We start from the raw sequence: 115,343 nt of genomic DNA, 5'->3' as shown, positions 1-115,343 counted from the left end.
GGACCGCATATCACGACGACTTCGCCCTTGGCGACATTCAGGCTGCAATTGGTCAGAACCTGAAAGGTCGGACCGTACCATTTGTTGACGGATTGAAGTTCGATCATGCTGGTTGCTTGAGACATCGGACTTCTCCCTAGTGTACGTCAGCCGACATTGGGCCGTAGGCCTTGCCGAATCGTTTCTCGATACGGCGCTGGATGAGTTCCCAGGCGGTCGTCATGGCGAGGTAATAAAGGGCCGCGACCATGAAGAGCTCCAGAACGAGGAACTTTTCCTGGATAAGAACCTGCGTGCGGCGCAGCAGCTCCTCCATGGAAATGATGGAGGCGATCGACGTTGTCTTCAGCACGCCATTGACGGAATTGCCAAGCGGCGGAATGATGATGCGGAAGGCCTGCGGCGCAACTATGTAGCGCATCACCTGCGCCTCGGTCATGCCGATGGCGCGCGCCGCATTGATCTGGCCTTTGGGAACCGCGGCAATACCTGCCCGGACGATTTCCGACAGATAAGCGGCCTCGCAGAGCGACAGGCCGATCAGGGTGGACTGCAGAACCGTCAGCTTGATGCCGAGTTGCGGCAGGCCGGTATAGATGATGATGAGCTGCACCAGCAGCGGCGTGCCACGAAATATCCAGGTGTAGAAATAGGCCGGTCCGGAGAGGAACCGGTATTTCGACATGCGCATCACCGCAATGACGAAGCCCAGCGCAAGACCCGCCGTCATGGCAAAAACCGTGAGGCCGAGCGTCACCATCGCCCCCTCGAAAAGATAATAATTCGTCAGATATTCGAAGAAACCTTCCCAGTTCCAACCCTTCACGTCTTTCTCCAATTCATGCGGGAATGGTCGCGGCGAGAACTCTCCCGCCGCGCTGACAGTTCAGATGGAGGAGATTTCAGCCTTCCGGACCAAGAACGGCGAGATCGCCGGGCGCGATGCTCACGCCATAACCACCCATCAGCTTTTCAAGCAAACCATCGGCCCTCATTTCCTTGAGAGCAGCAGAGACGGCACTGGCGACGTCCTTGCTTCCAAAGGAAAGCGAACCGGGCGTGGGGTACATGCCGGAAAGTGCATGCGTGAACTCGCCGCGATCCTGGTATTGCTTGGCGACAGGATCGATGGAGACAGCGGCCTGAACCTGACCTGCCCGCAGCGCCTGATAGACGGTCGCGTAATTGTCGAACAGGTTTATGGTCATCGGCGCAAGACCGCGTTTCTTGAAGTCCTCGTTCAATTCCTTGATCTTGCGCTCGGCATAGCCACCGATATCGGTGCTGACAGCCTTGCCGGCCAGATCGTCCACCTTGGTGATGGGCTCGGATGCACCGACGGCCGTTGAAATGCTGATGGCGAGACTCTCATAGGGGATCATGAACAGGATCTTGCGCCGCTCCGCCGTCACGAACAGGCCGGCATTGATCATATCCCAGCGGCCGCCCTGCAGGCCCGGCACCATGGTGGCATATTCCGTGCTGATATATTCGGGCTTCAGGCAGAGGCGCTTGGCGATTTCATAACCCAACTCGATACGAAGGCCTTTGAGCACACCCTGTTGGTCGGCATAGGCCATGGGCGGCAATGTCGGGCTGGTCGCCATCACGAGATGGCCGGGCTTGATGAGGTGATCGTTGGATATTTTCGGCGTGCAGTCCTGTGCAACGGCCGCACCGGCAAGAAGACTGATGACAAAGCCCGCCAGAGAGGTTTTGGCGCGCACGGCTATGCATTTCCGGGAAATCGGATTCCAGTTCATATTAAGCTCCGCTCTTTATATTATTTATTATGGCATACCATCACACCAAACGGATTGCCCTGTCAATAAGCGGTCATTTGTTTTTCTAAATTATTGTAAAACAACCATAAAATCAAAAAACCGCAGAGCCTGCGGCCGCCAACTGGGCAACCGCAAGACAAGCAGAACGGAGCGCCAAAAACCGTCAGTCAGCCGTTTTTTGCGCGGTGAGAACGGCTTCGGCGATAGCGCATGCGCTGGTGACATGATCGAGAGCGGCTTTGTAAGCGGCGTCCCCGTCACCTTTCCGGATCGCATCGACGATCTTTTTCATCTGCGCCGGACCTTCGGTATCGCGGCTTTTCGTCTTAATCGTCATGGAGCGAAGATGGTTGATCCGCACCGTCAGCAAATTGACGACGCCCCAGGCGACATGCCGGTCGATCTTGCTGAACAGCGTATGATAAAAAGACGAGGTATGCGCGAGAACACCGGGCATATCCTTGGCAACGTAACTTTCGCGAATATGCTCGAGTGAAGCCTCAAGCGCCTCGACAATGGCGGGATCGCGACGCTCCGCACAAAGGCGCGCCGCCATTCCCTCCAGCGCACCGCGGATTTCGTAAATCTGCTTGGCCTCGGCGAGATCGAGCAGCGCAACCATCGGCCCCTTGTTCGGCAAATTCGCCACCAGCCCCTCGGACTCCAGATGCCGCAGGACTTCGCGCACGATGGTGCGGGAAACGCCCAGCTGGGCGCAGAGATCGCGCTCTACGAGGCGATCTCCCGGACGGAAGTAACCGTTCACGATGGCGTCGCGCACCTTGTCGAGCGCAAGCTCCCTCAGCGTCTTGGTCGGACGCTCAACGCGAATGGCAGTTCCCTGCAAAGCACCGGTCATGGTATCACCTCGTTTGGCACATCCCGCTTCCGCCCGCCGGGCGTGAAAACAGGTTCTGGCTCTTTATATTATGGCGTACCAACTTATTTAGCCGCGCACCATGTTTATGGCAACAGCGCGCGACCCGCTTGTCGCAATGCCGCGTCACCCCATCCGTTCCGATGCATAGCTGCCCGGGCTTGGCGGGAAGACCACGGTGCGGTTACCGTTGATGAAAGTACGGTGGTGGATATGGGCGTGGATGGCGCGTGCCAGAACCTGCGCCTCGACATCCCGGCCGAGCGAAACATAATCCTCCGCGCTCTGGGCATGGGTAATGCGCACAATATCCTGCTCGATAATCGGACCTTCATCGAGATCGGCGGTGACATAGTGGGCCGTCGCACCGATCAGCTTCACGCCGCGCTGATAGGCCTGCTTGTAAGGGTTGGCGCCCTTGAAGGACGGCAGGAAAGAATGGTGGATGTTGATGATCTTCCCCGACATCGTCTCGCACATCCGGTCGGAAAGCACCTGCATATAACGCGCAAGCACGATCAGCTCGGTTCCGGTGCTTTCGGCAATATCCATGATCCGGGCTTCAGCCTGTGGCTTGTTTTCCTTCGTCACTGGAATGTGGTGGAAGGGAATATCATGATTGACCACCACTTTCTGGTAATCGAAATGGTTGGAGACGACGCCAACAATATCGATCGGCAAGGCCCCGATGCGCCAACGGTAAAGCAGATCGTTCAGGCAATGGCCGAAGCGCGACACCATCAGCAGGACCTTCATCCGCTCGGACTGGTCATGAAGCGCCACTTCCATGCCGAATTTCTGCGAGATCGGCATCAGTCCAGCCATCAAGTCGTCACGCTTTGCTCCCTCTTCGGAAATGAAGCCCACGCGCATGAAGAAACGGCCCGTACCGAGATCATCAAACTGCGAACTATCGACGATGTTGCAGCCTTTTTCAGCGAGAAAGCCTGAAAGGGCAGCGACGATACCTCGGGTGGACTTGCAGGTTACGGTCAGGACGAAGTTCGTCATCCGGCACTCTCTCTGTCATCGATACTGGAAAAACCCCGCGCTGTCTGACGAGCGCGGGGAAAAGCCGCGAGGGCGGCGGGGAAACCCGAACTCAAACGTCGAGCGTTGTCTGGTGCTCCCAGGCAGTGAATTGCGCGCAATAAGCGTTCCACTCGCCCTGCTTGAGCTTGAGATAGGCCTTTGAGAACTCCATGCCCAATGCCTGCTGCAGTTCCTCGTCCTTCTCGTATTCGCGCAGCGCATCGAGAAGATTGAGCGGCAGTTTCGGCGCATTCGTCACGGTATGACCTTCGCGATACATGTCTATATCGTGATGCGGACCGGGATCGGCCTGTGAGCGGACACCCGACAGACCGGCCGCAATGATGATGGCCTGGAGCAGATAGGGGTTCACGGCGCCATCCGGCAGACGCAGTTCGAAACGCCCCGGCCCTGGCACGCGAACCATGTGGGTGCGGTTGTTCCCGGTCCAGGTCACCGTGTTCGGCGCCCAGGTCGCGCCCGAGATGGTCCGCGGCGCGTTGATGCGCTTGTAGGAATTAACCGTCGGATTGGTGACGGCCGCAAGAGCGGAGGCATGTTTCATGATGCCGCCCAGAAACGTCTTGCCCTTTGCGGAGAGCCCGAAAGGCATTGCCTTGTCGGCAAAAGCGTTGACCTTGCCGTCCAGATCCCAGACCGAAATATGAGCGTGGCAGCCGTTGCCGGTCAGACCCTTGAAAGGCTTCGGCATGAATGTCGCGCGCAGCCCGTGCTTTTCGGCAACCGACTTGACCATGAACTTGAAGAAGGAATGTTTATCCGCCGTCTGGAGCGCATCGTCATATTCCCAGTTCATCTCGAACTGGCCGTTCGCGTCCTCATGGTCGTTCTGGTAGGGTTTCCAGCCCAACTCCAACATGTAGTCGCATATTTCCGCGATCACATCGTAACGACGCATCACTGCCTGCTGGTCGTAGCAGGGCTTTTCCGCCGTGTCGTACTCATCGGAGATTTTCGCGCCGTCCGGCGAAATGAGGAAAAATTCCGGTTCCACGCCGGTTTTGACCCGCAGCCCTTGCCCGGCCGCTTCCGCGATGAGCTTTTTCAAAACGACGCGCGGCGCCTGTTCCACAGGCTGGTCTTCCATGACGCAATCGGCAGCAACCCAGGCCACATCCTTTTTCCAGGGAAGCTGGATGACCGAGGAGGCGTCCGGCACTGCGAAGAGATCGGGATGGGCGGGCGTCAGATCGAACCATGTGGCGAAACCGGCAAATCCGGCGCCGCCCTTCTGCATATCGGCAATCGCTTCTGCAGGAACCAGCTTGGCGCGCTGGCCACCAAAGAGATCGGTATAACTGATCATGAAATATTTGATGCCTTTTTCGGCAGCAAACTTGGAGAGGTCCAGTGTCACGTCATTCCCCTTTTTTTGAATATCAGACACTTCATCGAAAAAGACGGCCACATCCTCCCAAATGCGCCCGTCCATTGTGTTTTTTAAAAGCTGCCTTTACCCGGGAACCAGTTTGTTCCCGCCAGCGGAACCTGCGCCATTGCCGCAGCCTCCATGGTTAGAGCCACCAGATCTTCCGGCTCCAGATTGTGGAGATGGTTTTTGCCGCAGGCGCGTGCGATGGTCTGGGCTTCGAGCGTCATGACCTTCAGATAGTTGGCGAGGCGGCGACCGGCGGCGATTGGATCAAGACGTGCGGCAAGTTCCGGGTCCTGCGTGGTGATGCCTGCGGGGTCGTTGCCCTCGTGCCAGTCATCATAAGCGCCGGCCGTGGTGCCTAGCTTCTGGTATTCATCTTCCCATTTCGGGTCGTTATCGCCCAGCGCCACCAGCGCTGCCGTTCCGATGGCAACCGCATCGGCACCAAGCGCCAGAGCCTTGGCGACATCCGCACCCGAGCGAATGCCACCGGACACGACCAATTGCACCTTGCGATGCATGCCGAGATCCTGAAGCGCCTGTACTGCGGGGCGAATACAGGCAAGCGTGGGCATGCCGACATTTTCGATGAAGACGTCCTGCGTGGCCGCCGTGCCGCCCTGCATGCCATCAAGCACCACCACATCGGCACCGGCCTTCACGGCAAGTGCGGTGTCGTAATAGGGGCGCGCACCACCAACCTTGATGTAGATCGGTTTTTCCCAATCGGTGATTTCGCGCAGTTCAAGGATCTTGATTTCCAGATCGTCCGGGCCGGTCCAATCAGGATGACGGCAGGCGGAACGTTGGTCGATGCCCTTCGGCAAATTGCGCATATTGGCGACGCGATCGGAAATCTTCTGGCCAAGCAGCATGCCGCCGCCGCCCGGTTTCGCGCCTTGGCCGACGACCACCTCGATGGCGTCCGCACGGCGCAAATCCTTGGGGTTCATGCCATAACGCGACGGCAGATACTGATAGACCAGCGTCTGGCTGTGGCCGCGTTCCTCATCCGTCATGCCGCCATCGCCCGTCGTGGTGGACGTGCCGGCAATGGTCGCGCCACGGCCGAGCGCTTCCTTGGCGTTGCCGGAAAGCGCGCCGAAGCTCATGCCGGCAATGGTGATCGGCGTTTTCAGCGTGATCGGCTTCTTGGCAAAGCGCGTGCCAAGGGTGACGGTCGTATCGCACTTCTCGCGATAACCTTCGAGCGGATAACGCGAGATGGACGCGCCGAGAAACAGCAGGTCGTCGAAATGCGGCACCTTGCGCTTCGTGCCTGCGCCGCGAATATCATAGATGCCGGTCGCAGCCGCACGGCGGATTTCCGCCAGCGTATGATCATCGAAAGTCGCGGACTTGCGCGGTGGGGTGAAGGGGTTGTGATAGCTCATCGGAAAATCCCTCGCCTCAATACGCGTCGGCGTTGTCGATGTTGAAATTGTAGAGCGTGCGGGCCGAACCGTAGCGTTTGAACTCGCTTGGGCTGACATCGGAGACGCCGGCTTTTTCAAGAAGCTCGGCAAGCTTTTCCAGATGTTCGGGCCGCATTTCCTTTTCGATGCAGTCGGCGCCGAGGCTTTTGACCGAGCCGCGCACGAAAAGCTTCGCTTCATAAAGGGAGTCACCCAACGCATCGCCCGCATCGCCGCAGACAACGAGGTGGCCCGACTGGCCCATGAAAGCGGACATGTGGCCGATATTGCCCTTCACGACGATATCGATGCCCTTCATGGAAATGCCGCAGCGGGAAGCGGCATTGCCCTTGATGACCAGCAGCCCGCCGCGACCGGTGGCACCTGCGTATTGCGAAGCGTCGCCCTCGATGACGACGGTGCCCGACATCATGTTTTCGGCAACGCCCGGCCCGGCCGAGCCGTAAACGGTGACGGTGCCGCCATCATTCATGCCGGCGCAATAATAACCGACCGAGCCGCGAACATCGACGATGACGGGGCTGTCTATGCCAACAGCGACGGCATGGTGGCCGCGCGGATTGACAACTTCGAATTCGGTGTCGTTTGTGCCCGAGGAAAGCCCATGGAGCGCGCTGTTGAGTTCACGCAAAGGCGTGTGGGAGAGATCGAAAACTGGCATGGATATGACTTTCGCAATATGCGCCGATGACGGTTTCACGCGGCCTTTTCATGGTCCCAGAAATAGACGGTCGCCGGCTCCGGCTCCCAGACGCGGGCATTTTCGATGCCGGGCAGATTGACCAGCGCGCGGTATTCAGAGCCGAAAGCGACATATTGATCGGTCTCGGCCATCACCGCCGGCTTGCAGGCGATGGGATCGCGCACCACGCCGAAACCGGATTTGGTGCCGACGACGAAGGTAAAGAACCCGTCGAGATCATCGAGCGCGCCGGTCAGCGCTTCGCCCAGATCCTTGCCCTTGGCCATTTCAGCCGTGAGATACGCGGCGGCCACTTCCGAGTCGTTCTGGGTTTCGAAGGTCATGCCCTCGCGTACCAGTTCCCGACGCAGATTATTGTGGTTGGAGAGCGAACCGTTATGCACCAGGCACTGGTCGGCACCGGTGGAGAAGGGGTGTGCGCCAAGCGTCGTCACAGCCGATTCCGTTGCCATGCGGGTGTGGCCGATGCCATGGCTGCCCGCCATGGAGCGCACGCCAAAACGGGCGACGACATCTTTCGGCAGGCCGGTTTCCTTGTAGATTTCCACGCTGTCGCCGGAGCCCATCACCCGCACATTCGGGCGGATGGCAGCCAGGACCGAGCGAATTTCCGTGAGCTTTGCCGATGGAATATCCAGGACCGCGTGGGTGCTTTTCACCGCAACCGAAGCTTCAACACCATTTTCCTTCAGCGCTTCGGCAAGGCCCGAAAAATCGGCGACGGGATCGGCTGACTGGATGGTCACTTTTGCCCGGCCATCGGCAGCGCTTCCATAGATCGCGATGCCGGCGGAATCCGGTCCCCGATCCGTCATGGTCACGAGCATGTCCGAAAGCAGCTCACCCAGCTGCGGTTCAAGGCTTTTGTCCTTCAGGAATAGTCCAACAATGCCGCACATCGACAGGCACCTCCATTCGTTTCTGAATGAAGAGCTAGCATATGGAATTCCATCTCGTCAACTATCAGGAATATTTTTTTCTTCTAAGGCAACTTTTCAATCATTTGTCAGCCGCCTTTGCGGATAGGAAATGATCGACAGATAGCGAGCGGGAAGCTTCACCAGTTCCTCCGGGCCGTGCGGCGCATCAGCATCAAAAAACAGGCTGTCACCCGCCTGCATGGTGAAAAGCTGCTCGCCGTGGCGATAAACCACCTCTCCCTCCAGCATGTATAGGAACTCCATGCCCTCATGCTGGAAGGTCGGAAATACATCCGAGTCCGTCGTCAGCGTGATGAGATAGGGCTCGACGGTGACGCCGCTGGTGTTGTTGTCGATATGGCCAAGCAGGCTGTACTGATGGCCGGCGCGGGTGCCTCTACGCTCGATGTTCACCCCTTGGCCCGCCTTGACGAAGGTGGCGCTGCGCGGCTCCTCGAAGCCACGGAAGAACGCCGTGATCGGCACGCCAAGCGCCTTTGAAAGCGTCTGCAGCGTGGTGAGGGACGGCGAAATATTACCGTTTTCGATCTTTGAGAGCATTCCCACCGATACACCGGTGGCCGATGCGAGATCGGTGACCGTGATGCCCAGCTTCTTGCGATAGGCACGCACCTCATGGCCGATCGCCATTTCGAGATTATTGACCCTCGGCTCGCGAACCGCATGCGGGTCCTGCGACAAAAGCGCAGGCTCGGTCTTTGTGCTGTCCTTTGCCATGTGATCCTCCGGCATAACGTGTTTTCCCTTCTTTAAAGGAAAACTATTTTAATTCAGAGGAAATTTTTACATCGCAGCATCGGTAAAGCCTGCGGAAGGTCAGTACGTCACCCTGCCATCGGAGAGGTCAAAGACGGCACCAGTATAGAGGCATTTCAGTGGACTACGGACACGCGCTGTCCATCGTAGTCTTACGCAGATATTGAAGCTCACCTCTAACACGCCGCCAAGCGGTGCCAAGAATTACCCGGCACCGCTGGATTTCGAAAGGCCCTTCGACCAGTCAATGGCAAGAACCGTTCCTGCGGAGTTCAGGCTTCGACCAGCTCGCGAACATCATCAACGAGAAAATGCACGATCACATAGCGCGTCGTGTATTTCCGACCGCTATCGGACACGCTCTCGACGCTGCCGCCGTCGGAGGGATGCCATTTCTGATAGTGAGGATTGTTGGCGATCAGCGTAATCGCCTTGCCCGAAAACCTGCCGGTCAGCCGATAGCGAGCCTCTGCAAGATGCCAAATCTTTTCAAAATCCTGCTGGCTGATGCGGGCTTTCAAAGCCTTCTTGGATATCGTTTCTTCGGGCGAACTGTCGTCGTGTGCCCCCGATGGAATATGCAGGTCAACCTCTTCCGCGCCGTCCAGCAGAAAGGCAAATTCGTCTGGCCACATCCGTCTCACGTATCGCTCCTCCCAAAGCTTATCGTCCTACAACACAATTATGATAGCGCCTCTGCCGTAAGAGGCAATGGCGGATATCAACGAGCACTTGCCGGCATCCCAATTTTTCGGGAGCGTGGCCATGTGGGCCTCCAACAGGTGCTGAAGATCGCGGGTGGGACGCAACGAAATGGAAGCCAACGGCTATCTCAACCAGTCTGCCTCCGCTGGCGCAAAGCGGCACCGGCTTCGCTAGCGGACTGCAGCATCAAAGCGACCAACGAATGAATCAGGCTATCTCGGAAAAATCTTACGGCTCAGCGTAAATTATGGCGGAGAGGGTGGGATTCGAACCCACGATACCCTTGCAGGTATGCCGCATTTCGAGTGCGGTGCATTCGACCACTCTGCCACCTCTCCGCATGCGCGAACGCTTGCGTTGCGCGCTCCTCATAAACATCAATGGCGGGACTGACAAGGGAAATTTCGTGTTTGTGTCACAAATTATTCGTCCCGGACAAGGCTGTATAAATGCTTCGGCTTCTGGCCGTTTTGTGGATATTTTTCACGTGGCGCCACACGGCTTCACTCCTCCACGTCACATTCGGGCGGTGGCGTCACAGCTGGTGATAGCGACGTAAGATTTCCACGATCCGGTCATCCTGCTCCTGATCCGGCAGAAGGGCGGGTTGCCGGCTGGCGCCGACGGATGGGTCCTGAAGGTAAAGCGAGCGCTTGACCATGGCGGGCGCAAAACCGAGCGCATAGAGATCGGTGCGAAAATCCGTATAGATCGCCTGCTGGCGTTCGGCCTCAGCGATATCGCTGGCGTTGAAGGCATTGAGAATGCCGGCAAGTACATCCGGGAGCGCGTTGCCGAGGCCGGAGATGCAGCCGGCGGCACCGTTCTGCAACGACCAGAGAACGAGATGATCCGGGCCGGAATAGACTTCGAAACCGGGCATCTCCTTTGCTACCTGTAGATAGGCTTCCAGCGTCTGCTGCGCACCGCCCGAATCCTTGATGCCGGCAATGTTGCCATGGGCGGCAAGTTTGCGGGCGGTTTCCGGCTCTATGTGGTTCTGGGTTCGGGCGGGAATATCGTAAAGATAGACCGGTGTTTCGACGGCGTCGGCCACAGTCGAGAAATGGCGGATCAGCCCATCCTGGGTGCAGGCGATGAAGAAGGGTGTGATGACGGCAATACCGTCTACGCCGATGCGGTCGAAGGCTTTGGCGAGTTGCAGCGTTTCGAAAGTGGCGGGCATGCCGGCGTTGACGATGACCTTCGCACGGCCCGCAACTTCGTCCACCACCTCTTCCGTCAGCCGGATTTTTTCTTCATGCGTCAGTGCGGTGAAATCGCCGTTAGTTCCGGCGCACATGATGTTGTTGCCGGCCGCCACCTGACGGCGCACCTGCGCACGGGTCGCTTCGTAATTGATGGTTTCGTCCTCGTTGAAACAGGTCACGAGCGCGACGAAGGCTTGTTTGGTCATGAAAGAACTCCGCTTGGATTTCCAATAGTGTGATCGGCATCGGCCGGACGCACAGACTGCATATCGGGGTCGGGATCGAGGCTGGCGGAAAGAAGTGCGCGCGTATAGGCCTCGCGCGGCGCTTCGAAAACCTGCCGGACAGTCCCGAATTCCACAACCTCTCCCCGCTGCATGACCATGACGTGATCGGCAAAATCGCGGACCACCGGCAGGTCATGCGCGATGAAGATGAAGGAGAGGCCCATTTCACGGCGCAGCTTGTCAAGAAGTGCAACAACCTGCGCCTGGACAGACACGTCGAGCGCCGAGACCGCTTCATCGCAGATGATGAGCTTCGGCTCCAGCGCCAGCGCGCGGGCAATCGCGATCCTCTGCCGCTGCCCACCGGAAAACTGATGCGGATAACGGCGCATATGTTCCGGCGAGAGGCCGACCTGATGCAGCAATTCCGCGACCCGTTCGCGCCATTTCGCTTTGGGTAGTATGTCCGGATGGATCACCCAGGCTTCGGAAACCAGCTGGAACACAGTCATGCGGGGGTTCAGCGACTGGGTTGGATCCTGAAACACCATCTGTAAATCACGCCTGAGGGCAAAGAGTTCGGCAGGCGAAAGCTTGAAGAGATCACGCCCCTTCCACTCGGCGCTGCCGGCATCCGGCTCGTCGAGCCGGAGCAGAATGCGCGCGAGTGTCGATTTGCCGGAACCGCTTTCGCCAACGACAGCTATGGTTTCCCCCGCCATAAGGTCAAAGGAAACGCCCTTCAGTGCCTCGAAAGCCCCATAACGTTTGCGCACATCGCGCACACGGAGGAGCGGTTCGCCGGTCGCATTCGGCTCGTGCATTTCGCCCCTGCCGGGGGCGGCGCTGATGAGCTTGCGGGTATAGGGATGCTTTGGGTTGCGATAGACCTCGCGAACCGTGCCTGCCTCCACCAGCACGCCTTTTTCCATCACGACCACCCGGTCGGCGATTTCGGCGACGACGCCAAGATCATGGGTGATGATGAGAACGGCCATACCGGTTTTCCGCTGCAATTCCTTGAGCAGGGCAAGAACTTCAGCCTGAACCGTCACATCGAGTGCCGTGGTCGGCTCGTCGGCGATCAGGAGATCGGGCCGGAGCGCAAGCGCCATGGCGATCATCACACGCTGGCGCTGGCCGCCGGAAAATTCATGCGGATATTTCTTCAAGGCTCCGTCCGGATCAGGAATTCCAACGCGCGCGACAAGCCGCCTCGCCTCCGCTTCGGCTTTCACCCTGTCCATTCCATGGGTGGTCATCGCCTCGCGGATCTGCCAGCCGACGGTATAGACCGGATTGAGATGGCTGAGCGGGTCCTGAAAGATCATGGCGATGCGCCGCCCATTGATCTCGCGGCGTGGCTCAGCCGGCATTGTCAGAAGGTCTTTGCCATCAAGAAATATCTGGCCGCCGCTGATACGTCCGGGCGGCATGTCGATGAGGTTCATGATGGCCGAGGACGATACCGATTTGCCCGAGCCGCTTTCACCGAGGATCGCAAGCGTTTCACCACGGTCGATATGATAGGAAACATCCTTCACCGCATGCACGACACCGCCTGCGGTGTGAAACTCCACGGAAAGGTTGCGCACATCGAGAAGATGGTCAGCCATGTTTGCGGCCTTTCATTTCCAGCCGCCAGCGCTGCACGGGGTCGAGCGCAATGCGCAGCCAGTTGGACAGCAGGTTGAGCGACAGGGTGGTGAGTATGATGGCAAGGCCCGGCCAGAAGGACAGCCACCAGGCATTGGTGAGGTACTGCCGCCCCTGCGAGATCATCAGGCCCCAGGTGATTTCCGGCGGCTGAATGCCGATACCAAGGAAAGACAGCGCGCTTTCCGCCAGCATCACATAGGCGAAATCGAGCGTCGCAAGCGTTGTCAGCGTCGGCAGGACCACGGGTAGAATATGGCGGAACAGGATACGTTTGCCCGATGCGCCCATCACGCGCGCCGCCTGTACGAACATGCGTTCACGCACCTCCAGCACTTCGGCCCTTGTGGTGCGGATGTAAACGGGGATGCGGGTTATCGCCAGAACCAGCATCAGGTTGAGGATGGATGAGCCGAGCAGATAAAGCACGATGACCGCGATCAACAGTGACGGAAACGACATGATCACGTCCGCCAGCCTCATGATGATCTGGCCAACACGGTTGGAGGAAAAACCGGCGATCAGGCCAAGCACGGTGCCGGTGACGGCGGAAAGGAAAACGGCACCGGCGGCGATCATCAGTGTATTTTGCGTGGCGGCGACGATGCGCGCCAGCAGCGGGCGACCGAGCGCATCCGCCCCCAGCCAGAAATACCATTCGCGTTGCCATTGGAACGGGGCAAGGTTGCGTCCACGCAGGTTCTGCTTCGTCGCCAGCTCGCCAAGCCACGCCGGGCCGACAAAGGCGAGAATGATGACGACGATGAGGAAGATCGCGGCGCAGAGGGCGAATTTATCGGCCCACAACATGCGCAGCATGCGCGTTGCAAAGGATGGCTCATCGATAATCTCTGTATCGGCGTTTGAAAGGCTCATGGCTGAACGTCTCCTCAGTGCCGGATACGCGGATCGAGCAGCGCATAGGCGATATCGATCAGAAGATTCATCAGGAAGATCGCAAGCGCGGTCACAAGAATTGCTGCCAGCACGACGTTGAAATCGCGCTGAAGAATGGAATCGATCATCAGCTTGCCAACCCCGGGGAAACCAAAGATGGTTTCGACGATGACTGCGCCGTTGAGAAGGCTTGCCGCCTGATCGCCGATGACGGTGATGACCGGTAGCATGGCGTTTCGCAAGGCGTGGATGAAGATGATCGGACCCGATTTCACACCCTTGGCGCGCGCCGTTTTGACATAGGCAGAGGACAACGCACCGATCATCGAGCCGCGCACCACCTGAACGATGATGCCGAAGGGGCGCACGAACAGAACCGAGATCGGCAATATCCAGTGCAGCACCGAGCCGGTGCCGGAGGTGGGCAGCCAGGCGAGATTGACGGAAAACACCACGATCGCCACGATCGCGAGCCAGAAATCCGGCACGGAAGCGCCGATGAGCGAAATGGTGGAGGCCATGCGATCGAAGAAGCCACCGGAGCGGAAAGCGGCAAGCGAACCGACGACGATTGCTGCGGTGGTGACGAGGGACATGGTGATGACCGCAAGCCACAGCGTCCAGACGAAAGCCTCCAGCACCACATCCAGCGCAGGGCGGGCTTTCCTGAGCGATTCACCCAGATCCCCCGTCATCACGTCGCCCGCGTAGCGCAGGAACTGCACCATCAGCGGATCGTTCAGCCCATGCAGCGCACGAAACTGCTGCTTCAATTCCTCCGAAGCCTCCACCGGCAAAAACAGCGCGGCCGGGTCGCCCGTCAGGCGGGAGAGGAAGAAAACCATTACGATGAGGCCGATCAGGGAGATCAGGCTTGCAACGGAACGTTTTCGGATGAAGCTCAGCATGGTTACCTCCGGTGTTCAGCACGACGGCGAAGCTAAAGCTCCGCCGCCGCTCTTTGGCAGATGAAATACCGGCTTACTTGATGCCGATTTCCGAAAGCTGCAGCATCGAATTGGTGGCGATGGTGGGCTTGAAGTCCAGCCGTTCGGAGACGCGTGAGAAGCCAACCATGTGGAACAGCAGCACATCCGCCACGACATCGTCATGCAGGTAGGCGATGAGCTCGGACCAGAGCTTGGCGCGTTCATCGCCGACGGCTGCGGATGCTCGTTCGATCAAGTCATCCACCTTGGGGTCCGAGAAACCGGATTGCGTGCCCTTGGTGGCATATTTGAAGAACATGGTGAAGGACGGATCACCCTTGGAATTGTCGTGCATGGCAGCGACGATCTGCGGTCCCCGGCCTTCCTTGAAAGGCTTGGAATAATAGCTTTCGTGCTCGGCCACTTCCACGAATTTGAGGTCGATCTTGAAGCCGACTTCCTGCAATTGCTGCTGGATCGCCTCCATGATCTCGGTGACATTAGGGAAGTTCGCAGTGCGCGCGATGATGGTGATCGGCGTATCCACCTTCACACCAGCAGCTTTTGCCTCCTCCAGCAACTTCTTCGCGCCATCAGGGTCGTAGGGGAAAACCTTGACATCAGGGTTCCAGCCGAGCGTGGTCGGCGGAACGAGTGCGGTGGCCAGCACAGCACCTTCGGGAACCAGCGTGCCGAGGAAAGCCTGCCGGTCGATGGCGAGGTTGAGTGCACGGCGCACCCGCACGTCATTCAGCGGCGCGATGTTGTGGTCGAGGCGCATGTAGACCGTCTCGCTGTCGAGATAGGAAAAGTCGGTCTTCGGGTTTGTCGCGTCGAGCTGCGAAATGGAGGGTGAAAGATCGGCTTCGCCGGTCTGCACCATGGCGGCGCGAACCGAGGGATCAGCTCGGAAAAGATAGGTCGCTTCCGTCACCTGCGGCTTGGCGCCCCAATAGTCGTCACGTGCAGTCAAAACAATCTGCTGGCCCGGTGTCCAGTTGGTCAGCTTGTAAGGTCCGGTGCCAACAGGCTCGCGGATAAATTCCATCTTGGTTTCTTCGGGCACGATGGTGACGAGCGACATCAGGAGCGGCAGAATGGGCTGGGCTGGCTCTGTCTTGAAGTCGATCGTATGGTCGTCGACAATCGTGGGGGTGACGGTCATACCGCCGAAGTAACGACGGGATTCGCATGCATTCTTGTCGCTCATGATGCGCTCGAAGCTATGCTTGACATCCTTGGCATCGAAACCCGTGCCGTCGGAAAACTTCACGCCTTCACGCAGGTGGAAACGCCAGCTGCCATCCACGTTCTGCTCCCATTTTTCAGCGAGGCGCGGTTGCACGCCGTTCTTGCCGCGCACATCAAGCTCGGTCAGCGTCTCGCTGACATTTTCCATGATGATACGGCCAATATTGGAGCGGGTCGCCATGCAAGGCTCCAGCAGGTCAGCCTCTTCCGCCAGCACGATCTTGATCGGCCCCGACGCCGCAAGCGCCGGCGAAACCGCGGCGCTAAGGCAACCCATAACAAGGGCGCCCGCAATCAATGACTTCTTCATTCCGTTCTCCTCCCAGATCAGAAATTCAGCAACATGGCGGCGTGCCGCAAGAGGCATTCAAAAGCCCCGTCTCCTGCATTGAGGAGCATGGCGTGCGGATGATCGTCTCCTCCACCCGTTATCAAAGCATCGACGCTATCACATTTTTTGTCAAATTATTTTTCAGAAGGATTTTTTATTGAGACTTAGTACAGAAGTTTTATGTTTATAAAACATGCACTTATTTTAATTCATCAAAAATTTTCGGACGTCCTTTTGTCTTAAATAAACTTGACAACTTTTTGAATATGCCATTTTCATCAGACCAAGAGGAGACCACGATGACCCCTGATGACATTGCTCACGCCATGACCGGAGCCATCCATGCCGTTTCGGAAAACCGGCACGAAGCGTTCCTGCCATCGCCGATGATCCAGAACCATGCGAGCTTTCTGCACCTTCTGCAGGACGGCACCCTGCTGTGCGCCTGGTTTGGCGGAACGCTGGAGGGAAAATCGGATATTTCGATCTTCGCGTCCGCGCTCACACCCGGCGCGAGCCGGTGGGGAGCGCCGCAGCGCCTGAGCAACGATCCCGCCCATTCCGAACAGAATCCGGTTATTTTCACCGCACCTGATGGCACTCTCTGGCTGTTTCACACCGCCCAGCCATCCGGCAATCAGGACGAATGCCGCATCCGCATGGCGCGGGTCGTCCACGACCCGGCAACGCCGGAAAAGCTGTCCGCCGAAGATGGCCGTTTTCTCGATCTTCCGAAAGGCTGCTTCATCCGTGCGCCGCTTCGCATCCGCGATGACGGCGCATGGCTTCTGCCGATCTTCCGCTGCGTCCAACGCCCCGGCCAGAAATGGAACGGCAGCCACGATACCGCAGCACTCGGCATATCGAAAGACAACGGCCTCACATGGCAATTGCAGGAGCTGGCGGGCTCGACCGGCTGCGTTCATATGAGCCCGGTTGCGGGCGCGAATGGGCGCTACTCCGCTTTTTTTCGCCGCCGTCAGGCCGATCTCGTTTACCGCACGGAAAGCACAGATGGCGGTCGCTCATGGACAGAACCGCTGCCGACCGACGTACCGAACAATAATTCCTCCATCGCCGCGATCAGGCTCGCACACGGCAGGCTGGCGATGATCTGCAACCCCATCAACGCCGCGCAATCCAGCGACCGTCGCGCCTCGCTTTATGACGAACTGGGCGAGGAAGACGACAGACCGGATGCCGATCCGAGCGGTGGATGTGTGCCCATATGGGGCGTGCCGCGCGCGCCGGTTTCCATCTGCCTGTCCGATGACGACGGCCGCAGCTTTCCTACCCGGATTTTGATCGAGGACGGGCCGGGCACCTGCCTGTCCAACGATTCGACCGACGGCCGCAATCTGGAAATGTCCTATCCATGGCTTCTGGAGGCAGCGGACGGTACCCTGCACGCAAGCTACACCTATCATCGCCGCGCAATCAAATATGTCCGGCTGGCGCCCGGCTGGGCAGACGCCAAGGACGGGAGAATCGGATGAGCAACATCATTGGTATCACCATGGGTGACCCCTGCGGCGTCGGCCCGGAAATAACCGTCCGCGCGCTTGCGGAAATGTCCGCCCCGGATAGGGAAGCAACGCGGATTTATGGCAACCTTGCCACGCTGGAAGCGGCGCGGGGTGCGCTTGGCATCGACATCGATCTTACTCGGAATGTGGTCGATCTGCCGGTGGAGGGTGCGCCGCTGCCATGGGGCACGCTGTCGCCGGTTGCCGGAGACGCCGCTTTCCGTTTCATTGAAAAAGCGGTGCGGGATGCCGAAGCGGGCGCAATCGGCTGCATCGTCACTGCTCCGATTAACAAGGAGGCCCTCAATCTTGCGGGCCACCATTATGACGGCCACACCGGCATGCTGCGCAGCCTGACCGGTTCTTCAGCCGCCTACATGTTGCTTGCCTCCGAGCGGCTGAAGGTCATTCACGTCTCGACCCACGTGTCCCTGCAGGAAGCCATTCAACGGGCAACGACGGAGCGGGTGCTGGCGACCATCCGCGCTGGCAATGCTCATCTGAAGCGCATCGGTTACGAGCGGCCGCGCATCGCGGTTGCCGGTATCAATCCGCATTGCGGCGAAAACGGTCTGTTTGGCACCGAGGATGATGACCAGATTGCGCCAGCGGTTGCCGCCGCGCGCGCTGAAGGCATCGAGGTACACGGGCCGATCTCCGCCGATACCGTGTTCCACCGCGCCTATTCGGGCACTTTCGATCTGGTTGTCGCGCAATATCACGATCAGGGCCATATCCCGATCAAGCTCGTCGCCTTTGATACCGCCGTCAATGTCTCGGTCGATCTGCCGATTGATCGCACTTCGGTCGATCATGGAACGGCCTTCGACATCGCCGGCAAAGGCATCGCCAATCACGGCAACATGAATGAGGCCATAGCCTATGCGCGCAAGCTCGTGGCGGGCAAGGGCGCAAGAGGATGAACACCATGTCCACAGCCTCCATTCTCATCCATCAGCCGCGCAGGCTTGCCGTTGGCGCCGGCACCATTTCTCAGGTCGGCGCCTGGGCCGTCAAAACCGCTTCGACCCTGGTGATCGCCACGCCGCTGACCGCGAAATTTGCCGACCGGCTGCAATTGCAGGGTCCTTTCACTGTCTTTGACGCCATTCCCGGCGAACCGGACACAGGGACGCTCGATGCAGCACTGGCCGCAGCGCGCGCCGCCAAACCCGATCTCGTCATCGGCCTCGGCGGTGGCTCGGTGATGGATGTGGCGAAACTCGTCGCCGCACTCTGGAATTCCAGCCAGACGCTTGAGGATGTGGCAGGACCGAACAGGGTCGCAGGGCGCGACACCAGGCTCGTCCAGATCGCCACCACCGCCGGAACCGGCTCGGAAGCCGGGATTCGCTCGCTCATCACCGATCCCGTCAAGGGCAGCAAGGTCGCGGTCGAAAGCCCTCATCTGATTGCCGATTTCGCGGTGCTCGATCCGGAACTCACGTATTCCGTGCCATCAGCTGTGACAGCGGCGACGGGGGTGGATGCCATGGCGCATTGCGTGGAGGCTTTCACCAATCGCAAGGCCCATCCGATGATCGACGGTTTTGCCCGCATGGGCTTTTCGCTGGTGGGCAAATATCTGGCGCGCGCCGTTCGCGACGGCGCTGATACCGAAGCCCGCGAAGGAATGATGCTCGCCTCCTACTATGGCGGCATCTGCCTTGGCCCGGTCAATACGGCGGCGGGTCACGCCATCGCCTATCCGCTCGGCACGCTTCTCAACCTGCCGCACGGGTTGGCAAACGCTATCGTCTTCCCGCATGTTCTGGCTTTCAACCAGCACGCCGTTTCGGCAAAGACGGCGGAGGTGGCCGGAGCGCTTGGGCTTCGCGAGCATCTTTCATCCGATGATCTTCGCAAGGCAGCGACAGATTTCTGCGCCGGCCTCGGCATTGAAATGTCCCTTGCGCGGCACGGGGCAAGCGAAACCGACCTTCCCCGTTATGCGCAAGACGCTCACGCAATCCGCCGGCTGATGGACAACAATCCCGTCGATATGAGCCTTGATGACGTGCTCGGCATTTACCGCCGCGCTTTCTAATCGAAAGTCCGGTGCGCTATCGCGCGCACCGGCTCGCCGTCACTTCCCTCAATCCGTATGCGAAGACTCGAAGAGGCGGTCACGTGATCCCGTCAGATGGTCGTGCATCAGCCGCCGCGCGGCCTCGGCATCTCCTTCGGCAATCGCCACCGCAATCGCCTCGTGCTCGGCAAACACGCGGGTAAGGCCGGATGCCTCGCGCTTCACCGACATGCCGTGAAACTTCATTCCCACCGCAATGTGGTCCTTGAGAGCCTCCATCGCAGTGGAGAAATAGCTATTCCGTGCCGCCCGCGCGATGGCAAGGTGGAACTGATAATCGGCATCCTCACGGTGGGACTGGCGATTGGTGGCGTCCCGCATCAGCTCGAGCGCCTTTTTGATTGCGACGAGCCTCTCGCCATCATGCCGCAAGGCCGCCGCCGCCGCAGCTGCCGGCTCCAGAGTCAGCCTGAATTCATAACAGTTCAGCAGGTCAGCGACATTTTCGAGCTGGCCGAAGCCCAGCGGCTCGCGCAGGCCGAATGCCCGCACATAGCTGCCGGAACCCCTTCGCGAATAGATGAACCCCTGTTCGCGCAGCCGCCGAAGCGCCTCGCGGACCACCGGTCGCGACACTTCGAATTCCATGGCGAGTTCATGTTCGGTCGGAAGCCGTTCATCCGGCTTGTAGGCGCCGGATTTGATCGCCCGGTGCATTCTCTCGAAAATAATGTCCGGAAGTGCCTTGCGCGCCGTTTCTTTCATCAGCCCCATCTGGTCAGCTTTCTCCAGCGTCATTTTCGCCAAGCATCATTTTCGCAATCCGTTTCAACGTGTCAGCTTGCCCAAAACCACCTGACTTCGCAATGATACATTGGTCGCCGGACCAGCCGACACCAAGACCGGGCAGGCACTCGCCGGCAAGGCGCAGACGCGATACCCCCATGGCAAGCAGCACCGCTTCGGCCGTGGCGCCGCCGGACAAAAGCAACGTGTCGGTCCCGGTGGTGAAAAGCGGCACGACGCCATACGCCAGCTGGTCTGAAACCTCGAGCGGGGAAAGATCTTCCGCCCCTTGCGTCGCGTAAACGAGCGTCAGGCTGGAACGAGCATGCGCGTGAAACGGCACGACGCCATTGGGTGCATCGGTGACCGATACCAACCCCGTTCCTTTAAGGATTTCAATTTGTTCAACGGTGATCGGGTCGCGCGAACCTATGACGAAAAGCCCCTTACCCGCGGGAATAGATGCCGCTTCGGGCACCGCCTGCGCTGTCATCATTTCGGCCAGCGCCTCGGCCAGCCCTCGCGCGCCCACCAGAAGATCAACCCCGTTTGCGCGCCCGGCAAGCAAAGCCTCCCTGATGTCCGCATGCGATAGGGTGTCTGGTATTGCGCAGCGGCTGGCGTGACCGCCCAGTCTTTCATGAACCGAAATCGTGCCGTCAACGCCAAAGCCGGACACGGAACCGTCTACGACGATGCGTCCAAAATCCGGAATGGCTGGCGCTACAAGCGCATGCCGATAGGAAACAGCATCCATTTCGGCGGCGATATGTCCTTTCAGGCGGGAATCGATCTTCTTGAACAGAACTGTATCGGCCGGAACCAGTGCCATCAGTTCCTGCGTGCGGCGGCGGGCTTCATCCGCCTTGCCATCCCGACAACCCAGATTGACGCTGAGGACGGCCGGCGCATCGGCCACCGCTGCACGGACGCCGTCAAGACCAATCGCAACTTCAGTCGAAAGCCCACGCCCGGCGAAGGGGGCGGCCGCATCAAGCGCACCGGTCAGGTCATCGGAAAAAATCAACAGCACGGGCGAAACCTTAAGAAAAGTTGTAATGTTTTCCTTCGATAAATTTATTTATAATCAATAGATAAATGGATGTGAATAACAAAAACAACACGACAGCTCGATTAGCCGCACCGACACATGTCGTCGTCATCGGCGAAAGACGGCAGGGAGAGGTTGATCGCTAGACGAACCGGAAAGGCAGGCCTGAGATGAGCGCTTTGACAAAGCGCTTCTTCTGAAAGCGGCCGTTCAGCGAAACGCGCGGCAACAGCATCGGCTTTTCAAGGCTATCGGCCCCAAGAATACCGGCCTGCGTGGTAACAGCTACGGGAAATCCCGCATCAAACACCGCTTTCGCCTCGCGTTCTCCCACGGCCTTTATCCAGCCATAGGGATAGGAAAAGGACCTCGGTCGACGGCCGACATAGGTCTCCACCCGTCTTGTCGATTCCTCGATTTCGTATGCCAGACGCGCCGCATCGATCTTGCGCATGTTCACATGCATCATGGTATGCGCGCCGAGATGGACCAGGGGATCGCTCGACAGCGCCTTGAGTTCGGCCGCATCCATGACGAGTTTTTCCACGATCGCGATCGGATCGATACCATGTTGCCCCGCGACACGGTCGATCCTCTCCACCGCCTCGTCCTCCGCGAATATCTGGACGAAGTTTTCCAGACGCGCAAAGGCTTCCGCTTTTTGTGGAAGGCTGCCGGATTTAATCTGCTCCGGCCCTGTCCCGAAATCGAATTCAAAGGACGTGGCTTTCTGCGTCAGCGTGGCAGTGGTTTCCCACCACACGCTACGCGTCCGCTCCACAAAACCCGGCGTGATGAAAATCGTATAGGGAACAGCATATTTCCGGAAAATCGGTGCAGCATATTCGGCATTGTTGCGATAGCCGTCATCAAGCGTGAAAGCGCAGAACGACCGTTTCTCGGAACTATCGGCGAGCAGGCCCGGCAGATCGTGCAGATGAACGGGAACGAGACCACATTCGAGCGCCGCCTCTATCGCCTCTTCCAGAAATTGTGGCGTGATCGACAAGTGTGCATTCGGCGCAAAAGCTGACGCTTCCTCGTCCGGACGAACATGGTGGAGCGTGAAGATCACGCCACGCCCGGCAAGAGCCGGAAAAGCCGCACGAACCGCCGGCAGGGAAGCTATCTCCAGCCCCGCCCTTATGACCCCATATTTCAGAGAGCGTTTTACCGACCGCAAAAACACCATTACCGATTACCGCAACTTCAAACCGGGCAGAACCCGTTTTTTGATGACTCTCCAGACCGTGAGGGGCAGGTCGATAAGGCCCGGCAAAGGATCGTTCGCCGCAAAAGCCGCCCAGCTGCGGATTGTGCGCAGAGAGGCGACATAGTCCCCAATTCCCGCCTGTCCCCGTCGATTCAACGTCAATGCGGCAATGGCATCACGGACAAGATAGGACCATGACACACCTTGCCGCGCATCTAGCATCTGGCCGCGCGGCATGTCGTTGGCAACCTGCCACAGCAGCGCGCCGAGATCGATGCCGGCCGCTGAACACAGGCCAAACCACGACCATGGGCGAGGATTAACATCGAGAAGTTTCAGCGATCCATCCCTGCCATCCCGCTTGAACTCCACCTCGACCAACCCGCTGTGACCGGCCGATTTCAATATCTTCCTTGCCGCATCGATCGCTTGAGGGTTGTCGACAACCTCGACACAGGTGCTGGTGTAACCAAAATCGACGGGATACTGACGCAGGCGTCGGGCGGTGAATTCTGCAACAGGCTCGCCATCGCGCCAGAGCGCCGCATAGGAAAACTGGCTTTCTCCCCCGCCGGGAATGAGCTCCTGCACGACGACATTGCCCGCGCCGATCTCGCCGCTCGCAGCGGCAAAAGCGGCTTTCAGCGCCTGCCTGTCATCGGCGCGGATAACCTTCGCCCGGGAAATCGCGGTATCGCCCCCGCCCATATTCGGCTTCAGGATAACGGGAAACGTCACGTCCAGCGCATCGGCGTCATCGGACGAGGTCATGGCATAGGTCCGGGGGAAGCTGACACCGAGTTCCGCCGCGCGTTTGTAGAGCAGCGGTTTCTCGCACAACCATTGAAGGGAGGACCAATCAGGCAGGACGATTTTGTAAAGGGCGGAAAGCTCGTCGCGATGTTGTGAAACGAGCTGAACCTCGCCATCCCCTGATGGCACCAGAAGACACCCTTTCAGATGATGCTTCTCTGCCATATCGCGTAAAAACGCCATCGCCCCTGCATCATGAGGACCGGACCAGCGGATCGTGTTCTTCACGAAACGCGACCAGCCCGGCAGCGGTGAATCATGGGTGATATAGTGCACAGGCACATCAAGGGCGCCAAGGCTGCGGGCAAGGGCAAGCGTGCCGTGAGCGCCACCAACAATAACAACACCTGGAATGGTCACAGCCTGATCCCCGCCCTATTCCATACCTTGATCGCAAAAATTGATAAATAAATTGGATATTTCTAAAGTATTGCGCGTTCGGAGATCGAATTGGCGGAGCCGAAGAGCCTCATGCTCTTTCGGCTGCCTGCGAACGGTTGGAAGTTTGCTTCGAAGGCAAGCGCCTTACGCCTCTTTGCGCACAGGGCGCGGCTCGCCTTTGTCATCCACCGCTACCATGATGAAGACGGCCTCCGTAACCTTTTCCCGGGAATCCTGATAGTGCCTGCGGGTCCAGGCCTCGATCTTGAGCGTGACGGAGGTGCGCCCAACCTTTTCGATCCTGGTATAGACACACAATGTATCGCCGATCTTGACCGGTTTCTTGAAGACGATTTCATGAACCGCCACTGTGACGGTACGCCCGCCTGCCACATCATTGGCGCGGACGAAGGCGGCAAGGTCCATCTGCGACATCACCCAACCGCCGAAAATGTCGCCGGCCGGATTGGCGTCAGCCGGCATGGCAAGCGTTCTGAGCGTGAGTTCCATATCGGCGGGCGGTTGCTGTTCCATATCAAATTCCTTTCAAGAACCTCCCGCCGCCGGATTTAAACAACCGCGCCCCCTCAGCCAATAGCCGATTTTTCGCGGCAGCCCTTCCAAAACAGCAAGGAATCACGAAGCCATCGTAAGCTTCGGTTAACCATGATGCGGCACGATTCCAAAAAACCGCGAGGGCGTGCGAATGGCCTATGACTGGAGTGGAAACAATAAGATACAGCAGCGCTACGACCGTATCATTCTCGCGGTTGCCAGCGTCATTGCCATCAGCCTGGCGACCGGCACCTTTGTTCTGCGCTCGCAGATGGAGCCGGACGGCACCATAAGCCTAGCCAAACAGCAACGGCTGGACCTCGAAAAATGGCATTTGCGGCTTTGATCCGCACTGTGAGATCAACAGCAGCATAACCCGGCGGCTTATTTTGGAGCGATATCCGGCTTTACGGTATTTTCCTTCATGGGGGCATGGTCCAGATGGGCCAAAGCCGGGGTAAGAACCGACAAAAATGTCTCTGATCTGCCGATATAGATAATCGCTACGCCGTCGATCCCATTCAAAACCTCCGCCAGCGTATCCTGTGTCTGTTTTTCCAGCCCTTCCAGCAAATCGTCGATGACGATGAATTTCGGCTTCAACAACAGGGCATTGGCGATCCTAATGCTGGCCTGTTCATCCGAATCCAGCTTCTTGTCCCAGCGAATGTGTTCATCAAGCCGGGGCGCCATTTCACCGAGACCGCACGCGGTCAGCGCCGCGACATAGTCTGCCTCCACAAACCGCTGGGGCGCGCGCGGATAGGCCAGAATTTCGCGCAGCGTTCCTGTTGGCAAATAGCCGTGCTGGGCAATGAAAAGCGTGTCGGACTGTTCGGGCATTTCTATCCTGCCCTGCCCCCATGGCCACAGGCCGGCCATGGCGGCAAACAGCAGCCGCCGGTTCACGCCCTGTTCGCCATTGATCATCAGACGATCACCCCGCCCGATTTCAACCTCGGCCTCACGCAGCCGGAAACCCCGCTCCAGATCCTGTCCGCCCGCATCGCGGCAGATAGTCACCGACCGAAGGCGGATTTTTTCGTTGTCGGCACTCCGTTGAAGATCGATTGCGAGGCCGTGCTGTTCAACGCTATCCATCTGGATCAGAGCGTTGCGAAACACCGAAACACGCTGCAACGTCGCCTTCCAGCTGGCAATCGGCCCGAAATTGTCGATATACCAGCGAAGTGCGGTATTGACCTGGTTGAAGGCGCCGACGGCCATCATCAGCCCGCCGAAGGTGAGGTTGCCGGAAAAATAGACCGGCGCTGCAATAAGAATGGGCGCCACAACCGCCAACCAGCCGTAGCCCGACGACACCCAGGTCAGATGCGTCATTGCTAAAGCGAGCCCGCGGATTACGCCGAGCACGGCATCGATATCAACGCCGATCCGCCGCCGCTCGTTTTTTTCACCACGCGCAAGCGCAATCGCCGCCAGATTTTCGCTGGCCCGCATCAGGGAAAAGCGTAGTTCGGCCTCTTTTGAATAACGTTCAGCATTCAGGCCGACCAGACGATAGCCGACAAGGTTGCTGAGCAGGGACGCCGAGCCCGCATAAAGGATCGCCGCCCAGACCATGTATCCGGGAATCGCAACCGGATCGCCGTTGATCGTGATGGAAAAGCCTGCCGACAATGTCCACAGAACGCCGATGAAGCTGATGAGCAGGATCGTCGCATTCACAAGGCCGATGGAAAGCGCCGTGCTGCTTTCCGCAAGGTTGCGGACATCGTCGTGCAAACGCTGGTCCGGATTGATCGCAATCGTGCCGAAACCGGCAAGGCGGGCGGCGCGCCCCGGTTTCAGCCACTGGTCCACCATATCCTTGGCAAGACCCTCGCGCATGTTCAGCGCCGTCATCTGGTTAAGCCAGGTCTGAATGACATTGAGAAGCAACAACAGCCCAGCAATGATCGCGAAGACTTCGAGCTGATGGAGGAAGGCGTCAAGATCGCGCCGCTCCAGCGCATTGTAAAACGGCGCGTTCCACTCATTGAGCCTGATCTGCCCGTAAGCGGTGAGCAATATCACCGTGAGCAGGGCAATCGACAGCAATATCAGCCGGTTGCGAACCGGCGACGTCCAGAAGGCATTGCCCATCATGCGTAGTTGCGAACGAAAATCGAGATCGAAGCCCGAAAGGTTCGCCGCACTCTTGCGCTGATCGTCGGTCACCGTTGTTGCCATTCATTCCATTCCGAAACGTCAGTCGGCAAGGAAAGCGGTTTGCGATGCTGCACCTTGCGATGCCCAGCAATAACACGCCGTTCAACCTTGTCCACAACCGAGGAGAAATCCCCAGGGAGACAATTAAAAAGCCGCGGCAATTCTTCGCGCCGGCAAACATCGGCGCCTCGGCCAACAATGCGGGTGCCTCCGGAAATGATCCTTGCTTTCTTTTCCTGCATTGCACAAAATCCAAATAATTTCAGAGGGGCGGACAAACCGCATAAACCGGAAAACCGGGCAAGGCAGATTAATGGCGATCAAAGCGAGCATCTATCATCTGACGCATTATAAATACGACAATCCGGTTCGCCTTGGACCGCAAATCATAAGATTGAAGCCCGCCTCGCACTCCAGAACCCATGTCATCAGCCATTCTCTCAAGGTTTCGCCGTCAAATCATTTCGTGAACCTTCAACAGGACCCATACGGCAATTATCTCGCCCGGTTCGTTTTTCCCGAGCCGGCGACGGAATTCAAGATCGAGGTCGATCTTGTCGCCGATATGACGGTTTACAATCCGTTCGATTTCTTCGTTGAGGAAGAGGCGACCAAGTGGCCGTTCGATTATCCGCAGGAGCTGCGGGAAGATCTGTCCATCTACATGAAACCGGAACCGACCGGCCCCCTGCTTTCCGCCTTCATGGCCACCGTGGACCACACACCCGGACAGCCGACGGTGGATATGGTCGTCGGCCTCAACGCCCGTCTGCAGCAGGAAATCGGTTACGTCATCCGCATGGAACCGGGTGTTCAGACGCCGGAAGAAACGCTGGCTTCCGGCAAGGGTTCATGCCGCGACACCAGCTGGCTGTTCGTCCAGATCTTGAGACATCTCGGCCTTGCCGCACGTTTCGTGTCGGGATACCTCATCCAGCTGACACCGGATCTCAAGGCATTGGATGGCCCGTCAGGGACAGAGGTCGATTTCACCGATCTGCATGCCTGGGCCGAGGTCTATATGCCGGGCGCCGGCTGGGTCGGTCTCGACCCCACTTCGGGGCTTTTGACCGGCGAGAGCCATATTCCGCTGGCGGCAACGCCGCATTTCCGCAATGCCGCGCCGATTTCCGGCGGTTATTTCGGCGAGGCCAATACGGAATTCGCTTTCGACATGCAGGTTCGGCGCGTTGCCGAGACCCCGCGCATCACCAAACCCTTCTCCGATGAGAGCTGGGAGAGCCTCAATGCACTCGGCGAAAAGGTCGATCAGGTTCTGAACGCCCATGACGTCAGGCTGACCATGGGCGGCGAGCCGACCTTCGTTTCCATCGACGATTTCGAATCCGAGGAATGGAACACCGGCGCGGTTGGACCGACGAAACGCGAAAAAGCGGACGTGTTGATCCGCCGCCTGCGCGAACGTTTCGCGCCCGGCGGCTTCCTGCACTACGGGCAGGGAAAATGGTATCCGGGCGAAAGCCTGCCGCGTTGGACATTTTCACTCTACTGGCGAAAGGACGGTCTGCCGATCTGGCAGAACCCTGCGCTGATTGCCGAAGAAGGCGCAAATACCGGTGTTGCGGCCGACGACGCGCAAAAGCTACTGAGCGGTATCGCCACTCATCTCGGTGTGGAGCCCGATCTGGTGCTTCCGGCCTATGAGGATCCGGCCGAATGGATCATCAAGGAAGGTAGTCTTCCCGAAAATGTCGATCCGTCCAACTCGAAACTGAAAGACCCGGAAGAACGCAATCGCCTTGCCCGCGTGTTCGAACGCGGGCTGACGACACCGACGGGTTATATTCTTCCGGTGCAGGCGTGGAACGCCAAGCCCACCACAGACAAACGCTGGGTCAGCGAGAAATGGAAAACACGGCGCGGCAAGATTTTCCTCGTTCCGGGTGATAGCCCGGTAGGTTACCGCCTGCCGCTTGGCACCCTGCCCCATGTGCCGCCATCCGCCTATCCTTATATCCATGAAGCTGACCCTTCGATCCCGCGAGGGCCGCTTCCCGAGAAATTCCAGCCCTCCGGACGCACCATGCCGGAAGCGTCTTTCCATGCGGATGAGGCATCCGGCCAGGAACGCATCGAGCAGACGCTTGGTGAAATCGGCGGCGCGGTGCGCACAGCCATGTCGGTGGAACCGCGCGATGGACGGCTCTGCGTCTTCATGCCGCCTGTCGAACGCATCGAGGATTATCTGGAACTGGTCGCAGCGGCAGAAGCGGCAGCGGCCGAGCTCGGGCTGCCCGTCCATATCGAAGGTTATGCTCCACCACATGACGAGCGTATCAATGTCATCCGTGTAGCGCCCGATCCCGGCGTCATCGAGGTCAACATCCACCCGGCCGCAAGCTGGAAGGATTGTGTCGACATCACCACGGCGGTCTATGAAGAGGCGCGACAGACGCGTCTGGGCGCTGACAAATTCATGATCGATGGTCGTCACACCGGCACCGGTGGTGGCAACCATGTGGTCGTGGGCGGGGCCAACCCGAATGACAGCCCTTTCCTGCGCCGTCCCGACCTTCTGAAAAGCCTTGTCTTGCACTGGCAGCGGCACCCGTCGCTTTCCTACCTGTTCTCCGGCCTGTTCATCGGACCGACGAGTCAGGCGCCCCGCATCGACGAAGCCCGCCACGACAGTCTTTACGAACTGGAGATCGCGCTGGCGCAGGTGCCTGCCCCTGGCCAGGGTGCGCCGCCGCTGCCATGGCTGGTCGACCGCCTGTTCCGCAACCTCCTGACGGATGTGACGGGCAACACCCACCGCGCCGAAATCTGCATCGACAAGCTGTTTTCTCCCGATGGGCCGACCGGCCGCCTTGGCCTTGTGGAGTTCCGCGGCTTCGAAATGCCGCCGAATGCCCGCATGTCGCTCGCCCAGCAATTGCTGGTGCGCGCCCTCATCGCCCGTTTCTGGAAAAACCCCGCCGCCGGCAAATTCGTGCGCTGGGGCACGGCACTTGCAGACCGATTCATGCTGCCGCACTACATCTGGGCGGACTTTATGGACGTGCTCGGAGACCTGAGGGAAAATGGCTTCGACCTGAAGCCGGAATGGTTCACAGCCCAGCAGGAATTCCGTTTCCCCTTCTTCGGTGAGGTGGAATACGAAGGCGCGAAGCTGGAATTGCGCCAGGCTCTGGAGCCCTGGCATGTTATGGGTGAACAGGGTGCCATCGGCGGAACCGTGCGTTTTGTCGACAGCTCCGTCGAGCGTATGCAGGTCCGCCTCGAAACCTCCAACCCTGCGCGCTATACCGTGGCGTGCAACGGTCGCGCCGTTCCGCTAACTCCAACGGAAAACCGAAGCGTTGCGGTCGCCGGTGTTCGTTTCAAGGCGTGGCAGCCCTCTTCCGGCCTGCATCCCGTTCTGCCGGTCAATTCGCCCTTGACCTTTGACATTTATGATACATGGTCGGGACGATCGATCGGCGGATGCATCTACCATGTTGCTCATCCGGGTGGTCGCAATTACGAGACCTTTCCCGTCAACGGCAACGAGGCCGAGGCACGCCGCCTTGCCCGTTTCGAACCATGGGGACATACGGCCGGGCAATATCCGTTGATGGCGGAAACCGTGTCGCCAGAATTTCCGCTGACGCTCGATCTGCGCCGGCCATACGGAGTGTAAATTGTCCAAAGCCCCGGCCACGGAACGCAAGACGGAAACGAGCGCGCAATCGCGCGGGCTTGACTACTCCACCTTGCCCGGCGTGGCCGATGAGATGCTCGATACCAACGGCAAGGTCAGACCGGTCTGGAAAACCCTGCTCGGTGCCCTGTCGCGCATGTCGGAACGCGAACTGCATGAGCGCTTTGCCCGCACCGACCGCTATCTGCGCGATGCGGGCGTGTTTTACCGCGATTACAGCAAGGGCAGCAGCGAAAGAAACTGGCCGATCTCCCATATCCCGGTGCTGATCGACGACAAGGAATGGACGGTTCTTTCCGAAGGGCTTAAACAGCGCGCCAATCTTCTGGAAGCCATGGTCGCCGATTTTTACGGCGAAAACCGGCTGGTGAAGGAAGGTTACGTACCGCCGGCACTGATCGCCTCCAATCCGGAATATCTGCGGCCGATGGTCGGCGTAAAACCGGCAAGCGGCCATTATCTGCATTTCTGCTCGTTCGAGATTGGACGTGGACCTGATGGCAACTGGTGGGTACTTGCCGACAGGACACAGGCGCCCTCCGGCGCAGGTTTTGCGCTGGAAAACCGGGTGGCGACCACACGCGCGCTTTCCGACATCTATGCCGAAACCCATGTTCACCGTCTCGCTTCATTTTTCGGCGCTTTCCGCGACACCTTGCAGTCGCACAGAAAACATCCGGATGACCGCATCGCGGTGCTGACGCCCGGCCCCGCAAACGAGACCTATTTCGAACACGCCTATATCGCCCGCTATCTCGGCTTCATGCTGCTAGAGGGTGAGGATCTGACCGTGGTCAACGGCCGCGTGATGGTAAGGACCGTGGCCGGACTGAAACCGATCGGCGTGCTTTGGCGGCGCCTCGATGCCTCCTATTCCGATCCGCTGGAACTGAACCAGCAATCCCACATCGGTACGCCCGGCATGGTGCAGGCGCTGCGCAATGAGGCACTGACAATCGTCAACGCGCTCGGCACCGGCATTCTCGAAACACGGGCCCTGCTGTCCTTCATGCCGCGCGTCTGTCGCCACCTGCTTGGCGAAGACCTGAAACTGCCGTCCATCGCGACCTGGTGGTGCGGACAGGAATCCGAGCGCCGCCACGTTGCCGGCAATATCGAAGGCATGGTCATAGGCCCGGCCTATTCCCGGCTGCCCTTCTTCGAAGACAACGGTCAGTCCGTGCTCGGCTCGTCCTTACGCGAAACGGCGAAGGAATCGATCAGCGACTGGCTCGCTTCCGATGGCCACAGGCTTGTCGGCCAAGAGGTGGTGACGCTTTCCACCACGCCGGCCTATATCGACAACAAGCTCGTGCCGCGCCCGATGAGCCTTCGCGTTTTTGCCGCCCGCACCCAGGATGGCTGGCAGATCATGCCGGGCGGCTTTGCGCGGATCGGCAGCAGCAACGATGTATCCGCCATCGCCATGCAATCAGGCGGCAGTGCCGCGGATGTCTGGATCGTCAGCGACAAGCCGGTGGAACGCACTACGCTTTTACCGGCGGAAGAAAGCTTCACCCGCAACATGCCGGGTAGCCTGCCGAGCCGTGCGGCGGACAATCTCTTCTGGCTCGGCCGCTATATCGAACGTTCGGAAGGCGCATTGCGCATCTTGCGCGCCTGGCACGGACGTTATGCCGAATCCGCCGACCCACGTCAGCCCTTGCTTGCGCATGTGACGCGTTATCTCGAAGCGCTGGATGTGGAAATGAACGATGCCGTGCCGGAAAGCCTGCTGAACAACATCAACAGCGCGCTCTATTCCGCCAGCAACATCCGAGACCGTTTTTCGCCGGACGGATGGCTTGCTCTAAATGACCTTGCCAAGACTGCCCGTCGGTTCCACGCAAAGGTTTCGCCGGGCGACGACGCGACCCATGCCATGACGATCCTCCTTCGCAAGCTTGCAGGCTTCGCCGGTCTCGTGCACGAAAACATGTATCGTTTCACCGGCTGGCGTTTCCTGTCGATCGGCCGCTATCTCGAGCGTGGCCTGCATATGACAAGGCTTCTCGGCCATATGACCGGACCGGATGCGCCAGATGGATCCTATGACATGCTGCTCGAAATCGGTGACAGCGTCATGACCCATCGCCGCCGATACAATGTCAGCACGGCGGGTCTGACCGTCACCGATCTTCTGGCGCTCGATCCGCTCAACCCACGGTCCATCCTGTTTCAGCTGAACGAGATTCGTACTGAGGTGGAGCAGCTGCCGAACGCCTTTACGAACGGCCAGATGTCGCCCTTTTACCGCGAGGCAATGCGGCTGCATTCCGGCCTTGCCGTCATGACGCCGGAAAACATGAACGGCGCGATCTACCGCCAGCTCGAAACGGACATGGAACATCTCTCCGATGTTCTGGCCCAGACATATCTCGGATAACCCGATGCTTTATGACCTTTCCCTGCATATGGGTTACACCTACGACACGCCGGCCCATGGCGCGCGCCACATCATCCGAGTGCTGCCCCTGTCGATCCCGGGCCGTCAGCGCTTCATCGCCGGCACCATCGATGTTTCGCCGGTGCCGGAAGAACGGGCGGTCTTTGAGGATTTCTTTCATCAATCGGCCACCTCAGTGCATCTGCGCGCACCGCACGAAAAGCTGGATATCCGCATGCAGGCGCGTGTGATGGTGGAGGCACCTGCGCTGACGGCAGATTTTTCACCCGAGCTTTCACGCCTGCCGCAAGACCTTGCAGACGTCTGGTCGGTCGACTTCCAGTCACCGCATCACTTCATCGGCGCCAGCCCGAGACTAGGGACGGATACGGCGATATCGGCCTATGCGCGGGAATTGCTGAAGCCCGGAATGACCATTCGCGAAATCGCACTCTCGATGTGCAAACGCATACACAAGGACTTCACCTATGACGGTGAAGCGACGACTGTCGATACGACACCGTCGGAAGCCTTCAAGCTGAAACGCGGCGTATGCCAGGACTTTTCGCATATCATGATCATGGCGCTGCGCAGCCTCGGCATTCCCGCCGGTTACGTCAGCGGCTTCCTGCGCACCATCCCCCCGCCGGGCAAGGAACGTCTGGAAGGTGCCGATGCGATGCATGCCTGGGTTCGCGTATGGTGCGGTGAGGCCGCCGGTTATCTGGAGCTCGACCCCACCAACGATATCGTTGCCGGCAGCGACCATATCGTCGTTGGCTATGGCCGGGACTATTCCGATGTCGCGCCGGTGATCGGCGTATTGAAGAGCTACGGCAACCAGCAGATCAAACAGGCCGTCGACGTCATTCCCGTCCAGTAATGATACATTACGTGTTATTATGAGCATACTCGAATTAATACTTGAAAAACTGCACCAATTTGAACGACATATAAAATTTAACCGTCTACATTAGTGGATTCTACATCGTTTGCGGGTTTCCTGCGCTCAGTCTAATGTTCTAATTAGTGAGCCCGTTATGATCTCCTCCGCATATCAAAAAATGACGCGCCGTTTCCTTGCCGATACGGGCGGCAATTTTGGCATGATGACGGCAATATTGCTGCCGGTGCTGCTTGGTTTTGCCGGCGCCGGCATGGAGCTGGCGAATGTGATGCAGGTGAAAGCGGACCTGCAGAACACGGCGGATTCGGCGGCTCTCGCGGCCGCGACCGAGGCCCGCTTGAAAGAAGGCGCTCTGACGGACGAACAAATCAAGGAAATCGCCAAGGCCTTCATCGCCAGCCAGATGGAAAAGACCCTGACCGAGGAGGAGAAGAAGGCGCTCGAGAAAAACTCTCCAGTCAATATTGGCACAACGGACGATGCGCGCGGCAAGACCTACACCATCCAGACCACGATAAACTACCAGATGCAGCTTAATCCGCTCTTGGGGTTCTTCGGGGCGAAAACACTCGATCTTGCCGCGACAGGCACCGCGGTAAGCACTGTCAACAAGGGCGCGCCGATCTCCATGTATCTGGTGCTCGACCGCTCGGGTTCGATGTCCTTCAAGACCGATACGCTCAACACCAAGAAAACGTCGTGCCAGAACTACACGGTCGATAACTGGGGGAGTTATCCCAATCTCAAAAATACATCGCCCTGCTACGTCAACAAGGCTACTTCGCTAAAAACCGCGGTCGGCTATCTCGTCGCGACGTTGAACAAGGCCGATCCCACTTATACCGCCAACGGCGGTTCCGAACTGGTTCGAACAGGAGCGTCGGTCTATACGCATGAGACCTACGCGGCCCAGCCTATCACTTGGGGTACTAGCAGCGTTGCCACCTATGTCGACAAACAGATCCCGGAGTTTCCGTCTGGCGGTACGGATGCCCGCAGCAGTCTGAATGCCGCATACAACGCCCTTAAAAAAGCGAATATCGTTGAAGCGAAAGAACACAAGGACAAGAAAAGCGAATCCTTCGAGCGATACATCGTTCTCATGACGGATGGCGAAATGACGGGGAACAGCTCCTCCTGGAGTTCCAGCATCGACCAGACTGTGCGCAATACCTGCGATACGGCCAAGAAAGACGGTATCAAGATTTTCAGCGTCGCGTTCATGGCGCCGGACAAGGGCAAGTCGCTGCTGCAACATTGTGCGTCCAGTCTCGACAATTATTACGCGCCTGAAAACATGGAGCAGATCGTTACCGCCTTCGGCGAAATTGCCCGCAAGGCTGCCGGTAGTTTGGCAACGCTGACCAATTAAGGGAAAATCAAGCCAGCATCCCCCGGAAACGACCCCGCTTCCGGGGAGCGATGTTCCCGGGGCGACCTTGCCGGGTTGCATGGCTGGCACGGCGTGCGCGGCAGGTGACAGCGCCGGCGACACATGGCATAGGAGAGCCGCTCCCATTCACAGGCCCCTGTCATGATCCGCATCGAAAATATCAGCAAGTCGAACAGTCACCGCATTCTCTACATCGAGGCCTCCGCTGCGCTCAATCGCGGCGAGAAGATCGGCCTTGTCGGCCCCAACGGTTCTGGCAAGACCACGCTGTTCCGAATGATGACCGGCGAGGAACAGCCCGACGAGGGACAGGTCGTCGTCGAAAAGGGCATGACGGTCGGTTATTTCAACCAGGACGTCGGCGAAATGTCTGGCCGTTCCGCCGTGGCCGAAGTCATGGAAGGCGCCGGCCCGGTCAGCGAAGTCGCGGCCGAACTTCGGCAGCTGGAGGCCGCCATGTCCGATCCCGACCGGATGGACGAAATGGATGCCATCATCGAGCGTTACGGCGAAGTGCAGGCGCGGTATGAAGAACTGGACGGCTACGCGCTGGAGGGCCGCGCGCGCGAGGTTCTGGACGGGTTGAGCTTCAGTCAGGAAATGATGGATGGCGATGTCGCCAAACTTTCCGGCGGCTGGAAGATGCGCGTGGCGCTCGCCCGCATCCTTCTGATGCGCCCGGACGTGATGCTGCTCGACGAACCATCGAACCATCTCGATCTCGAAAGCCTGATCTGGCTCGAAGATTTTCTGAAGAACTACGACGGCGCGCTTTTGATGACCTCGCACGACCGCGAATTCATGAACCGAATCGTTACCAAGATCATCGAAATTGACGCTGGCAACCTCACCACCTATTCCGGCGACTACGGCTTTTACGAACAGCAGCGTGCGCAGAACGAAAAGCAGCAGCAGGCGCAGTTCGAACGCCAGCAGGCGATGCTCGCCAAGGAAATCAAGTTCATCGAGCGCTTCAAGGCGCGTGCCTCGCATGCCTCACAGGTGCAGAGCCGCGTCAAGAAACTCGAAAAGATTGACCGCGTCGAGCCGCCCAAGCGGCGCCAGACGGTCGCTTTCGAATTTGCGCCGGCGCCGAGATCTGGCGAGGATGTCGTCGCGCTGAAGAAAGTGAACAAGGCCTATGGCAGCCGCACGATCTATGGCGAACTTGACTTCATGGTGCGGCGCAAGGAACGCTGGTGCATCATGGGTGTCAATGGTGCCGGAAAATCCACCTTGCTGAAACTCGTGACTGGCACGACCACGCCGGATTCCGGCAACGTCACTCTCGGCGCCAGCGTCAAGCTCGGTTATTTCGCCCAGCACGCCATGGATGTTCTGGACGGCGACAGCACCATTCTGGAATGGCTGGAGGAACGTTTCCCGAAAGCCGGGCAGGCACCGCTGCGCGCCCTTGCCGGCTGCTTCGGTTTTTCCGGTGACGATGTGGAGAAGCGCTGCCGCGTTTTGTCCGGCGGTGAGAAGGCCCGTCTGGTCATGGCTGCCATGCTGTTCGACCCGCCGAATTTCCTCGTGCTGGACGAGCCGACGAACCATCTCGACCTCGACACCAAGGAAATGCTGATCAAGGCCCTGTCGGAATATGAAGGCACGATGCTTTTCGTTTCGCATGACCGCCATTTCCTGGCCGCCCTTTCCAACCGGGTGCTGGAACTGACGCCTGACGGTATCCACCAATTTGGCGGCGGATATACGGAATATGTAGAAAGCACCGGACAGGAAGCGCCGGGCCTGCGCAGCTGAGGCAGCTTAACGGACGTATGAGACGCAGAATTCCCGGGACAGGTTTCATCTGTTTAACGTTTGCAGAGCGGATCGGTGGACTAACAAATGCAACTTAAAGACTGCTACAATTTCCACGATTTTCGCCGAATGGCAAAACAGCGTCTTCCCGGACCGATCTTCAACTACATCGACGGTGCTGCCGACGATGAGGTGACGTACCGGAGAAACACGGCCGCCTTCGAGAATTGCGATCTCGTTCCCGACGTGTTGCGGGGCGTGGCCGATGTGGACATGTCTGTCACCGTCATGGGGCAGAAGCTGGCGATGCCGGTCTATTGTTCCCCGACGGCGCTTCAGCGTCTCTTCCACCATCAGGGGGAGCGGGCGGTTGCGGCCGCAGCCGGAAAATTCGGCACGATGTTCGGCGTTTCTTCACTCGGCACGACCAGCCTCGAGGAAGCGCGCCGGATCAGCGGCGGCCCACAGGTCTATCAGTTTTATTTCCACAAGGACCGTGGTCTCAACCGCGATATGATGGCGCGCGCCAAGACTGCGGGTGTGCAGACGATGATGCTGACGGTGGACAGCATCACGGGTGGGAACCGTGAGCGCGACAAGCGCACCGGTTTTGCCATTCCGTTCAAGCTCAATCTTTCCGGCATTGCGCAATTCGCCATCAAGCCGGCCTGGGGGATCAATTATGTGACGCATGAGCGCTTCAGCCTGCCCCAGCTCGACGGCCACATCAAAATGGACGGCGGCGCGCTCTCCATCAGTCGCTATTTCACCGAAATGCTCGACCCATCCATGACGTGGGACGACGTCGCACAGATGGTGCGTGAATGGGGCGGCCCTTTTTGTCTGAAGGGTGTCATGTCCGTGGAGGACGCCAGACGCGCCGTCGATATCGGTTGCAGCGGCATCGTGCTTTCCAATCACGGCGGTCGCCAGCTCGATGGCTCGCGTAGCGCCTTCGACCAACTGGCCGAGATTGTCGACGCAGTCGGTGACCGTATCGATGTCATGATGGATGGCGGGGTTCAGCGCGGAACGCACGTCCTCAAAGCCCTGTCTCTGGGGGCGAAGGCCGTGGGGCTTGGCCGCTATTACCTTTTCCCGCTTGCCGCCGCCGGACAGCCGGGTGTCGAGCGGGCGCTTGAGCTGATGCGCATCGAAATCGAGCGCGGCATGAAGCTGATGGGCTGCACCACCGTCGACCAACTGACACGCCGGAACCTGCGGTTTCGTGACTAGAGCGGTGTCAGCGCGAGAAAATCGAGGCCTGTCGAGCTTATCGACAATATAGTCGGATAATCACCCGTACCGAATGACCCCTTTGAAACCACCACAGCGGTTTCGAGAGGTTTTCACGCTATCGGCGCTGCGCAGTGGTGACCTTGGCAAGACCGATCGAATATGATTATGGTTGCATGATGCAACCATAATGGATTTTGGCATGTCCGAAAGACCCTTTCCCATAAACGATATCCGCTCCACCTCGCGTCGGCTCGTGCGCGAACTCGGCTTCATGGGTGGAGACTTTGCCGGCACCGATCTGCCGCCCTCCGCCGTGCACGCCCTGATCGAGATCGAGGCATGCCCACGCATTTCCGCACGCGATCTGGGAAAGATGCTTCGGCTTGAAAAGTCGAGCATCAGCCGCATGCTTCGCAAACTGGTTCTTTCGGGCGATGTTCTGGAAGAAACGGACGAAGAGGATAGTCGTATCAAGCGGTTGCGCCTCGCCGGGCGAGGACAGAAGCGGGTCGAAGCCATCCACACCTTTGCCAACCGACAGGTATCAAACGCACTGTCGCGGCTCGCGCCTGCGGATGGCCAAAAAATCCTTGACGGGCTTCGCCTTTATGCCGACGCGCTGGGATACCGGGCCGACGCCGCGATCGAAATCGTCAGGGGCTACAGGCCCGGCCTTATTGCCCGTATCACGCAAATGCATGCGCTTTATTATGCCCGGACATCAGGCTTCGGCCAGCGCTTCGAATCCGTTGTTGCCGAAGGTCTCGCCTCCTTTTGCAACCGGCTCGAAAGCCCGCAAAATGCGATCTGGGTCGCAATGCGTGGAGACGATGTCATCGGCTCCATCGCAATCGACGGTGAAGATCTGGGACCGGGAACCGCGCATCTGCGCTGGTTCATCGTCGATGATGGCGTGCGTGGCGGCGGCGTCGGGCGAAGGTTGTTGGCAACTGCCCTTGCGTTCACGGACGAAAAAGCGTTCGCCGAAACCCATCTGTGGACTTTCAACGGACTTTTGGCGGCACGGCATCTTTACGAGGCCCAGGGTTTTACCTGTGTAGAGGAACGTCCCGGCAGCCAGTGGGGAAGCGAGGTTCTGGAACAGCGCTTCGTCAGGCCGCTTCCTGTGGTTGGCGACGCTGAACGTGAAGCGAACTAAACCCCGTGGCGGCCGATCAAGCCGCCTTGAGAGCCCCCCGATGAGCAAGTGCGCCTGAACCCAGCTCGAACTGGCCGAGCAACCGGTTCAGCGCATCGACCTCGCCTGCAAGATTGTGGCTTGCGGCGGTCATTTCTTCCACCATCGCGGCATTTTTCTGCGTGTCCTGATCCATCTGGTTCACGGCGGTATTGATCTGCTGAAGGCCGGACGACTGCTCTTGCGCGGATTCGACGATCGCGGCGACGTGCTGGTTGATCTCCTGCACTTCGGCGACAATCGCGTCGAGTGCCTTGCCGGTGTCGCCGACAAGATGCACGCCCTCTTCGACCTGCTGGTTCGATTTTGTGATGAGCGACTTGATTTCCTTCGCCGCGCCGGCAGACCGCTGCGCAAGTTCGCGCACCTCCTGCGCCACCACGGCAAAACCCTTGCCCGCCTCGCCGGCTCGCGCTGCTTCCACGCCGGCATTGAGCGCCAACAAGTTCGTCTGGAAGGCAATCTCGTCGATCACACCGATGATACTGGAAATCTCGTTCGAGGATTTTTCGATCCGCTCCATCGCGATTACGGCCTGACGCACGACTTCGCCCGATCGTTCCGCACCGATGCGCGTGCGGGAAACCAGACGGCCCGCCTCATGCGCACGGTTCGCGGCGTCTTTCACGGTTATCGTGATCTCTTCAAGAGCTGCGGCGGTTTCCTCCACGGCAGCAGCCTGCTGCTCCGTCCGCCTTGCCAGATCATCGGAGGCTGCCTTGATTTCATTAGCGCCGGCATCAATACCGGCGGCATTATCCGATACCCGCAGAAGCGCGTTCTGCAACTTCCCGGCAGAACCGTTAAAATCGTTGCGCACGGCATCGAACCGCTCGACAAAGGGATCGTTGATACGACAGGACACGTCGCCATCTGCGAGCCTGGCCAACGCCTGAGCCAGACTGTCAACCGCGAAACGGATGCCGCTCGCCTCATCGGCCGCCTTGTGTTCGCGGGCCACCCGCTCCTGTTCGCCAAGAGCTCGGTTGGCTTCCGCTTCCTGCTCCAGCAAGGCTTTTTCACGATTGTTTTCGCGCAAAACGTCAAGCGAGCGGGCAAGATCGCCGATCTCGTCCCTGGTCTCGATATCCTTCAATGTCAGCTGGAGATTTCCACGAGCGATCTGGGCGGTCTCATCGATGACATTCGTGATGCGGTTGATGAACCGCCGTGCAATAAACCAGCCGGCCATCGCCAGCAGCACCGCCGCCGTTACGATCGTCAGGACGGCGTCACGCATCATTGCATGCAGCTGCGCAAAGACCGTGTCCTCCGGAACCGAGACGATTGCGTACCATTTCATGTCGCCGGTGAGCATGACCGGCAAGGCGACGGCAAGGGAAACCGTGCCGTCCTGTGCCGTCATTTCCAGCTCTTTTCCGGGATTGGCGATCAGTTTATCCCAGCCTTCAGTTTGTGCGCCGCCATCTGCGAGGTTCTTACCCATTATCGTCGCATCGGGATGGCTGATGATCTTGCCGCCGCCACTCACAAGGCTCATGAAGCCCGTTCCCATCGGCCGGACGGCTGACAACGCCTTGTTCGTTTCCTCCAGCGACAGATCGAGGCCAGCGACGCCCAGAGTTTTACCGTCGACGATGACAGGTTTGGCGACCGAGGTAATCAGAACCTCCTTGCCATCGATTGCGTAAGAATAGGGTTCGATGACGACTGTTTTCTTCAATGTGAAGGGCAACTGATAATAATCGCCTGGACCCGCGGTGGTATAATCCGTCAATGCGGTGTTGCTTATTTTGCCTCCGCTCCGCACCCAATAGGGTACATAACGACCAGTCGCATCATATCCCTCCTTGTTGACGAAGTCCGCATCCTTGCCATCGAAGGCATTGGGCTCCCATCCGGTCCAGAGACCAAGCAAATCGGGATTGTTCGCCAGCATGTGCCGGATAAGCTGATCGGCCTTGCTCCGATCGGCATCGCCCGACTGCTTCATCGATTCCAGAACCGAGCCGAGGCTATTGACGATGTGAATCATGCCGCCGATATTTTTCTCGGTCGTCAAGGCTTCGGCTTGCGCGATCTGCTGCATACGCTCCATACTGTTGGCCCTCGTATCCTCAAAGGACCGATAAAACAGCACGGCCGAAGCCGCGATCGTTGCAACGACGCCGCATGCGGCGACTGCGAAGATATTACGGCCCGTTGTCGATTTAAACAGCATGTCTCATCCCCACAAAAAATCCCGGCCGCGACGGCTGAGGTCGCTGCGCGCAAGCCCGAAATGTCAGCAACCAGACCGGAGGATAATATTAGAAAACTATGCTTAAAAATTACTTTAATTCATATTTTTAGCGCAATTAAGAAAACAGAAATAAATTATAAAACCGTAATATTACAGTACAAACAAAATATTACGCGATATCCGAACCTTCCGAAACGCCAGCATATATTGCAAGCTACGAGCAAGCTCATGCGGCACGCATCATTGCGTGCCGCTGATCAGGAAAACCGGGAGCCTTTAGTCCTGCAAACGCAGATCACTCCAGAAGCCGCGCAACTGGTCGGTCAATTGTGTGTAGAGGCCGTAGCGCCGCCTATAATGCGGGAGTTGCCCCGCATCCGGCCGGTAGGCACTGGCCACGCGGGTCATCGCTGCGACCGCCGCTTCATAGCCGGGATAGAGACCGACCGCCACGGCCGCGCCGATGGCCGCACCAAGCGCGCCGGTCTCGCGGGCCTCCGCGACACGCAGCGGGATTTCCAGAACGTCCGCCATGATCTGCGGCCAATGCTGGCTGCGGGAACCGCCGCCGGACATGACGGCACTGTCGACCGGCAGCCCCGCTTCCCTGAGAACGCCGATATGGCGGCGGTGTTCGAAACACACACCCTCGAACAGGGCTCTCAGCATGTGGCCTTCGCCATGCCATCCCGCCAGACCATAAAACCCGCCCCGAAATTCCGCGCCCAGTCGCGAGCCGAAGATGAACGGGTGGAAGAACGGATCGTCGGCGCGTTGCGAAACGGAACCGACCAGATCGTTGCAGCGCTCGAAGGCATGGTCACCATGGTCACCGCGAACACGGTGCACGTACCATTCAAGATTGGCCGCAGAGGTGGCGCTGGACTCGATATTGACATAGCGGCCACGTCCAAAGGTCGTGACCATGAAGACATCGGGGCTGATGACCGGTTTATCCGCGAAAACCTGATTAATGCTCCAGGTGCCGGCGATGATAGAAGCCTCCCCGGCGTTGATGACGCCCGACCCCATGGCGCTGGAGACGACATCGAAAAAACCGCCGATAACAGGTGTGCCCTCGGAAAGCCCCGTCAGAGCCGAAGCCTCAGCTGTCACATGGCCGACGATATCCGCCGATTCTACGAGGCGCGGAAAAAAGGCGACGGCATCCTCAAGCCCGTAGAGCGACAGGAGTTCCCGGTCGAGCTTCGCTTCGGGGAAGGCAAGCAACCCCGCACCACTGAGATCGGAAATATCATTGGCAAGACAGCCGGCCAGGCGGAAGTTCAGGAAATCCTTGCAGAACAGCACCGTTCCGATCTGGGCATATGTATCGGGCGCATGCCTTTTCACCCAGGCCAGCAGGCTGGGCGTTTGCGCGGGCCAAGGCCGTTGCAGACAACGGTTCTGTAGTTGCGCGCCGCTTTTCCGGTCAAGCTCTACCGCCACATCGGCGGCTCGGCTGTCAAGCGACTGGATACCGATCAGGGGCTGCTGATCCTTGTCCAGCAGGTAGAGACCGTTGCCGTGGCCGGCGCAACCGACGGCGAGGATGCTCCGGGGATCGACGGACGATTTTGCCAGAAGCTGGCGGATCGCCTCGCATCCGTTGCGCCACAACTCCTCCAGATCGCGCTCGACGTAACCGGGCTGCGGAAATGTCGAATGGCCGTCGATGGCGTGTTGCGCGACCTGCCGGCCGGCCGTGTCGAACAGCACCGCCTTGATCACCGTGTTGCCGACATCCAGACCCAATATATGATTTTTATCAGCCACGATTATAGATGTCCCATGCTTCTTCGCTGCCCGCACCCTGATGGATGATAGCCATCAAGGCGGCAACGACGGCCTTGGGGTTGTCATGCTGGTAGATATTGCGTCCATAGACCATCCCGTTCGCACCTTCGGCCACCAGTGCCGCTGATTTCGCCAGCACGTTGCGCAAGTCCTCACGCCCCCCGCCCCGCACCAGAACCGGGCACCGCGCTGCCTCGATGACCTTGTGAAAATCCAGCGGATTGCTGGTGGGATCGGCCTTGATGATATCGGCTCCCATTTCCGAGGCAAGACGCACCAGCGTGACGATCTTTTCAGCATCGCCATCCACCTGGTAACCGCCGCGCACGTCATTGGGCAACATCACCAGCGGTTCGATCATCAGCGGCATGCCGTAACGATGGCAATCGGCGCGCACGCGGCTGATATTCTCGACGCATTGGCGAAACAGTTCCGGCTCGTCCGGCAACATGAACAGGTTCACGACGACGCAGGCGGCGTCCATCTCCAGCGCGCCGATGATCGGATCGTGATAGTTCTGGAGCTGCGACCACATGGTTCTGTGGCGCGTTGAATTATAGGGGTTGCCCATGTCGATGCGCATGACGAGCGCCGGCTTGTCGCGCTGCGGCCTTTGCTGCAATAGGTCCGCCTGTCCGTAGGTCATCTGGATGGCATCGGGAGCTGCTTCGACCAGCCTGTCCACAGTTTGAGCCATATCCTCCAGCCCGACGAGGAAGCTCGGCTCGTTGCAAACCCCGTGATCAATGGCAACGTCCAAGCATCCACCATTGCGGAACAGCCGGTTCATGCGCGCCTTTTTCGAAATCCGCATCATCATGCATTCTCCTTGCATCTGTGTTTAAGCATTGCCGTCGTGACCCCGTAAAAGGTCTCCAGTTCATCAACGAGCCGCTGCCGTTCGTCCGCCGCCTGCTGTGGCGCCCATCCCAGCTCGCGCGCTGCGACGCCAAGGATCGCATCGATCAGATCGGCATCGATGACGCCGGTAATGGCAAGCGTCGTGCGGCGCAGGATGAGATCCGTCAGATGGCGGACATGTTCGCAGCGGATCAGCCAGACCACCTCTGCCGCCGTGATCGGCGGTTTTTCGCAAAGCGGACTGTCATCCGGACGGCCCCGACAAAAACCCATCAACTCGAAGGCACGTGAACCGTAGGCCGATGCCAGATACTCGGCCCGGTCCCGGTCGATCGAAAATTCCTCCGACAGCAGGGCCGGCAGGCGCCCGGCACCGCTGGGGAAGTTCCTGCCGCCGCCGATCGGGCGGTTCATTGTGCCAGTCAGCCGCTTGCGTCCGAGAAAGGCCAGAGCCTCGTCGGTCACCTGTTCGCCAAAGGCTCTGAACGTCGTCCACTTGCCGCCGATCATGCAGAGCTGTGGCGGATCGCCCTCCACGCGGTGGACGAAATGGCTGCGGGATATTCTTCCGGTAAAGGCCGCGTCGCTGCGCGGCAGCGGGCGTATGCCGCTGAAACTGTAGACGATGTCGGAATGGTCGATGGAAATATGCGGAAAGACCTGACGGACCGCATCGAGAATATAATCACGCTCTTCCGGTTCGCATCGCACCCGTTCGGGACGATCGACCTTGATATCTGTCGAACCAGCGAGAACCCGGCCAAGATAGGGAAAGAGGATACAGACACGGTTGTCGGCATTCTCGAAAAAAATCATATGGCCGTTCAAGGCCTTAAAGAGCGCCTCGTTGGCGAGGATCAGATGCGATCCCTTGGTGCCGGAAACGGTCGGTTTCGCCCTCCCCGCAGCCTGTGTGGTCGTTAGCGCTCCAATCGTCTCATCGATCCAGGCGCCCGTCGCATTGACGATGATGCGTGGCCGGACGGGCAAGGTTTCGTCCGTGCCCTCCACCTTAAGACCATAATCACCGCCAGCACGGACAAACTCGGCATAGTTCAGCGCAATGCTTTGCGGCGCATCGGCCCGGGTGTCGATCACAAGCTCCAGCGCAAGCCGTTCGGGCTGGCTGATCCACGCATCGTAATAGGTGGCCGAATATCTGATGCCTGGCGTCAGGCCCGGCCAGCGTTGCAACGTCTTGCGTGCGTTGCGGAAGGTGTGTCGGGGAAGGATGCGATTTTTGCGGGTGACGAAGTCATAGAGCATGAGGCCCGCCTTGATGGCCAGTGCCCCCCGGCTGGCGGGTTTTCCGCCGGAACCCACAAAGGTCGCAGCCGCGTTGAACAGGCCGCTGAAGGTTGAAAATATCGGGATCGTCGTCGGCAGCGGATGAACCATATGCGGTGCCAGCGTCAGAAGCGCATCACGCTCCCGCAGCGATTCCGCCACAAGGCCGAATTCACCATTTTCGAGATACCGCAGGCCACCGTGGATCATGCGCGAGGGTGCAGCACTGCAACCGGACGAGAAGTCGTTGCGCTCTACCAGAAGCACCCGCAGTCCCTGTAAAGCGAGATCGCGATAGGCGGCGATACCATTGATACCGCCACCGACGACGACGGCGTCGAAATCACCGTCTTGCCGGATGCGGCGTAGAGCGTCCTCGCGAAAACTGGGCATAGGAGTACCGTTCGCTGGCTAACAACCAGCGTCCCAATGTTGTTAAACGTTTAAAGCGACGAGAGAGAGGGGTGGCGAAAATTATGCGCTATTCGCCTGAAGCCCCGTCTCAGCTACATGATTTACGCATCGAGCCCCACGAGATGCTCGGCAACGCCGGCGCTGATGAGAGCCAGTTCATTTTCCGCGAGGCGCAGGCGGGCCGCAGCAGCGTTTTCAACCGCCTGAGCCGGATCGCGCGCGCCGCACAGCGAGAATGTTATGCCGGGCTGGGCAATCGTCCAGGCAATCACGACCTGCGCAATCGACGCCCCATGCGCTTCGGCCACCGGCTCCAGACCCCGCATCAGCCGCGCGATCTTCTCGCGGTTTGCCTGGCTGAAACGCGGATTGCCCTTGCGCTGATCATCACCTGCAAAAACCCGTTCAGGTCCGACCTTGCCCGAGAGGAGACCGAGCGCCAGCGACGAGTAGCTCAGGACCGAAACAGCACTCGTGCGGCAAAGCGGCAGAAGCGTCGTCTCGATGTCCCGCCGCACCATTGAATATTCTTCCTGTATGGCATCCAGCGCGCCGGTGGCGATATAGGCTACCAAATCCTCCGGCGAGACGTTGCTCGCGCCGATCGAACGGATCTTGCCTTCGTCCTTCAGGCGCACAAGCATTTCCACCGTCTCGGCAATCGGCGTCGTCGCATCCTGCCAGTGGGTGACATAGTGGTCGATATAGTCGGTTCCAAGCCGCTTCAGGCTCTCTTCGACCTCATGGCGGATCGAAGCGGCGCCGAGATAACGGTGAACGGGCTTGCCATCCTGGTGGAAGAAATAGGCGCCCTCGTTCACATGCCAGACCAGCCCGCATTTGGTGACCAGCACCACCTTGTCGCGCCGGCCGGCAATCGCCTTGCCGACGATGGTTTCCGCAAGCCCCATGCCATAGGCCGGCGCGGTATCTATCAGGGAAATGCCGGCGTCAATGGAGGCCTGGATAGCGGCGATGGATTGCCGCTCATCGGTGCCGCCCCACATCCAGCCGCCGATGGCCCAGGTGCCCAGCCCCACGGCTGATGCGCTGATACCGCTGCGGCCAATCGTCCGGGTCAATATTGAATTGTCCGTCACGAAGTTTCCCCCTCTTCCTGATCCAGTAAATAGCCGGCGATCGCCTCGTCCACGACGAGCGAGGTCAGATAGCGGCCGGCAAGCGTGGCTGCCACCGGTCCGGCCTTGATGGCCCCGGCCGCCACGCCGATGATGTTCGGGCACCGGGCAAGCTGCCCGGGGTCCAGCGCCACCACGCGCGAGTTGAGATCGATCCGCGCCAGCTGCCCATCCGCCATGGTGAGATGGGCAAGGAATTCCCCGGCAATGCCCGCATCCACCAGCGCCTGCCCGCCACGGGCCGCATCCGGCAGCAGATCGTAATAACCGGAACCGGGCGCCTCCACGGAACCGATGCCAACCAGTGCCACCTGCGCCTGTCGCGCTAAGTCGAACACTTCGCGGATCGAAGCGACATTCATCAGGAGATCACGCTGTTCTTCATCCTCGGCAAATAGCGGCGCATGAATGAGCGACGCGCTGCCGCCGAGCTTCTCCGCCAGTTGCGTGGCCAGATGATTGACATCCGTATAGTGCTTGCCCTGGACACCGCCGGTCAGCGGCACTACCCGCACATCGAAACGGCGCTCGGCCTCCAGATTATCGACGACGGCACTCACCGCCTTGCCGCCGGTAATCGCAATCACGTCGCCGTCGCGGATCGTCTCCAGCAAGTGGTTGGCGGCCACGCGTCCGACCATCTGCAGCGCGGTTTCCGGATTGTCGGACACCGTCGGTGTCACCACCGACTGTCTGAGGCCGAAGCGGCGTGTGATCTCGTTTTCGAGGTCCACCAGCCTCTGATAGGGACTGGCGATAGTGATCTTTACCATGCCTGCCTTGCGGCCCGCCGCTATCATGCGGTTCACCTTGGTGTGGGAAAGATTGAGCCGCTCGGCAATTTCCGACTGCTTCACGCCCTCGATGAAATGCAGCACCAGGACGGAGTACATCTGCCTCTGTTGATCGAAATCGTCCTTGGTATCCAGCATGATCATATCTCTCCAATTACCACAGGCGCTCAGCGGCGACGCTTGACAAGATAGTGGTCGAACAGGACCGCCGTCAGCAATATGCTTCCCCTGATGATGTCCTGCCAGTAGACAGACACATTGAGCAAGGCAAGCGAACTGGAAACGACCGACAGAAGGATCGCCCCGAGGATTGCGCCGAGAATGGTGCCAGAGCCGCCCGAAAGGCTGGCGCCGCCGATGACCGCGGCTGCAATCACGTTAAGTTCCATGCCGACTCCGAAGCTCGGCTGTGCTGACCCGAAGCGGGCCATGTAGATCACGCCTGCGACACCGCACAGCATCGAACAAAGTGTGGTGGTGGCAAACACCACCCGGCCGACGCGGATGCCGGAATAAGCCGCCGCTTTCGGATTGCTGCCGGTATAGAACACCTTACGGAATGCCGTCGTACGCCGCAGCAAGAGATCGAAGCAGACGACCACCACCGCGAATATGATCAGCACCAGCGGAATGCCGCCAAGCGCGCCCTGGCCGATGAATTTGAATTCCGGCGGCAGCGAGTAGAGACCGAGCGGCCGGCCGCCCGTTGCGAGCAGGCAGACGCCGCGCGCAATCACCATGACGCCGAGCGATACGATGAAGTGATGCAGGCCGATGACCGTTGTCAGAAATCCCATGGCCATGCCGACCAACGTGGTGAGGCAGATTGCCAGCCCGGCCGCGACCCAGGGATCGACACCGTTGAGGAATAGCCAGCCAGCCGCAACCATCGCAAGCGCCGTGACGGAACCGACGGATAGATCAATGCCGCCCGAGATTAACAGGATCGTCATGCCGACCACGACGATGCTTTCGATGGCGAAAACCATCGCCATGGCCCGCAGATTGTCGACCGTCAGGAAATACGGGGATATGAAAGACATCACCGCGAAAAGGGCGAGGATGATGACGATAAGTCCGGTTTCCCGTGCCTTGAGCGCCGGTTCCCACCAGCCTGTGCGGCGAACCGCCACTTCTGCAATGCCCGAAGGTGTTTCCGATGTTGCCATTTTCCCGCTCCCTCAGGCCCCTGCCGGGCTCTCTGCAATATTGATCGATGCAAGCTGCATGATCTTTTCTTCCGTCATGTCCTCACCCTCAACCTCGCCGGCAATGCGCCCCTCGCGCACGACCAGTACGCGGTCGCTGACACCGATGAGTTCCGGCAATTCAGAGGATATGACGATCACGCCCACACCCTCGCGTGCCAGTTCCCGGATCTGGCGGTGGATTTCGGCCTTTGCGCCCACATCCACCCCGCGTGTCGGCTCGTCGAGAAAGACGACCTGTGGCTCCACCGACAGCATCTTTGCCAGTGCCACCTTCTGCTGGTTGCCGCCGCTCAAGGTAGAGACAGCGTCACCGACGCTGTTTGCCCGCAATTTCAGCCGGCGTCCCAACTCGTCGGCGCGCTTCATTTCCTTGCGCCGTTCGATAAAGCCCATGCCGTTTGATATCCTGCCGACATCGAGCGCCGAGACATTCGCGGCAATGGACATGTTGAGAAACAGCCCGTTGCCCTTGCGGTCTTCCGACAGATAGACCAGCCCCTCCCGAATGCTGTCGCGATAGTCATTGAGCCTCAGCGGCCGGCCGCGCAACGTGACCTCGCCTTTTGGTTTTCCCTCCAGCCGGCAGACCGCACGGACAATTTCGCTTCGCCCTGCGCCGATCAGGCCGGCGAGCCCGAGGATTTCGCCCCGGCGCAGATCGAAATCGACATCGAAAACGCGCTTTCCCTCGTTCAGTCCCCGAACAGAGAGAATGACGTCACTCGATTTCTCTTCTTCTGCAAGTTTCGGTGGGTAGAGCTTATCGAGCACCCGTCCCACCATGCTGTTGACGACTTCCTCCGGGGAAATCTCCGAGATATTCTCCGTCCTGATGTGGCAACCGTCGCGCATCACCGTGATGCGGTCGCAATGCTCAAAAATCTCCGCCATCCGGTGCGAGATATAGATGATCGCAATCCCGCGTTCCGCCAACCGGTGCATGATCCGGAAAAGGGTCTGGGCCTCGGTTTCGGTCAAAGCCGCCGTCGGCTCATCAAGGATCAGGATACGGCAGTCCAGCGTCAGCGCCTTGGCAATCTCGACGATCTGCTGTTGCGAAATCGACAGATCACCGGCGCGGCTGGCGGGATCGATATCGCCGATTTCCTTGAGGATGGTTGCCGCCCGCTTGCCAAGATCGCGATAATTCATGAACCAGGATTTGCTTTGGCCGGTCTCCGACATGAACATGTTTTCGGCAACCAAAATTTCCGGGCAAAGCGCAATCTCCTGATGCACGAAACCGATACCGAGCCGGTTCGCCGCATTGGGCGAGGATATTTTGACCGGTTTGCCGTCCAGCAGGATTTCGCCGCCATCGGGCTGCAAAATGCCATCGATAATATGCATCAGCGTCGATTTACCGGCGCCGTTTTCACCCGCGAGCGCATGGATTTCTCCCCGCCGCAGCTCAAAGGCAGCACTGCGTAACGCCCGCACGGGCCCGAACGCCTTGTGAATATTCGTCATGTTGAGGATGACCTCGCCCATAACGCCCCTCCCGAACGTGGCTCCCCTTTGCCGGCGAGGCGTAAACCTCGCCTGTTTCAGGGCGGCGCGTCAGCGCCCCTTCATATAGTCATTGAGATCAAAGGAAGCGGCGTTCGCCTTGGTAATCACGGCGAAACCATTGTCCATCGAAGGCACCTGCATCGGGTTGAAGCCCGATACCTTGTAGTCGTTGAAGGGGTCGATCAGATCCGAATGGGCACCCAGAAAGGTGTTCATGAAACCCATGAAGCCCTGAACGCCCTGATTGGGATTGATGGACATGTAGATGTTGCCCTGCTTGATGTGCTCCAGCGTCGCCGGGGTAATATCCGCATGCAGGATCAGGACCTTCTTCTTGGCCTCGAGAACAGCGGTCGTTGCACCTTCAGCCGAACCGGCTTCAGGAATCCACAATGCGCCTAGATTGGGGTTGGCCTGCAACAGGGCACCCACCGCCTGATAGGCGATGTTTGCATCCTGGTTGGTCGCCTGGCGGCCGACGAGCTTCATTTCCGGATAGGTGCGCCCCATGTAATCGATCAGTGCGGTGACGCGCAGATCATGGTTGCTTTGGCCCGGATTTTCGAGAACGGCATATTCGCCCTTCTTGCCCAGCTTCTTGACGATCTCGTCAGCCGCAAATTTCGCCTCGGCAACATTGTCCGAGGTGATGTAGGCGGTGCGTTTCGACTTCGGCGAATCCGCCGCAAAAGTCGTCACCGAAACACCGGAGTCGATCGCCTTGTTGATAGGCTCGATAAAGGGATCGGCCTGCATCGGATGCAGCAATATACCCTTCGGCTTCTTCACCAGTTCCTGCTCGAAGGACGCGATCTGCTTGGTGACGTCGTATTCGGGCGTGCCGGTGAAAACGGCCTCGCAGCCCAAGGCCTTCGCGGCCTGCTTGAAACCTTCAAAGACCGGCACCCAATAGGGGTGGCTGGAAACCATGACGTTCATCACATAGGTCTCGCCCGGTTCACAGGCGAATTTGCCCGCAGCAGCGGCCTGAGAGCCGGCGCCTGCGGAAATCGCCACGGCTAAAACACCCGCGGCAACGGTCGATTTCAGAAAAGCCAACATATTCCCCTCCCAAGGACAATGACCAATACGCAATAAATTTTAAGTCGTGTAATTTATTGCATGACGTTTGAGATATCGGGAAACCGGGTAAGCGTCAATCCGGTTTGCATTTTATTTTTTTGAGTGAAATTTATTGCGGAGCGCATGGATAGTTTGGAGGCTGCCTACAGGATAGCCCGTCGCTCGAGCGAACTCCGCGGATCGAATAGGCAGTCAATCAGCTTGCCTATACCAATCAGCTGGCGGCAGTCGGATGTCTTAAGACCAAGGGATGGCAAGGCGCGATGCACTCAGGACGCCAAATGGCGGGTAGCGCGCAAACGCTTCGGTTCATCACGCCCTCCTCCATGTCCATGCCTCATGGAAGGCCGCTAAGTCCTCCTGCCGATCCTGTTTGCCCTAGTTGGAGTGGTACTTATGACGGTGTCGCAGCGTGTTCCTGTGATGGGACCGTTGACGCATACTCCATAGGGGACAGGTTCGATTGACACTGAGGCCACTATGCAAAAAGGCCCTGCGATTTCTCGCAAGGCCTTGATATTTAAGAATTCGGATGGTGGGCGTGACAGGGATTGAACCTGTGACCCCTACGATGTCAACGTAGTGCTCTCCCGCTGAGCTACACGCCCTCCGTGGCGGCGGATAGACCACAAAACCGGTTCATGCGTCAACTGCTTTTTTTCGGTTTTGTGAAGGTTTTTTGAGACCCCTTACGCCACAAGGAGTTTGTTGACCTCATCCACCAGATCGCGAAGATGGAACGGCTTGGAAAGCACCTTGGCATCCTTTGGAGCCTTCGAATCGGCGTTCAGCGCGACGGCCGCAAAGCCGGTGATGAACATGACTTTCAGGTCGGGGTCGAGTTCAGTCGCGCGCCGGGCCAACTCGATGCCATCCATTTCGGGCATGACGATATCTGTCAGCAACAGCGAGAAAGGCTCTTCGCGAAGCCGGTCGTAAGCGCTTGCGCCATTGTCGAAGGAAGAAACCTTGTAACCGGCTTTTTCCAGCGCCTTGACGAGAAAGCGGCGCATATCGTTATCGTCTTCAGCGAGAAGAATTTTCTGATTCATCATAAGTGACCGTAACTGCTCAATGTTTGAGATACCCTAGCCCGATTATAGGATTTTCACGGTAAATATCATGTGAACACAAGAATCGGTATAGCGCTGCATGGTCGATAGTATGGACTTGCCGCACCGTAACTGGCAACATGAACATCCTGATAGTTTACGACATGGTAAATGGCACTGAATGGACTGGATAACGGGTGAATACGAGCTGTTCGAAGTAACGGAACCTGCCGTTCAAACCCTGCCATTCGTCTATAATTCACCCCATAGCGGTCGCTGTTACCCCATCTCCTTTCTGGAATCGGCGCGGCTTGATTCGCACGAGATCCGGCGCTCGGAAGATCATTTCGTTGACGAGCTGTTCGCCGCTGCGCCCGACATCGGTGCGCCGCTGCTGAAAGCCAATTTTCCCCGCGCGTATCTCGACGTCAATCGCGAGCCCTACGAGCTTGATCCGCGCATGTTCGAAGGCACTCTGCCTCCCTACGCCAATATCGGCTCCATGCGGGTTGCCGGCGGCCTGGGAACGGTACCCCGTATCGTCGCTGAGAATATGGACATCTATGCCAACCGCCTGCCGGTGGACGAGGCGCTATCACGGATCGAGACGATTTACAAACCCTACCACGCCTGCCTGCGCCGGCTGCTGTCACGCACCCACGCCAATTTCGGCATGGCGGTACTGATCGATTGCCATTCGATGCCGGGCAATATCCGCGTTGCCGGCTCGAACCTGCGGCCGGATGTCATTATAGGCGATCGCTACGGCACCAGTGCTTCCCAGGAGGTCTCCCGCGCCGCTCTGCATTTTCTTGAAGAACTGGGTTTCGTTGCGGTCTGCAACAAGCCCTATGCCGGCGGCTTCATCACGGAACATTACGGCCGACCGATCCGCTCTCTTCACGCGCTCCAGATCGAGGTCAATCGGGCGCTGTACGTCGATGAAAAAACGCTTTCGAAGAAAGCAGATTTTCCCGCCATTCAGGCATCGCTTGAAATCTTCATGCGCCAGCTCGGCGTTTTCGTTTCGGAATACGCGATCGAAACCTCGCTCGCCGCCGAATAACACATCAAATTCCAGGATATTTCAGATCTCTGTTCCAAACCGCCTGGCCACGCTCCGGGCAAAAAAAACCGCGCCTTGGCGCGGTCAAGTCTAGGGAGGAAACACCCAAGGAGGGTATTTACAGTCAAAGACTGCAGGATCACGCTACGCATTATATGCACAATTGTCAATCATTTTATTTTATGCACTTTTTTTAGGCTTATGCTGAAAATTTGGAATCGGCCTTGCTTGCATCCGTACGTGTGGACGGCGGGTGCAATTCCGGTCTATGCATTTCGCCATACAATTCAGGCCCAATAATTCAGGCAATGAGGTTTCGCATGCTGCCCGACCGGGATTTCTTCTTCAAACTTGCCGAAGCCGCCAGCGCTGAAACGCTTCCCCGCTTCCGCACAGGCATTGCCGTCACCAACAAGGAGGACGGCGGCTATGACCCGGTGACGGAAGGCGATCAGGCAGCAGAAAGCGCCATTCGCGCCCTCATCGAGGCACGTTTCCCGCAACACGGCATTCTTGGTGAAGAACACGGCAATGTCGGTCTCGATCGCGAACATATCTGGGTTATCGATCCGATTGACGGCACACGCGCCTTCATTTCCGGCGTGCCGGTCTGGGGCACGCTGATCGGCTTCCAGTCGGCCGGTCGCGCTTCGATGGGCATCATGGATCAGCCCTTCACGAAAGAGCGTTATTTCGCCGACGGCGAGGCCGCATGGTATTTCGGGCCGGATGGTGAACGCAAGATCCGCACGCGCGAATGCGCTTCGCTGTCGGATGCTGTGCTGTTCACCACGACACCCCATATCTTCACGGCGGAAGAAAAGCCCCTTTACGACAAGGTGCAGGATCAGGTTCGCCTTTTCCGTTATGGCGTGGATTGTTACGCCTATTGCCTGCTTGCCGCCGGCCATGTCGATCTGGTGATCGAATCGGGCCTGAAGCCCTATGATGTCGGCGCGCTCATTCCGGTGATCGAACAGGCAGGTGGCATTATCACCACCTGGGATGGGGGTCGTCCGGAAAATGGCGGCCGCATTCTGGCAGCCGGTTCCAAAGCCGTGCACGAACAAGCGCTCGCCATTCTTTCAAAACTGTAGATGGTACGACTGACGGGGATGGCGCAAACCGCGCCATCCCCGTCATCGCCGCGTCATTCCGGCGCGAAAAAGGCGTCAATGGCCGCCAGCGCCTGTTTGCGGAAAACGTCGCGCTCATGCAGCAATTCATGGCGAGCACCGGTTATGGGAAGAAGCTGCGCCGCGCGGAAGTTGCGCGAGAGTTCCTCCTGCGCCTTATAGGGCGTGATCGTATCCAGCATCGGCGCAAGAATGAGGGTGGGAATGGTTATGTCCGTCAGATGGTCCTGACGGGTCACCCGACCCATCGTTTTCAGCGCTTCATAAACCCATCGCGCTGTCGGTGCGCCGATGAAGAGTTCCGGAAATTGCCGATGCAGCGCAAGATTTCTGGCAAAACGTCTGGCGTCAGAGGTCAGCGGGTTGCCATCGAAATCCCGTTCGCGCTGATCCCTGCCGAGCTGAAGCTTTCCAAGACCCAACAGGCTTAAAGCGGTCGCGACCAGCCGGATGACGGACGAAGGAACGGATTGCTGGCTGTCCAGCTCGATAAAGGGCGAACAAAGCGCCAGACGGTCGATCCTGTTCGACAGGCCGGGTGCTGCGGCCAGTGCTGCAAGTGCGCCGGTTGAATGCGCGATCATGAAGAATGGCAGCCGGGTATCCGGCAGCACCACCTGTTCGAGAAACAAACTTATATCGCGCTTGTAGTCGGAAAAACGTCGTACATGCCCGGCGCCTGGCTTCTTCAGCAGCCGTTCGGAACCGCCCTGCCCGCGCGTATCGAAGGTCGCGACCCAGAATCCCATGGCCGTCAGATCGCTGACGGTCTCGAGATATTTCTCGATACATTCGTTGCGACCATGCAGCAGAACCACGGTTCCGCGCGCAATGTGTCGGCTGGCGCGGAAGATCGCGTATCGAAGCTGTTTGCCGCCGTGGCCGGTGAAATAACCGACGGTATGGTTGCCGGGAACCGGGTTGTCTTCGCTCTCGCGCAATGTGGCTTCGATCATCGGTCTTTTCCGGCTTCTCTGCCTTTTCGGGATAGGTCGGCGGCGGCGGAAGGTCAAAGAAAAAATTGCCGGAACCGTCGGTTAAAGCAGTCGCGGTTCCGGCGAATAGGACAGAAGAAGAAGGGACGTTATTGCTTCTGCCACGGAGCATGTCTCCGATGACGGATATTTATGGCTCTCAAACTGAACGATGCTGGAACCGGATGTTCAGCGATGGTTCATCTTGTTGTCGCCCTTTCCGCTTTAATTCGCCCCCTTGACGGAGCGCCAAGCCATTCCCATCTCATTCATGCGGCCGCCAGAACGGGGCCGCGCCATATGTCCGGCCGTCGCCAGAACGGGACGCCGGATCAACCGCAAACAGTCGCTTCATAAGGAGGACACCATGCGTCACGTCGATTTTTCCCCCCTCTATCGCTCCACCGTCGGTTTCGACCGTCTTTTTTCGATGCTCGACGGCCTCGGCCAGCCCGAACAGGCCCAGTCCTATCCGCCCTATAACATCGAGCGGACGGGTGAAAACGCCTATCGTATAACCATGGCGGTTGCAGGTTTCGATGAAACGGAACTCAGCATAGAATCCCGTGCCAATACGCTGACGGTGAAAGCCGAGAAGGCTGCAGATGAGAAGTCGTCTGAAGGCGAGTTCCTGTATCGCGGCATTGCCACGCGCGCTTTCGAACGCCGCTTCCAGATGGCCGATCATGTCGAAGTCCAGACCGCTTCCCTGAAGAATGGCCTGCTTCACATCGATCTCGTCCGCAATATTCCGGAAGCCATGAAACCGCGCCGCATCGCGATCTCCTCCGACAGCGCAGATGCGCCGAAGACGATCGAAGCACAGGTCACGCCGGCCCAGGTCAACTAAGCCGATCCGGATGTCAAACGAACGGCCCCGTAAGGGGCCGTTTTTTGTTTGCCGAAAATTCAGCCCTCAGCGGGTGGATACTGCCGCGCCTTCCGCAGCGACAGTTTCCGTTATCGCTGCTTTTTCATGGGCCTTGCGGGCATAACGCTGGGCCAGCACTGCGCAGACCATCAGCTGAATCTGATGGAAGAGCATGATTGGCAATACGATTGCGCCGATGCTCTGGCCGGCGAAGATCGCTCCTGCCATGGGCACGCCGCTGGCAAGGCTCTTCTTCGACCCGCAGAAGGTGATGGTGATTTCATCCGCCTTGTCGAAACCGAGCGCCCGGCTGCCGAACATCGTCACGCAGAGAACAAGCGCCAGAAGAACGATATTGATGCCGATGACAACGCCGATATCGCGCACGGAAAACGTCTGCCATATGCCTTCGATAACTGCTTCGGAGAAGGCAAGATAGACCACCATCAGGATGGAACCGCGATCGACCGGCGACAGCAATTTCTTGCGTGCCCTGATCCAGTCACCGATCCACGGCTGCAGCACCTGGCCGGCGATGAAGGGCAAGAGCAGTTGCAGGAAGATTTGCAGGAACGCATCCAGCGAAAATCCACCACCATGGCCACCGACCGTGAACAGCAGCCCGACCAGCAGCGGCGTCAGCACCATGCCGAAAATATTCGAGGCGGAGGCTGAACAGATCGCGGCAGGCACGTTTCCGCCTGCCATGGATGTGAAGGCGATGGACGATTGCACCGTCGACGGCAGGACGCAGAGAAACAGCACACCCATATAAAGCGGTGCCGGCAGAATGCTCTCGGGAATGAAACCGATCGCCACGCCCAGCAATGGGAAAAGGCCGAAGGTGACGAGAAGGATCGCCATGTGCAGGCGCCAGTGCAAGATACCCGCAATCACCACATCCCGCGACAGCCGCGCGCCGTGGAGAAAAAACAGCAATGCGATTGCCAGTTTCGTGGCAAGCCCGAAATACACCGCTGGCTGTCCGCTGATCGGCAAAAGGGAAGCCAGGATCACGGTGGCCACCAGCATCATGGTGAAACGGTCAGGCAGGAAGCGGGTCATGGGAGGTCTTTCCGACATCGGTTTTTCTTGAAATATCCCATACTATCGCTCATCATGAATTCGGATGCAAAGACTAACAGTTATCACGATATGAGATAAATGCTGAACCTTCAACATCTTGCCAGCTTCGTGATGCTTCAGCAAACCGGCAGCTTCACGCTGGCTGCGGAGCGGCTGGGCATCGGCCAATCCACCGTCAGCCAGCATATTCAGCGGCTTGAGGCGGCACTTGGCCGTCGGTTGATTGCGCGCAGCACCCATCAGGTGAAGCTGACGGGCGAAGGCGAGGCGCTGCTCGGTTATGCCCGCAATATGCTGGAGATCGACAGCAGGGTTTCATCGCTGTTCAGCGAAAACCGCCTGCGCGGGCGCTTAAGGCTCGGCGTTTCCGAGGATTTCGTCGCCAGCCGGCTCACCGCCATTCTGGAAGAATTCATCCGCCTCTATCCCTTGGTCGATCTGGAGCTGACGGTGTCGCTGAGCGGCGTGCTTTACCAGATGCAGGATAATGGCGAGTTGGACGTCGTGCTCGCGAAACGTCGACTCGGTGATAAGCTCGGCCACTTCCTGTACCGCGAACCTCTGGTATGGCTCGCGCGTGACCCGGAGCGAATGCTGAGCCAACCGGACGCCCTGCCGTTGATCGCCTTTCCGCCGCCAAGCATTACTCGAAAGGCGGCACAGGAAGCGCTGGATCGGGCAGGTCTCGCGTGGCGGATCGTCTGCACCTGCGGCAGCCTTAGCGGACTGACCGCTGCCGCAAGGGCGGGCATGGGGATCCTCGTGCAACCGCGCAGCATGGCGCCAGCCGGCCTCAGGGAGATTGAGGCTGATGTGCTGCCGGCGCTCGAAGACGTAGAATTCGTGCTTCAGCCAAGTAAGGGCGCGGACACAAAACTGGTACGCGCCCTTTCCGATCTGGTATCCAGCAAGAGCATCGCACCGGGCAGTTTTGCGTAAAAAAGACGCTTGCTTGCGTCAATCTTCCCGTTTCGAGAGGCAGCGGCCAACACTATCACGCCACCCCGCGATGGCGCTCTTACGCTCAGTCTCATCCATATCTGGCAGAAAACGGCGATCCCGTTTCCAATGGGCGGCAAAGGCCTCCCGGTCCGGCCAGATGCCGGCGCGCGATGCTGCGAGCCATGCCGCACCGAGAATGGTGGTTTCCAGAAATACCGGCCGGTCAACCGGTGCAGCGAGAATGTCCGCCAGCCGCTGCATGGTCCAATCCGAGGCAACCATGCCGCCATCGACTCGGAGCACCGTCTTGCCATTGTCGCCCGCCCAGTCGTTGCGCATGGCGTCCAGAAGATCGAAGGTCTGATAGGCGACGCTTTCGAGTGCCGCGCGGGCGAACTCCGCAGGGCCGGTGCCGCGCGTCAGGCCGAAAATAGCGCCCCGCGCTTCGGCATCCCAATAGGGCGCGCCAAGGCCGGTGAAGGCCGGCACGAGATAAACCCGCTGCTTGGGATCAGCCTTTTCGGCAAGCGCGCTGACTTCAGACGCGACCGATATGAAACCGAGCTCGTCACGCAGCCATTGCACGGCAGCGCCGGCAATGAAGATCGAGCCTTCAAGCGCATAGGTCGTAACGCCATCGAGACGATAGGCAATGGTCGTCAGCAACCGGTTTGTCGAGGCGACCCGGTCGGTGCCGGTATTGAGAAGCGCAAAGCAGCCGGTGCCATAGGTCGATTTCATCATGCCGGGTTCGAAGCAGGCGTTACCGATAACGGCAGCCTGCTGATCACCGGCGACGCCGAGGATCGGAATTTCCGCGCCCAGAAGCGCCTTGTCCGTTACGCCGAAATCGGCGGCGCAATCAAGCACCTCCGGCAGCATGGCGCGGGGAATGTCGAGGATGGACAGCAATTCGTCATCCCAGGCATTGTCCTCGATATTGTAGATCAGCGTTCGCGAGGCATTGGTAGCGTCGGTCACATGGCGGCGACCGCCGGTGAGGCAATAGATAAGGAAACTGTCAACCGTGCCGAAGCAGATTTCGCCCTTCACGGCTTTTTCGCGAAGGCCGCTGACGCTGTCGAGAAGCCATTTCAACTTCGTGCCGGAAAAGTAGGGGTCGAGCAGCAGACCGGTCTTTTTCGAAAAGAGCGGCTCCAGCCCCCTTCGTTTCAGATCCTCGCAAATTGGTGCAGCACGGCGATCCTGCCAGACAACGGCCCGATGCACGGCCTCGCCCGTATTACGGTCCCACAGCACGGTCGTTTCGCGCTGGTTGGTGATGCCGATCGCCTCGATATCGGAAGCGGAGATGCCGGCATCGGCAAGCGCCAGCCGGATTGTTTCAAGCACGCTTTTCCAGATATCCTCGGCATCGTGTTCGACCCAGCCGGAGGCCGGGAAATGCTGCGGAAATTCTCGCTGGCCGACACCGATGACCCGCATGTCGCGATCAAAGACCATCGACCTTGTCGATGTCGTCCCCTGATCGATCGCCAGAATATAACCGCCCATTATGTCACTCCCTTTCAAACGCAATGACGGGGCGGCAAAGCCGCCCCGGTTTAAGATTTCACGCAGACATTACTTCTGCCAGCTTTTGACCAGCTCGTCGTAATTGACGGTGACCGGCTTTTCCTTTTCGTTGGCAATCTTCAGCTGCGGTGCCAGATTGCCCTTCGAAACGGCGTCCTTGTTCCAGTAGTCGATATCGTGTTCTTCCGCCAGTTTTGGGCCGATATCGCCCTGCACACCGGCGCGCTCGATACGGGCCATGACTTTTTCCTGCTCGGCGCAGAGCGAGTCCATTGCGGCTTGAGCGGTTTTGGCACCCGAAGATGCATCGCCAATTGCCTGCCACCAGAGCTGTGCCAGCTTCGGATAGTCAGGCACGTTGGTGCCGGTTGGCGACCATTGCACGCGAGCGGGCGAGCGATAGAACTCGATCAGACCACCAAGCTTGGCGGCCCGGTCCGTGAAGCTCTTGTGATGGATGGTGGTATCGCGAATGAAGGTCAGACCAACATGGCTCTTCTTCACATCCACGGTCTTGGAAGTTACGAACTGCGCGTAAAGCCATGCGGCCTTGGCGCGATCGTCAGGGGTGGATTTCATCAGCGTCCACGAACCCACGTCCTGATAACCGAGCTTCATGCCGTCCTTCCAGTAGACGCCATGCGGGGAAGGTGCGACGCGCCATTTCGGCGAACCGTCCTCGTTCACGACAGGCAGGCCGGGCTTGGCCATATCGGCAGTGAAGGCCGTGTACCAGAAGATCTGCTGGGCAATGTTACCCTGCGCCGGCACCGGACCGGATTCGGAGAAGGTCATGCCCTGCGCTTCTGGCGGCGCAAATTTCTTCAGCCATTCGAGATATTTCTCGATGGAATAGACCGACGCCGGACCGTTGGTATCGCCGCCGCGTGCCACGCACGAGCCGACCGGCTGCGACTTGTCGTTGACCTTGATGCCCCATTCATCGACAGGCAGGCCGTTTGGCAGGCCCTTGTCGCCGTTGCCGGCCATGGAAAGCCAGGCATCGGTGAAGCGCCAGCCAAGCGACGGGTCCTTCTTGCCATAGTCCATATGGCCGAAGACCTTCTTGCCGCCGACATCACGGCCGGTGAAGAATTCGGCAATATCCTCATAGGCCGACCAGTTTACGGGCACACCAAGGTCGTAGCCGTATTTGGCCTTGAAATCGGCCTTATTCTTGTCGTCGTTGAACCAGTCGTAGCGGAACCAGTACAGGTTCGCGAATTGCTGGTCGGGAAGCTGGTAGAGCTTCTTGTCCGGTGCCGTCGTAAAGGCGCTGCCGATGAAGTCCTTGAGATCTAGGCCGGGATTGGTGACGTCCTTGCCCTCATTGGCCATGAAATCCGTGAGGTTGCGCACCTGCTGGTAACGCCAATGCGTGCCGATGAGGTCGCTGTCATTCACCCACCCGTCATAGAGGTTCTGGCCGGTCTGCATCTGGGTCTGAATCTTTTCGACGACGTCACCTTCCTGGATGATGTCGTGCGTGACCTTGATGCCGGTAATAGCGGTAAACGCCGGTGCCAGGACCTTCGATTCATATTCATGTGTTGTCAGGGATTCGGAAACGACCTTGATGTCCATGCCAGCAAAAGGTTTCGCGGCATCGATAAACCATTGCAGTTCCTTTTCCTGATCTGCACGCGAAAGCGACGACATATCGCCGATTTCTTTGTCCAGAAATTGCTTTGCCTCCTCCATTCCGGCGAAAGCGGAACCTGTCATTGCCAGCAGCATGGCTGCCGTCGTCGTCATCAGATGCCGTCGCATATCAGTCCTCCCAAGGGTTGCGATTGCACGAAGTCTGCCGGGTGCGGTTTTCCTCCGCCGCACCGTTCTTCCTGCTCTAGACGAAACGGAAAACGCCAATTGCGTAAACCGCCGACAGAGCGAGAGCCCACCACAGGTTCGGGCCGATCAGCCCGAGCCATGCAAGATGAATGAAAGCGCTGCCGAGCAGCGAAATGAACAACCTGTCGCCACGCGTTGTCTCGAAACGCAGCAGGCCGAAGCGGGGGTTGCCGCCGGGCGAGAGCTGTTCCCAGAACCACATCCCAACCAGCAACACGGCGATGGCACCGAAAAACGCGGCCGTCTGCCAGGTCCATGCCATCCAGGTGAAATCGGGCATCTTCGTCATGTCAAACCCTCCCCAGCGCAAAGCCCTTGGCGATGTAATTGCGAACAAACCAGATCACCAGCGCACCGGGTATGAGTGTCAGCACGCCGGCGGCGGCAAGCAGGCCCCAGTCCATGCCGGCGGCAGAAACGGTTCTCGTCATGGTCGCGGCAATCGGCTTGGCGTCGGTCGTCGTCAGCGTGCGGGCGATCAGAAGCTCGACCCACGAGAACATGAAGCTGAAGAAACAGGCGACACCGATGCCGGAGGCAATGAGCGGCATGAAAATCTTCACGAAGAATTTCGGGAAGGAATAGCCGTCAATATAGGCGGTCTCGTCGATTTCCTTCGGTACACCCGACATGAAACCTTCGAGAATCCACACCGCCAGCGGCACGTTGAACAGGCAATGCGCCAGCGCCACGGCAATATGCGTGTCGATCAGCCCGAAAGCGGAATAGAGCTGGAAGAAGGGCAGCGCGAAGACGGCAGGTGGCGCCATGCGGTTGGTCAAAAGCCAGAAGAACAGGTGCTTGTCGCCCAGGAAGCGGTAACGCGAGAAGGCATAGGCCGCCGGGAGGGCCGCCGAGACCGAGATCACCATATTCATGACGACGTAGATGATCGAGTTGATGTAACCCGAATACCAGGATGAATCCGTGAAGATCGTCCGATAATTCTGCAACGTCGGCTGGTGCGGATAAAGCGTCATCGACGAGACGATTTCTGTGTTCGTCTTGAAGCTCATATTGATAAGCCAGTAGATCGGCACGAGCAGCAGGATGATGTAGATCGTCGGCACCAGCCAGGAAAAGCGCGATGGCCCATGGCGGCGGCGCGATCGTGAATTCGCAGCAAGGCCTGATATTCTTGCCGAACTGGCTCTTACCGGTGGATTGCCGATACCGTTGAGTTCCACGCTTGTGGTGACATCAGAGGCGCTCATGTCTCAAGTCTCCGCGTCGTGGCTGGTCATCACGGTGTAGAACACCCAGGACAACAGCAGGATGATGAGGAAGTAGATCAGCGACATGGCGGCCGCGGGACCCAGATCGAACTGGCCGAGCGCTACCTTGACGAGATCGATGGACAGGAAGGTGGTGGAATTTCCGGGGCCGCCGCCGGTGACGACGAAAGGCTCGGTATAGATCATAAAGCTGTCCATGAAGCGCAGCAGGAATGCGATGAGCAGCACCCGCTTCATCTTCGGCAACTGAATGAACCGGAAAACCGCAAAACGCGATGCGCCATCGATCCTTGCTGCCTGATAATAGGCATCCGGAATGGAGACGAGGCTGGCGTAGCACAGGAGGACGACGAGGCTTGTCCAGTGCCACACATCCATGATGACGACGGTGATCCATGCGTCGACGGGATCGTTGACGTAGTTGTAATCAAGCCCAAGCTGATTGGCGTAATAACCCAGCAACCCGATATCGCTGCGGCCGAACACCTGCCAGATCGTGCCTACCACATTCCATGGCACCAAAAGCGGCAGCGCCATGGTGACGAGGCAGACCGGCACGCCGATGCCGGATTTGGGCATCTTGAGCGCGATGAATATGCCGAGCGGAATTTCAATCGCCAAAATGATGCCGGAAAATACCAGATTGCGTCCGAGCGCGTTCCAGAAACGGTCGGAGCCAAGAATTTCCTGAAACCATTGGGTTCCCGCCCAGAAGAATTGGTTGTTGCCGAAGGTATCCTGCACCGAATAGTTCACGACCGTCATCAGCGGGATGACGGCGGAAAAGGCGACCAGCACCAGAACCGGCAGCACCATGAACCACGCTTTGTTGTTCCAGGTCTTTTCCATGGTCAGGCCCCCATCTTCACACGCCAGGAATCGGCAAAGACACCGATAGCGGCCGGATCGAAGCGAACACCCGCTTCTGCCGGAATGTCCTCCTCCTCCGGAACGACAATCGCAAGCTTTTGGCCGGCGAACCGGGCGCGAACGATCTTTTGCCGGCCGATATCTTCGACCTTGTCAACGGTGATGGGCATGCCACCCCGCTCCAGCCGAACGAATTCCGGGCGGATGCCGATTTCGATCCGCTTCGATCCATCCACCACCGGCACGCCGGCAAGCGGAACGCCAAGGCCGCCGACAACCGCCGTTGCGCCATCGATGCTGGCAGGCATCACATTCATGCCGGGCGAACCGATGAAGTAACCGACGAACGTATGTCCCGGGCGTTCGAAAAGCTCGGCGGGTGTGCCGATCTGGACGATCTGTCCGTCATACATGACCACCACCTTGTCGGCGAAAGTCAGCGCTTCGGTCTGGTCGTGCGTGACGTAGACCATGGTGAAACCGGACTGGCGGTGGAGGCGCTTCAACTGTGAGCGCAGCACCCATTTCATATGCGGATCGATCACCGTCAGCGGCTCGTCGAAGAGGATGGCATTGACGTCGGATCGCACCAACCCGCGCGCCAGCGAAATTTTCTGCTTCTGGTCCGCCGTAAGTCCGCGCGCGTGGCGTTTGGCCATGCCGGAAAGATCGGTCATCTCGAGAATTTCCCGCACACGGCGGTCGACTTCGGCTTCCGGCACTTGCCGGTTGCGCAGCGGAAAAGCCAGATTGTCATAGACTGTCATCGTGTCGTAAACGACCGGGAACTGGAATACCTGGGCGATGTTGCGATCTTCGGTGGAAAGATCGGTGACATCCGTTCCGTCAAAGGCGATGCGACCTTCCGAGGGGCGCAGCAAGCCGGAAATGATGTTGAGCAACGTGGTCTTGCCGCAGCCGGAAGGGCCAAGCAGCGCATAGGCACCGCCATCCTCCCATTCGTGATGAACTTCCTTCAGGGCATAATCACCTGCCGCCTGCGCCTTGGCGTTGTAAGCGTGGCGGATATGATCGAGCGTGATGCGTGCCATGATCGATCTCCCCTTAAGCCGCTTCGCCGATGGCGTGGCCGTGTGTATCGAAAGCCATCAGGTGCCGCGTATCGAGAAACAGTTCGATCTCCGTGTCCGGCTCGATGTCGTGAATGCCCTGCGCCAGCATCACCCAACGCTGGCCAGAAAATTCCACATGTACGAAGCTTTCCGATCCGGCGATCTCCGAGATCAGTGTCCGCGCCCGGATGGATTGCGCCGCCTGTCCCTTTTGCTGGGGGAAAAGATGATGTGGCTGGAAGGCAATGGTCACTGGACCGTCAGGCATGGCAGCAAGATGCGCCGGCACCGGCACAACCGCATGGTCGGCGCGCGTGAAGGCGCCGCCCGTCTTGATGACCTCGATGGTGTTGAGTGGCGGATCGGCAAATATTTTCGCGGTTACTATATCCACCGGACGCCTGTAAACTTCGATCGTGCGGCTGAATTGCGTTACCTTGCCCTCGTTAAGCGTCGCGGTATTGCCACCAAGCAGCAGAGCTTCGGAGGGTTCCGTCGTGGCGTAAACAAAGATCGCACCGGATTCGGCAAAGATGCGCGGCAATTCCTCACGCAACTCCTCACGCAGCTTGTAATCGAGATTTGCGAGCGGCTCGTCGAGGAGCACCAGATTGGCGTTTTTGACGATGGCGCGGGCAAGTGCCGTGCGTTGTTGCTGGCCACCGGAGAGGTTGAGAGGCGTACGATCGAGATAGGGCGTCAGCCTCAGAAGCTCGGCGGCCTTCCTCACCTCCCTGTCGATCGTTGCCTTGTCTTTGCCGGCAACGCGCATCGGCGAGGCGATGTTTTCATAAACGCTGAGCGCCGGATAATTGATGAACTGCTGATAGACCATGGCGACGTTGCACTTCTGAACCGGCCAGCCCGTCACGTCGTCCCCATTAAAGAGAATCGTACCGCCACTTGGCTTGTCCAGCCCGGCCATCAGCCGCATGAGTGTCGTCTTGCCCGAAAGTGTCGGTCCAAGCAGGACGTTCAGGCTTCCGCGCTGCAACGTCAGATCGGTCGGGTGAATATGATATTCACCGCCGGCCATCTTCGAGACGTTTCGCAATTCAAGCATGGTGATCCAAAGCCTCCTCCGCTTTTTGATTCGGATCGTCAGATTGCCTTCAAGCGTCCACCTGCAATGTCATCGATATAATCCTCCAGCCCGCGCACCTCTTCTTGGGTAAAGAAAAGCCCCTGCTTGGTGCGGCGCCACAGAATATCCTCCGCCGTCAGCGCCCATTCCCGGGCCATCAGCCAGCGCACCTCGGCCTCATAAAGCGTGCCGCCGAAATGCCGTCCCAGCCCTGCCATGTCCCCGGCATTGCCAATAATCGACGCGGCGTCCGTTCCGTAGCAGCGGATGAGCCGCTTCGCATGCCTCTCATCGAGGAAAGGATAACGCGACCGCAGGGCCGTGACCTCTCCCGCATAAGCCTCGGCACCGAAATTTCCGCCCGGCAAATGTGAACCTGCCGTCCACGGCGAGCCCTTTTCACCCAGCGCATCACCGATTTTTTCAAGAGCATGTTCGGCAAGCCGCCGATAGGTGGTGAGCTTGCCACCGAAGATATTGAGAAGCGGCGCTTCGCCTTCAGCTCCTTCGGTTTTCAGCACATAATCGCGGGTTGCCTCCTGCGCTTTCGAGGCGCCGTCGTCAAACAGCGGCCGCACGCCGGAATAGGTCCAGACGATATCGGCCGACGTCACCGGTTCAGCGAAATATTCGCTCGCCGCGTTGCAAAGATAGCTGATCTCCTCGTCGCTGATCTTAACAGCCCGGGGGTCGGCGGTATAGTCGCGATCCGTCGTGCCGATCAGGGTAAAATCCTGCTCATACGGGATGGCGAAGATGATGCGCCCGTCCGGGTTCTGGAAAAAATAGGCGCGCGGATCGGAAAACTTCTTGCGCACGATGATGTGGCTGCCCTGCACGAGGCGGACATTGTGGACATTGTTTTTACCGAATGTCGCAGCCAGAACCTTGTCCACCCAGGGACCTGCCGCATTTACCAGCATGCGCGCCCGGTAGGTCGCGGTTTCTCCGGCACCATTTTTAGTTTCGACCCGCCAGAAGGCGCCTTCGCGCCGTGCCGAAACGACCTGCGTGCGGTTGAGGATCAAGGCACCGCGATCGGCGGCATCGCGGGCATTCAGCACCACAAGACGGGCATCGTCCACCCAGCCGTCAGAATATTCGAAAGCCCGGGCAAAAATCGGCTTCAGCGGTTTCCCTGCGGGATCACGGCGCAGATCGAGCGAGCGGGTGGCGGGCAAAAGCTTGCGGCCGCCGAGATGGTCATAAAGAAAAAGCCCGAGACGCACGAGCCAGGCCGGGCGCACGCCGCCCTTCTGGAATGGCAGAACAAAGCGCATAGGCCAGATGATGTGCGGCGCCATGGCCCACAACACCTCGCGCTCCATCAGCGCTTCTCGCACCAGACGAAATTCGTAATGTTCGAGATAACGCAAACCGCCATGAATGAGCTTTGTGGCGGCCGAAGAGGTGCCGGAGGCAAAATCGTTCATTTCCGCAAGCGCAACGGAATAACCCCTGCCGACAGCGTCACGCGCGATGCCGCAGCCGTTGATGCCGCCGCCGATCACGAAAACATCGTGGATTGCCTCGTCAGACATGGACCCTCCCGCGCTTTCATCGACGCTCTCCTCATCGATATATTGAAAGCACGGACATCTAATTTGAAGACAAAACGAATGTCAAACGAAATTCCAGGGCGGTTCGGATCAAGGCTCCCCAACCTCGGTTTCAATCAACCTGACGTCATGATCGGCACAGATGGATCGGATCGAATCGACCGGACAATGATCGGTAATGAAGGTGTGCACCTGTGAAAGATGGCCGATGCGCACCGGCGCCGTCCGCTCGAATTTCAGTGAATCCGATACAAGAATGACGTGGCGAGCGTTGGACATGATCGCCTGGGCAACCTTGACCTCGCGAAAGTCGAAATCCAGCAAAGCGCCGTCTTCATCAATCGCAGAAACGCCGATGACGGCGAAATCGACCTTGAACTGGCGGATAAAATCCACTGCGGCCTCACCAACGATGCCGCCATCGGAACCGCGCACGACGCCGCCAGCGATCACCACCTCGATGCCCGGAAAAACCCGTAACCTGTTGGCAACATTAATATTGTTGGTGATGACCATCAGCTCGTGATGATCCGCCAGCGCTTCGCCCACCGCCTCGGTCGTCGTACCTATATTGATGAAAAGCGAGGAGTTGTTGGGGATGAGGGCAGCGGCAGCGGCGCCGATCGCCTGCTTTTCGGAGGAGGCGATCGCACGGCGTGCCTCGTATTTGACGTTTTCGTTGCCGCTCGGAAAAAGTGCGCCGCCATGGATGCGCGTCAGCACCCGCGTATCGCAGAGATCGTTGAGGTCCTTGCGGATCGTCTGTGGCGTTACCGAAAACCGCGTGGCCAGCTCGTCCACCAGCACACGCCCGCTTGCTTTCGCCAGCGCAACGATTTCATCCTGACGCGGTGTGAGCATCATTTCACCCTCCCTCCTCTTTCAATTTTTTCGTTTTATTGAAGAGCGAACGAAAAACCAATGTCAAGGGACGGTTTTGTGGCGCCGATCAGGTCCACTTGCGGAGGTACGCGAAAAACGTATCCGCACGAACCAGCAAGATTATTAGCCGGCTTTCTGAATTGACATCGGGACCGGCTTCGGCAGGCCGATCTCGGAAAACGCAGAGATTGCAGCACCAAACGCATCACCGATGCCGATCAATATAGGCTCGTTCACGCCCATTCGCTCAACCGCCGCAGCCAGTTGCACGAGCGAACCGCACCAGCGCTGCTCATTTTCGCGGCTGACGGAAATCATGATGGCGACGGGCGTCGAGGCCGGCATGCCATGCGCCAGAAGGGCTTCCTCGATGCTGGCAGCGGTTCGCCCGCCCATGTAAAAAACCGTGGTCACGGAAGGGTTCGACAGGGACTGCCAGTCTATATTCTCCGGCAGCTTGCCCTGTCTGGAGTGCCCGGTGACGAAGCGGACCGACTGGGCGTGATCGCGGTGGGTGAGGGAAACGCCGAGCCGCGAAGCCATGGCGCTTGCCGCGGTGATGCCGGGTACGATTTCGACCGGGATGTTTTCAGCCTCCAGCGCTGCGATCTCCTCGCCGGCGCGTCCGAAAATCATCGGATCGCCGGATTTCAGCCGCACTACCCTTTTGCCGGCCTTGGCAAGGCGGATCATCATGTCGTTAATATCTTCCTGCTTGCAGCTTTCCCGGCCGCCGCGTTTGCCAACCAGCATGCGCTTCGCCTCCCGCCGCGCCAGTTCCAGCACCTCGGATGAAACGAGATCGTCAAACAGAATGACATCCGCCGCCTGCAAGGCGCGTACCGCTTTGAGCGTCAGCAGCTCGGCATCGCCCGGTCCGGCACCGACCAGCGTCACAAGGCCGCGTGCCGATCCTTTCCGACCTGCCTGCGTGCCGATGTCTGTCAGCAGCCTTTCTTCGCTGCCCTCATCCAGCCTTTCGGTAAACGCCCGGTCGACAAATTTCTCCCAGAATGAACGCCGGGCCGGGCCGGGCGCGAGGCGTATATTGACCCGCTCTCGGATGGTCTGGGCAAGCGCGCCCCAATCCTTGAGAGCGAGCGGCAGCAAAGTCTCGATGCGCCGGCGAATGGCCTGCGCCAGAATGGGTGCGGCGCCATCGGTGGAGATCGACACCACCACCGGCGAACGATTGACGATGGAGCCAAACTGGAACTGGCAGAATTCCGGCTTGTCGATGACATTGACAGGCACGCCGGCTGAGCGCGCGGCATTGTAAAATCGTCCCGCCTCTTCGTCGGTTTCACAATCCGCCAGCGCCAGTTCCGCGCCTTTGAAACTATCCGGACCCCAGGAACGGTCATGCCATGTCAGCATCTGGCTTGTCGAGACGAGCGCCTTAAAGCATTCCGAAAGCTCGCTTTCCTCGCAATAGAGGTGAAGTTCCGCCCCGCAGGCAAGCAGTAGCTCCGCTTTCCATGCGGCCCCATCCGATCCGCCCGCCAGCACCACGCGCTTGCCCTCAAGCCCCCAGAAGACCGGCAACTTGGCGAGCTTCTCCATGCGGTTCGGTTCATTCCGCTGCGGTTTTAAGACATCCATCGATGATCCCCCTGATCTCGGCGCGGCAGGAGCCGCAATTGGTTCCGGCATTCAACGCAGCACCTATGGCTTCGACGCTGTGGCAGCCATTGCGGATGGCGGCCGTGATCTGGTTGACCCCGACATTGAAGCAGGAGCAGACCGTCGCCCCCGGATCGGCGCGGCCGGCGCCGGGACGCCCGGCGACCAGGGCAAAACGCATGCGCAAATCCTCATGGCGTTCGTTCAGCTGTGAAATCGCCCAGTTGCGGGCAACGGCCACCGGCTCTCTGGCGACGAACAGCGCTGCCAGCAAGGTACCACCGTCGAAGAAAGCAAGCCGCAGATCGCCCGTCTGCCGGTCACTGTAACCCAGAGGCTCAACCCTGATATCGATGCCGAAAACCTGTCGCGCCCAGAGCGTCCAGTCCTGCGGCTGTTCCTCGAAGGCAAGCTCCATGCGGTAGCCGCCATCCGCCTTCGCAACTGCCCAATAGGCGCAGCCCGGCGCATCAGGCCGGGTGCGGGAGATCGCAAATCCATAGGCTTTCGCCACAAAACGTCGTGCACTCACGCCGACATTCTTCGAAGCGGGCTGGCCGGAATGCGGGTCCGTGACCGCTGGCACGAGCATATCGATGCGGGCCTGCGAGGCGAACTGGTCGTTCCAGTGCATCGGCGCAAACACAGCTCCCCGTGCCTGCCTCTCGCTGACCAGAGCCCGCAGCAGGACCTTGCCGTGCGGGCTTTCAATCTCCACCAGATCGGCGCTGTCGATGCCCAGCAACTGTGCATCGCGCGGGTGAAGTTCGGCAAAGGGTTCGGCGATATGGGCGGTAAGCCGCGCGCTTTTGCCGGTGCGGGTCATGGTGTGCCATTGGTCGCGGATACGGCCAGTATTCAGCGTCAGCGGGTAGTCCGCCGATGTCCTGCCGGTCTCCGGCAGTGCCGTGGCGATGAAGCGGGCCTTGCCATCCGCATGGAAAAAGCGGCCATCCGCGAAAAAGCGGGTCGTGGCGGCTTCACCGGGTTCGGCTTTTGGCCATTGAAACGGTGTCATCGTATCGTAGGAATCACGGTCGATCCCGCCGATATCGAAATCGCGGCTTCCGGCGTTCTCGAAGCCGGAGAGAGCGGCATGCTCGGCGAAAACCTCAGAAGGTTGCCGGTAGCCGAAGGCGGCGTCAAAACCCATGCGCCGTCCAACTTCGGCGAATTGCCACCAGTCGGCCTTTGCTTCGCCGGGCGCGTCAAGAAAACCGCGCTGGCGGGAAATACGTCGTTCGGAATTGGTGACCGTGCCGTCTTTTTCACCCCAGCCGAGCGATGGCAACAGCACATGGGCGTGGCGGGCGGTATCGGTATTGGCGATGACATCGGACACCACGACAAAGGGACAGGCCTTGATCGCCGCCTCGACGGCACCGGCATCCGGCATGGAAACGACGGGGTTGGTGGCCATGATCCACAGCGCCTTGATGCGGCCATCGGCAACCGCCCCGAACATATCCACGGCCTTGAGGCCAGGCTTCTGCGCAATCGCCGGCGAGGCCCAGAAGCGCTGCACGCGGTCGCGGTCTTCAGCGTTCTCGATCGCCATATGGGCCGCCAGCATATTGGCAAGCCCGCCCACCTCGCGTCCGCCCATGGCGTTGGGCTGGCCGGTCAGCGAAAACGGCCCCATGCCCGGCCGGCCGATGCGGCCTGTGGCGAGATGGCAATTGATGATGGCGTTGACCTTGTCGGTGCCGCTTTGCGACTGGTTGACGCCCTGACTGTAGCAGGTGACGGTTTTTTGCGTGCGTTCGAACAATTCGTAAAAGGAAATCAGTTCCGCGATTGTCAGACCGGTCTTGTCGGCAATCTCCGGCAGGCTGTGCCCGGTCGCTGCCTGCATCGCGGCATCGAGGCCTACTGTGTGGTTTCCAACATAAGCGTTATCGAACGCGGAACTGCCGGAAAGATGGGCCAGAAGACCGGTAAACAGCGCCACATCTCCATCCGGGCGGATGGCGAGGTGCATATCGGCAATATCGGCGCTCATCGTCCGGCGCGGATCGATGACCACCACCTTCATGTCCGGCCGCGCCGCCTTTGCGGCAGCAAGCCGTTGATAGAGGACGGGATGACACCAGGCGAGATTGGATCCGGTGAGGATTACCAGATCGGCAAGCTCCATATCCTCATAGGTGCCAGGCACCGTATCGGCCCCGAAGGCGCGGCGATGGCCGGCGACCGAAGACGACATGCAAAGCCGTGAATTCGTATCGATATTGGCCGATCCGATGAAACCTTTCATCAGCTTGTTGGCGAGGTAATAATCCTCCGTCAGCAACTGGCCGGAAACGTAAAAGGCAACCGAATCCGGGCCGTGCTCGGAAATGGCCTCGGAAAATCTTGAAGCAACGAGTTGAAGCGCTTCGTCCCATGCCACCCGCTTTCCGTGGATTTCGGGATGGAGCAGCCGTCCGTCGAGGTCGATGGTTTCGGCCAGAGCTGAACCTTTGGAGCAAAGTCGACCGAAATTGGCGGGGTGGTCCGGATCGCCTTTGACGGAAACGGTGCCGTCATCGGCAACGGTGGCGATGACACCGCAGCCGACACCGCAATAGGGACAGGTGGTTTTCGTTTCAACGGGCATGGGTTTGCCCCGTGAGCAAGTGGCGTTTACCCCCCTCTGCGCTACCGGACATCTGCCCCTCAAAGGGGTAGATCAATTGTGGCACCGGCTCTATTTTACAGCTTTCGTCTCCGACAAGAGAGATGAAGCGAGAAGCGTGCCACTTGTCGATCTTGCCCCTCGAGGGGGAGATGTCCGGCAGGACAGAGGGGAGTATCGTCGCCAACATCTGATATCACTCCGCCGCAATCATCAAAGTTTCGAGCGCAATCGAAAGCCGCCCGTCGAGATTGCGGAGAGGAATGGTCCTCACCTCACCCTCATCCGCCCCCAACGCCTTGCCGGTCTCCAGCGAAATGACCCAATTGTGCAAAGGACATGTCACCGAAGCCCCGTGCACGATGCCCTGAGACAGCGGGCCGCCTTTGTGCGGGCAATGATCCTCGATGGCGAAGACCTGATTGTCAGCCGTGCGAAATACGGCGATCTTGCCCATAGGCGTTTTCACGCAGCGCGCGCCGCGCAGCGGAATGTCGGAAATGTCGCCAATATCGATCCAGTTGCTGTCCATCGTTCTCACTCCGCTGCCTCGTTGAAACCGATTGCCGCCATCGGCCTGAATTCGTGCTTGTCGTGGCCGGACACACGTTCCGACCAGGGATCGACCTGCGCGAATTTCTGGCTGAAGACGAAGCGGTCAAAATAGGCCCGGCGCTTGTCGGCATCGTCCATGATCTGGCGGCGGACTTCGTCGTAACCGATGCGCTTGGCCCATTTATAGATGCGCTCGAGGTAGCGCGCCTGCTCGCGGTACATCTGGGTCAACGCCACGATATGCTCCAGCGCCTCATCCTCGGTAGGGACGAGGCCCAGCACTTCCGTACCCTTGATATCGAGACCGGCGGCACCGGCGAAGTGGATTTCGAAACCGGAATCGACGCAGATGACGCCGATATCCTTGCATGTCGCCTCAGCGCAGTTTCGCGGACAGCCGGAAACGGCAAGCTTCAGCTTCGCGGGCGTCCATGAGCCCCACATGAATTTTTCGATGCGGATGCCGAGGCCGGTGGAATCCTGCGTGCCGAAGCGGCACCATTGTTCTCCAACGCAGGTCTTCACGGTGCGAAGCCCCTTGGCATAGGCCTGGCCGGAAATGAAACCGGCCTTGCCGAGATCGGCCCAGACCGCCGGCAAATCCTCCTTCTCGATGCCGAGAAGATCGATGCGTTGCCCGCCTGTCACCTTCACCATCGGGATTTCGAACTTGTCGACCACATCCGCAATCGCCCGCAGTTCGGAGGAAGATGTGACGCCGCCCCACATGCGCGGAACGACGGAATAGGTGCCGTCCTTCTGGATATTGGCATGGACGCGCTCATTGATATAACGCGACTGGTAGTCGTCGGCATATTCGTCGGGAAAATCGCAAACGAGATAGTAGTTGAGCGCCGGTCTGCACTTGGCGCAGCCGCAGGAGGTCTTCCATTCCAGTTCCTGCATCACGGCGGGAATGGTCTTCAGGCTCTTGGCCTTGATGAGACGGCGCACATCATCGTGGCCGAGATCTGTGCATTTGCACATGGGCTGCACGGCAGCGGGATTGTAGCTGTCGCCAAGCGTCAGCGTCATGAGCTGTTCGACAAGGCCGGTGCAATTGCCGCAGGAGGCGGATGCCTTGGTATGGGCGCGCACATCATCCAGCGAGGTCAGCCCCTTCGAGGTGATGACCGAGGTGATCTTGCCCTTGCAGACGCCGTTGCAGCCGCAGATTTCCGCATCATCCGGCAAGGCTGCAACGGCCGCCATAGGGTCCAGCGGGGACCCTCCCTGATAGGCCTGGCCGAAGATCAGGGTTTCGCGCATGGCGGAAATGTCGGTCGATTTCTTCATCAGGTCGAAGAACCACGAACCATCCGCCGTCTCGCCGTAAAGAACCGCGCCGATGATGCGATTTTCCTTGAGGATCAGGCGCTTGTAGACACCGGCGGTGGCATCGCGCAGCACGATTTCCTCGCGGTCGTCGCCCTCGGCAAAATCGCCGGCGGAAAACAGGTTGATGCCGGTGACCTTCAGTTTGGTATTGGTGACCGAACCATGATACTCGGCTGAACCGCCGCAAAGACGGTCCGCCAGCACCCGCGCAGATTCATAAAGCGGCGCGACCAGCCCGTAGCACATGCCGCGATGCTCGGCGCATTCGCCAAGCGCATATATCGAGGCATCCGACGTCATCATGCCATCATCCACGACGATGCCGCGATTGACGGCGATGCCGGCTTCCTTGGCGAGACCCGAGGCGGGACGGATGCCGACCGCCATCACCACCATGTCGCCTTTAATGACGCGGCCGTCTTCCAGCTCGATGCCTTCAACCTTCTCCGCGCCGAGAATGCATTTGGTATTGGCCTTGGTGATGATGTCGATGCCGCGCTCGTTCAGCGCCTTTTCCAGAAGATAAGCCGCTGCCGGATCGAGCTGCCGCTCCATGATCGTCGGCATCAGATGGATGACGGTGACGTCCATTCCCTGGCGCTTCAGCCCATAAGCTGCTTCCAGACCCAGAAGGCCGGCGCCGATGACGATGGCGCGACCCTTGCCTTCGGAGATTTCAAGCATCTTCGTGACATCGTCGAGATCGCGATAGGCGAGAACGCCCGGCAATTGATGACCAGGGACGGGAATGATGAAGGGCAGGGAACCGGTGGCGATCACCAGCCTGTCGTAGGAAACGGTGATGCCGTTTTCGCTGGTTACGGTCTTGTTGTCGCGGTCGATGCCGGTGACCTTGGCGCCCTTGTGCAGCGTCACATTGTTGGCCGCGTACCATTCGTCATTGTGGATGACGATATCCTCATAGCTCTTTTCGCCTGAGAGTACTGGCGAGAGCATGATGCGGTCGTAATTGACGCGCGGCTCGGCGTTGAAAATGGTGACGTCGTAGAGGCCGGGGGCGGTTTCGAAAAGGTTTTCCAGCATGCGCCCCGGCGCCATGCCATTGCCGATGATGACGAGTTTTTGCGCCATGGTGGTTACTCCGCAGCTTCGACGAAGCGGTGACGTTCGTAAAGGAACTTCAGCACGGCCTCGCGGCATTTGAGGTAGGTCTTGTCGGATGCAAGCTCGATGCGGTTGCGCGGGCGCGGCAGCGGCACGTCAAGCACTTCGCCGATATGGGCGGCGGGACCGTTGGTCATCATCACGATACGGTCGGACAGCAGCACCGCCTCATCCACATCGTGGGTGATCATGACCATGGTGTTGCCAAGCCGGGCGTGGATTTCCATCACGGCGTCCTGAAGGTGGGCGCGCGTCAGCGCATCCAGTGCGCCGAAAGGCTCGTCCAGCAGCAGGATTTTCGGCTCCATGGCGAGCGCCCGGGCAATGCCGACGCGCTGTTTCATGCCGCCGGAAATTTCAGACGGTTTCTTGTCCTTGGCATGGGCCATCTGCACGAGATCCAGATTGCGCATGACCCAGTCGTGGCGTTCCGCTTTGGTCTTGGTACTGCTGAAGACTTTCGCGACGGCCAAGTTGACGTTTTCATAAACCGAAAGCCAGGGGAGCAGGCTGTGGTTCTGGAAGACGACGGCGCGTTCCGGGCCAGGTTCGTTGACCTCGCGGTTTTCCAGAAGCACGACGCCTGCTGAGACTTTGGTCAGCCCGGCGATGAGGTTGAGCATGGTGGACTTGCCGCAGCCGGAATGCCCGATGACCGAGACGAATTCGCCCTTGCCGATGGTCAGGTTGATGCCTGTCAGCACCTCGGCGCGCGAACCGCCCTTGTCGAAATATTTGTCGATATGATCGAGTTTCAGATAAGCGTTCATGATGGTCGCCCTTTTAGTTGGCCGCAGCGCCGCGGGTGATGACCTTGCCGAGCGCCGCTACCAGCTTGTCGAGCATGAAGCCGACAACGCCGATGTAAGCGAGTGCCACGATGATGTCGGGCAGGCGCGAGGAGTTCCAAGCATCCCAGATGAAGAAGCCGATACCGACGCCGCCGGTCAGCATTTCCGCCGCCACGATGGCGAGCCAGGAGAGGCCGATGCCTATGCGCAGGCCGGTGAAGATGTAAGGCGCGGCCGACGGCAGCATGATCTTGAAGAAGAATTCGATCTGGTTGAGCCGCAGCACCTTCGCAACGTTGCGATAATCCTGCGGAATGTTGCGCACGCCGACCGCCGTATTGATGATGACGGGCCAGATGGAGGTGATGAAGATCACGAAAATGGCCGACGGATTGCTGTCCTGAAAGGCGGCAAGTGAAAGCGGCAGCCAGGCGAGCGGCGGCACGGTGCGCAGGACCTGAAAAATCGGGTCGAGGCCGCGCATGGCCCAGACCGACTGGCCGATGACCGCACCGAGAATGATGCCGGCGATGGCCGCAAGGCCGAAACCGTATGCCACGCGCTCCAGCGAGACCAGCACGCGCAAGCCGAGGCCGATATCCTGCGAACCATTATGGAAGAACGGCGATACGATGAGATCGTAGCTTTCCTCGAATACCTGGCTTGGCGGCGGCAGGGACGAGCCGGGGGCGGAACAGAGCATTTGCCAGACGCCCAGCAGAACGGCGAGGACGACAAATGGCGGAATGATATTGCGGGCCGCCGCAGCACCCAGTTTACGCAGATTGAACCGCGAGGGATGTTTGGGCGGAAGGGTCACGACGTTTGCCTTTTGTACCACCGGTTGCTGCGGCTGTTCCTTGAAATTTCGAGCCAATGCGGACATGGCGTTTCCTTTGGATTTCGGTTGCGGTCAGGGTCTCGCCCCTCATCCGGCCTTTGGTGTCCATCATTAAATGGCAACCCGGCGGAGGAGGGGCGACACCCGTGTCTCCTCCTCAGGAGGCTGCCTTGATGGAAAGACTTTCGAGATAGGCCGACGGGTTTTCCGGGTCGAAGACCTTGCCGTCAAAGAAGGTTTCCTTGCCGCGCGACGTGGAGGCGGGAATATCGGCAACACCGAGATCCTTTGCAGCGTCGCGCCAGATGTCCTCACGGTTGACCTTGGCAACCAGCGCCTTCACGTCCGTATCGGGTGCAAATTTACCCCAGCGGATGTTTTCCGTGATGAACCAGCTGTCGTGGCTGCGGAAGGGATAGGACGCGTGATCCTGCCAGAACTTCATCTGCAGACCGGTATTTTCCAGCACGCGGCCGTTGCCGTAATTGATATTGCCCTTGAGGCGGCCAAGAACGTCCTTCGGTGGCACGTTGAACCATTGGCGCTTGCCGAGGATCGTGGACATCTCCTCCTTGTTCGCCATCTCATCGCACCATTGCTGGGCCTCCATCACGGCCATCAGCAATGCCTTGGTGGCGTTGGGGTTCTTTTCCACCCAGTCGGCGCGCATGCCGAGCGCCTTCTCGGGATGCCCTTTCCAGAGTTCCCCGGTGGTACAGGCAGTGAAGCCGATGCCCTGATTGACGAGTTGCTCGTTCCAGGGTTCGCCCACACAGAAGACGTCCATATTGCCGACCTTCATGTTGGCGACCATCTGCGGCGGCGGAACGACGATGGTGGAGACGTCCTTGTCCGGGTCGATGCCGCCGGCGGCCAGCCAATAGCGGATCCACAGATCATGCGTACCGCCGGGAAATGTCATGGCAGCCTTGATTTCCTTGCCTTCTGCCTTCTTCTTCTCGAAAGCCGCCTTCAGCTTGGACGCGTCGAGCTGAACGCCGGTTTCAGCATATTCCTTGGCGACGGAAATACCCTGGCTGTCGAGATTGAGGCGGGCGATAAGCGCCATCGGCACAGGCACGTTGTTCTGCGTCACCTTGCCGGTATGCATGAGATAGGGCATCGGGGTCAGGATATGCGCGCCATCAATGCCGTTCGATGCGCCGCCGAGCACGAGATTGTCACGTGTCGCACCCCAGGATGCCTGTTTGAGAACCTCGACATCCGGCATGCCATGCTTGGCGAACAGTCCCTTTTCCGCCGCGATGATAAGCGGGGCGGCGTCGGTCAGCGCGATGAAGCCGATTTTCGCGCCCTTCACTTCCGGCTCAGCCGCGGCTGCGAAAGCGCCTGACGGAAAAGCGGTGCGCACGGCGGTAACAAGGGCTGCGGTGGCTGTCATCTTCAGTATGGTGCGGCGGCTGACATCGCCCGAGAATATCTTTTTCATTCGCATCTTCCCCTTATTGGACCACCGCATGGGTGGCGCGTTCGCTTGCGAAAAAACCTGAAAATAAAAAAAACGCCGCTCGGTGTTTGCGCCTTCGGAACGGGAGGTGTTCCGGGCAGCAAAACCTTGCGACGTCTATGTCTGTGAAAGCGCTTATGCCGCGCCCTGCTCGCCCCGATCGCCGTTGACCAGTGCAAAGACGAAGACGCAAGAGGCGTGCCAGTTTTACTTATGGAAGCTATCGCCTTGGAAACAAACGGAATTTCCGAGATTCAATCGGACGATTAAATTTTAATCAATAGAAATTTTGTCTATGGTTTGCGCAGATGGATAAATTCCGAGCTTGAAATTTGCGCAGCTTGCCCGGCCGACGGCTGTCAGGCCTCGCCTTGGGAGATGGAAAACGGGGCAGAACTGCGCACGGAAAAGCCATTCACATAGCCAGCAATGTCTGCGGGATCGAAAACAAAACCGTCCACGAACCGGTCACCCGCCTCCTCCCCTTCGACTCGAATATCGGCATCATCGGGCGCATTGGCATCGCCCAGTGCCGCCCGATAAATATCTGGACGGTAAGCGGACAGGGTGGCCTCCACACCACCTTGCGAAAACTCCGTCTGCCCCCAGCGGATCATCTGGCTGTAAATCCACAATGCCTGGCTCTGGCGCGGATAATTGGCATGCCCGCCGTGGAAGAGGAAATATTTGTCGATGACCCGGCGGTTGCCCTGGCTGTCGATGTTGAATTCACCGGCAAGCACATGGCGGATGATGCTTTGCGGCGCACCGATATAACGCGGATCGGCAAGTGTCCTGCTCAGATCATCGTGATTTTCCGCAAGGTCGCACCAACGTGCGGCGGCATCGAGCGCCGTCAGCAGCCGGCTGACCGTTTCCTGCTGGCTTTCGGCCCATTCAGGCCGCATCCCGATCACTTTTTCCGGCGCAGACGGCCACAAATCCTGCTTGGCAGCGACGATCCTGCCCACACCGCGCTCGGCGGCAACGATGTTCCACGGCGCACCGACACAGAAACCATCTATGGCGCCCGCCGCCAATGCATCCGACGTCAATGGCGGTGGTACGACCACCAGTTTGACGTCGTGATCGGGATGAATGCCACCAGCGGCGAGCCAATAGCGAAATTCGTAATTGTGCGAGGAAAACGGGTAGGTCATGCCGAGCGTCGGTGTAGCTTCGCCCCGCGCTCGCATGTCATCCAGCACCTGCTTTAAGGCCATCGCATTTTCCAGCGCCCCCGCCGTTTCGGAAAGCCCCGTCAACGCCTTCATCCGGGCAAAAAGCCGCGTCGAAAGCGTTATCGCATTGCCGCCGCGCCCAAGTGAAAACGGCGTGATCGTCGGCGAAGGGTTCGAGCCGAGTCCGAGCATGGAGGCAACGGGCATCGGCGACAGCATATGGGCAATGTCGAATTGCCGGAATGCCAGCCGGTCGCGCACATTCGCCCAGGACACATCCTTGACGAGATCGAGCGTCAGGCCTTCGCGCTCGGCAAAGCCGAATTCCGCCGCAGCAATGAGGACGGACGCATCGACAAGAGGAATAAAACCTGCCCGCAGGATTTTTTGCCGGTCGCTGCCAACAATTGCCGGCGCGCCCGCTTTTGAACCGGCCGATTTTTCCTGTGCCGCCATATCATACACTCCTCGACTGTCCCGCCGGCGGGTTCGTTACATCAACAGACCGGCCGCGGTGACCACGCTTTGCGCGATCTCGGATATTTTCTTTTTCTCGTTCATCGCCGTTTGCCGCAGAAGCGCAAAAGCCTCCTCTTCGGACAGGCCACGCATTTTCATCAAAATGCCTTTGGCGCGCTCGATGACCTTGCGCTCCTCAAGCGCCGATTTTGCTTCGGCAAGTTCCTGTCGCAGACGGCTGAAAGCGTTGAAGCGGCTGACCGCCATATCGAGGATGGGTTTGACGCGTTCTTTCTTCAGCCCGTCAACGACATAGGCGGAAACACCAGCCTCAACGGCCGCCTCGATGGACGCGGTATCGGAGCGGTCGACAAACATGGCGATCGGCCGGCCGACCGTGCGTGTCAACTGAAACAGATGCTCCATCATGTCGCGGTTGGGATTTTCAAGGTCGATGAAGATGACATCGGGCTGCAGCGTCTCGATGGTCCGCGCCACGCCGTGCACTTCATGGATGAGCGTCACGCGATTATACCCGGCCTCGCGCAGCCCCTCCTCGATGATCGAGGCGCGGATCGCGTTTTCGTCTATAACGAGAATGGTGAGGTCGCGAAGCGTCATGTCGGCATTGATGACGCACCGCAACAAACTTGGCAATCAGGCGCCGATATAAAAATGGAGCGGACGTGAAAGGGACGTTTTCGTCCCGCTACGCCTGATTTCTCATGACGCCCGTTCGAGCGCCTTCAAAACCGTCCGCTCGGAAAGATTGAGATAGATTTCCATCTCGTCACCGGCCTCAGCCGCCTTGCCCTCTTCCATCAGCGACAGGATCTTGCTGTTCATGTCCACAAAGGGGGAATGGAGCTGTTCCGGGTCTTTCAGCAGGCCGAAACAAAGCCTGAGCTCAGCGGCAATGCGCTCGTAAAAATCGCTGAGACGAGCGCTGTCTAGAAGGTCGACCACGGCGGCGTGGAACTTCATGTTGGCGCTGCCCACGCCTAACCAGTCTGCCTGGTCGCGCTTTATCCTGGCATCATCGACCGCCGTGCGCATTGTCCGGATGGCCGGGTGCTTGTGCCAGGCCTGACGCAGCGCCCCGCATTCCACCATGCGCCGCACCCTGTAAATATCAATCACCGAAGCCAGGGTGGGAACGGCGACAAAAACGCCGCGATTGGCCTCGTGACGCAGCAGACCATCCTTGGTCAGGAGACGAAAGGCTTCACGCAGCGAATTGCGGGAGACCTCGAAACGTTCACTGAAGGCTGCTTCCGAAAGACGCTGGCCCGGCATCAGTTCACCGGAGATCAGCAGGGTGCGAATACCCTTTGCCAATCGATCCGCAAGCGGCAGACCCTCTATCGTTTCCGTCATGGCGCTTTCCTTAAGAGCAATGCAACGTTGGGAATTCCGTGACAGGCATGTTCGGACACGGCATGATTGCCCATAGCACAAAGCTTCAGCAAAGCGCCAAAAAAACGTGATGAATTCATACTCATAACGTCCAACAAATAGACAAAATAAAAGAACGATTATCATTTATTGTTGAACAATATTGACAATCTCACGGAACAAGACAAGATCGGTGGCATAAAGCATCCGCGAGGGGCGGATTGCGACAGGAGCGGAGAAAATCCATGGAGCAGAAAAAGCTCACCCCGACTGCCGATCTCAAAATGTCAAAACGTGCATCTCTTCTGGGAGCAATCTTCCTGATGGCAACATCTGCCATCGGTCCCGGCTTCATCACGCAGACGGCGACATTCACCATGCAGCTTGGTGCCGCATTCGCCTTCGGCATTCTTGCTTCCATCCTCATAGACTTCGTCGTTCAGCTCAACATCTGGCGCATCGTAACGCTGACGCGCATGCGTGCGTCCGACATCGCCAATGCTGCCATTCCGGGTTCCGGCTATCTTCTCGCCATTCTCGTCATCATCGGCGGCCTTTTCTTTAATATCGGCAATATTGGCGGCACCGGCCTCGGCCTGAACGCCATCTTCGGGCTCGATCCGAAAATCGGCGGCGCCATCAGCGCAATCTTTTCCATCGCCATCTTCGTTTCCAAACGGGCTGGCCTCGCCGTCGACCGGTTCATCATTTTCGCCGGTATCCTGATGATCGTGCTGACGCTCTACGTTGCATTCGTATCCGCGCCGCCGGTCGGTGATGCCTTCCGCCAGACTTTCCTGCCGGACACAATCAATTTCGCGACCATCACCACCATCGTCGGCGGCACCGTTGGCGGCTACATCACCTATTCCGGCGCGCACCGCCTGCTGGACCGGGGAATGGTCGGCATTGAAAACCTGCCCGCCGTCAACCGCGCCGCTCTGACCGGCATCGCTGTCACCGGCATCATGCGTTACGTGCTGTTCCTCGCCATTCTCGGCGTTGTCGCCAGCGGCGTCGTCATCGATACATCGGGCCAGGCCGCCAATCCCGCCGCACAGGCTTTCCGGTCGGCCGCGGGCGATCTCGGCTTCCGTCTATTCGGCATCATCTTCTGGGCTGCGGCCATCACAAGCGTCATCGGCGCGGCGTATACCTCCGTCTCGTTCCTGCCCGTGTTCAAGCAGGATATGACGGAACGCGCCCGCAACATGGCGACGGTCATCTTCATCGCTGTCTCGCTCGTCTGCTACCTGCTCATCACGACGCCGCCCGCCGCCATGCTGGTCTTCGTTGGCGGCCTGAACGGTCTTATCCTGCCCATCGGCCTCAGCATCTTCCTGTTTGCCGCATGGAAGCGCGAAGACCTGATGGGCGGCCACCGCTACTCGCGCATTCTGCTCGGGCTTGGCGTTCTGACATGCGCATTGACGTGGTACATGGGCTACAAGTCCGCCGGCACCATTTTCGGCCTGCTCGGCCTGTAAAAACTAGAGCGTTTCCGCATTTCGGAGAAAAACGGAAACGCTCTATATATTTGTTATTACGCATTTTCCCGACGCAAAACCGCTACGCACTTTTGCTGGAAATGCTCTAAAGGGAGGCAACATGGCCGCTATCGATCTCAACAGCGATCTTGGCGAAAGTTACGGCGCGTGGCGCATGGGAGATGACGAGGCGATGCTCGCCATCGTTTCCAGCGCCAATATCGCCTGCGGATTTCACGCAGGTGACCCGGCCGGCATCTACCGGACCGTCAAGGCCGCTGCCGAAAAAGGCGTGGTCGTCGGCGCCCATGTTTCCTACCCGGACCGCGTCGGCTTTGGCCGCCGCGATCTGGATGTGACCTCCGAAGAGCTGATCGCCGATGTCATCTACCAGATAGGCGCACTGAAGGGTGTTGCCGCCGCTGCCGGAACCACCGTGCGTTACGTGAAGCCACATGGCGCGCTTTACAACCGCATCGCCAATGACGCGAAACAGGGACAGGCGGTCATCGACGGTATAAAGGCCGTCGATGCCTCGCTGGTGCTGATGGGCCTTGCCAATGCGCCCATCCTCGATCTCGCCCGCAAGGCAGGCCTTGCCGTCGTCGCGGAAGCCTTCGCTGACCGCGCCTACACGCCCGAAGGCCAACTCGTCTCGCGCCGCGAGGCGGGCGCCGTACTGCACGACGCTGCCAAAATCGCCGACCGGATGGTGCAACTTGCCCGCGAAGGAACACTCGAAGCCATCGACGGCAGCAGCATCAAGATCGAAGCACAATCCATCTGCGTGCATGGCGACAGCCCCGGCGCGGTGGCGATCGCCCAGGAAATCCGCCGCCGTTTCGAAGCCGAGGGCATCGAAATCCGCTCTTTTGCATCCATTCTCTAAAAGGGCGACCAATGACGATACCCTTATCCTTTCTGAGCCACACCAATGCGGATGCCGCCCGGACGGCCCGCGCCGATTATCGTGGCGGCCTCGTTGCACCGACCTCCGGCATCGCTCCCGGTTTCACGCAGGCCAACATGATCGTGCTGCCGCGCGACTGGGCCTTCGATTTCCTGCTTTATGCGCAGCGTAATCCCAAGCCCTGCCCGGTGCTCGATGTTTCAGATCCCGGCTCACCAACCACGCTTCTTGCCCCCGGTGCCGATCTCAGGACCGACCTACCGCTTTACCGTATCTGGCGGGACGGCAAACTTGCCGAGGAAACGGCGGATGCGACCGCCGCATGGGCAGAGCGTGACGATCTCGTCGCTTTCCTGATCGGTTGCAGCTTTACCTTTGAAACGCCGATGGTCGAAGCGGGTATCGAAATCCGTCACATGACCGACAAAAGCAACGTTCCGATGTATCTGACCAACCGCCCCTGCCGGCCGGCCGGCCGATTTAAGGGCAACATGGTCGTTTCCATGCGACCGATCCCGGCTTCGCGCGTGGCCGATGCCGCGACAATTTCAGGACGTTTTCCGGCGGTTCACGGTGCGCCCGTGCATGTCGGCGCGCCGGAAGAAATCGGCATATCGGATCTCGCGAAGCCGGATTTCGGTGATGCGGTGCGGATCGAACCCGGCGAGGTTCCAGTTTTCTGGGCCTGCGGCGTGACGCCTCAGGCTGCAGTCATGGCGTCCGGCGTGCCGTTCGCGATTACCCATGCGCCCGGGCACATGTTCATCACCGACATTCCCGATTCTGCCTATCACGCGTGAGGATATGATGCGTTTTCTCCCCGTCAGCCTCACCACCATTCTCGTCGAACTTGCCGATCTCGATGAAACGCTGGCGCTGTTCGCCTCGCTTCAGAACGATCCGATTGAGGGCATCGACGAAACGGTTCCGGCTGCCCGCACCCTGATGATCCGTTTCCGCCCCGAAAAGATTGGCGCAGAGGCGCTGGTTGCACGGCTTTCCAGCCGCGATCTCTCCGCAAAAATCGCGCCCTCGGACAATCTGGTGGAAATCCCCGTCCATTATAACGGCGAAGATCTGGCCGACGTTGCCGAACTGACCGGCATGAGCATCGAAGAAGTCATCCGCCGCCATACCGAAAGCGAATTCACCGTGGCCTTCTGCGGTTTCGCGCCCGGCTTCGGTTATCTGGTTGGCGGCGATACGGCTCTTCACGTGCCGCGCCGGCAAAGCCCGCGTACCCGCATTCCGGCGGGTTCGGTGGCGCTGGCTGGCGCCTTCAGCGGCGTCTATCCGCAAAACAGCCCCGGCGGCTGGCAGATCATCGGCACCACACCGGTGAAGATGTGGGATATAGACCGTGATCCCGGCGCGCTTTTCCAGCCGGGTTATCGCGTGCGTTTCTTCGATATGGACAAGGCCGGAAGAACGGTTGATGTTCCCACCTCAGCGCCGCGCACCGCCCGCCCTGAGATGACAAGAGAAGGCCCGCATTTCGAGGTGCTCGCGGCCCCCATGCCTGCCATTTTTCAGGATCTCGGCCGCTTCGGCCAAACCGGACAGGGCGTCTCCGCCTCCGGCGTACTGGATCGTGGCGCGTTTAACGCCGCCAACCGTATCGTCGGCAATCCCGTTAACTCGCCGTGTCTCGAGCTGACGCTCGGCGGCTTTTCCTTCAAAAGCACGAGCCGCGCCGTCATCGGCATTGCGGGCGCGCCCTGCCCCATCACCGTCAAGACCGCAGATCGCAGTTTCACCGCACAACCCCATGTTCCCGTGTCTCTCGAACCCGGCGATATCGTAACCTTGGGTCAGCCGCCGAAGGGCATGCGCTGTTATCTTGCTGTGCGTGGCGGGTTCGATGTCGAGCCCGTGCTGGGCAGCTATGCGACGGATACGCTCGCCGTAGTCGGTCCAGAAAGCGTGACTGCGGGCACTACTCTGCCGCTGAAGGGCGAAAAGACAGGACTTTCCAGCGTGTCTGTCGACGAGGCTCCGGCCTTCGATCCGCCGGCAACCGGCGATATTGTGACGCTCGACGTGGTTCTTGGACCGCGTACCGACTGGTTCACGCAAAAGGGCCTCGATACGCTGACCGGCCAGCTCTGGCAGGTCACGCCGCAATCGAACCGCGTCGGCATCCGCCTTGCCGGCGAAGTGCCGATGGAGCGCAGGGACAGTGCCGAATTGCCGAGCGAAGGCACGGCCACCGGAGCAATCCAGATTCCCCATAGCGGCCAGCCCGTTCTTTTCCTTGCCGACCACCCGTTGACCGGCGGCTATCCCGTCATCGGCGCGGTCGCGGAATACCATCTCGATCTTGCGGGGCAAATCCCCGTCAATGCCAAAATCAAGTTCCGCCCGATCGGCCCTTTTGCCGAAATCGCGGCGGCTAAAAGTCTGTAGGGAGAATAGCGATGAAAAAAGTGCTGATTGCCAATCGCGGCGAGATCGCGGTGCGGATCATCCGCGCATGCCGTGATTACGGCCTGCAATCGGTTGCCGTTTATGCCGATCCCGATCAGGATGCGCTATTCGTTCGGTTGGCGGATGAGGCCTATGCGCTGGAAGGCGTCCGCCCCGCCGAAACCTATCTCGATATCGCCAAGCTGATCGCGATTGCCAAACGCGCCGGCGCGGACGCCGTGCATCCCGGTTACGGCTTTTTGTCCGAACGCGCCGAATTTGCGCAGGCGGTTATCGATGCCGGCCTTAGCTGGATCGGCCCCGACCCACATGTCATTGAAGCGCTGGGCGACAAGGTGGAAGCGCGGCGCATCGCCACCGGCGTCGGCGCACCGCTGGTGGCCGGCAGTGACGGCCCCGTCTCTACCGCCGCCGAAGTCACCGCTTTTGCCGAAGAATACGGCCTGCCCGTCGCCATCAAGGCAGCGCATGGCGGTGGTGGGCGCGGCCTGAAGGTCGCATGGAAGATGGACGAGATCGCCGATCTCTACGAATCCGCCGTTCGCGAAGCGACCGCCGCTTTCGGTCGCGGCGAGTGCTTTCTCGAACGCTTCCTCGACCGGCCCCGCCATATCGAGGCGCAGGTTTTGGCCGACAAGCACGGCAATGTGCTGGTGCTGGGCACCCGCGATTGCTCGCTGCAACGTCGGAACCAGAAGCTGATAGAGGAGGCTCCGGCCCCGTTCCTGTCTGCCGAACAGCGACAAAAAATCCACGACTCGGCAAAGGCGATCTGTGCCGCCGCGGGCTATTCCGGTGCCGGCACCGTCGAATTCCTGCTCGGCGTTGATGGCACGATTTCTTTCCTGGAGGTCAATACGCGCCTGCAGGTGGAACATCCCGTTACCGAGGAAACCACCGGTATCGATCTCGTCATCGAGCAGTTCCGCATCGCCGAGGGCCACACCCTGCGGGTGGTTGAAACGCCGGAACCGCGCGGCCACTCTATGGAATTCCGCATCAATGCCGAAGATCCCGGCCGAGGATTCCTGCCAACACCCGGCGCGATCTCGATTTTCGATGCTCCTTCCGGCCCCGGCATCCGTGTGGACAGCGGCGTCGTCAGCGGCTCCAGCGTGCCTGGCGTATTCGACTCGCTGATGGCGAAGCTCATCGTTACGGGTACCGACCGCGATCAGGTTCTGCGCCGCGCGCGCCGCGCGCTGAAAGAATTCCGTATCGAAGGCATTGCCACGGTTCTGCCGTTCCATCGCGCCGCAATCGAGACGGACGACTTCATCGGCACCGACGGTTTCAAGGTTCATACCCGCTGGATCGAGACCGATTTCGCCGCCATGCCTGACGCCATGGAACGTCCTGCACCGGCTGAAGACCCTTCCATCACGCGCACCTTTCTGGAAATCGACGGCAAGCGTGTTTCTGTCGGCCTGCCGAACCTGCTGCTCTCCGGCCTCGGCGCTGTCAGCGGCGGCAATGCCGCTGCCCCCGGCGCGTCGGTCAAGGAGAAGGAAGGTGAAATTATCGCTCCCGTTTCCGGCACCTTGCAATCGTTCAAGGTGACCAATGGCGAAACTGTTTCCAAAGGCGATCTTCTGGCCGTCATGGAAGCGATGAAAATGGAAACGCAAATCGTGGCGACGAAGGCCGGCAAGGTCCGCCTGATCGTCAAGGAAGGCGACTATCTTCAGGCGGGCGCGGCACTTCTCGAAATTGCGGAATAACGCATAGACCAGGCCACCGGACCCATCAGGGAAGGTGGTCCCCTCACAATCGAAGTTTGGTCAATACGGTGGCGGAACCCTTTCGCCGCCGGGCCGTTTATGGCGCGACCTGCTAACCATCATGAGGGAAATATGGCCGGACGCACCTTGCTTCAATTCTTCCATTGGTACTATCCGGACGGAGGGAAATTATGGAGCGAGGTGGCCGAAAAGGCGGAAAGCCTTGCCCGAATGGGTATTACCGACGTCTGGCTACCGCCGGCCTACAAGGGTTCTGCGGGCGGTTTTTCGGTAGGTTACGATACCTATGATCTCTTCGACCTTGGCGAATTCGACCAGAAGGGAACAGTCGCGACCAAATACGGTGATCGCGCTGCCCTCGAACAGGCCAGTCGGACGCTGAAGGAAAACGGCATCCGCGTCATTCACGACGTGGTTCTCAATCACAAGATGGGCGCGGATGAACGAGAGAAGGTGCGGGTTCGCCGCGTCAATCCCGATGACCGCACCGAGATAGAGGACGAGGATTTCGAGGCGCACGCCTATACGCGCTTCACCTTTCCCGGCCGAAACGGCACACATTCCAAATTCATCTGGGACCTGAAGTGCTTCAGCGGCGTCGACCATATCGAAGAGCCTGATGAGGACGGCATTTTCCGTCTCGTCAACGAATATGGCGACGGCGAATGGAATGAGGAGGTCGACGAGGAAAACGGCAACTTCGATTATCTCATGGGCGCGGATGTCGAATTCCGAAACAGGGCTGTCTATGAGGAACTGAAATATTGGGGCCGGTGGCTTGCCGAACAAGTGCAGGTGGATGGTTTCCGCCTGGATGCGGCCAAACATATTCCGGCATGGTTCTTCCGCGACTGGGTAGGCCATATGCGCGACACGATTAATCCCGACCTCTTCGTTGTCGCGGAATACTGGCACCCCGATATAGACGCGCTGAAAAGCTATCTCGATCTGGTCGACAAGCAGCTGATGCTCTTCGATGTCGCCCTTCACCACCGCTTCCATGACGCTTCCAAGCAGGGCGGCGATTTCGACATGCGCACTATCTTCGATGGTTCGCTGCTTTCCGCTGTTCCAGATCACGCCGTCACGCTTGTCGACAACCACGACACGCAGCCGCTGCAATCTCTGGAAGCGCCGGTAGAACCCTGGTTCAAGCCTCTGGCCTATGCGATCATTCTGCTGCGCGAAGAAGGTGTGCCTTGCGTCTTTTATCCCGATCTTTTCGGTACGACCTATACAGACACCGGCAATGACGGCAACGACCATGAGATCGTCATGCCGGCTATCGAATGCCTTCCGAAGCTTATCGAGGCACGCAGCCGCTTTTCCAACGGTGCCCAGACGGATATTTTCGACGATCCGAGCTGCGTTGCGTTTATTCGCCACGGTACCGCCGATGAGCCGGGCTGCGTTGTGGTGATGTCGAACGGCGAGGCGGCGGAAAAACAGATAGATCTCGGCCCTGAGCAGGCGGGAGCTGTATGGCGCGATTTCCTTGGTCACCGTCACGAACAGATCACCCTTGACGAGCATGGCAAGGGTCTGTTTTCCACCAATGGCGGCAGCGTCAGTGTCTGGGTTCCGGCCGACGTCGAGTAAGAACAATTGCTTTTAAAGCGGCCAGCCGGAAACCTTGCTCATTTGACGGATACGAGACGGCGCGGGCCCGCGCCGGCATCGGCCAGAACATCGTTCGGATTGCGTAAGGGACAGTCATCAAGTGAGAGGCAACCGCAACCGATACAGCCGGTAAGCTGGTCGCGCAGCATAATCAGGCTGTTGATACGAAGCTGCAGCATTTCCCGCCAGGACTGCGAGAACACGCGCCAGTCAGCCGTCGTCGCCACCCTATCCTGCGGCAAATCCGCCAAGGCGTCCCTGATGATGCTGAGCTGGATACCTGCCCGCTGCGCAATGCGGATAATGGCAATGCGCCGCAGGACGGCGCGATGATAACGACGCTGGTTCCCGCTGGTGCGCCAACCTTCGATCAATCCCTTCGCCTCGTAAAAATGGATGGTGGAAACGGCGACGCCACTACGACGCGCAACCTCCCCAACCGTCAGGCTGTGTTTAAAGATGGTATTTTCCATGCCGGCTCCGTTTTCTGAACGGCCTCCGCTCTGAAAAACGCGGAAACACACTAGAGAGCAGCCGGTATAATTCCTCAACCATAGTTGAGGTCAATAGGATAGATGGCAAAAAGAGGCGCCCATCGGGCGCCTCTGAATTCATAAATATCGCGGATCAGAATTTGGCGGTCATGCTGATCCAGAAGCGGCGGCCTTCCATGACCGTGTTGAAATCGTCAGCGCCGACTTCCTTGTCGAATACATTGTAAACCGCCGCGTTGAGATCGACATTTTCGGCCACCGCATATTTCGCCCCGATGTCGAGGGTGGTGTAAGCGTCATATTTACGCCCGGCCTTGCCGTTGATCGTAACCGGTTTGCCGTTCGTACCGATGCGCGGACCCGCATTGATTTCCGATCCGTGATAATTCACCGAGGCCCAGGCTTCCAGCCCGTCCACTGGGGTGACCCATTCGCCTCTCAGATTGGCCATGTGCTCCGGTGTCCGCGCCAGCGGAAAACCCTCGTAATCGCCCGTCTTCTGTTCGGAATGCGTATAGGTATAGTTGCCGCGCAATGTCAGTTCCGGCGTCGCATACCATGCTGCCGTCAGTTCTATGCCCTGAATGACCGCGTCGTCGATATTGTAATTGTACCACAGGCGATAATTGCTATCTTCGCTCCAGCGGGCAGGCGTACCATCCGGATTGAGCACGAGCGCGTTGGAAATCTTGTCCTTGAAATCTGTGTAGAAATAGGTGGCACCGAGGGCAACATCACCGTTGTCCCAGAGTGCTGCCAATTCATAACTCGTGCTTTTTTCCGCCTCCAGACCCGGATCGCCGATGATCACGCCGCAGGTACCGTTCGAGGCATAGGTGCACCCACCGCCGCCAGTCGTATAGGCGTAACCCGGTGCGATCTGGCGGATTTCCGGTGCGCGGAAACCTGTTGAAATGCCGCCCTTGATCGTAAGATCGTCGGTTGCGCTCCAGACGCCGTAAAGGCGCGGGCTGAAATGATTGCCATATTTTTCATGGTTATCCAGACGAAGGCCGCCCGTCAGCGCAAAGCTATCGACGATGCGCCATTCATCCTCGACGAAGAGCGCCCATTGCGTCGCCGAGAAAGTTTCGTCGCGACCGGTACGGCGTCCCGGATTCTGGTCCTTCAGCTGTGCCTCGAAATATTGACCGCCGGTGACGAGCGTATGGTTGCCGAACAGTTCGAACGGCGTGGTGAACTTGCCGTCGAGAACGCTATTGCGAACCTCCGGCGAGCGCGGATTTTCAGTGACGCGTCCCGTGCGAAAGTTTCTGGTGAAGTTGGTGCGCTCGGCCCATTCCTGCTGGAAGGAAAATTCAGACGTGGTCGGTCCCCACCGGCCGGTATGCGACAATGACCAATGGTCGCGCGTATTGGTGTTGTAGGTGCCGTCTGCATTGGCTGCCAGCGTCTCGCCGGACTCGGCATCGCGGCGCAACCGTGCTTTGCCAGCCTCGAGATAGATGTCGTGATCCTCATTCGGCGTGAAGGTCAAACGTCCATTGAAATCATATTCCTTCGCGCCCGTCGTACCATTCAATATGCGGTCTTCGCCGCGCGTGAAGCCCCTGCCCCAGATCTGCAGCCCCAGCCGGTCCTTCAGGATCGGCCCATTGGCATACCAGGACACCTGACCGCTATTACCGAATTTTGAATGTTGCTGAACCGTACCCTCGCTGGTGACGGAACCAGACCAGACATCGCCAACCTTGCGGGTGATGATGTTGATGACGCCGCCCATGGCATCGGAACCGTAAAGAGAGGACATCGGGCCGCGCACGACCTCGATGCGTTCGATCGCCGAAACCGGCGGCACGAAACTCTGTTCGAAGCCGGAATTACCATTGGTACGGGCATCGCGCGTGCTCTGCCTCTTACCGTCAACCAGGATCAACGTGTAAGCGCCGGGCAATCCGCGAATGAAAATATCCTTCTCATTGGCAATGCCGGTGACAGACACGCCCTGAACTTCGCGCAAGGCGTCTGTCAGATCGCGATAAGACCCCTTTTCCAGATCTTCTCGCGTCACAACCGTGATGCTGGCCGGAGCATCCTTTACATTCTGCTCGAAGCCGGACGCGGTCACCACTATCTGCTGAAGAACGGTGGTTCCGTCGGTCGCCTGCTGCGCGACAGCAGGCAAGGCAACGCTGAGCGCCGTTCCCGCCATGGCGACGGAAATGCCAGCCTTTATTATCGTCGCGGCTATATCCTGCCCGCGGTACTTCAATTCCATGTTACGCCCCCGCATTTAACTTGAGAATTTACCCCCACTTATTTAGGAGGGAGGTCTGGCGCAACGCGTTTGTTTTCGAACAGTTCTAAATTCCAGAAATTGCAAAAAGGCCCCCTCTAATCGGGGGCGGGGTAAAAAAACAGCAAGATGACAACCGGCAAGAGAAAAGAAGAACCAGCTTCCCCGACAAAGCCCGACAGGCTTGGTCAGCTGAAACTACTTGTCGCGTTCGATGCGTTGTTGCGGGAAGGAAGCGTCAGCCGCGCAGCGGCAGGCATGGGACTGCCGACATCATCGATGAGCCGGATACTACAGCAGCTGCGCGAGAAATACGGCGACCAGCTGTTCTTACGCACCGGCCAGGGTTTGCGACCCACCCCCTTTGCCGAGACCATGCGGCTGCGCATTCGTTCGCTGGCGGCGGAGGCGGAAAACCTGATCGATTATTCACAGGAAAAAGCGGCAGCTCCCACCGCCGCCAATGTTAGCGGCTGGGAACGGCCGGTGCTGATGAAGGCGCCGCCTCTTTCGCTGCGCCCCAGCGTTCTTCTGGAAGGTCAGCCGACACCGGAAAATATAGCGGACCGCCTTGCCCGCATCGGCCACAATGCCGATCCGCAGCACAGGCTCGCCAAATATATAGCGACCTCGGCGATGGGCATCGGCAACAGCCGCCCGCTCAGCCAGCAAGAGGCGATGGACGCGCTTTCGATCATTCTCGAAGGCGATGCAGATCCCATACAGATAGGAGCGCTGCTTGCGACCATGCAATATCGCGGTGTGACCGCGGCAGAGCTTGCCGGTTTTATCGAAGCCATGTGGGGCCATATAAAAAGAGACCAGCAAGCGCCCGCATCGGTCGATCTCGACTGGCCGGCCTATATGTCGCCCAAACATCGCGATGCACCCTGGTTCCTGCATTCCGCGCGTCTCGTTTCCATGGCGGGATATAGCGTCTTGTTACACGGCCATGTGGGCCAGGGAGAAAATGGCGGTAAGCTCGAACTCGCCGCTGAAGCCTGCGGCATACCGCTCTGCCATTCACTTTCGCAGGCGGCCAAGGCCACGGCTTCGCAAGGGATCGCCTATCTGCCGATCGGTGGACTATCGTTACAGTTTCAGAGCCTACTTGGCCTGCACGGCATTCTGGAAATGCGCCTGCCGCTCAATACGGTCGTGCATCTTCTCAATCCGCTTCGCGCCAGAAGCACCATTATCGGCGTCGCCCGCCCCTCCTATCAGGAGCTTCATCGCGATACGGCGCGGCTGCTTTCCGTCGAGAGCCTTGCCATTCTCGGCAATACGCGGGATTTCGCGCAATTTACTCCCTTCCGCAGCACCCGGATCTTCGGTCTTTCCAAGGGCGAAGATGTCGAGTTCGTCATTCCCGCCCGCGAAACGCCACCGGCCGAAATGCCGACCATGTTCACCACCTTCGAATATTGGCGCGCCGTCTGGACAGGGGCGGCCAGAGACGAGAGAGCGGAAACCATCATCGTCTCCACCGCTGCCATCGCCCTGATGCTGGTCAATGATATGGTTCTGCCTTTTGAAGAGGCCTATGCCCGCAGCCTGCGGCTGTGGAACGACAGGGCACGCGATTTTGCCACTGCCTAGGCGTTGGTGACTGATTTTTTCAGCGCCAGATATTCCCACAGCGCCACCAGCAGCAAAATCCCCGTGCTTGCCAGTTGCAGCGCAAAAAGCGGCACGCCAGGCACCGGCAGAAGCAGGCAGAGCGCCGCTACTCCGGCAAAATGCGAGATCGGCCGCTGATAGGTGGCAGCAATCTTGACGCCGATATTACCGGCTAGAAACAGGATCGGGCCGCCAAGAATGGCGAGTGACTCCCTCATCGTCGTCCCTTCATGGGCATGGGACAGGCTGAAATCCTCTCCAACTGCCGTAAGGATGATGCCGGCCACGATAGGCAAATGTCCGTAGTTGAAAAGATTCTGGGCAATCTTCGCTTTCTCGTCGGCATGTTCGGCCTTTCTGGAGGCCTCTTCCTGCCCGTGATGGAAATAGATCCACCACATTGTGACGGTGCTGACGAAGGCCGAACAAAAGACGATGAATGTGAGGCCAGAATTCATATATTCCGTGGCCGTGCGGCCGGTGGTTAGGATCGTTTCCCCGAGACAGATGATGACGAAAAGCGCACAGCGCTCCGCAAGGTGCTCGCCGGAAAGATGCAGCTTATCCGCATCGCTTGCTTTCAATCCCGGGACGACATAACGAAAAGCCGGTCCGGCATATTCTATCGCGAGTGCTATACCCCACAGGAGGATTCGATCCGTCAGATCGACAAGCCCACCAGCCAGCCAGAACAGGCTCGATACGACTAGCCAGATCGTCACGCGCACAAAAACCAGAAAAGACTGCCTGTCCTCTCCCTTGAAGGCAAAAAGTGCAAACAGGCTCCGTCCCACCTGCATGGCGCTGTAGATAAGGGCAAACACGAAACCCTGTTCCGCAAAAGCCTCCGGCAGCGCGATGGCCAAAAGAACCCCGCCGAACATCAGGACGAAAAGCAGAATCCTGACAGGCTCCTTTTCGGTATTCAGCAGGTTGGTGATCCAGGTGGTGTGTATCCACAGCCACCAAAGTGATAATATCAGTATGCCCGCCTCAAGCGCCGCGGTCGGTCCGAAGTCCTTTGCAAGCGCATGGGAAAGCTGAATGAGCGCGAAAACGAAAACCAGATCGAAGAACAGTTCAGGAAAGGTCGCCTTTTCTGCTTCGTGCCCGTCCTGTTTGATCCAGGTTTGCGCATCCGGTTTCTGCCCGGACGTTTCGCTTTCGGTTCCCATTCTGCCCCTGTTCGTCAATATCAATTATTGCGATCGCGTTAGCGTTGCGCTTCAACCGAAGAATTATCATTCGAGTCCCGGCCGGGAAACTGCAGCGCCCGCGCATTGTCGGGATAAAAACGCGGTCCTACCAGACGCACTGTCTTGCCGGAGACATCGGTAATATAATTCGATGCGGTCGCCCCAGGCGAGAATTCGGCGCTACGGGTCTTGGTCGGTTCCAATATGCTGACCTCTAGAGGCTGAGCAAATATCGGGTGGCTCGTCGCGGAGATGACAATTGTCGCGATAAAGAGGGACTTGGAGAACATCGGCACATCCTGTCACAATTGACTGCGCCATAAACAGCCCTCGCCCGGTTTGGTTCCAGCCGTCTTTCAGCTGTCCTCGTCCAGATATGTGCGATATTGCACATAGTCCGAACTTGGTTGCCCGTCGATAATTTCCGGCGGCCGCCCCTCACCTCCGGTTAAATAACCGGCATCTTCAAGTCCCGCCTTCAAGAGCTTTTCGATGGCGGTATGTCGAGGCAAGGCAATGTCTGCCATGTACACAGCGACAGCCAGCTCCATATCGTCTGGAAAAACCATAGGCTCACCGCCCCCCTTCCAACATAGATAGGGAAACGCACGATCTTAAGGAAGGTTCAGTTCCAACATCGTGCCATATCGAAATCTCGGCATTACCCCGGTCTAGTCAGGCAAGAAACGCATAAAAATCGCGCTTTTCCTGCCCGTATCATCGCACTACCGCTAAAAGATACCCGGACTCAAGCGATTGAAACCAATCATGGAATAACTCAAATGAAAGTCAATCAAGGCTTAACTTTCATTACTTTGCATTAACCATAGGAACCCCTGCCGGCACAGTCTGTTCGTAAACACTGGCAGCCTCACAGCGAATCTTCGGAGTCTTGCAGAAACAGCGTCAATGTAGCTGCAGACTGGGAATTCGGCAAGCCGGCGCCATTTTCTGTCCGTCCTCAAGAACTCATACAGCCATGCTTCTCTCTATCCCGTCAGTTCGACCCCGCAGTTGCGCCAGAAGCATGGCCTGAAGATCAAACCCGCCCTCGTGGGCCTTACGGGTGAGATTGCGCAGATATCCGCCCAGCGAGCTGATCTGGTCCGCCTTTTGCAGCAGGCAGGCAAGAATCGCCGCTGTTCCCTGTCGACCGAAAGTGGTGAGGGCGTCCTGGTAGGCCGACTGGCTAACGTTGAACATGGTTTTGATGACTGATGTCGCCACTTCCAGATCACGCCATCCAGTCACTGCTCCTCCGGGTGCATAGAGGGAAATATCCGGGCAAGCCTTAACAACCAAAACAATATCAGGAACAAAAAATTGCTTATGAAGAACAGGCTTTGGCTGTTGCGATGACGGCTTTGCACTGACGGGTACGGCGTATTCTGGCTGTACGACTGTCGTGTCGGCAGGTGCGACGATTACCGGTTCACGCAAATTTTGCGGTTTAGATATAGATTCGGATTCTGAATTCTTTATGAGGCGCTCATTTTGGCAGTCATTGCCGCCCGATTTCTCCGAATTTTCAATATTTTCCAGATAGTTGGTCACTTCTGCACGCAGGGAGACCAAAAATCCGGCGATTTCCTTGAGTTCGACAGGCTTTGAATTACGGCCGAGGGACCGGGCAATCGCATTGTAGCGCGCCTGGAATCCTTCTGACGTTACGACTTCACCGCTGGCGGCTATCATTTCGCAAAGCTTCTGGATATCGCGGCGGCACAGGCTGATGTTTTCACGAAGCCGCTGAAGGTCGAGCCGCTCGCGAACGATGCGTTCGGCAAGTTCCTCGATTTCCGATTTGCGGGCGAGAAGCGGTGCCAGCGAAAAACCATAGGCTTCGCTGATTTCCCCGCCCCTGTGCTTACGGGCGTAGCGTTTTCCGTTCGGACTATCCTTGCGAATGATGAGACCGGCCTCGACGAGAGCCGAGAGATGGCGGCGCAATGTCTGTTCTGCCATTCCATGTGCTCGCAATGACAATTGCGTATTCGACGGAAAGACGACCAATCCGGCTTCGCTGGAGAGTTCATTTTTCGGATAAAAACTTAGAAGGGCGTTCAAGACCGCGAGAGAACGATCGGTCACGCCGAGCAATGGTCGGGCTTCACAGACCGAACGGTAGAGTTTCCATTTATCGACCGCCTCGGTCTTTTTGTTTTTCTGCGCGGCAAACTGAGTTGCGAGGACGCCAAACGACATCGCTCGCCGCCCAAAGGGCGTCGTTACACATGTGCTGTCCATGTCTTTCACCTTTCACAAGGCAAAAGAAAATCGCTCACCGAAAAATTCGATGCCAAGACTCTTGACTATGATTCGCGGAAATGAGATTCTTTGGTTGCTTAGATCAAAGAAAGGCTTCCGTGCGGCAACGTTCGGGGGCTTTTTTCTTTTGTAATGCGTCTCCTGTTAGTCGTTGGTATTAACAATCACTGCTTGGACCGGTATTCGGCAAACAGCGCCTGAAGATGTTCCAGCACGAAATCGGCAAATTCCGGCGCCTCGTTCTTGTCGATGGATATATCCAGCTTACGGTCGCTTTCGACCACCTTTGCCAGTCTGCTGCCAGTTTCCGAAGACCAGACACCGGCTTTCTTTGCCTGTGCCTTGGGTTTCAGAAAATCCAGAAGCGACTTGAAGCGTTCTTCCGACGGAAGAGCGGCAACGGATGGTTCCCTGACATAAGCGCGCGCAGCTTCCTTGACCTGTGACGAGGAGAGCTGATCTGCGAGATCCATCCAGTTACGGCGACCGACGGTGGGTGCCGGACCAATAAGATCGACCAGATCCTCGGGAATGCGACCGACAACCGATAGCATGTTGGAAAGATCGCCCTTGTGCAGGGACATCGCCGCCATGATCGTATCACGCGGAAACCGCATCTGCAGTTTCTGGGCGAAGCGCGCCTTTTCGATATAGGTTAGGTCACGGCGCTCGTTGTTCTCCTGTCCCTGGGCGACGACCAGCTGTTCGTCGCTGAGATCGCGAACCACGGCCTTGACCGGAATACCCAGGTTGGAAACGGCGCGCAGACGGCGATGGCCAAATGCGACCTGATAACGTCCGGGAAATTCGGGATGAGGGCGCACCAGAATGGGAACCTGCTGGCCCTGCTCTCGAATAGCCTCCACCAGGCCTGCATCTGCCTCTTCTGAGGCTGGCATGCGGTCAGGTATGAAGGATGGGTCGATATCAGCAGGATTGAGCGAAACGATCGTAAGGCCCTCTGCGAGCCGTTTTTCGATCTCTTCAGCACGTTTGGAGCGCTCCGACACTTCGTTCAGAGACTGGCCGATCATGCCGACTGGCGAGTTCAACACATCCGTCACCAGTTCGGGAGAACCGAGGATGGGTCTGACACGCGGACGGGACCGCTCGGGAGTGGTATCGTTGTCTGTGCCTGGCGTGCCAAGATTGGCGAAAATCTGTTTTCTGCTCATGCTGCCCTACCCCACGCTTTTTTAATCAATCCCTCGATTTCAGCGTTCACGTTGTTCATGGCTTCCAGTGCGCGGTCATAGGTGGAGCGCGTGAACTGGGTTCTTTCCACCTCGAAAAGCGTCTGGTTGGTCAATCCGGCATCCGAAACGGCCGTGCTCTTCAGCATCGGGTGAATGAGGACGTTTTCACCGAAGATCGAGCGCAGGAAAGCCACCATCTGGTTCTGCGGCCCATCGCTCGGTTCGAAACGCGTGATGAGGTAACGCATCCAGTTATAATCGGAGCGTGCGCCGGCCCTGCCGATTTCAGCGAGAAGATCGCCAGTCATGGCAAGGAACTGGTTCATGGACATGACATCAAGCATTTGCGGATGAACGGTCACGAGAACCGATGTTGCTGCCGTCAGCGCCGAAAGCGTCAGGTAACCGAGTTGCGGTGGGCAATCGATGACCACGACGTCGTAGAAATTCTGGGCCTGGGCGATTGCCTGGCCGATGCGAGCGAAGAACAGCGTGTCGCCTGGTGCGCGACGCATCAGTGCACGCGGGGTATCATGTTCGAACTCCATAAGTTCCAGATTGCCCGGAACGATATGAAGGTTGGGAATATAGGTGCCGCGAACGATTTCGGCGATCGGCCGGCGTTCGTCATCGTAGCGGATCGCGCCGTAGAGCGTTTCATTCGGGCCGACATCCATTTCGGGCTGGTGACCGAAGAGAGCGGAGAGACTGGCCTGCGGATCGAGATCGATAGCCAGAACCCGGTAACCACGCAGCGCCAGATATTGCGCCAGATGCGCGGAAGTCGTGGTCTTACCCGAACCACCTTTGAAATTCATGACGGCGATGACCTGCAATTCCTCGCCGTCGCGACGGTGGGGCAGATAGCGACGCGTGCCGCGCGCGCCCTGATCGAGAAACTTTCTGATCTCGTCCATATCCTCTACCGAATAGGAACGACGACCGGATGCCTGCGCTGCATCGAGCTCCGGACGCTCAGCGGCGATCTGACGAAGATAGGCTTCACCGATGCCGATCAGCCGTGCGGTTTCTGCCGGCGAAAAATGGCGCATACTCTTTTCGGTATGCGGTGAAAACGTATTCGCATTATGCGCCTGCAATTGGGCTGACAATGCAGCCGAATGCTGTTGTATAAGGCTCGTGAGGTCGGGTGCCCCTGCAGCAAATCTTGAGTCGGCACTCTGTGTCATGGATCTACTTTCGCTCGATATTGCAGTTGCGGTTTTTTTCGAAAAAGACGGTTTTTTCCGCAACTGAGATATAAGCGCCGATTCTCTTTTTGGCGCAATAGGCTTTTTTCCCGGATGCAGAAGTACCGCTAAGGCATTGTGGAAGAATCAGTTTTGCTTTTTGTGACAGTTTTTCGGTTAGCCGCGGCTAACTTCGTCTCCGTTCTGGCTGAGACGCGTTTTTTGGCTTCCTTTAAAATTGACATGGAGTGATCAGAGCGAAAGTTTGCCGCGGCTAACTTTGAGAATCCTGCGCACCAAATGTGCAATGAGCGATCCCGCCGGCGGAAAGTGAAGGGTAGACATTGGCAGGTGTTTAATCTCTACTCATCGACTAGAGTATCAACGGGTCCGGCGCCCACCGCCTGACCTTTCGTGCTGTCGCAGATTGGAGGAATAAATGTCTTATGATGTCGCTATCGTCGGTTCGGGTTTCTCGGCCATCTGTACCGCCGCTCATCTCTTATCATCCCTGCCCGGGGACGCGTCGATCGCCATTGTCGGCGACGAGTCGGATTTCGGGCGCGGTACGGCCTATCGCACCGAGTTGCCCTATCACCGGCTCAATGTGCCCGCAGGGCGGATGAGCGTATTCCCCGACAGGCCGGATGACTTTCTCGATTGGCTGACGGAGAATGGGCTCGGCAATGATCCATTGGCTTTTGCCTCACGTGGCGATTACGGCCTCTATCTCAGGGACAGGCTCGCCAGTCTACTGAGAAGCCGGGATCAGCGGGCGAGGGTGGACTTCATCCGTGCCAAGGCTTCAGCCTGTCGCTCGGATGGCAATGGCGGTTTCTCTTTTGCACTGGAGAATGGTGAGAAGCTACGGGCGAAAAATGTTGTCTTATGTCTTGGTGTCGGCGCGGCAAGTTTGCCGGTGCAAACTCTGACGAAAGATGACGACGCGCCGCATCGCATCATCGGGCATTGCTGGCAGTCTGGATGGCTGTCGAAAGTAAAGGCGGGGGACCGCATCTGTATTCTGGGTTCTGGCCTGACGATGATAGATCAGGTCCTGACGCTTCGAGGAAAGGGACACCGTGGCCCAATCCACGTATTGTCCCGCCGCGGACTTGTGCCGCATCCACATATCAGCCCGCCACGGTCGCCAGCTGATCCGCGCTTACCAGAAGGTTCGACCGAGATCAGCCGGTTAGTGCAGGCTCTGCGTAAGCAGGTGAAAGATGGTGCGCCGTGGCGTACTGTCATGGATGGTCTACGGCCGAAGACCCAGCTGCTTTGGCAGAGCCTGACATCTGAGCAGCGAAGCCGGTTTCTTCGGCATGCCTTGCCCTGGTGGAACATTCACCGGCACCGAATCGCGCCCGAAGTGCATAAGGCTTTTGAAAAGCTATTATCTGACGGCGTTCTAGAGATTCACGCCGGTTATCTCCGCTCTCTCGACGAGCAGGACGAGGGGATCGCCGTACTCTATCGCCGTCGGCATACGGAGACGCTTAGAGGGTTTCAGGTCGATTGGGTCGTTAATTGTACCGGAATGGAGAGGGCGGGGATCGGTCATTCACGACTTCTGGAAACCATGCGGGACGATGGCGTGCTTTTGCTCGACGCCTTTGGTCTTGGGGTCGAGGTCGATGGCCAGTCGCGCTTGTCAAGCGCGGACGGGCAGGTCTGGCCTGGCCTGTTTGCCGCCGGGGCGCTGACGGCGGGCCGCTTTTGGGAGATAACCGCCGTGCCGGATATCCGCGTGCAGGCGCAAAAGATCGCGCAAGCTGTCACGGACAGAGTAGTGTCGGACCGGCGGGTGTCGGCACACGGTTGATGTGACGGAAAGAACACTCGCACAGTGCCAGGTCTTGAAGATTTTGCGCTTGAGACTCTTCCTCAAACTTTTCAGATACTGAGGTTTGCCGCGGCTAACCTCTCTATTTCTCTCATCAGGCAGCCATCCGAATGTACCGGGCTTCCTCATTAGGCGATAGAGCTAAGGGTTAGTAAGAGCCGTGGCTCAGCCAATAGCCGCTTGCATAGATCGTGACAGAGAATGGGTTTTGAGCCTCATTATTCGGTTCGACAACGTGCGGCGATACGAATAGCTCACCGTGACGTCCATCCGTACGCGAGTTGGCGATTTACACAATTGCTAAATTATTTACATCACTTATGGAATATTGATGCAAAACGAGCTATTAAATCTTTAAAAATACGATTTCCATGAAAATTATTTGCGAGGCATCTATGGAAAAGCAGAAACTGGTACGATTCGAGACGGCTGACGCTCAGGCTGGCGGACAGCGCAGGCCTTTTGCCAAGGCCGTGCGGGCCGGTGATTTCGTCTATGTGTCTGGACAGGTGCCAACAGTCGATGGTGAAGTAGTAACCGGCGGCATTGTGGCTCAGACCGAGCAGGTTGTGGCCAATATCATGGATGTTCTGGCGCTTGCGGATTGTACACTTGCCGATGTCGTCAAGGTCAATGTCTGGCTGGATGATGCTCGGGATTTTTCGAGCTTCAACGCGGTCTTCCAGAAATATTTCATCGATCATCCTCCGGCACGTTCAACCGTGCAGTCGCCCCTGATGGTCGATGCGAAGGTTGAAATGGATGTTATCGCCTATAAGCCACTGGTTTGATTGCCAATTTCCGATCCTGAGAGCGTTTGACGATGACCTACCCCTGGCCTGACGAAGGCACCCCACTCGATGCGATCTCGACGCCGATGCCCGTGATCGATGAGGACCGACTTGCCGCCAATATTGCGCGGGCGCAGTCCTATCTTGATGAACATGACAAGGCTTTTCGCCCCCATATCAAGACGCATAAGATACCAGCCATTGCGAAGCAGCAGCTTCAGGCGGGCGCTATTGGCATCAATTGCCAGAAGGTCAGCGAGGCGGAAGTTTTCGCGGATGCCGGTTTCGACGACATTCTCATTACCTACAATATCCTCGGCGTGGCGAAACTCTCGCGGCTGAGGGCATTGAATGCGCGTATAAGGCAACTGAGCGTCGTCGCCGACAGCGCCGTGACGATTGCCGGCCTTGCCGGCACATTCGATACGGAAAGACCGCTTTCCGTTCTTGTCGAATGCGATACCGGCGGAAAACGCTGCGGTGTGCAGACCCCGGACGCCGTGTTGCAGCTTGCAGAAAAGATCGTCGCGGCACCGGGCCTCGATTTCAAGGGCATTTTGACCTATCCGGCACCCGGTGGCGCTGAAAAGGTGGAGAACTTCATTCGGGAAACCATGGCGTTGCTTGCTGAAAAGGGCATCGACTGCCCGGTTCGCTCCAGTGGCGGCTCACCGGATTTTTTCTCTGCTCACCTCGTTCCCTCCGCAACCGAATATCGGGCGGGCACCTATGTATATAATGACCGTTCGATGCTGCGTGCCGGACATTGCACCGCTGGCGATCTGGCAATGCATGTTCTTGCCACCGTGGTGTCGCGACCGACAGCTGATCGCGCTGTGCTCGATTGTGGCTCCAAGGCTTTGACCTCCGATCTCCTTGGGTTCAGCGATCACGGGCTGATTGAAGGGTATGAAGGCGCGAAAATCACGTCGCTTTCGGAAGAACATGCGGTGGTCGATTTGTCGGGCTGCACATCGGGCCGGCCGGAAATCGGTGAACTGGTCAAGGTTGTGCCGAACCACACCTGCGTCATCACTAATCTTTTCGACAGGATGGTCTTCCATCGAAACGGTATCGTGACGCGGGTGGAAGACGTTGCAGCACGCGGCACCGTCTGGTAACATTACCCGGCTAATTAAATTGCAAAAAAAGATGCTGCCGAAATGCGGGCATCGGCAACGAGAATAACAGTCATGCGCATATTCACGGCATCGCTTGCCACCGAAACCAACACGTTTTCACCCGTCCCGACGGACATGGACGCCTTTCGCGCGGCTTTTTACGCTGGGCCCGGCGAACATCCGGAAACGCCGACACTATGCTCCTCACCGGTACCAATTCTGCGCCGGCGCGGCAAAGCGGAAGGGTTTACGGTAATCGAGGGTACCTCCTGCTGGGCGGAACCGGCGGGGCTGATACAGCGCCAGACCTATGAAACGCTGCGCGATACGATTCTTTCCGAGCTTGCCGCCGCCCTGCCGGTCGATGCGGTAATTCTTGGTCTCCATGGCGCCATGGTCGCGCAGGGTTATGACGATCCGGAAGGCGATTTCCTGTCACATGTCCGCACGCTTGTTGGTCCCGACGTACTGATCGCGGCGGAATTCGATCCCCACAGCCATTTGACCCCTTTAAGGGTCGAAAATCTCGATATCATGGCGACGTTTCTGGAATTCCCGCATACGGATTTTGAGGAACGTGGTGAGCACGTCGTTGAACTGGCACTTCGCACCCTGCGCGGAGAAATCAGGCCGGTTATTTCCACTTTCGATTGCCGTATGATCACCATTTACCCCACCAGCCGCGAACCGATGCGTTCTTATGTTGACCGTTTGAAGGCTTTGGAGGGCAAGGACGGCGTGCTGTCTATTTCCATCATTCACGGTTTCATGGCAGGCGATGTACCAGATATGGGCACGCGTATCGTCGTCGTGACAGATAATGATAGGGCAAAAGGTGACGCACTGGCCGAAAAACTCGGCCATGAGCTTTATGCCATGCGCAAGTTGACTGCCATGCCGATGCTCGACACGGAATCGGGTCTCGACAAGGCTCTCGCCATTCGTAGTGAGCATCCGGATATGCCGGTCGTGGTGTCGGATATATGGGATAATCCCGGTGGCGGCGTTGCGGGTGATGCCACCCATATTCTGCGGCGCATGGTGGAGCGCGGCATGGACAATATTGGTGTGGCAACGATCTGGGATCCGATTGCTGTGTCTTTCTGTCACGCGGCAGGCGAGGGGGCGGAGATTGATCTGCGTATTGGCGGCAAATCCAGTCCCGAAGGTGGCGAGCCGCTCGATTTCCGGATCAGGGTCATGCGCACTGCAGAAGCAGGGTGGCAGAGTTTCCGAAACAGCCGCGTCACGCTCGGCCGCGCCGCCGTCGTTCGACCGGTCGGAACGGAAATCGATATCATTCTCATTACCAGCCGCACGCAAACTTATGAGCCGGATATCTTTTCCAATCTCGGCATCGATTTTGCCAGGAAAGACGTGCTGCTGGTGAAGTCCACCAACCACTTCCATGCGGGTTTTGCGCCGGTCGCTTCCGAGATCGTTTATATCGCCGCGCCCACTTCCTATCCGACCGATCCGGCCACAACCGCCTATCGCAAGGCAAGCCTCCAGCTATGGCCACGGGTGGCCGATCCGCTGGGGTTGGACTGAGGCTGCGACGCTTCAGATATCTTGTAGCGTGATCAGAAAGAATATGCCTTCACCATGATCTGAATCGATGGTGAAGGGCACGCTTTCCGTGATGAAAACGCTATCCAGCTTCTCCAGCCGGGCTGTGTCGTTGTTGACGGCGACCGTCAGAGGATCGAGCGCGAGGATCAGCCTTGTTCCCGTTGCCGCTTGCATCGAACAGCTGCCGGATAGTCTTTGCACGCTGTGGGCGAAGGACGAGCGGCGGGTCATGACGTTCAGGTCGACGATCGCGCCTTCCATCAAGGTGGCATCCACGGGAACATCGGCGGCAAAGGGCAGGGGGGTACTCTCCGTCGTCAGCGCCACCGGCTCATGACCCGAAATAGCGAGTGCAAGGCCGTTTCCCTCGATAATCGCAAGCGTGCGGTCTATGCCGGGGAAGCTGGAAAATGGTCCGTCCTGAGCAACGGTCGCCATGCTGACGCGCCAGTCGAATGCATCCACGGAAGCGCCCGGCGGATGGATGGCGATTTCCACCGTAACGCCGCCGCCATTTTTCCACGGCATGGTTTTGTATTCGGAAGCGCGTAATATTCTCATGTGATGTCCAGAATCGGGTCGTTAAGGGGGCGGGGGCGGAAGTTTACGATCCGCGATCATTCTTGATGCGTCGCTCAATCGTTTTTTGGACCGCCTTTAAATCGGATGGCCGGCCGGCAACCTTCTCGATCGCGGCAATGGCAAGGTCACTGGCGACATAGTCAGATTTATGCCCGAGATTGTGCACGACGATCAAAGTGGAGCCGCGAATATCTCTGGCGAGATGACGGGAATGCACCTCTGGCGAGACGATCGTGTCCGTATCACCGGTTATGATGACGGTTGGTGCCGTGATGCGCCGATACTCCGAGGAAGCTCCACGCGCCCATTCATTGAGAGCCGCGACCTCCTGCGCATTGTGCCGAAAGGCCCTGGGCCGCAGGGCCGCTACGGAATGCGTTGCTTCCACATAACCGGCGGGTCTGGAATTGGGTGCAAAAACACCGCGCGTTGCCTGATCCAATGCCAGGAGGCCGGCGGGCGGAGCAATGAAGGTGCTGAACAGCGGACCGGTAAAGGGCGCATTTGCCGCTGTGTAATACCAGGCGATGCCGCCCTCCCATGGATAGACAGCGGGAGAAAGGAATACGAGGCCCGCGACCATCTCCGGATGATTGACCGCAAGCGATGCCGCGATGGCGCCGCCAAAGGAATGTCCGACGATAATCGCTCTCGGGACGCCTCGCTTTTTCATAAGCTGGGCAATGGCGTCCGCCTGTCCATCCGGTAGAATATTTGCCTTGCCGCCGATATCCGAATTGCCGTGCCCTGGCCTGTCGACAAATAGCAGTTTTGCACGGCCTCTCAGCTTTTCGAGAAACGAAAACATCGGATCATAGAGACTGGCGCTTGCCCCGTGAATGAAGAGGATCGGCGGAAGCTCGGCGCTTTTTCCCGGCTCGACCAAGATGCTGTTTAGCTTGTAGCCGCCCACATCGATCCGCACGGGAACATTTTGCTGCTTTTCGGACGCCACGGCATTCGTAGCGGAAACCGGAAGAAGTGCCCCGAGCAGGAGGGTAAAGGCAAGCGGAAGGAACCTGTGCGCCATTCTTTGATCTACCATGTCCTTCATGCCTGCCTAACGGTTAGCGCGGCTTTCAAACGAGCATACAGTCGGTCGGTTAAAAACAGCAACGGAAGAAAGCCGCAGACAGACCAGAAGTTCCACCGGCCGCCGACAGCGGCGTCGAAACTGATGCGGCACCGCTGTCGGCACTGTACGATGGGTGGATCGCGGCTCTCTTCCCGGATCAGATAAACGGCGCAGCCTGAAGACTGCGCCGAGTTTTTTCTTTAGTTACCGAGAATGCCGGGCAGTCGCAGACCCTGCTCTTTTGCGCATTCCACGGCGATTTCGTAACCGGCATCGGCATGGCGCATAACGCCGGTTGCCGGGTCGTTCCACAGCACGCGCTCTATGCGGCGAGCCGCGTCATCGGTGCCGTCGCAGCAGATGACCATGCCGGAATGCTGGGAAAAGCCCATGCCGACACCGCCGCCGTGGTGCAGGGAAACCCATGTCGCGCCGGATGCGGTATTGAGCAGCGCGTTCAGCAGCGGCCAGTCGGATACGGCATCCGAACCGTCCTGCATGGCTTCGGTCTCGCGGTTCGGCGAGGCGACGGAGCCGCTGTCGAGGTGGTCGCGGCCGATGACGATCGGAGCGCTGAGCTCGCCGTTCTTGACCATTTCGTTGAAAGCAAGACCGAGACGATGGCGATCACCGAGGCCAACCCAGCAGATACGCGCCGGCAGGCCCTGGAAGGCGATGCGCTCGGCGGCCATATCAAGCCAATTGTGCAGGTGCTTGTTGTCGGGCAGCAGTTCCTTCACCTTGGCGTCGGTCTTGCGGATGTCTTCCGGATCACCCGATAGTGCCGCCCAGCGGAACGGGCCGACGCCGCGGCAAAACAGCGGGCGGATATAGGCCGGAACGAAGCCCGGGAAGGCGAAAGCGTTTTCCAGCCCTTCTTCTTTTGCCACCTGGCGGATGTTGTTGCCGTAGTCGAAAGTCGGAATGCCCATGTCCTGGAAGGCAATCATCGCTTCGACATGTTCGCGCATCGAGGCACGGGCAGCTTTTTCGACGGCTTTCGGGTCGCTCTCGCGCTTTTCCTTCCACTTGGCCATCGTCCAGCCCTTCGGCAGATAGCCGTTGATCGGGTCGTGCGCCGAGGTCTGGTCGGTTACCATGTCTGGACGGATGCCGCGGCGGACCATTTCCGGCAGGATTTCAGCGGTGTTGCCGAGCAGGCCGACGGACTTCGCCTCACCGGCGGCGGTCCAGCGCTCAATCATCTCCATCGCCTCATCAAGAGTTTCGGCGCGGGCATCGACGTAGCGGGTGCGCAGACGGAAATCGATCGAATCGGGATTGCATTCAATGGCAAGGCAGCAGGCACCGGCCATCACGGCGGCAAGTGGCTGGGCGCCGCCCATGCCGCCAAGGCCGCCGGTCAGAACCCATTTGCCTGTGAGATCGCCGTTATAGTGCTGGCGACCGGCCTCCACGAAGGTTTCGTAGGTGCCCTGCACGATGCCCTGGCTGCCGATATAGATCCACGAACCGGCGGTCATCTGGCCGTACATGGCAAGACCCTTTTTATCCAGCTCGTTGAAATGATCCCATGTCGCCCAGTGCGGCACGAGGTTGGAGTTGGCAATCAGCACGCGCGGCGCATCCTTGTGGGTGCGGAACACGCCGACCGGTTTACCGGACTGGACCATCAGCGTTTCGTCTTCGTTGAGGTCGCGCAGGGTCGCGACGATCTTGTCGAAATCCGCCCAGGTGCGGGCGGCACGGCCGATGCCACCATAAACCACCAGTTCGTGCGGGTTCTCGGCCACTTCAGGATCGAGATTGTTCATCAGCATGCGCAGCGGCGCTTCTGTCATCCACGATTTCGCGGTCAGCTCAGTTCCACGCGCAGCGCGGACGTCGCGGATATTGTGACGAGGATTGGTCATTTGGTTCCCCTTTTGGTGTGTGGGAGTGTCAGCGCAGTCGTTTCGATGCGCGTGAGAATGTCTTTCAGGTGGATACGAAGCTTGGTGGCCTTGGCGTCGTCATAGGCAAACGGCAGTGCCTCTGTCGTTAGATGGGTGGATTGCGCCAGTTCCATCTGGATGGCGTGCACGCCGGTTTCGGGCTTTCCGTAGTGGCGTGTCGTCCAGCCACCCTTGAAGCGACCGTTGAGAATGCTGGTGTAACCTTCTGCCGAAGCGGTCGCTTCGACCGCCATTGTCTCGATGGCTGGGTCGCAGGTCCTGCCCATATCCGTACCGATGTTGAAATCCGGCAGCTTGCCTTCGAACAGGAACGGGATATGCGAGCGGATCGAATGGCAATCATAGAGAATGGCGATGCCATGAATGGCCTTAACCCGCTCGATTTCCGCGGCAAGGGCCGCGTGATAGGGTGCATGAAACGTTTCCAGCCGAGAGACGATGTCGTCCTGATTCGGTTCCTGCCCCTCATTCCAGATCGATTTGCCGTCGAAATCGGTTTCCGGAACAAGGCCTGTGGTGTTTTGTCCCGGATAGAGGCTAACGCCTTCAGGATTGCGGTTGGCATCGATCACATAACGATGAAAGGTGGCGCGAACCGTCGTCGCGTCGGGGAGCAGATCCGCGTAGAGATCATGAATATGCCAGTCGGTATCGGCAAGCATCTTGCCGTTGTCGTTCAAGCGTTGCCAAATCGCTGCGGGAACATCGGTGCCGGTGTGGGGCAGGCCGAGAATGACGGGCGATGTGCCTTCTTTAATATCGAAGACGCGCATCTCACGCCTCCAGCTTCGGAAGAATGCCGTCGGAAATCACGGACACAAGAGCGCCGGTCGCAATAAGGTCGGATGCCGCCTTCAGATCGGGTGCCATATAACGGTCCTCTTCCAGTGAAGGGATCGCCTGACGCAGCACGGCGATTGCCTTTTGCAGCTCCGGGCTGGTTTTCAATGGCCCACGCAGCTCAACGCCCTGAACCGCCGAAAGCGCCTCGATGCCGAGGATGGCGAAAAGGTTGTCCGTCATCGGTAGCAGGCGGCGCGCGCCGTGGCAGGCCATGGAGACATGGTCTTCCTGATTGGCTGAGGTTGGCGTCGAATCGACTGAAGCCGGATGAGCCATCTGCTTGTTCTCGCTCATCAGCGCAGCGGAGGTAACTTCGGCAATCATCAGGCCGGAATTCAGCCCCGGTTTTTTCGATAAAAATGCCGGAAGGCCATAGGATAGAGCCGGATCGACAAGCAGCGCCACGCGGCGTTGCGCGATCGCGCCGATTTCGCAGATGGCAAGCGCCGTCTGGTCGGCGGCAAATGCCACCGGTTCAGCGTGGAAGTTGCCCCCGGATACGACGGAATTGTCGGAAAGCACCAGCGGATTGTCCGTCACGGCATTGGCTTCGATTTCAAGCGTGCGGGCTACCTGTCGCAGAATATCGAGGCAGGCGCCGTCCACCTGCGGCTGGCAACGGATGCAATAGGGATCCTGAACGCGCTCGTCGCCTTCGATATGGCTGACACGGATTTCGGATCCTTCCAGCAGGTTGCGCAGCGCAGCCCCCGCATCGATCTGGCCCTTGTGGCCGCGCAATGTGTGAATATCGGGATGGAAGGGAGCCGAAGAACCCATGGCGGCATCGGTGGAAAGCGCACCTGTTATCAGCGCTGCCTGTGCCGCGCGGTGAGCGCGGAAAAGACCGGCAAGCGCCAGCGCCGTCGAGGTTTGCGTGCCGTTGATCAGCGCCAACCCTTCCTTGGCGGCGAGCACGACCGGGGTCAGCCCGGCTCTAGTGAGAGCTTCGCCGGCGGGCAGAAGCGTACCTTCATAGAAAGCCTCGCCTTCGCCCATCATCACGGCGGCCATATGGGCAAGCGGTGCGAGATCGCCCGACGCTCCGACCGAACCCTTTTCCGGGATGGAAGGGATTACACCCTTTTCCAGCATGTCCTCGATCAGCCGCACCAGTTCCAGCCGCACGCCGGAGGCGCCGCGACCGAGCGAAATCAGCTTCAGCGCCATGATCAGGCGCACGACATTTTCCGGAAGCGCCGCACCGACGCCGCAGCAATGCGACAGGATGAGGTTACGCTGCAGCGTCGCCACATCGGCTGCGTCGATCTTGATTGAGGCGAGTTTGCCGAAACCGGTATTGATGCCATAGACCGGAGCGTTGCCGGCGGCGATCTCGGCGATGCGGGCCGCTGCTTTTTCTATGCCGGCATCGAACGAACGGTCGAGTTTCGCTCTGCCGTTATCCCAGTAGATTGCGGCAAGTTCAGCAAGGGTCACATTGCCGGGGTGAAGCGTGATAGTCATGGAGAAACCTTCTGTCCCTTGAAAATGCGGGCGTGGAGCGGGTTGAAGCCGATGCGGTAGACAAGTTCAGCCGGGCGTTCGATATCCCAGATGGTGAAATCAGCGGATTTTCCTGCTTCCAGCGTGCCGGTTTCCGCAAGCAGGCCGAGCGCCTTTGCGGCATTGCGTGTGGTCGCCGTCAGGCATTCCTCCACCGTCATGCGAAAAAGCGTGGCACCCATATTCATGGTCAGCAATAGGGAAGTCAGTGGTGAGGTGCCAGGATTGCAATCGGTAGCCAGCGCGATGTCAGTGCCTGCATCGCGCAGGGCCTGAACCGGGGGCAGCTGTTTTTCCCGGAGCGCGTAAAAGGCCCCGGGCAGAAGCACGGCCACCGTTCCCGCTTTAGCCAGTGCTTTTGCACCGGCCTCATCAAGATATTCCAGATGATCGGCGGAAAGCGCACCGTAGGATGCGGCAAGCTCCGTACCGCCGAGGTTGGAAAGCTGTTCGGCATGCAGCTTGACGGGGAGACCGTACTGTTTTGCCGCCTCGAAAACCCGGGTCATTTCCTCAACGGAAAAGGCGATGCCTTCGCAAAAACCGTCAACCGCATCCGCCAGTCCTTCCGCATTGGCTTTTTCCAGCCCCGGCAGAACCACGTCCATAATGTAGTCGGCGTTACGGCCCTTATATTCGGCCGGTGTCGCATGCGCGGCCAGGTAGCTGGTGACGATTCTAACGGGCCGTAGTGTCTCAAGTTTGCGGGCGACGCGCAGCATTTTCAGTTCGGTTTCGATATCTAGACCGTAACCGGATTTTATTTCGAGGGTTGAGACACCCTCCGCCAGAAGCGTATCCAGACGGGGCAATGCCTGTGCCACCAAAGCCTCGTCCGAGAGGGCGCGCGTGTCGCGTACCGAAGAAACGATGCCACCGCCCGCTTTGGCGATCTCCTCATAGGTCGCGCCATTGAGGCGCATTTCGAATTCCATGGCGCGGTTGCCGCCGAAGACCAGATGTGTGTGGCAGTCTATCAGGGCCGGAGTGATCCAGCGTCCCTCACAATCGGTTATCTCGTCGGCCGTTGCCAGGTCGGCGGGCAGATCGCTTTCAGCGCCGGCAAAGACGATGCGGTCGTTGCGTATGGCAATGGCAGCATTTTCGATAGCGCCGATGCCTTCCATGGTAGGATCAAACGTCGCCAGCCGGGCATTGCGCCACAATGCGGTAGTGTCACCCGTCGCCATTCCCTTTGTATATTTGTTCCCTGGCATTTGCTTTTCGCCTTTCTTTTATGTGCCAAATGTATATACATAATAATCACGTTGGCAAGCCGCAATTTCGTATGCGACGTCGCCTTGTCAGAAGAGATCAAGAGGAGAGGGTGGCATGACGGTAATTCACGCGGGCGCAGCACTTCTGGCCGATGGGTGGGTGCAAGATGTTCGCATCCACTGCGTGGGCGGTGCTGTTTCATCCGTCGAAACCGGTGTTTCTCCGCAGCCGCAGGATGAACGGCATGCCGTTATCGTGCCGGCGATGCCCAATCTCCACAGCCATGCCTTTCAGCGGGCCATGGCAGGGCTTGCGGAAATTCGCGGACCTGCCGATGACAGCTTCTGGAGCTGGCGCACGGTCATGTACAAATTCGCTCTGTCGATGACACCGGATCATGTCGAGGCCGTTGCTGCCCAGCTTTATATGGAAATGCTGGAAGCCGGTTTTGGACGGGTCGGTGAATTTCATTACCTGCATAACGATATGGATGGTTCGCATTACGGCAATATCGCCGAAATGGCCGAACGTATCGGTGCCGCCGCCTCGCAAACGGGTATCGGCCTGACTTTGCTGCCGGTATTTTATGCGCATTCCGGTTTCGGCGGTCAGGCGCCGATCGACGGTCAGAAACGTTTCATCCATTCGCTCGATAGTTACGAAAGGCTCATGCAGGGCGCCCAAGCCGTGGTGAATGGGCTTCCGGGTGCAACGCTCGGCATCGCGCCACACAGTCTCCGTGCCGTAACTGGTGAAGAACTGGCGGCGATCGAACCGCTGGCGAAAGGCGGCCCGATCCACATTCATGTGGCGGAGCAGGTCAAGGAAATCGAGGACTCGCTCGCCTTTTCAGGTGCGCGGCCGGTGGAGTGGCTTTTGCAGAATGCGCCGGTCGATGAGCGCTGGTGCCTTATCCATGCGACGCATATGACAGAAGCCGAAACTCGCCGCATGGCAAAAAGCGGTGCCGTTGCCGGCCTTTGCCCCATCACCGAGGCCAATCTTGGCGACGGCATCTTCCCCGCTCCCGGTTTCATCGCGGAAGGCGGCCATTACGGTGTCGGTTCGGATTCCAACATTTTGATCTCCGTGCCGGAAGAATTGCGGATGCTCGAATATTCGCAGCGCCTGTCGCTTCGGGCGCGAAATGTCATCGCCGATGCCGGCCGTTCCACGGGCGAGAAACTGTTCCAGCAGGCGCTTCAAGGCGGTGGCAGGGCGCTGGATTCAAAAAATCAGATAGAAGCGGGAAAAAGCGCTGATTTTGTCGCGCTTGATTGCTCGGCCATTCCCCATCTTCCGGCATCCCAGATTCTCGACCAGTGGATGTTCGCGAGTAGCGTCCATGTCGATACCGTCTGGGTGCGCGGTAAAAAACTGGTGCAAGCGGGCCGACACGTCCATCGCCGCGAAATATCGGATCGCTTCAACAAGGTCATGGCCGAACTTGTCGATAGCTGATATGCGCTCGATAGGAATGACATCGAGCCGTTGGAAGGCATTGCGGACGTGACGAAAGCATCGGCCGGGCAAACCCTGCACCAGCGTATCCTCGGTGATATCGAGGGCCGGATCGTATCGGGCGAATGGCCGCCGGGTCACCGGTTGCCTTTCGAGGTTGATCTCGCCGCCCACTACGATTGCTCCCGCATGACCGTGAACAAGGTCATGGGCCAGCTTGTGAAGGCCGGCTTGATCGAGCGCCGCAAGAAATCCGGCAGTTTCGTCCGCCAGCCGCAGATCCAGTCCGCGGTTCTCGAAATCCACGATATCAGGGCGGAAGTCGAATCCCTTGGCCTGGAATATGGCTTCAAGGTTCTGAAGCGCACGCAGCGTGTCGCAAAGCGTGAGGATCGGACAAGTCTCGATATTGCCATTGGTACATCGCTGCTCGATATCGTCTGCATTCATTTTGCGGGCACGCGGGAATTCTGTATCGAGCAGCGTCTCGTCAATCTGGCAACCGTTCCCGATGCCGCTGAAATCGACTTCACGGAGATTGCACCCGGACCCTGGCTGCTTGGCCATGTTCCTTGGAGCAATGCCGAACACCGCATCAGTGCCGAAACGCCTTCGAAAGATGTGGCACGCCTGTTGGGTATCTCCGACAGGCAGGCCTGCCTTGTCGTGGAGCGGCGCACATGGAGCAATTCGGGTGCCGTAACCTATGTACGCTTCACCTATCCCGGCAATGCGCACGCTCTGGTCGCCCGTTTCAGCCCGTCTTCCGAATAAGACTGGGAAGGGCGCAATGCCTGCAATGCCCAAGAGAGCGCCCTCGTCGTGGTAGGAAAAGTCCTAGCTCCCGTCATGCAGCTCCGAAACGTTAAAATCTGTTAGTTTGTA

The 115,343-nt window shown here is 58.6% G+C and carries 96 protein-coding genes and 2 tRNA genes (1 of these 98 cut by a window edge); 28 read left to right on the top strand and 70 right to left on the bottom strand.

All coding sequences use genetic code 11. From position 1 onward, the window contains the following. From QE432_RS04655 to QE432_RS04575, 17 genes are all read right to left on the bottom strand, one after another. Positions 1–107, bottom strand: the 5' end (the start) of a protein-coding gene (locus QE432_RS04655; protein WP_025595347.1) for an amino acid ABC transporter ATP-binding protein. The gene continues 625 nt to the left of window position 1, outside the view; only the first 107 of its 732 coding nucleotides appear in the window; it begins with the start codon at positions 105–107; the stop codon falls past the left edge of the window. A gap of 29 nt (positions 108–136) precedes the next feature. Then, positions 137–826: an amino acid ABC transporter permease gene (locus QE432_RS04650; RefSeq protein ID WP_003511502.1), complete on the bottom strand. Its 690-nt coding sequence runs from the start codon at positions 824–826 to the stop codon at positions 137–139. 76 nt (positions 827–902) lie between these two features. After that, positions 903–1,763, bottom strand: a complete 861-nt coding sequence (locus QE432_RS04645) for a transporter substrate-binding domain-containing protein (RefSeq protein ID WP_306623474.1) — start codon at positions 1,761–1,763, stop codon at positions 903–905. Between the two features lie 184 nt (positions 1,764–1,947). Further along, complete coding sequence (locus QE432_RS04640; protein ID WP_003511504.1) at positions 1,948–2,643, bottom strand: GntR family transcriptional regulator; 696 nt, start codon at positions 2,641–2,643, stop codon at positions 1,948–1,950. A gap of 144 nt (positions 2,644–2,787) precedes the next feature. Next, positions 2,788–3,672, bottom strand: coding sequence for a formyltetrahydrofolate deformylase (gene purU / locus QE432_RS04635; RefSeq protein WP_003511505.1), 885 nt, complete (start codon positions 3,670–3,672; stop codon positions 2,788–2,790). A 91-nt stretch (positions 3,673–3,763) separates the two neighbouring features. Beyond that, entirely contained in the window at positions 3,764–5,071 is a 1,308-nt protein-coding gene (gene glnT / locus QE432_RS04630) for a type III glutamate--ammonia ligase (RefSeq protein ID WP_003511506.1), read from the bottom strand. Between the two features lie 83 nt (positions 5,072–5,154). Then, positions 5,155–6,483: an FMN-binding glutamate synthase family protein gene (locus tag QE432_RS04625; RefSeq protein WP_306623471.1), complete on the bottom strand. Its 1,329-nt coding sequence runs from the start codon at positions 6,481–6,483 to the stop codon at positions 5,155–5,157. A 16-nt stretch (positions 6,484–6,499) separates the two neighbouring features. Next, positions 6,500–7,186: a GXGXG domain-containing protein gene (locus QE432_RS04620; RefSeq protein ID WP_035200614.1), complete on the bottom strand. Its 687-nt coding sequence runs from the start codon at positions 7,184–7,186 to the stop codon at positions 6,500–6,502. A gap of 35 nt (positions 7,187–7,221) precedes the next feature. Continuing rightward, positions 7,222–8,127, bottom strand: coding sequence for a class II glutamine amidotransferase (locus tag QE432_RS04615; RefSeq protein ID WP_019564960.1), 906 nt, complete (start codon positions 8,125–8,127; stop codon positions 7,222–7,224). Between the two features lie 96 nt (positions 8,128–8,223). Then, positions 8,224–8,901, bottom strand: coding sequence for a helix-turn-helix domain-containing protein (locus QE432_RS04610; protein ID WP_019564961.1), 678 nt, complete (start codon positions 8,899–8,901; stop codon positions 8,224–8,226). 296 nt (positions 8,902–9,197) lie between these two features. Next, complete coding sequence (locus QE432_RS04605) at positions 9,198–9,560, bottom strand: hypothetical protein (protein ID WP_306623939.1); 363 nt, start codon at positions 9,558–9,560, stop codon at positions 9,198–9,200. Between the two features lie 318 nt (positions 9,561–9,878). Next, positions 9,879–9,968 (bottom strand) — tRNA-Ser (locus tag QE432_RS04600). 197 nt (positions 9,969–10,165) lie between these two features. Beyond that, a complete protein-coding gene (locus tag QE432_RS04595) occupies positions 10,166–11,047 on the bottom strand; it encodes a dihydrodipicolinate synthase family protein (protein ID WP_038494355.1) in 882 nt (293 codons plus the stop codon). Then, the gene (locus QE432_RS04590) at positions 11,044–12,684 is read right to left on the bottom strand and encodes an ABC transporter ATP-binding protein (protein WP_306623469.1); all 1,641 of its coding nucleotides are present in this window, start codon (positions 12,682–12,684) and stop codon (positions 11,044–11,046) included. The genes QE432_RS04595 and QE432_RS04590 overlap by 4 nt, the downstream gene beginning before the upstream one ends. Continuing rightward, positions 12,677–13,600: an ABC transporter permease gene (locus QE432_RS04585; protein WP_038494361.1), complete on the bottom strand. Its 924-nt coding sequence runs from the start codon at positions 13,598–13,600 to the stop codon at positions 12,677–12,679. Before QE432_RS04585 ends, QE432_RS04590 begins: the two co-directional genes overlap by 8 nt. A 14-nt stretch (positions 13,601–13,614) precedes the next feature. Next, a complete protein-coding gene (locus tag QE432_RS04580; protein ID WP_003511517.1) occupies positions 13,615–14,529 on the bottom strand; it encodes an ABC transporter permease in 915 nt (304 codons plus the stop codon). 73 nt (positions 14,530–14,602) lie between these two features. Then, positions 14,603–16,111 (bottom strand): ABC transporter substrate-binding protein, encoded by a 1,509-nt coding sequence (locus QE432_RS04575; RefSeq protein ID WP_038495835.1) that lies wholly within the window; start codon positions 16,109–16,111, stop codon positions 14,603–14,605. A gap of 320 nt (positions 16,112–16,431) precedes the next feature. On the opposite strand from QE432_RS04575, the gene QE432_RS04570 reads away from it, so the two are divergent. The 3 genes from QE432_RS04570 to QE432_RS04560 are packed head-to-tail and all read left to right on the top strand — an operon-like array spanning position 16,432 to position 19,705. Further along, positions 16,432–17,628 (top strand): sialidase family protein, encoded by a 1,197-nt coding sequence (locus tag QE432_RS04570; protein WP_111782982.1) that lies wholly within the window; start codon positions 16,432–16,434, stop codon positions 17,626–17,628. Further along, positions 17,625–18,581 (top strand): 4-hydroxythreonine-4-phosphate dehydrogenase PdxA, encoded by a 957-nt coding sequence (gene pdxA, locus QE432_RS04565; RefSeq protein ID WP_038494367.1) that lies wholly within the window; start codon positions 17,625–17,627, stop codon positions 18,579–18,581. The genes QE432_RS04570 and pdxA overlap by 4 nt, the downstream gene beginning before the upstream one ends. Further along, the gene (locus QE432_RS04560) at positions 18,578–19,705 is read left to right on the top strand and encodes an iron-containing alcohol dehydrogenase (protein WP_065704462.1); all 1,128 of its coding nucleotides are present in this window, start codon (positions 18,578–18,580) and stop codon (positions 19,703–19,705) included. Before pdxA ends, QE432_RS04560 begins: the two co-directional genes overlap by 4 nt. A 48-nt stretch (positions 19,706–19,753) precedes the next feature. On the opposite strand, the gene QE432_RS04555 is transcribed toward QE432_RS04560, so the two are convergent. The 5 genes from QE432_RS04555 to QE432_RS04535 all read right to left on the bottom strand — a co-directional run bounded on the left by QE432_RS04555 (position 19,754) and on the right by QE432_RS04535 (position 24,465). Beyond that, entirely contained in the window at positions 19,754–20,461 is a 708-nt protein-coding gene (locus tag QE432_RS04555) for a FadR/GntR family transcriptional regulator (RefSeq protein ID WP_003511522.1), read from the bottom strand. 4 nt (positions 20,462–20,465) lie between these two features. Beyond that, complete coding sequence (locus QE432_RS04550) at positions 20,466–21,506, bottom strand: four-carbon acid sugar kinase family protein (protein WP_111789632.1); 1,041 nt, start codon at positions 21,504–21,506, stop codon at positions 20,466–20,468. A gap of 160 nt (positions 21,507–21,666) precedes the next feature. After that, positions 21,667–22,716, bottom strand: coding sequence for a polysaccharide deacetylase family protein (locus tag QE432_RS04545; protein ID WP_065704465.1), 1,050 nt, complete (start codon positions 22,714–22,716; stop codon positions 21,667–21,669). A 6-nt stretch (positions 22,717–22,722) separates the two neighbouring features. Continuing rightward, on the bottom strand, positions 22,723–23,910 hold the full coding sequence (locus tag QE432_RS04540; protein WP_065660426.1) for a carboxylate--amine ligase: 1,188 nt from the start codon (positions 23,908–23,910) through the stop codon (positions 22,723–22,725). A 165-nt stretch (positions 23,911–24,075) separates the two neighbouring features. Beyond that, positions 24,076–24,465: an acyl-CoA thioesterase gene (locus QE432_RS04535; RefSeq protein ID WP_003511527.1), complete on the bottom strand. Its 390-nt coding sequence runs from the start codon at positions 24,463–24,465 to the stop codon at positions 24,076–24,078. 172 nt (positions 24,466–24,637) lie between these two features. Between QE432_RS04535 and QE432_RS04530 the strand changes: the two genes are divergently transcribed. Continuing rightward, positions 24,638–24,832, top strand: coding sequence for a hypothetical protein (locus QE432_RS04530; protein ID WP_013761913.1), 195 nt, complete (start codon positions 24,638–24,640; stop codon positions 24,830–24,832). Between the two features lie 38 nt (positions 24,833–24,870). Here the strand turns inward: QE432_RS04530 and QE432_RS04525 are convergent, their stop codons facing one another. Next, a complete protein-coding gene (locus QE432_RS04525) occupies positions 24,871–26,679 on the bottom strand; it encodes an ABC transporter ATP-binding protein/permease (protein WP_035199741.1) in 1,809 nt (602 codons plus the stop codon). After that, the gene (locus tag QE432_RS04520; RefSeq protein WP_158006614.1) at positions 26,664–26,900 is read right to left on the bottom strand and encodes a hypothetical protein; all 237 of its coding nucleotides are present in this window, start codon (positions 26,898–26,900) and stop codon (positions 26,664–26,666) included. Before QE432_RS04520 ends, QE432_RS04525 begins: the two co-directional genes overlap by 16 nt. Before the next feature lie 71 nt (positions 26,901–26,971). Here QE432_RS04520 and QE432_RS04515 point away from each other — a divergent pair, with 71 nt between their 5' ends. The 7 genes from QE432_RS04515 (at position 26,972) to QE432_RS04485 (ending at position 39,170) form a co-directional block, all read left to right on the top strand. After that, positions 26,972–30,301, top strand: coding sequence for a transglutaminase family protein (locus QE432_RS04515; protein ID WP_003511533.1), 3,330 nt, complete (start codon positions 26,972–26,974; stop codon positions 30,299–30,301). Position 30,302: 1 nt separating this feature from the next. After that, entirely contained in the window at positions 30,303–32,708 is a 2,406-nt protein-coding gene (locus QE432_RS04510; protein WP_003511535.1) for a circularly permuted type 2 ATP-grasp protein, read from the top strand. A 4-nt stretch (positions 32,709–32,712) separates the two neighbouring features. Next, a complete protein-coding gene (locus QE432_RS04505; RefSeq protein WP_003511536.1) occupies positions 32,713–33,591 on the top strand; it encodes a transglutaminase family protein in 879 nt (292 codons plus the stop codon). Between the two features lie 157 nt (positions 33,592–33,748). After that, entirely contained in the window at positions 33,749–34,987 is a 1,239-nt protein-coding gene (locus QE432_RS04500; RefSeq protein ID WP_003511537.1) for a vWA domain-containing protein, read from the top strand. A 162-nt stretch (positions 34,988–35,149) separates the two neighbouring features. After that, entirely contained in the window at positions 35,150–36,772 is a 1,623-nt protein-coding gene (locus QE432_RS04495) for an ABC-F family ATP-binding cassette domain-containing protein (RefSeq protein WP_003511539.1), read from the top strand. An 87-nt stretch (positions 36,773–36,859) separates the two neighbouring features. After that, positions 36,860–38,008, top strand: coding sequence for an alpha-hydroxy acid oxidase (locus QE432_RS04490; protein ID WP_306623463.1), 1,149 nt, complete (start codon positions 36,860–36,862; stop codon positions 38,006–38,008). A gap of 202 nt (positions 38,009–38,210) precedes the next feature. Continuing rightward, positions 38,211–39,170 carry a MarR family winged helix-turn-helix transcriptional regulator gene (locus tag QE432_RS04485; RefSeq protein WP_306623461.1) on the top strand — a complete coding sequence of 320 codons (960 nt, stop codon included), beginning with the start codon at positions 38,211–38,213 and terminating at the stop codon, positions 39,168–39,170. A 16-nt stretch (positions 39,171–39,186) separates the two neighbouring features. Here QE432_RS04485 and QE432_RS04480 read toward each other — a convergent pair whose 3' ends face one another. The 11 genes from QE432_RS04480 to cpdR all read right to left on the bottom strand — a co-directional run bounded on the left by QE432_RS04480 (position 39,187) and on the right by cpdR (position 52,562). Further along, positions 39,187–41,391 carry a methyl-accepting chemotaxis protein gene (locus QE432_RS04480; protein ID WP_306623458.1) on the bottom strand — a complete coding sequence of 735 codons (2,205 nt, stop codon included), beginning with the start codon at positions 41,389–41,391 and terminating at the stop codon, positions 39,187–39,189. 297 nt (positions 41,392–41,688) lie between these two features. Further along, positions 41,689–43,188 carry an FGGY-family carbohydrate kinase gene (locus tag QE432_RS04475; RefSeq protein WP_306623455.1) on the bottom strand — a complete coding sequence of 500 codons (1,500 nt, stop codon included), beginning with the start codon at positions 43,186–43,188 and terminating at the stop codon, positions 41,689–41,691. Next, positions 43,181–44,023 (bottom strand): class I fructose-bisphosphate aldolase, encoded by an 843-nt coding sequence (locus QE432_RS04470; RefSeq protein WP_003511545.1) that lies wholly within the window; start codon positions 44,021–44,023, stop codon positions 43,181–43,183. Before QE432_RS04470 ends, QE432_RS04475 begins: the two co-directional genes overlap by 8 nt. Before the next feature lie 2 nt (positions 44,024–44,025). Further along, positions 44,026–45,750, bottom strand: coding sequence for a glycerol-3-phosphate dehydrogenase/oxidase (locus tag QE432_RS04465; protein ID WP_306623453.1), 1,725 nt, complete (start codon positions 45,748–45,750; stop codon positions 44,026–44,028). Positions 45,751–45,872: 122 nt separating this feature from the next. Further along, complete coding sequence (locus QE432_RS04460; RefSeq protein WP_038494401.1) at positions 45,873–46,871, bottom strand: aldo/keto reductase; 999 nt, start codon at positions 46,869–46,871, stop codon at positions 45,873–45,875. Next, positions 46,868–47,842 carry a sugar-binding transcriptional regulator gene (locus QE432_RS04455; RefSeq protein WP_038494403.1) on the bottom strand — a complete coding sequence of 325 codons (975 nt, stop codon included), beginning with the start codon at positions 47,840–47,842 and terminating at the stop codon, positions 46,868–46,870. Before QE432_RS04455 ends, QE432_RS04460 begins: the two co-directional genes overlap by 4 nt. A 29-nt stretch (positions 47,843–47,871) precedes the next feature. Next, on the bottom strand, positions 47,872–48,873 hold the full coding sequence (locus QE432_RS04450; protein ID WP_003511562.1) for an ABC transporter permease: 1,002 nt from the start codon (positions 48,871–48,873) through the stop codon (positions 47,872–47,874). Between the two features lie 12 nt (positions 48,874–48,885). Next, the gene (locus tag QE432_RS04445) at positions 48,886–50,406 is read right to left on the bottom strand and encodes a sugar ABC transporter ATP-binding protein (RefSeq protein WP_065704480.1); all 1,521 of its coding nucleotides are present in this window, start codon (positions 50,404–50,406) and stop codon (positions 48,886–48,888) included. Between the two features lie 69 nt (positions 50,407–50,475). After that, positions 50,476–51,489, bottom strand: a complete 1,014-nt coding sequence (locus QE432_RS04440) for a substrate-binding domain-containing protein (protein WP_306623451.1) — start codon at positions 51,487–51,489, stop codon at positions 50,476–50,478. 554 nt (positions 51,490–52,043) lie between these two features. Beyond that, positions 52,044–52,118: transfer RNA gene (locus QE432_RS04435), tRNA-Val, on the bottom strand. An 81-nt stretch (positions 52,119–52,199) separates the two neighbouring features. Beyond that, positions 52,200–52,562 (bottom strand): cell cycle two-component system response regulator CpdR, encoded by a 363-nt coding sequence (gene cpdR / locus QE432_RS04430; protein WP_003497910.1) that lies wholly within the window; start codon positions 52,560–52,562, stop codon positions 52,200–52,202. 181 nt (positions 52,563–52,743) lie between these two features. Here cpdR and QE432_RS04425 point away from each other — a divergent pair, with 181 nt between their 5' ends. Together QE432_RS04425 and hisN are read left to right on the top strand one after the other, a co-directional pair. Beyond that, positions 52,744–53,628: an N-formylglutamate amidohydrolase gene (locus QE432_RS04425; RefSeq protein ID WP_065704484.1), complete on the top strand. Its 885-nt coding sequence runs from the start codon at positions 52,744–52,746 to the stop codon at positions 53,626–53,628. Between the two features lie 320 nt (positions 53,629–53,948). Further along, positions 53,949–54,725: a histidinol-phosphatase gene (gene hisN / locus QE432_RS04420; protein ID WP_003511569.1), complete on the top strand. Its 777-nt coding sequence runs from the start codon at positions 53,949–53,951 to the stop codon at positions 54,723–54,725. Between the two features lie 53 nt (positions 54,726–54,778). On the opposite strand, the gene QE432_RS04415 is transcribed toward hisN, so the two are convergent. Beyond that, positions 54,779–55,720 (bottom strand): alpha/beta fold hydrolase, encoded by a 942-nt coding sequence (locus QE432_RS04415; RefSeq protein WP_065704486.1) that lies wholly within the window; start codon positions 55,718–55,720, stop codon positions 54,779–54,781. 385 nt (positions 55,721–56,105) lie between these two features. On the opposite strand from QE432_RS04415, the gene hspL reads away from it, so the two are divergent. Next, a complete protein-coding gene (hspL, locus tag QE432_RS04410; RefSeq protein WP_003511572.1) occupies positions 56,106–56,588 on the top strand; it encodes a heat shock protein HspL in 483 nt (160 codons plus the stop codon). A 66-nt stretch (positions 56,589–56,654) separates the two neighbouring features. On the opposite strand, the gene QE432_RS04405 is transcribed toward hspL, so the two are convergent. Next, positions 56,655–57,674 carry a bile acid:sodium symporter family protein gene (locus QE432_RS04405; protein ID WP_025595317.1) on the bottom strand — a complete coding sequence of 340 codons (1,020 nt, stop codon included), beginning with the start codon at positions 57,672–57,674 and terminating at the stop codon, positions 56,655–56,657. 99 nt (positions 57,675–57,773) lie between these two features. Between QE432_RS04405 and QE432_RS04400 the strand changes: the two genes are divergently transcribed. Next, the gene (locus QE432_RS04400) at positions 57,774–58,634 is read left to right on the top strand and encodes a LysR substrate-binding domain-containing protein (RefSeq protein WP_065704488.1); all 861 of its coding nucleotides are present in this window, start codon (positions 57,774–57,776) and stop codon (positions 58,632–58,634) included. A gap of 18 nt (positions 58,635–58,652) precedes the next feature. Here QE432_RS04400 and glpK read toward each other — a convergent pair whose 3' ends face one another. The 19 genes from glpK to QE432_RS04305 all read right to left on the bottom strand — a co-directional run bounded on the left by glpK (position 58,653) and on the right by QE432_RS04305 (position 82,102). Continuing rightward, positions 58,653–60,152: a glycerol kinase GlpK gene (gene glpK / locus QE432_RS04395; protein ID WP_306623436.1), complete on the bottom strand. Its 1,500-nt coding sequence runs from the start codon at positions 60,150–60,152 to the stop codon at positions 58,653–58,655. 69 nt (positions 60,153–60,221) lie between these two features. After that, on the bottom strand, positions 60,222–61,943 hold the full coding sequence (locus QE432_RS04390; RefSeq protein ID WP_003511579.1) for an ABC transporter substrate-binding protein: 1,722 nt from the start codon (positions 61,941–61,943) through the stop codon (positions 60,222–60,224). 76 nt (positions 61,944–62,019) lie between these two features. After that, on the bottom strand, positions 62,020–62,313 hold the full coding sequence (locus tag QE432_RS04385) for a DUF2160 domain-containing protein (protein WP_013761935.1): 294 nt from the start codon (positions 62,311–62,313) through the stop codon (positions 62,020–62,022). A gap of 1 nt (position 62,314) precedes the next feature. Beyond that, complete coding sequence (locus QE432_RS04380; RefSeq protein ID WP_003511581.1) at positions 62,315–63,238, bottom strand: carbohydrate ABC transporter permease; 924 nt, start codon at positions 63,236–63,238, stop codon at positions 62,315–62,317. A 3-nt stretch (positions 63,239–63,241) separates the two neighbouring features. Then, entirely contained in the window at positions 63,242–64,108 is an 867-nt protein-coding gene (locus QE432_RS04375; protein ID WP_003511582.1) for a carbohydrate ABC transporter permease, read from the bottom strand. A 2-nt stretch (positions 64,109–64,110) separates the two neighbouring features. Then, the gene (locus tag QE432_RS04370; protein WP_013761936.1) at positions 64,111–65,181 is read right to left on the bottom strand and encodes an ABC transporter ATP-binding protein; all 1,071 of its coding nucleotides are present in this window, start codon (positions 65,179–65,181) and stop codon (positions 64,111–64,113) included. A 13-nt stretch (positions 65,182–65,194) separates the two neighbouring features. Then, positions 65,195–66,265, bottom strand: a complete 1,071-nt coding sequence (locus QE432_RS04365; RefSeq protein ID WP_306623433.1) for an ABC transporter ATP-binding protein — start codon at positions 66,263–66,265, stop codon at positions 65,195–65,197. A gap of 38 nt (positions 66,266–66,303) precedes the next feature. After that, the gene (locus QE432_RS04360; RefSeq protein ID WP_019564992.1) at positions 66,304–67,827 is read right to left on the bottom strand and encodes a glycerol-3-phosphate dehydrogenase; all 1,524 of its coding nucleotides are present in this window, start codon (positions 67,825–67,827) and stop codon (positions 66,304–66,306) included. A gap of 108 nt (positions 67,828–67,935) precedes the next feature. Then, complete coding sequence (locus QE432_RS04355) at positions 67,936–68,709, bottom strand: DeoR/GlpR family DNA-binding transcription regulator (RefSeq protein ID WP_003511588.1); 774 nt, start codon at positions 68,707–68,709, stop codon at positions 67,936–67,938. A gap of 141 nt (positions 68,710–68,850) precedes the next feature. Then, positions 68,851–70,329, bottom strand: a complete 1,479-nt coding sequence (gene cysG / locus QE432_RS04350) for a siroheme synthase CysG (RefSeq protein WP_162695638.1) — start codon at positions 70,327–70,329, stop codon at positions 68,851–68,853. After that, positions 70,301–72,949 (bottom strand): nitrate reductase, encoded by a 2,649-nt coding sequence (locus tag QE432_RS04345; protein ID WP_111789618.1) that lies wholly within the window; start codon positions 72,947–72,949, stop codon positions 70,301–70,303. Before QE432_RS04345 ends, cysG begins: the two co-directional genes overlap by 29 nt. Positions 72,950–73,163: 214 nt before the next feature. Beyond that, positions 73,164–73,499: a nitrite reductase small subunit NirD gene (gene nirD, locus QE432_RS04340; RefSeq protein ID WP_065704499.1), complete on the bottom strand. Its 336-nt coding sequence runs from the start codon at positions 73,497–73,499 to the stop codon at positions 73,164–73,166. A 5-nt stretch (positions 73,500–73,504) separates the two neighbouring features. Continuing rightward, positions 73,505–75,952, bottom strand: coding sequence for a nitrite reductase large subunit NirB (gene nirB / locus QE432_RS04335; RefSeq protein WP_113555457.1), 2,448 nt, complete (start codon positions 75,950–75,952; stop codon positions 73,505–73,507). A 5-nt stretch (positions 75,953–75,957) separates the two neighbouring features. Then, positions 75,958–76,755 (bottom strand): ABC transporter ATP-binding protein, encoded by a 798-nt coding sequence (locus QE432_RS04330; RefSeq protein ID WP_113555458.1) that lies wholly within the window; start codon positions 76,753–76,755, stop codon positions 75,958–75,960. A 13-nt stretch (positions 76,756–76,768) separates the two neighbouring features. Continuing rightward, positions 76,769–77,662 (bottom strand): nitrate ABC transporter permease, encoded by an 894-nt coding sequence (gene ntrB, locus QE432_RS04325; RefSeq protein ID WP_003511597.1) that lies wholly within the window; start codon positions 77,660–77,662, stop codon positions 76,769–76,771. Positions 77,663–77,774: 112 nt separating this feature from the next. Continuing rightward, positions 77,775–79,067, bottom strand: a complete 1,293-nt coding sequence (locus QE432_RS04320; protein ID WP_065704503.1) for a CmpA/NrtA family ABC transporter substrate-binding protein — start codon at positions 79,065–79,067, stop codon at positions 77,775–77,777. 377 nt (positions 79,068–79,444) lie between these two features. After that, complete coding sequence (locus tag QE432_RS04315; protein ID WP_306623430.1) at positions 79,445–80,722, bottom strand: CmpA/NrtA family ABC transporter substrate-binding protein; 1,278 nt, start codon at positions 80,720–80,722, stop codon at positions 79,445–79,447. A gap of 36 nt (positions 80,723–80,758) precedes the next feature. Continuing rightward, on the bottom strand, positions 80,759–81,346 hold the full coding sequence (locus QE432_RS04310) for an ANTAR domain-containing response regulator (RefSeq protein ID WP_003511609.1): 588 nt from the start codon (positions 81,344–81,346) through the stop codon (positions 80,759–80,761). Between the two features lie 102 nt (positions 81,347–81,448). After that, the gene (locus tag QE432_RS04305) at positions 81,449–82,102 is read right to left on the bottom strand and encodes a GntR family transcriptional regulator (RefSeq protein WP_003511611.1); all 654 of its coding nucleotides are present in this window, start codon (positions 82,100–82,102) and stop codon (positions 81,449–81,451) included. 263 nt (positions 82,103–82,365) lie between these two features. Here QE432_RS04305 and QE432_RS04300 point away from each other — a divergent pair, with 263 nt between their 5' ends. The 6 genes from QE432_RS04300 (at position 82,366) to amyA (ending at position 90,285) form a co-directional block, all read left to right on the top strand. Continuing rightward, on the top strand, positions 82,366–83,607 hold the full coding sequence (locus QE432_RS04300; protein ID WP_003511614.1) for an NRAMP family divalent metal transporter: 1,242 nt from the start codon (positions 82,366–82,368) through the stop codon (positions 83,605–83,607). A gap of 121 nt (positions 83,608–83,728) precedes the next feature. Further along, positions 83,729–84,496: a LamB/YcsF family protein gene (locus QE432_RS04295; protein ID WP_003511617.1), complete on the top strand. Its 768-nt coding sequence runs from the start codon at positions 83,729–83,731 to the stop codon at positions 84,494–84,496. A gap of 11 nt (positions 84,497–84,507) precedes the next feature. Next, on the top strand, positions 84,508–85,317 hold the full coding sequence (locus tag QE432_RS04290; RefSeq protein ID WP_003511619.1) for a putative hydro-lyase: 810 nt from the start codon (positions 84,508–84,510) through the stop codon (positions 85,315–85,317). A gap of 7 nt (positions 85,318–85,324) precedes the next feature. Then, positions 85,325–86,923: a 5-oxoprolinase/urea amidolyase family protein gene (locus QE432_RS04285; RefSeq protein WP_306623428.1), complete on the top strand. Its 1,599-nt coding sequence runs from the start codon at positions 85,325–85,327 to the stop codon at positions 86,921–86,923. 11 nt (positions 86,924–86,934) lie between these two features. Beyond that, positions 86,935–88,665, top strand: a complete 1,731-nt coding sequence (locus QE432_RS04280) for an acetyl/propionyl/methylcrotonyl-CoA carboxylase subunit alpha (protein WP_306623426.1) — start codon at positions 86,935–86,937, stop codon at positions 88,663–88,665. 132 nt (positions 88,666–88,797) lie between these two features. Beyond that, positions 88,798–90,285 carry an alpha-amylase gene (amyA, locus tag QE432_RS04275; RefSeq protein ID WP_111828638.1) on the top strand — a complete coding sequence of 496 codons (1,488 nt, stop codon included), beginning with the start codon at positions 88,798–88,800 and terminating at the stop codon, positions 90,283–90,285. A gap of 38 nt (positions 90,286–90,323) precedes the next feature. On the opposite strand, the gene soxR is transcribed toward amyA, so the two are convergent. Then, positions 90,324–90,779: a redox-sensitive transcriptional activator SoxR gene (gene soxR / locus QE432_RS04270; protein WP_003511623.1), complete on the bottom strand. Its 456-nt coding sequence runs from the start codon at positions 90,777–90,779 to the stop codon at positions 90,324–90,326. A 154-nt stretch (positions 90,780–90,933) separates the two neighbouring features. Then, the gene (locus QE432_RS04265; RefSeq protein ID WP_065662389.1) at positions 90,934–93,039 is read right to left on the bottom strand and encodes a TonB-dependent receptor plug domain-containing protein; all 2,106 of its coding nucleotides are present in this window, start codon (positions 93,037–93,039) and stop codon (positions 90,934–90,936) included. A gap of 147 nt (positions 93,040–93,186) precedes the next feature. On the opposite strand from QE432_RS04265, the gene QE432_RS04260 reads away from it, so the two are divergent. After that, positions 93,187–94,656 carry a glycosyl transferase family protein gene (locus QE432_RS04260; protein ID WP_035199798.1) on the top strand — a complete coding sequence of 490 codons (1,470 nt, stop codon included), beginning with the start codon at positions 93,187–93,189 and terminating at the stop codon, positions 94,654–94,656. On the opposite strand, the gene QE432_RS04255 is transcribed toward QE432_RS04260, so the two are convergent. The 6 genes from QE432_RS04255 to repA form a co-directional block, all read right to left on the bottom strand. Continuing rightward, positions 94,653–95,852: a low temperature requirement protein A gene (locus QE432_RS04255; RefSeq protein ID WP_111789611.1), complete on the bottom strand. Its 1,200-nt coding sequence runs from the start codon at positions 95,850–95,852 to the stop codon at positions 94,653–94,655. The two genes, QE432_RS04260 and QE432_RS04255, sit on opposite strands and share 4 nt — an antisense overlap. A gap of 38 nt (positions 95,853–95,890) precedes the next feature. After that, positions 95,891–96,163, bottom strand: coding sequence for a hypothetical protein (locus QE432_RS04250; protein ID WP_111789610.1), 273 nt, complete (start codon positions 96,161–96,163; stop codon positions 95,891–95,893). A 66-nt stretch (positions 96,164–96,229) separates the two neighbouring features. Further along, positions 96,230–96,442, bottom strand: coding sequence for a hypothetical protein (locus QE432_RS04245; RefSeq protein WP_013761955.1), 213 nt, complete (start codon positions 96,440–96,442; stop codon positions 96,230–96,232). Positions 96,443–96,842: 400 nt separating this feature from the next. Continuing rightward, a complete protein-coding gene (gene repC / locus QE432_RS04240; protein ID WP_075807636.1) occupies positions 96,843–98,120 on the bottom strand; it encodes a plasmid replication protein RepC in 1,278 nt (425 codons plus the stop codon). A 185-nt stretch (positions 98,121–98,305) separates the two neighbouring features. Then, positions 98,306–99,316 carry a plasmid partitioning protein RepB gene (gene repB, locus QE432_RS04235; protein WP_003511631.1) on the bottom strand — a complete coding sequence of 337 codons (1,011 nt, stop codon included), beginning with the start codon at positions 99,314–99,316 and terminating at the stop codon, positions 98,306–98,308. Continuing rightward, positions 99,313–100,527, bottom strand: a complete 1,215-nt coding sequence (gene repA / locus QE432_RS04230) for a plasmid partitioning protein RepA (protein ID WP_029658853.1) — start codon at positions 100,525–100,527, stop codon at positions 99,313–99,315. Before repA ends, repB begins: the two co-directional genes overlap by 4 nt. 439 nt (positions 100,528–100,966) lie before the next feature. Between repA and QE432_RS04225 the strand changes: the two genes are divergently transcribed. From QE432_RS04225 to QE432_RS04210, 4 genes are all read left to right on the top strand, one after another. Next, positions 100,967–102,352, top strand: a complete 1,386-nt coding sequence (locus QE432_RS04225; RefSeq protein ID WP_306623423.1) for an FAD/NAD(P)-binding protein — start codon at positions 100,967–100,969, stop codon at positions 102,350–102,352. A 416-nt stretch (positions 102,353–102,768) separates the two neighbouring features. Beyond that, on the top strand, positions 102,769–103,164 hold the full coding sequence (locus QE432_RS04220; protein WP_003511636.1) for a RidA family protein: 396 nt from the start codon (positions 102,769–102,771) through the stop codon (positions 103,162–103,164). Between the two features lie 32 nt (positions 103,165–103,196). Continuing rightward, positions 103,197–104,285 (top strand): D-TA family PLP-dependent enzyme, encoded by a 1,089-nt coding sequence (locus tag QE432_RS04215; protein ID WP_306623420.1) that lies wholly within the window; start codon positions 103,197–103,199, stop codon positions 104,283–104,285. 72 nt (positions 104,286–104,357) lie between these two features. Next, entirely contained in the window at positions 104,358–105,836 is a 1,479-nt protein-coding gene (locus tag QE432_RS04210) for a M81 family metallopeptidase (RefSeq protein WP_306623418.1), read from the top strand. Positions 105,837–105,848: 12 nt separating this feature from the next. On the opposite strand, the gene QE432_RS04205 is transcribed toward QE432_RS04210, so the two are convergent. The 6 genes from QE432_RS04205 to hutI all read right to left on the bottom strand — a co-directional run bounded on the left by QE432_RS04205 (position 105,849) and on the right by hutI (position 112,996). Continuing rightward, complete coding sequence (locus tag QE432_RS04205; protein ID WP_306623416.1) at positions 105,849–106,418, bottom strand: HutD/Ves family protein; 570 nt, start codon at positions 106,416–106,418, stop codon at positions 105,849–105,851. 43 nt (positions 106,419–106,461) lie between these two features. Next, complete coding sequence (locus QE432_RS04200; protein WP_306623414.1) at positions 106,462–107,469, bottom strand: alpha/beta fold hydrolase; 1,008 nt, start codon at positions 107,467–107,469, stop codon at positions 106,462–106,464. A gap of 245 nt (positions 107,470–107,714) precedes the next feature. Beyond that, complete coding sequence (gene hutU / locus QE432_RS04195) at positions 107,715–109,388, bottom strand: urocanate hydratase (protein WP_025595291.1); 1,674 nt, start codon at positions 109,386–109,388, stop codon at positions 107,715–107,717. Next, complete coding sequence (hutG, locus tag QE432_RS04190) at positions 109,385–110,203, bottom strand: N-formylglutamate deformylase (protein ID WP_111801869.1); 819 nt, start codon at positions 110,201–110,203, stop codon at positions 109,385–109,387. Before hutG ends, hutU begins: the two co-directional genes overlap by 4 nt. A 1-nt stretch (position 110,204) precedes the next feature. Beyond that, the gene (gene hutH, locus QE432_RS04185; protein WP_174027314.1) at positions 110,205–111,740 is read right to left on the bottom strand and encodes a histidine ammonia-lyase; all 1,536 of its coding nucleotides are present in this window, start codon (positions 111,738–111,740) and stop codon (positions 110,205–110,207) included. Beyond that, positions 111,737–112,996 (bottom strand): imidazolonepropionase, encoded by a 1,260-nt coding sequence (hutI, locus tag QE432_RS04180; protein WP_306623408.1) that lies wholly within the window; start codon positions 112,994–112,996, stop codon positions 111,737–111,739. Before hutI ends, hutH begins: the two co-directional genes overlap by 4 nt. Positions 112,997–113,111: 115 nt before the next feature. On the opposite strand from hutI, the gene QE432_RS04175 reads away from it, so the two are divergent. Together QE432_RS04175 and hutC are read left to right on the top strand one after the other, a co-directional pair. Next, a complete protein-coding gene (locus QE432_RS04175) occupies positions 113,112–114,458 on the top strand; it encodes a formimidoylglutamate deiminase (protein ID WP_306623406.1) in 1,347 nt (448 codons plus the stop codon). A 48-nt stretch (positions 114,459–114,506) separates the two neighbouring features. Next, complete coding sequence (gene hutC / locus QE432_RS04170) at positions 114,507–115,232, top strand: histidine utilization repressor (RefSeq protein WP_025595286.1); 726 nt, start codon at positions 114,507–114,509, stop codon at positions 115,230–115,232. Positions 115,233–115,343: the final 111 nt, after the last annotated feature.

The organism is Agrobacterium sp. SORGH_AS_0745, assembly GCF_030818995.1.
In the GTDB taxonomy this organism is placed as follows: domain Bacteria; phylum Pseudomonadota; class Alphaproteobacteria; order Rhizobiales; family Rhizobiaceae; genus Agrobacterium; species Agrobacterium tumefaciens.
Note: the sequence above shows the minus strand (reverse complement) of the source record. Positions and strands in the feature narration are given on the sequence as shown.

Bases quoted from the DNA above. Each gene is read 5' to 3' on its own strand.
- QE432_RS04645 (WP_306623474.1), bottom strand. From the start codon at position 1,763: ATGAACTGGAATCCGATTTCCCGGAAATGCATAGCCGTGCGCGCCAAA.
- QE432_RS04640 (WP_003511504.1), bottom strand. From the start codon at position 2,643: ATGACCGGTGCTTTGCAGGGAACTGCCATTCGCGTTGAGCGTCCGACC.
- purU (WP_003511505.1), bottom strand. From the start codon at position 3,672: ATGACGAACTTCGTCCTGACCGTAACCTGCAAGTCCACCCGAGGTATC.
- QE432_RS04625 (WP_306623471.1), bottom strand. From the start codon at position 6,483: ATGAGCTATCACAACCCCTTCACCCCACCGCGCAAGTCCGCGACTTTC.
- QE432_RS04620 (WP_035200614.1), bottom strand. From the start codon at position 7,186: ATGCCAGTTTTCGATCTCTCCCACACGCCTTTGCGTGAACTCAACAGC.
- QE432_RS04615 (WP_019564960.1), bottom strand. From the start codon at position 8,127: ATGTGCGGCATTGTTGGACTATTCCTGAAGGACAAAAGCCTTGAACCG.
- QE432_RS04610 (WP_019564961.1), bottom strand. From the start codon at position 8,901: ATGCCGGAGGATCACATGGCAAAGGACAGCACAAAGACCGAGCCTGCG.
- QE432_RS04605 (WP_306623939.1), bottom strand. From the start codon at position 9,560: ATGTGGCCAGACGAATTTGCCTTTCTGCTGGACGGCGCGGAAGAGGTT.
- QE432_RS04595 (WP_038494355.1), bottom strand. From the start codon at position 11,047: ATGACCAAACAAGCCTTCGTCGCGCTCGTGACCTGTTTCAACGAGGAC.
- QE432_RS04590 (WP_306623469.1), bottom strand. From the start codon at position 12,684: ATGGCTGACCATCTTCTCGATGTGCGCAACCTTTCCGTGGAGTTTCAC.
- QE432_RS04585 (WP_038494361.1), bottom strand. From the start codon at position 13,600: ATGAGCCTTTCAAACGCCGATACAGAGATTATCGATGAGCCATCCTTT.
- QE432_RS04580 (WP_003511517.1), bottom strand. From the start codon at position 14,529: ATGCTGAGCTTCATCCGAAAACGTTCCGTTGCAAGCCTGATCTCCCTG.
- QE432_RS04575 (WP_038495835.1), bottom strand. From the start codon at position 16,111: ATGAAGAAGTCATTGATTGCGGGCGCCCTTGTTATGGGTTGCCTTAGC.
- QE432_RS04570 (WP_111782982.1), top strand. From the start codon at position 16,432: ATGACCCCTGATGACATTGCTCACGCCATGACCGGAGCCATCCATGCC.
- pdxA (WP_038494367.1), top strand. From the start codon at position 17,625: ATGAGCAACATCATTGGTATCACCATGGGTGACCCCTGCGGCGTCGGC.
- QE432_RS04560 (WP_065704462.1), top strand. From the start codon at position 18,578: ATGAACACCATGTCCACAGCCTCCATTCTCATCCATCAGCCGCGCAGG.
- QE432_RS04555 (WP_003511522.1), bottom strand. From the start codon at position 20,461: ATGGGGCTGATGAAAGAAACGGCGCGCAAGGCACTTCCGGACATTATT.
- QE432_RS04545 (WP_065704465.1), bottom strand. From the start codon at position 22,716: ATGGTGTTTTTGCGGTCGGTAAAACGCTCTCTGAAATATGGGGTCATA.
- QE432_RS04535 (WP_003511527.1), bottom strand. From the start codon at position 24,465: ATGGAACAGCAACCGCCCGCCGATATGGAACTCACGCTCAGAACGCTT.
- QE432_RS04530 (WP_013761913.1), top strand. From the start codon at position 24,638: ATGGCCTATGACTGGAGTGGAAACAATAAGATACAGCAGCGCTACGAC.
- QE432_RS04525 (WP_035199741.1), bottom strand. From the start codon at position 26,679: ATGGCAACAACGGTGACCGACGATCAGCGCAAGAGTGCGGCGAACCTT.
- QE432_RS04520 (WP_158006614.1), bottom strand. From the start codon at position 26,900: ATGCAGGAAAAGAAAGCAAGGATCATTTCCGGAGGCACCCGCATTGTT.
- QE432_RS04515 (WP_003511533.1), top strand. From the start codon at position 26,972: ATGGCGATCAAAGCGAGCATCTATCATCTGACGCATTATAAATACGAC.
- QE432_RS04505 (WP_003511536.1), top strand. From the start codon at position 32,713: ATGCTTTATGACCTTTCCCTGCATATGGGTTACACCTACGACACGCCG.
- QE432_RS04500 (WP_003511537.1), top strand. From the start codon at position 33,749: ATGATCTCCTCCGCATATCAAAAAATGACGCGCCGTTTCCTTGCCGAT.
- QE432_RS04495 (WP_003511539.1), top strand. From the start codon at position 35,150: ATGATCCGCATCGAAAATATCAGCAAGTCGAACAGTCACCGCATTCTC.
- QE432_RS04490 (WP_306623463.1), top strand. From the start codon at position 36,860: ATGCAACTTAAAGACTGCTACAATTTCCACGATTTTCGCCGAATGGCA.
- QE432_RS04485 (WP_306623461.1), top strand. From the start codon at position 38,211: ATGTCCGAAAGACCCTTTCCCATAAACGATATCCGCTCCACCTCGCGT.
- QE432_RS04480 (WP_306623458.1), bottom strand. From the start codon at position 41,391: ATGCTGTTTAAATCGACAACGGGCCGTAATATCTTCGCAGTCGCCGCA.
- QE432_RS04470 (WP_003511545.1), bottom strand. From the start codon at position 44,023: ATGCGGATTTCGAAAAAGGCGCGCATGAACCGGCTGTTCCGCAATGGT.
- QE432_RS04465 (WP_306623453.1), bottom strand. From the start codon at position 45,750: ATGCCCAGTTTTCGCGAGGACGCTCTACGCCGCATCCGGCAAGACGGT.
- QE432_RS04455 (WP_038494403.1), bottom strand. From the start codon at position 47,842: ATGCTGGATACCAAGGACGATTTCGATCAACAGAGGCAGATGTACTCC.
- QE432_RS04450 (WP_003511562.1), bottom strand. From the start codon at position 48,873: ATGGCAACATCGGAAACACCTTCGGGCATTGCAGAAGTGGCGGTTCGC.
- QE432_RS04445 (WP_065704480.1), bottom strand. From the start codon at position 50,406: ATGGGCGAGGTCATCCTCAACATGACGAATATTCACAAGGCGTTCGGG.
- QE432_RS04440 (WP_306623451.1), bottom strand. From the start codon at position 51,489: ATGTTGGCTTTTCTGAAATCGACCGTTGCCGCGGGTGTTTTAGCCGTG.
- cpdR (WP_003497910.1), bottom strand. From the start codon at position 52,562: ATGAATCAGAAAATTCTTCTCGCTGAAGACGATAACGATATGCGCCGC.
- QE432_RS04425 (WP_065704484.1), top strand. From the start codon at position 52,744: ATGGACTGGATAACGGGTGAATACGAGCTGTTCGAAGTAACGGAACCT.
- hisN (WP_003511569.1), top strand. From the start codon at position 53,949: ATGCTGCCCGACCGGGATTTCTTCTTCAAACTTGCCGAAGCCGCCAGC.
- QE432_RS04415 (WP_065704486.1), bottom strand. From the start codon at position 55,720: ATGATCGAAGCCACATTGCGCGAGAGCGAAGACAACCCGGTTCCCGGC.
- hspL (WP_003511572.1), top strand. From the start codon at position 56,106: ATGCGTCACGTCGATTTTTCCCCCCTCTATCGCTCCACCGTCGGTTTC.
- QE432_RS04405 (WP_025595317.1), bottom strand. From the start codon at position 57,674: ATGACCCGCTTCCTGCCTGACCGTTTCACCATGATGCTGGTGGCCACC.
- QE432_RS04400 (WP_065704488.1), top strand. From the start codon at position 57,774: ATGCTGAACCTTCAACATCTTGCCAGCTTCGTGATGCTTCAGCAAACC.
- glpK (WP_306623436.1), bottom strand. From the start codon at position 60,152: ATGGGCGGTTATATTCTGGCGATCGATCAGGGGACGACATCGACAAGG.
- QE432_RS04390 (WP_003511579.1), bottom strand. From the start codon at position 61,943: ATGCGACGGCATCTGATGACGACGACGGCAGCCATGCTGCTGGCAATG.
- QE432_RS04385 (WP_013761935.1), bottom strand. From the start codon at position 62,313: ATGACGAAGATGCCCGATTTCACCTGGATGGCATGGACCTGGCAGACG.
- QE432_RS04380 (WP_003511581.1), bottom strand. From the start codon at position 63,238: ATGAGCGCCTCTGATGTCACCACAAGCGTGGAACTCAACGGTATCGGC.
- QE432_RS04375 (WP_003511582.1), bottom strand. From the start codon at position 64,108: ATGGAAAAGACCTGGAACAACAAAGCGTGGTTCATGGTGCTGCCGGTT.
- QE432_RS04370 (WP_013761936.1), bottom strand. From the start codon at position 65,181: ATGGCACGCATCACGCTCGATCATATCCGCCACGCTTACAACGCCAAG.
- QE432_RS04365 (WP_306623433.1), bottom strand. From the start codon at position 66,265: ATGCTTGAATTGCGAAACGTCTCGAAGATGGCCGGCGGTGAATATCAT.
- QE432_RS04360 (WP_019564992.1), bottom strand. From the start codon at position 67,827: ATGTCTGACGAGGCAATCCACGATGTTTTCGTGATCGGCGGCGGCATC.
- QE432_RS04355 (WP_003511588.1), bottom strand. From the start codon at position 68,709: ATGATGCTCACACCGCGTCAGGATGAAATCGTTGCGCTGGCGAAAGCA.
- cysG (WP_162695638.1), bottom strand. From the start codon at position 70,329: ATGGATGTCTTAAAACCGCAGCGGAATGAACCGAACCGCATGGAGAAG.
- QE432_RS04345 (WP_111789618.1), bottom strand. From the start codon at position 72,949: ATGCCCGTTGAAACGAAAACCACCTGTCCCTATTGCGGTGTCGGCTGC.
- nirD (WP_065704499.1), bottom strand. From the start codon at position 73,499: ATGGACAGCAACTGGATCGATATTGGCGACATTTCCGACATTCCGCTG.
- nirB (WP_113555457.1), bottom strand. From the start codon at position 75,952: ATGGCGCAAAAACTCGTCATCATCGGCAATGGCATGGCGCCGGGGCGC.
- QE432_RS04330 (WP_113555458.1), bottom strand. From the start codon at position 76,755: ATGAACGCTTATCTGAAACTCGATCATATCGACAAATATTTCGACAAG.
- ntrB (WP_003511597.1), bottom strand. From the start codon at position 77,662: ATGTCCGCATTGGCTCGAAATTTCAAGGAACAGCCGCAGCAACCGGTG.
- QE432_RS04320 (WP_065704503.1), bottom strand. From the start codon at position 79,067: ATGAAAAAGATATTCTCGGGCGATGTCAGCCGCCGCACCATACTGAAG.
- QE432_RS04315 (WP_306623430.1), bottom strand. From the start codon at position 80,722: ATGGCGGCACAGGAAAAATCGGCCGGTTCAAAAGCGGGCGCGCCGGCA.
- QE432_RS04310 (WP_003511609.1), bottom strand. From the start codon at position 81,346: ATGACGCTTCGCGACCTCACCATTCTCGTTATAGACGAAAACGCGATC.
- QE432_RS04305 (WP_003511611.1), bottom strand. From the start codon at position 82,102: ATGACGGAAACGATAGAGGGTCTGCCGCTTGCGGATCGATTGGCAAAG.
- QE432_RS04300 (WP_003511614.1), top strand. From the start codon at position 82,366: ATGGAGCAGAAAAAGCTCACCCCGACTGCCGATCTCAAAATGTCAAAA.
- QE432_RS04295 (WP_003511617.1), top strand. From the start codon at position 83,729: ATGGCCGCTATCGATCTCAACAGCGATCTTGGCGAAAGTTACGGCGCG.
- QE432_RS04290 (WP_003511619.1), top strand. From the start codon at position 84,508: ATGACGATACCCTTATCCTTTCTGAGCCACACCAATGCGGATGCCGCC.
- QE432_RS04285 (WP_306623428.1), top strand. From the start codon at position 85,325: ATGCGTTTTCTCCCCGTCAGCCTCACCACCATTCTCGTCGAACTTGCC.
- QE432_RS04280 (WP_306623426.1), top strand. From the start codon at position 86,935: ATGAAAAAAGTGCTGATTGCCAATCGCGGCGAGATCGCGGTGCGGATC.
- amyA (WP_111828638.1), top strand. From the start codon at position 88,798: ATGGCCGGACGCACCTTGCTTCAATTCTTCCATTGGTACTATCCGGAC.
- soxR (WP_003511623.1), bottom strand. From the start codon at position 90,779: ATGGAAAATACCATCTTTAAACACAGCCTGACGGTTGGGGAGGTTGCG.
- QE432_RS04265 (WP_065662389.1), bottom strand. From the start codon at position 93,039: ATGGAATTGAAGTACCGCGGGCAGGATATAGCCGCGACGATAATAAAG.
- QE432_RS04260 (WP_035199798.1), top strand. From the start codon at position 93,187: ATGACAACCGGCAAGAGAAAAGAAGAACCAGCTTCCCCGACAAAGCCC.
- QE432_RS04255 (WP_111789611.1), bottom strand. From the start codon at position 95,852: ATGGGAACCGAAAGCGAAACGTCCGGGCAGAAACCGGATGCGCAAACC.
- QE432_RS04250 (WP_111789610.1), bottom strand. From the start codon at position 96,163: ATGTTCTCCAAGTCCCTCTTTATCGCGACAATTGTCATCTCCGCGACG.
- QE432_RS04245 (WP_013761955.1), bottom strand. From the start codon at position 96,442: ATGGTTTTTCCAGACGATATGGAGCTGGCTGTCGCTGTGTACATGGCA.
- repC (WP_075807636.1), bottom strand. From the start codon at position 98,120: ATGGACAGCACATGTGTAACGACGCCCTTTGGGCGGCGAGCGATGTCG.
- repB (WP_003511631.1), bottom strand. From the start codon at position 99,316: ATGAGCAGAAAACAGATTTTCGCCAATCTTGGCACGCCAGGCACAGAC.
- repA (WP_029658853.1), bottom strand. From the start codon at position 100,527: ATGACACAGAGTGCCGACTCAAGATTTGCTGCAGGGGCACCCGACCTC.
- QE432_RS04225 (WP_306623423.1), top strand. From the start codon at position 100,967: ATGTCTTATGATGTCGCTATCGTCGGTTCGGGTTTCTCGGCCATCTGT.
- QE432_RS04220 (WP_003511636.1), top strand. From the start codon at position 102,769: ATGGAAAAGCAGAAACTGGTACGATTCGAGACGGCTGACGCTCAGGCT.
- QE432_RS04215 (WP_306623420.1), top strand. From the start codon at position 103,197: ATGACCTACCCCTGGCCTGACGAAGGCACCCCACTCGATGCGATCTCG.
- QE432_RS04210 (WP_306623418.1), top strand. From the start codon at position 104,358: ATGCGCATATTCACGGCATCGCTTGCCACCGAAACCAACACGTTTTCA.
- QE432_RS04205 (WP_306623416.1), bottom strand. From the start codon at position 106,418: ATGAGAATATTACGCGCTTCCGAATACAAAACCATGCCGTGGAAAAAT.
- QE432_RS04200 (WP_306623414.1), bottom strand. From the start codon at position 107,469: ATGGCGCACAGGTTCCTTCCGCTTGCCTTTACCCTCCTGCTCGGGGCA.
- hutU (WP_025595291.1), bottom strand. From the start codon at position 109,388: ATGACCAATCCTCGTCACAATATCCGCGACGTCCGCGCTGCGCGTGGA.
- hutG (WP_111801869.1), bottom strand. From the start codon at position 110,203: ATGCGCGTCTTCGATATTAAAGAAGGCACATCGCCCGTCATTCTCGGC.
- hutH (WP_174027314.1), bottom strand. From the start codon at position 111,740: ATGACTATCACGCTTCACCCCGGCAATGTGACCCTTGCTGAACTTGCC.
- hutI (WP_306623408.1), bottom strand. From the start codon at position 112,996: ATGCCAGGGAACAAATATACAAAGGGAATGGCGACGGGTGACACTACC.
- QE432_RS04175 (WP_306623406.1), top strand. From the start codon at position 113,112: ATGACGGTAATTCACGCGGGCGCAGCACTTCTGGCCGATGGGTGGGTG.